This window comes from Metabacillus kandeliae (assembly GCF_021166585.1).
In the GTDB taxonomy this organism is placed as follows: domain Bacteria; phylum Bacillota; class Bacilli; order Bacillales; family Bacillaceae; genus Metabacillus_B; species Metabacillus_B kandeliae.
The window spans coordinates 1-114,161 of record NZ_JAJOZE010000010.1 but is presented as its reverse complement, the minus strand read 5'-3'; the positions used below and the strand labels follow the sequence as shown (position 1 = coordinate 114,161).

Annotated in this window: 116 protein-coding genes, 2 pseudogenes and 1 riboswitch (1 of these 119 running past the window's edge); of the genes and pseudogenes, 92 read left to right on the top strand and 26 right to left on the bottom strand. The window is 44.5% G+C overall.

The genetic code is table 11. The features are described from left to right. The 5 genes and pseudogenes from LRR81_RS17200 to LRR81_RS17180 form a co-directional block, all read left to right on the top strand. A protein-coding gene (locus LRR81_RS17200) for a hypothetical protein (protein ID WP_231790627.1) crosses the window boundary here: on the top strand, positions 1–206 show its end. Its footprint begins 739 nt before the window's first position; only the last 206 of its 945 coding nucleotides appear in the window; the start codon falls outside the window, past its left edge; the stop codon is at positions 204–206. Between the two features lie 19 nt (positions 207–225). Further along, complete coding sequence (locus tag LRR81_RS17195; protein ID WP_231790626.1) at positions 226–657, top strand: hypothetical protein; 432 nt, start codon at positions 226–228, stop codon at positions 655–657. A gap of 117 nt (positions 658–774) precedes the next feature. Next, positions 775–1,158 (top strand): annotated as a pseudogene (locus LRR81_RS21450) (PAS domain-containing protein); the annotation flags it as partial. 45 nt (positions 1,159–1,203) lie between these two features. Continuing rightward, positions 1,204–1,599 (top strand): methyl-accepting chemotaxis protein, encoded by a 396-nt coding sequence (locus LRR81_RS21445; protein ID WP_408631619.1) that lies wholly within the window; start codon positions 1,204–1,206, stop codon positions 1,597–1,599. Between the two features lie 137 nt (positions 1,600–1,736). Further along, positions 1,737–2,303: an immunity protein Imm33 domain-containing protein gene (locus LRR81_RS17180; protein ID WP_231790625.1), complete on the top strand. Its 567-nt coding sequence runs from the start codon at positions 1,737–1,739 to the stop codon at positions 2,301–2,303. On the opposite strand, the gene LRR81_RS17175 is transcribed toward LRR81_RS17180, so the two are convergent. Continuing rightward, positions 2,300–3,070: an SDR family NAD(P)-dependent oxidoreductase gene (locus LRR81_RS17175; RefSeq protein ID WP_231790624.1), complete on the bottom strand. Its 771-nt coding sequence runs from the start codon at positions 3,068–3,070 to the stop codon at positions 2,300–2,302. The two genes, LRR81_RS17180 and LRR81_RS17175, sit on opposite strands and share 4 nt — an antisense overlap. Before the next feature lie 98 nt (positions 3,071–3,168). Then, entirely contained in the window at positions 3,169–3,897 is a 729-nt protein-coding gene (locus LRR81_RS17170; RefSeq protein WP_408631618.1) for a glycosyltransferase, read from the bottom strand. Positions 3,898–4,143: 246 nt separating this feature from the next. Here LRR81_RS17170 and LRR81_RS17165 point away from each other — a divergent pair, with 246 nt between their 5' ends. The 3 genes from LRR81_RS17165 (at position 4,144) to hpf (ending at position 6,611) form a co-directional block, all read left to right on the top strand. Next, the gene (locus LRR81_RS17165) at positions 4,144–4,797 is read left to right on the top strand and encodes a bifunctional 2-keto-4-hydroxyglutarate aldolase/2-keto-3-deoxy-6-phosphogluconate aldolase (protein ID WP_231790622.1); all 654 of its coding nucleotides are present in this window, start codon (positions 4,144–4,146) and stop codon (positions 4,795–4,797) included. Between the two features lie 110 nt (positions 4,798–4,907). Then, on the top strand, positions 4,908–5,291 hold the full coding sequence (locus LRR81_RS17160; protein WP_231790621.1) for a hypothetical protein: 384 nt from the start codon (positions 4,908–4,910) through the stop codon (positions 5,289–5,291). Positions 5,292–6,017: 726 nt separating this feature from the next. Then, the gene (hpf, locus tag LRR81_RS17155; RefSeq protein ID WP_231790620.1) at positions 6,018–6,611 is read left to right on the top strand and encodes a ribosome hibernation-promoting factor, HPF/YfiA family; all 594 of its coding nucleotides are present in this window, start codon (positions 6,018–6,020) and stop codon (positions 6,609–6,611) included. A 133-nt stretch (positions 6,612–6,744) separates the two neighbouring features. Here hpf and LRR81_RS17150 read toward each other — a convergent pair whose 3' ends face one another. Both LRR81_RS17150 and LRR81_RS17145 read right to left on the bottom strand, forming a co-directional pair. Beyond that, positions 6,745–8,487 (bottom strand): HD domain-containing phosphohydrolase, encoded by a 1,743-nt coding sequence (locus LRR81_RS17150; protein ID WP_231790619.1) that lies wholly within the window; start codon positions 8,485–8,487, stop codon positions 6,745–6,747. Positions 8,488–8,671: 184 nt separating this feature from the next. Continuing rightward, positions 8,672–9,382, bottom strand: a complete 711-nt coding sequence (locus LRR81_RS17145; protein WP_231790618.1) for a LytR/AlgR family response regulator transcription factor — start codon at positions 9,380–9,382, stop codon at positions 8,672–8,674. A gap of 240 nt (positions 9,383–9,622) precedes the next feature. Here LRR81_RS17145 and argF point away from each other — a divergent pair, with 240 nt between their 5' ends. The 6 genes from argF to LRR81_RS17115 all read left to right on the top strand — a co-directional run bounded on the left by argF (position 9,623) and on the right by LRR81_RS17115 (position 17,632). Continuing rightward, a complete protein-coding gene (gene argF / locus LRR81_RS17140; RefSeq protein WP_231790617.1) occupies positions 9,623–10,633 on the top strand; it encodes an ornithine carbamoyltransferase in 1,011 nt (336 codons plus the stop codon). Between the two features lie 10 nt (positions 10,634–10,643). Further along, positions 10,644–11,594 (top strand): carbamate kinase, encoded by a 951-nt coding sequence (gene arcC, locus LRR81_RS17135; RefSeq protein ID WP_231790616.1) that lies wholly within the window; start codon positions 10,644–10,646, stop codon positions 11,592–11,594. A gap of 118 nt (positions 11,595–11,712) precedes the next feature. After that, entirely contained in the window at positions 11,713–12,948 is a 1,236-nt protein-coding gene (gene arcA, locus LRR81_RS17130; protein WP_231790615.1) for an arginine deiminase, read from the top strand. Positions 12,949–13,168: 220 nt separating this feature from the next. Further along, the gene (gene secA, locus LRR81_RS17125; RefSeq protein ID WP_231790614.1) at positions 13,169–15,679 is read left to right on the top strand and encodes a preprotein translocase subunit SecA; all 2,511 of its coding nucleotides are present in this window, start codon (positions 13,169–13,171) and stop codon (positions 15,677–15,679) included. Between the two features lie 329 nt (positions 15,680–16,008). Beyond that, a protein-coding gene (prfB, locus tag LRR81_RS17120; RefSeq protein ID WP_231790613.1) for a peptide chain release factor 2 occupies positions 16,009–17,107 on the top strand; the annotation gives its coding sequence in 2 pieces (ribosomal slippage) (positions 16,009–16,071 and positions 16,073–17,107; 1,098 coding nt in all). 105 nt (positions 17,108–17,212) lie between these two features. Further along, on the top strand, positions 17,213–17,632 hold the full coding sequence (locus LRR81_RS17115) for a hypothetical protein (protein ID WP_231790612.1): 420 nt from the start codon (positions 17,213–17,215) through the stop codon (positions 17,630–17,632). A 739-nt stretch (positions 17,633–18,371) separates the two neighbouring features. On the opposite strand, the gene LRR81_RS17110 is transcribed toward LRR81_RS17115, so the two are convergent. Then, positions 18,372–18,560 (bottom strand): hypothetical protein, encoded by a 189-nt coding sequence (locus tag LRR81_RS17110; protein WP_231790611.1) that lies wholly within the window; start codon positions 18,558–18,560, stop codon positions 18,372–18,374. Between the two features lie 198 nt (positions 18,561–18,758). Between LRR81_RS17110 and LRR81_RS17105 the strand changes: the two genes are divergently transcribed. From LRR81_RS17105 to LRR81_RS17070, 8 genes are all read left to right on the top strand, one after another. Continuing rightward, entirely contained in the window at positions 18,759–19,625 is an 867-nt protein-coding gene (locus tag LRR81_RS17105; protein WP_231790610.1) for a YitT family protein, read from the top strand. A gap of 50 nt (positions 19,626–19,675) precedes the next feature. After that, a complete protein-coding gene (gene cccB, locus LRR81_RS17100) occupies positions 19,676–19,996 on the top strand; it encodes a cytochrome c551 (protein ID WP_231790609.1) in 321 nt (106 codons plus the stop codon). A 372-nt stretch (positions 19,997–20,368) separates the two neighbouring features. Further along, positions 20,369–21,055 (top strand): cell division ATP-binding protein FtsE, encoded by a 687-nt coding sequence (gene ftsE / locus LRR81_RS17095; protein WP_231790608.1) that lies wholly within the window; start codon positions 20,369–20,371, stop codon positions 21,053–21,055. Continuing rightward, on the top strand, positions 21,048–21,938 hold the full coding sequence (gene ftsX / locus LRR81_RS17090) for a permease-like cell division protein FtsX (protein ID WP_231790607.1): 891 nt from the start codon (positions 21,048–21,050) through the stop codon (positions 21,936–21,938). The genes ftsE and ftsX overlap by 8 nt, the downstream gene beginning before the upstream one ends. 77 nt (positions 21,939–22,015) lie before the next feature. After that, positions 22,016–23,389, top strand: coding sequence for a murein hydrolase activator EnvC family protein (locus tag LRR81_RS17085; RefSeq protein ID WP_231790606.1), 1,374 nt, complete (start codon positions 22,016–22,018; stop codon positions 23,387–23,389). Between the two features lie 292 nt (positions 23,390–23,681). Continuing rightward, a complete protein-coding gene (locus LRR81_RS17080) occupies positions 23,682–25,124 on the top strand; it encodes a S41 family peptidase (protein ID WP_231790605.1) in 1,443 nt (480 codons plus the stop codon). Positions 25,125–25,468: 344 nt separating this feature from the next. Then, positions 25,469–25,819, top strand: a complete 351-nt coding sequence (locus LRR81_RS17075) for a swarming motility protein SwrAA (protein WP_231790604.1) — start codon at positions 25,469–25,471, stop codon at positions 25,817–25,819. A 133-nt stretch (positions 25,820–25,952) separates the two neighbouring features. Next, positions 25,953–27,134, top strand: coding sequence for a PDZ domain-containing protein (locus tag LRR81_RS17070; protein ID WP_231790603.1), 1,182 nt, complete (start codon positions 25,953–25,955; stop codon positions 27,132–27,134). 497 nt (positions 27,135–27,631) lie between these two features. Here LRR81_RS17070 and LRR81_RS17065 read toward each other — a convergent pair whose 3' ends face one another. Beyond that, on the bottom strand, positions 27,632–28,549 hold the full coding sequence (locus LRR81_RS17065) for an alpha/beta hydrolase (protein WP_231790602.1): 918 nt from the start codon (positions 28,547–28,549) through the stop codon (positions 27,632–27,634). Positions 28,550–28,717: 168 nt separating this feature from the next. Here LRR81_RS17065 and LRR81_RS17060 point away from each other — a divergent pair, with 168 nt between their 5' ends. Then, positions 28,718–29,257, top strand: coding sequence for a TetR/AcrR family transcriptional regulator (locus LRR81_RS17060; RefSeq protein ID WP_231790601.1), 540 nt, complete (start codon positions 28,718–28,720; stop codon positions 29,255–29,257). 285 nt (positions 29,258–29,542) lie between these two features. On the opposite strand, the gene LRR81_RS17055 is transcribed toward LRR81_RS17060, so the two are convergent. The 3 genes from LRR81_RS17055 to LRR81_RS17045 all read right to left on the bottom strand — a co-directional run bounded on the left by LRR81_RS17055 (position 29,543) and on the right by LRR81_RS17045 (position 32,245). Beyond that, positions 29,543–29,935: a hypothetical protein gene (locus tag LRR81_RS17055; protein ID WP_231790600.1), complete on the bottom strand. Its 393-nt coding sequence runs from the start codon at positions 29,933–29,935 to the stop codon at positions 29,543–29,545. Between the two features lie 432 nt (positions 29,936–30,367). Beyond that, positions 30,368–31,186: a sugar nucleotide-binding protein gene (locus LRR81_RS17050; RefSeq protein ID WP_231790599.1), complete on the bottom strand. Its 819-nt coding sequence runs from the start codon at positions 31,184–31,186 to the stop codon at positions 30,368–30,370. Positions 31,187–31,429: 243 nt separating this feature from the next. Beyond that, the gene (locus LRR81_RS17045; protein WP_231790598.1) at positions 31,430–32,245 is read right to left on the bottom strand and encodes a GNAT family N-acetyltransferase; all 816 of its coding nucleotides are present in this window, start codon (positions 32,243–32,245) and stop codon (positions 31,430–31,432) included. A 133-nt stretch (positions 32,246–32,378) separates the two neighbouring features. Here LRR81_RS17045 and LRR81_RS17040 point away from each other — a divergent pair, with 133 nt between their 5' ends. The 3 genes from LRR81_RS17040 to cysI all read left to right on the top strand — a co-directional run bounded on the left by LRR81_RS17040 (position 32,379) and on the right by cysI (position 36,408). After that, the gene (locus tag LRR81_RS17040; RefSeq protein WP_231790597.1) at positions 32,379–32,567 is read left to right on the top strand and encodes a hypothetical protein; all 189 of its coding nucleotides are present in this window, start codon (positions 32,379–32,381) and stop codon (positions 32,565–32,567) included. A 285-nt stretch (positions 32,568–32,852) separates the two neighbouring features. Then, on the top strand, positions 32,853–34,667 hold the full coding sequence (locus LRR81_RS17035) for an assimilatory sulfite reductase (NADPH) flavoprotein subunit (RefSeq protein WP_231790596.1): 1,815 nt from the start codon (positions 32,853–32,855) through the stop codon (positions 34,665–34,667). Positions 34,668–34,689: 22 nt separating this feature from the next. Further along, positions 34,690–36,408 (top strand): assimilatory sulfite reductase (NADPH) hemoprotein subunit, encoded by a 1,719-nt coding sequence (gene cysI / locus LRR81_RS17030; RefSeq protein WP_231790595.1) that lies wholly within the window; start codon positions 34,690–34,692, stop codon positions 36,406–36,408. Positions 36,409–36,639: 231 nt separating this feature from the next. On the opposite strand, the gene LRR81_RS17025 is transcribed toward cysI, so the two are convergent. Both LRR81_RS17025 and LRR81_RS17020 read right to left on the bottom strand, forming a co-directional pair. Continuing rightward, complete coding sequence (locus LRR81_RS17025) at positions 36,640–37,410, bottom strand: CAP domain-containing protein (RefSeq protein WP_231790594.1); 771 nt, start codon at positions 37,408–37,410, stop codon at positions 36,640–36,642. Between the two features lie 87 nt (positions 37,411–37,497). Beyond that, positions 37,498–38,391: a LysR family transcriptional regulator gene (locus LRR81_RS17020; protein WP_231790593.1), complete on the bottom strand. Its 894-nt coding sequence runs from the start codon at positions 38,389–38,391 to the stop codon at positions 37,498–37,500. Positions 38,392–38,508: 117 nt separating this feature from the next. On the opposite strand from LRR81_RS17020, the gene LRR81_RS17015 reads away from it, so the two are divergent. From LRR81_RS17015 to LRR81_RS16970, 10 genes and pseudogenes are all read left to right on the top strand, one after another. Beyond that, positions 38,509–39,060: a flavodoxin family protein gene (locus LRR81_RS17015; RefSeq protein WP_231790592.1), complete on the top strand. Its 552-nt coding sequence runs from the start codon at positions 38,509–38,511 to the stop codon at positions 39,058–39,060. A gap of 233 nt (positions 39,061–39,293) precedes the next feature. Then, positions 39,294–39,860 (top strand): class I SAM-dependent methyltransferase, encoded by a 567-nt coding sequence (locus LRR81_RS17010; protein ID WP_231790591.1) that lies wholly within the window; start codon positions 39,294–39,296, stop codon positions 39,858–39,860. Between the two features lie 163 nt (positions 39,861–40,023). Further along, positions 40,024–40,287 (top strand): metal-sensitive transcriptional regulator, encoded by a 264-nt coding sequence (locus LRR81_RS17005; protein WP_231790590.1) that lies wholly within the window; start codon positions 40,024–40,026, stop codon positions 40,285–40,287. 109 nt (positions 40,288–40,396) lie between these two features. Next, entirely contained in the window at positions 40,397–40,876 is a 480-nt protein-coding gene (locus tag LRR81_RS17000) for a DsrE/DsrF/DrsH-like family protein (protein ID WP_231790589.1), read from the top strand. Between the two features lie 27 nt (positions 40,877–40,903). Further along, positions 40,904–41,262 (top strand): annotated as a pseudogene (locus LRR81_RS16995) (rhodanese-like domain-containing protein). A gap of 27 nt (positions 41,263–41,289) precedes the next feature. Continuing rightward, complete coding sequence (locus LRR81_RS16990) at positions 41,290–41,586, top strand: rhodanese-like domain-containing protein (protein ID WP_231790588.1); 297 nt, start codon at positions 41,290–41,292, stop codon at positions 41,584–41,586. Positions 41,587–41,614: 28 nt separating this feature from the next. Further along, the gene (locus LRR81_RS16985; RefSeq protein ID WP_231790587.1) at positions 41,615–42,190 is read left to right on the top strand and encodes a sulfurtransferase TusA family protein; all 576 of its coding nucleotides are present in this window, start codon (positions 41,615–41,617) and stop codon (positions 42,188–42,190) included. A gap of 39 nt (positions 42,191–42,229) precedes the next feature. Then, on the top strand, positions 42,230–43,357 hold the full coding sequence (locus LRR81_RS16980; protein WP_231790586.1) for an MBL fold metallo-hydrolase: 1,128 nt from the start codon (positions 42,230–42,232) through the stop codon (positions 43,355–43,357). A gap of 22 nt (positions 43,358–43,379) precedes the next feature. Next, complete coding sequence (locus LRR81_RS16975) at positions 43,380–43,607, top strand: sulfurtransferase TusA family protein (protein WP_231790585.1); 228 nt, start codon at positions 43,380–43,382, stop codon at positions 43,605–43,607. A gap of 49 nt (positions 43,608–43,656) precedes the next feature. Beyond that, positions 43,657–44,433, top strand: a complete 777-nt coding sequence (locus tag LRR81_RS16970; protein WP_231790584.1) for a sulfite exporter TauE/SafE family protein — start codon at positions 43,657–43,659, stop codon at positions 44,431–44,433. Between the two features lie 96 nt (positions 44,434–44,529). Here the strand turns inward: LRR81_RS16970 and LRR81_RS16965 are convergent, their stop codons facing one another. Next, positions 44,530–45,204, bottom strand: coding sequence for a GGDEF domain-containing protein (locus tag LRR81_RS16965; protein WP_231790583.1), 675 nt, complete (start codon positions 45,202–45,204; stop codon positions 44,530–44,532). Positions 45,205–45,380: 176 nt separating this feature from the next. Between LRR81_RS16965 and LRR81_RS16960 the strand changes: the two genes are divergently transcribed. Genes LRR81_RS16960 through cotJC form a run of 3 tightly spaced genes read left to right on the top strand, consistent with a single transcriptional unit; the run spans position 45,381 to position 46,480 of the window. After that, entirely contained in the window at positions 45,381–45,620 is a 240-nt protein-coding gene (locus LRR81_RS16960) for a spore coat associated protein CotJA (RefSeq protein ID WP_231790582.1), read from the top strand. Between the two features lie 2 nt (positions 45,621–45,622). After that, positions 45,623–45,886: a spore coat protein CotJB gene (locus LRR81_RS16955; RefSeq protein ID WP_231790581.1), complete on the top strand. Its 264-nt coding sequence runs from the start codon at positions 45,623–45,625 to the stop codon at positions 45,884–45,886. A gap of 24 nt (positions 45,887–45,910) precedes the next feature. Next, on the top strand, positions 45,911–46,480 hold the full coding sequence (gene cotJC, locus LRR81_RS16950; RefSeq protein ID WP_231790580.1) for a spore coat protein CotJC: 570 nt from the start codon (positions 45,911–45,913) through the stop codon (positions 46,478–46,480). A gap of 61 nt (positions 46,481–46,541) precedes the next feature. On the opposite strand, the gene LRR81_RS16945 is transcribed toward cotJC, so the two are convergent. Further along, positions 46,542–46,877 (bottom strand): cyclic-phosphate processing receiver domain-containing protein, encoded by a 336-nt coding sequence (locus tag LRR81_RS16945; RefSeq protein WP_231790579.1) that lies wholly within the window; start codon positions 46,875–46,877, stop codon positions 46,542–46,544. 184 nt (positions 46,878–47,061) lie between these two features. On the opposite strand from LRR81_RS16945, the gene LRR81_RS16940 reads away from it, so the two are divergent. The 7 genes from LRR81_RS16940 (at position 47,062) to LRR81_RS16910 (ending at position 52,242) form a co-directional block, all read left to right on the top strand. Continuing rightward, positions 47,062–47,385, top strand: coding sequence for a YbjQ family protein (locus LRR81_RS16940; RefSeq protein ID WP_231790578.1), 324 nt, complete (start codon positions 47,062–47,064; stop codon positions 47,383–47,385). 1 nt (position 47,386) lies between these two features. Then, a complete protein-coding gene (locus LRR81_RS16935; RefSeq protein ID WP_231790577.1) occupies positions 47,387–47,614 on the top strand; it encodes a hypothetical protein in 228 nt (75 codons plus the stop codon). 165 nt (positions 47,615–47,779) lie between these two features. Further along, entirely contained in the window at positions 47,780–48,649 is an 870-nt protein-coding gene (locus tag LRR81_RS16930; RefSeq protein WP_231790576.1) for a cation diffusion facilitator family transporter, read from the top strand. Positions 48,650–48,737: 88 nt separating this feature from the next. Beyond that, positions 48,738–49,043, top strand: coding sequence for an antibiotic biosynthesis monooxygenase family protein (locus tag LRR81_RS16925; RefSeq protein ID WP_231790575.1), 306 nt, complete (start codon positions 48,738–48,740; stop codon positions 49,041–49,043). Then, the gene (locus LRR81_RS16920; RefSeq protein WP_231790574.1) at positions 49,040–49,390 is read left to right on the top strand and encodes a hypothetical protein; all 351 of its coding nucleotides are present in this window, start codon (positions 49,040–49,042) and stop codon (positions 49,388–49,390) included. The genes LRR81_RS16925 and LRR81_RS16920 overlap by 4 nt, the downstream gene beginning before the upstream one ends. 144 nt (positions 49,391–49,534) lie before the next feature. Beyond that, positions 49,535–50,782 (top strand): methyl-accepting chemotaxis protein, encoded by a 1,248-nt coding sequence (locus tag LRR81_RS16915; RefSeq protein ID WP_231790573.1) that lies wholly within the window; start codon positions 49,535–49,537, stop codon positions 50,780–50,782. A gap of 224 nt (positions 50,783–51,006) precedes the next feature. Continuing rightward, complete coding sequence (locus tag LRR81_RS16910; RefSeq protein ID WP_231790572.1) at positions 51,007–52,242, top strand: C40 family peptidase; 1,236 nt, start codon at positions 51,007–51,009, stop codon at positions 52,240–52,242. A gap of 397 nt (positions 52,243–52,639) precedes the next feature. Here the strand turns inward: LRR81_RS16910 and LRR81_RS16905 are convergent, their stop codons facing one another. After that, positions 52,640–54,280, bottom strand: coding sequence for a choice-of-anchor I family protein (locus LRR81_RS16905; RefSeq protein WP_231790571.1), 1,641 nt, complete (start codon positions 54,278–54,280; stop codon positions 52,640–52,642). Positions 54,281–54,738: 458 nt separating this feature from the next. On the opposite strand from LRR81_RS16905, the gene LRR81_RS16900 reads away from it, so the two are divergent. The 7 genes from LRR81_RS16900 to LRR81_RS16870 all read left to right on the top strand — a co-directional run bounded on the left by LRR81_RS16900 (position 54,739) and on the right by LRR81_RS16870 (position 62,915). Continuing rightward, positions 54,739–55,311, top strand: coding sequence for a TetR/AcrR family transcriptional regulator (locus tag LRR81_RS16900; protein ID WP_231790570.1), 573 nt, complete (start codon positions 54,739–54,741; stop codon positions 55,309–55,311). Positions 55,312–55,387: 76 nt separating this feature from the next. Next, positions 55,388–57,844, top strand: a complete 2,457-nt coding sequence (locus tag LRR81_RS16895; RefSeq protein ID WP_231790569.1) for a YhgE/Pip domain-containing protein — start codon at positions 55,388–55,390, stop codon at positions 57,842–57,844. A gap of 450 nt (positions 57,845–58,294) precedes the next feature. Then, positions 58,295–58,918, top strand: coding sequence for a DUF47 domain-containing protein (locus LRR81_RS16890; protein WP_231790568.1), 624 nt, complete (start codon positions 58,295–58,297; stop codon positions 58,916–58,918). A gap of 15 nt (positions 58,919–58,933) precedes the next feature. Beyond that, entirely contained in the window at positions 58,934–59,923 is a 990-nt protein-coding gene (locus tag LRR81_RS16885) for an inorganic phosphate transporter (protein WP_231790567.1), read from the top strand. 83 nt (positions 59,924–60,006) lie between these two features. Next, complete coding sequence (locus tag LRR81_RS16880) at positions 60,007–60,159, top strand: hypothetical protein (RefSeq protein ID WP_231790566.1); 153 nt, start codon at positions 60,007–60,009, stop codon at positions 60,157–60,159. A gap of 149 nt (positions 60,160–60,308) precedes the next feature. Beyond that, positions 60,309–62,636, top strand: a complete 2,328-nt coding sequence (gene helD / locus LRR81_RS16875; protein WP_231790565.1) for an RNA polymerase recycling motor HelD — start codon at positions 60,309–60,311, stop codon at positions 62,634–62,636. A gap of 132 nt (positions 62,637–62,768) precedes the next feature. Further along, on the top strand, positions 62,769–62,915 hold the full coding sequence (locus tag LRR81_RS16870; protein WP_231790564.1) for a hypothetical protein: 147 nt from the start codon (positions 62,769–62,771) through the stop codon (positions 62,913–62,915). A gap of 52 nt (positions 62,916–62,967) precedes the next feature. Here the strand turns inward: LRR81_RS16870 and LRR81_RS16865 are convergent, their stop codons facing one another. From LRR81_RS16865 to LRR81_RS16860, 3 genes are read right to left on the bottom strand one after another with little or no spacing between them, the layout of a single operon-like run. Continuing rightward, complete coding sequence (locus tag LRR81_RS16865; protein ID WP_231790563.1) at positions 62,968–63,579, bottom strand: ABC transporter permease family protein; 612 nt, start codon at positions 63,577–63,579, stop codon at positions 62,968–62,970. Continuing rightward, entirely contained in the window at positions 63,576–63,698 is a 123-nt protein-coding gene (locus LRR81_RS21300; RefSeq protein ID WP_269448709.1) for a hypothetical protein, read from the bottom strand. The genes LRR81_RS16865 and LRR81_RS21300 overlap by 4 nt, the downstream gene beginning before the upstream one ends. After that, positions 63,695–64,546, bottom strand: a complete 852-nt coding sequence (locus LRR81_RS16860) for an ABC transporter permease subunit (RefSeq protein WP_231790562.1) — start codon at positions 64,544–64,546, stop codon at positions 63,695–63,697. The genes LRR81_RS21300 and LRR81_RS16860 overlap by 4 nt, the downstream gene beginning before the upstream one ends. A 135-nt stretch (positions 64,547–64,681) precedes the next feature. Between LRR81_RS16860 and LRR81_RS16855 the strand changes: the two genes are divergently transcribed. Further along, positions 64,682–65,533, top strand: a complete 852-nt coding sequence (locus tag LRR81_RS16855; RefSeq protein ID WP_231790561.1) for a VOC family protein — start codon at positions 64,682–64,684, stop codon at positions 65,531–65,533. A gap of 46 nt (positions 65,534–65,579) precedes the next feature. Here LRR81_RS16855 and LRR81_RS16850 read toward each other — a convergent pair whose 3' ends face one another. Both LRR81_RS16850 and LRR81_RS16845 read right to left on the bottom strand, forming a co-directional pair. Continuing rightward, positions 65,580–66,110 (bottom strand): GNAT family N-acetyltransferase, encoded by a 531-nt coding sequence (locus tag LRR81_RS16850; RefSeq protein ID WP_331716353.1) that lies wholly within the window; start codon positions 66,108–66,110, stop codon positions 65,580–65,582. Between the two features lie 12 nt (positions 66,111–66,122). Further along, positions 66,123–66,935, bottom strand: coding sequence for a pentapeptide repeat-containing protein (locus LRR81_RS16845; RefSeq protein WP_231790560.1), 813 nt, complete (start codon positions 66,933–66,935; stop codon positions 66,123–66,125). Positions 66,936–67,099: 164 nt separating this feature from the next. On the opposite strand from LRR81_RS16845, the gene LRR81_RS16840 reads away from it, so the two are divergent. The 3 genes from LRR81_RS16840 to LRR81_RS16830 are packed head-to-tail and all read left to right on the top strand — an operon-like array spanning position 67,100 to position 69,275. Next, positions 67,100–68,044 (top strand): ring-cleaving dioxygenase, encoded by a 945-nt coding sequence (locus LRR81_RS16840; RefSeq protein WP_231790559.1) that lies wholly within the window; start codon positions 67,100–67,102, stop codon positions 68,042–68,044. Then, entirely contained in the window at positions 68,041–68,649 is a 609-nt protein-coding gene (locus tag LRR81_RS16835) for an alpha/beta hydrolase (RefSeq protein ID WP_231790558.1), read from the top strand. The genes LRR81_RS16840 and LRR81_RS16835 overlap by 4 nt, the downstream gene beginning before the upstream one ends. 8 nt (positions 68,650–68,657) lie before the next feature. Next, entirely contained in the window at positions 68,658–69,275 is a 618-nt protein-coding gene (locus tag LRR81_RS16830) for a flavin reductase family protein (protein WP_231790639.1), read from the top strand. Between the two features lie 34 nt (positions 69,276–69,309). Here LRR81_RS16830 and purU read toward each other — a convergent pair whose 3' ends face one another. Together purU and LRR81_RS16820 are read right to left on the bottom strand one after the other, a co-directional pair. After that, positions 69,310–70,212 (bottom strand): formyltetrahydrofolate deformylase, encoded by a 903-nt coding sequence (gene purU / locus LRR81_RS16825; RefSeq protein WP_231790557.1) that lies wholly within the window; start codon positions 70,210–70,212, stop codon positions 69,310–69,312. An 89-nt stretch (positions 70,213–70,301) separates the two neighbouring features. Continuing rightward, positions 70,302–71,192 (bottom strand): GNAT family N-acetyltransferase, encoded by an 891-nt coding sequence (locus LRR81_RS16820; protein ID WP_231790556.1) that lies wholly within the window; start codon positions 71,190–71,192, stop codon positions 70,302–70,304. Between the two features lie 139 nt (positions 71,193–71,331). Between LRR81_RS16820 and LRR81_RS16815 the strand changes: the two genes are divergently transcribed. Continuing rightward, the gene (locus LRR81_RS16815) at positions 71,332–72,135 is read left to right on the top strand and encodes a VOC family protein (RefSeq protein ID WP_231790555.1); all 804 of its coding nucleotides are present in this window, start codon (positions 71,332–71,334) and stop codon (positions 72,133–72,135) included. Between the two features lie 27 nt (positions 72,136–72,162). On the opposite strand, the gene LRR81_RS16810 is transcribed toward LRR81_RS16815, so the two are convergent. Beyond that, the gene (locus LRR81_RS16810; RefSeq protein ID WP_231790554.1) at positions 72,163–72,924 is read right to left on the bottom strand and encodes an alpha/beta hydrolase; all 762 of its coding nucleotides are present in this window, start codon (positions 72,922–72,924) and stop codon (positions 72,163–72,165) included. Positions 72,925–72,988: 64 nt separating this feature from the next. Continuing rightward, positions 72,989–73,094: riboswitch (SAM riboswitch) on the bottom strand. 106 nt (positions 73,095–73,200) lie between these two features. Between LRR81_RS16810 and LRR81_RS16805 the strand changes: the two genes are divergently transcribed. Then, positions 73,201–74,418: a threonine synthase gene (locus tag LRR81_RS16805; RefSeq protein WP_231790553.1), complete on the top strand. Its 1,218-nt coding sequence runs from the start codon at positions 73,201–73,203 to the stop codon at positions 74,416–74,418. 35 nt (positions 74,419–74,453) lie between these two features. Here LRR81_RS16805 and LRR81_RS16800 read toward each other — a convergent pair whose 3' ends face one another. Next, a complete protein-coding gene (locus tag LRR81_RS16800) occupies positions 74,454–74,891 on the bottom strand; it encodes a GNAT family N-acetyltransferase (RefSeq protein WP_231790552.1) in 438 nt (145 codons plus the stop codon). A 391-nt stretch (positions 74,892–75,282) separates the two neighbouring features. On the opposite strand from LRR81_RS16800, the gene LRR81_RS16795 reads away from it, so the two are divergent. Beyond that, positions 75,283–76,869: a peptide chain release factor 3 gene (locus LRR81_RS16795; protein ID WP_231790551.1), complete on the top strand. Its 1,587-nt coding sequence runs from the start codon at positions 75,283–75,285 to the stop codon at positions 76,867–76,869. A gap of 39 nt (positions 76,870–76,908) precedes the next feature. On the opposite strand, the gene LRR81_RS16790 is transcribed toward LRR81_RS16795, so the two are convergent. Continuing rightward, complete coding sequence (locus LRR81_RS16790; RefSeq protein ID WP_231790550.1) at positions 76,909–77,790, bottom strand: TetR/AcrR family transcriptional regulator; 882 nt, start codon at positions 77,788–77,790, stop codon at positions 76,909–76,911. A gap of 227 nt (positions 77,791–78,017) precedes the next feature. On the opposite strand from LRR81_RS16790, the gene LRR81_RS16785 reads away from it, so the two are divergent. The 3 genes from LRR81_RS16785 to LRR81_RS16775 all read left to right on the top strand — a co-directional run bounded on the left by LRR81_RS16785 (position 78,018) and on the right by LRR81_RS16775 (position 83,717). After that, positions 78,018–81,287 carry an efflux RND transporter permease subunit gene (locus LRR81_RS16785; RefSeq protein ID WP_231790549.1) on the top strand — a complete coding sequence of 1,090 codons (3,270 nt, stop codon included), beginning with the start codon at positions 78,018–78,020 and terminating at the stop codon, positions 81,285–81,287. A gap of 150 nt (positions 81,288–81,437) precedes the next feature. Next, a complete protein-coding gene (locus tag LRR81_RS16780) occupies positions 81,438–82,877 on the top strand; it encodes an esterase/lipase family protein (protein ID WP_231790548.1) in 1,440 nt (479 codons plus the stop codon). Positions 82,878–83,051: 174 nt separating this feature from the next. Next, positions 83,052–83,717: a haloacid dehalogenase type II gene (locus LRR81_RS16775; protein ID WP_231790547.1), complete on the top strand. Its 666-nt coding sequence runs from the start codon at positions 83,052–83,054 to the stop codon at positions 83,715–83,717. 31 nt (positions 83,718–83,748) lie between these two features. Here the strand turns inward: LRR81_RS16775 and LRR81_RS16770 are convergent, their stop codons facing one another. Further along, positions 83,749–84,522, bottom strand: coding sequence for a class I SAM-dependent methyltransferase (locus LRR81_RS16770; RefSeq protein ID WP_231790546.1), 774 nt, complete (start codon positions 84,520–84,522; stop codon positions 83,749–83,751). A 169-nt stretch (positions 84,523–84,691) separates the two neighbouring features. On the opposite strand from LRR81_RS16770, the gene LRR81_RS16765 reads away from it, so the two are divergent. The 6 genes from LRR81_RS16765 (at position 84,692) to LRR81_RS16740 (ending at position 91,859) form a co-directional block, all read left to right on the top strand. After that, entirely contained in the window at positions 84,692–84,919 is a 228-nt protein-coding gene (locus tag LRR81_RS16765; RefSeq protein WP_231790638.1) for a CsbA family protein, read from the top strand. A gap of 212 nt (positions 84,920–85,131) precedes the next feature. Beyond that, positions 85,132–87,114 carry an excinuclease ABC subunit UvrB gene (gene uvrB / locus LRR81_RS16760; RefSeq protein ID WP_231790545.1) on the top strand — a complete coding sequence of 661 codons (1,983 nt, stop codon included), beginning with the start codon at positions 85,132–85,134 and terminating at the stop codon, positions 87,112–87,114. Positions 87,115–87,121: 7 nt separating this feature from the next. Further along, entirely contained in the window at positions 87,122–89,995 is a 2,874-nt protein-coding gene (uvrA, locus tag LRR81_RS16755) for an excinuclease ABC subunit UvrA (protein ID WP_231790544.1), read from the top strand. A 214-nt stretch (positions 89,996–90,209) separates the two neighbouring features. After that, entirely contained in the window at positions 90,210–91,286 is a 1,077-nt protein-coding gene (locus tag LRR81_RS16750) for a DUF4097 family beta strand repeat-containing protein (RefSeq protein WP_231790543.1), read from the top strand. A gap of 5 nt (positions 91,287–91,291) precedes the next feature. Beyond that, positions 91,292–91,495 carry a PspC domain-containing protein gene (locus LRR81_RS16745; RefSeq protein WP_231790542.1) on the top strand — a complete coding sequence of 68 codons (204 nt, stop codon included), beginning with the start codon at positions 91,292–91,294 and terminating at the stop codon, positions 91,493–91,495. Next, a complete protein-coding gene (locus LRR81_RS16740; protein WP_231790541.1) occupies positions 91,488–91,859 on the top strand; it encodes a phage holin family protein in 372 nt (123 codons plus the stop codon). The genes LRR81_RS16745 and LRR81_RS16740 overlap by 8 nt, the downstream gene beginning before the upstream one ends. A 718-nt stretch (positions 91,860–92,577) precedes the next feature. Here LRR81_RS16740 and LRR81_RS16735 read toward each other — a convergent pair. Then, positions 92,578–93,138 (bottom strand): N-acetylmuramoyl-L-alanine amidase, encoded by a 561-nt coding sequence (locus LRR81_RS16735; RefSeq protein ID WP_231790540.1) that lies wholly within the window; start codon positions 93,136–93,138, stop codon positions 92,578–92,580. A gap of 226 nt (positions 93,139–93,364) precedes the next feature. On the opposite strand from LRR81_RS16735, the gene hprK reads away from it, so the two are divergent. From hprK to LRR81_RS16620, 23 genes are all read left to right on the top strand, one after another. After that, positions 93,365–94,285 (top strand): HPr(Ser) kinase/phosphatase, encoded by a 921-nt coding sequence (gene hprK / locus LRR81_RS16730; protein ID WP_231790539.1) that lies wholly within the window; start codon positions 93,365–93,367, stop codon positions 94,283–94,285. A 21-nt stretch (positions 94,286–94,306) separates the two neighbouring features. Beyond that, complete coding sequence (gene lgt, locus LRR81_RS16725; RefSeq protein WP_231790538.1) at positions 94,307–95,137, top strand: prolipoprotein diacylglyceryl transferase; 831 nt, start codon at positions 94,307–94,309, stop codon at positions 95,135–95,137. After that, on the top strand, positions 95,137–96,096 hold the full coding sequence (locus LRR81_RS16720) for a nucleoside recognition domain-containing protein (RefSeq protein WP_231790537.1): 960 nt from the start codon (positions 95,137–95,139) through the stop codon (positions 96,094–96,096). Before lgt ends, LRR81_RS16720 begins: the two co-directional genes overlap by 1 nt. After that, positions 96,071–96,727 carry a pyrophosphatase PpaX gene (gene ppaX / locus LRR81_RS16715; RefSeq protein ID WP_231790536.1) on the top strand — a complete coding sequence of 219 codons (657 nt, stop codon included), beginning with the start codon at positions 96,071–96,073 and terminating at the stop codon, positions 96,725–96,727. The genes LRR81_RS16720 and ppaX overlap by 26 nt, the downstream gene beginning before the upstream one ends. Then, positions 96,714–97,238: an acyltransferase gene (locus LRR81_RS16710; protein WP_231790535.1), complete on the top strand. Its 525-nt coding sequence runs from the start codon at positions 96,714–96,716 to the stop codon at positions 97,236–97,238. Before ppaX ends, LRR81_RS16710 begins: the two co-directional genes overlap by 14 nt. A gap of 119 nt (positions 97,239–97,357) precedes the next feature. Then, the gene (locus LRR81_RS16705; protein WP_231790534.1) at positions 97,358–98,902 is read left to right on the top strand and encodes an MDR family MFS transporter; all 1,545 of its coding nucleotides are present in this window, start codon (positions 97,358–97,360) and stop codon (positions 98,900–98,902) included. A 30-nt stretch (positions 98,903–98,932) separates the two neighbouring features. Then, on the top strand, positions 98,933–99,520 hold the full coding sequence (locus tag LRR81_RS16700; protein WP_231790533.1) for a PadR family transcriptional regulator: 588 nt from the start codon (positions 98,933–98,935) through the stop codon (positions 99,518–99,520). A gap of 411 nt (positions 99,521–99,931) precedes the next feature. Next, entirely contained in the window at positions 99,932–101,104 is a 1,173-nt protein-coding gene (locus LRR81_RS16695; protein WP_231790532.1) for an ATP phosphoribosyltransferase regulatory subunit, read from the top strand. Positions 101,105–101,109: 5 nt separating this feature from the next. Continuing rightward, on the top strand, positions 101,110–101,739 hold the full coding sequence (gene hisG, locus LRR81_RS16690) for an ATP phosphoribosyltransferase (RefSeq protein ID WP_231790637.1): 630 nt from the start codon (positions 101,110–101,112) through the stop codon (positions 101,737–101,739). Next, positions 101,739–103,010, top strand: a complete 1,272-nt coding sequence (hisD, locus tag LRR81_RS16685; protein WP_231790636.1) for a histidinol dehydrogenase — start codon at positions 101,739–101,741, stop codon at positions 103,008–103,010. The genes hisG and hisD overlap by 1 nt, the downstream gene beginning before the upstream one ends. A 13-nt stretch (positions 103,011–103,023) precedes the next feature. Then, the gene (hisB, locus tag LRR81_RS16680) at positions 103,024–103,611 is read left to right on the top strand and encodes an imidazoleglycerol-phosphate dehydratase HisB (RefSeq protein WP_231790531.1); all 588 of its coding nucleotides are present in this window, start codon (positions 103,024–103,026) and stop codon (positions 103,609–103,611) included. Beyond that, positions 103,612–104,235, top strand: a complete 624-nt coding sequence (hisH, locus tag LRR81_RS16675; protein WP_231790530.1) for an imidazole glycerol phosphate synthase subunit HisH — start codon at positions 103,612–103,614, stop codon at positions 104,233–104,235. It abuts the gene before it with no gap. Then, positions 104,232–104,966, top strand: coding sequence for a 1-(5-phosphoribosyl)-5-[(5-phosphoribosylamino)methylideneamino]imidazole-4-carboxamide isomerase (gene hisA, locus LRR81_RS16670; protein ID WP_231790529.1), 735 nt, complete (start codon positions 104,232–104,234; stop codon positions 104,964–104,966). The genes hisH and hisA overlap by 4 nt, the downstream gene beginning before the upstream one ends. Then, entirely contained in the window at positions 104,963–105,721 is a 759-nt protein-coding gene (gene hisF / locus LRR81_RS16665) for an imidazole glycerol phosphate synthase subunit HisF (RefSeq protein ID WP_231790528.1), read from the top strand. The genes hisA and hisF overlap by 4 nt, the downstream gene beginning before the upstream one ends. Beyond that, on the top strand, positions 105,718–106,329 hold the full coding sequence (hisIE, locus tag LRR81_RS16660; protein WP_231790527.1) for a bifunctional phosphoribosyl-AMP cyclohydrolase/phosphoribosyl-ATP diphosphatase HisIE: 612 nt from the start codon (positions 105,718–105,720) through the stop codon (positions 106,327–106,329). Before hisF ends, hisIE begins: the two co-directional genes overlap by 4 nt. A 212-nt stretch (positions 106,330–106,541) precedes the next feature. Further along, a complete protein-coding gene (locus LRR81_RS16655) occupies positions 106,542–107,981 on the top strand; it encodes a tetratricopeptide repeat protein (protein WP_231790526.1) in 1,440 nt (479 codons plus the stop codon). A gap of 125 nt (positions 107,982–108,106) precedes the next feature. Continuing rightward, entirely contained in the window at positions 108,107–109,063 is a 957-nt protein-coding gene (gene trxB, locus LRR81_RS16650; protein ID WP_231790525.1) for a thioredoxin-disulfide reductase, read from the top strand. Between the two features lie 740 nt (positions 109,064–109,803). Then, a complete protein-coding gene (locus LRR81_RS16645; RefSeq protein WP_231790524.1) occupies positions 109,804–110,268 on the top strand; it encodes an 8-oxo-dGTP diphosphatase in 465 nt (154 codons plus the stop codon). A 37-nt stretch (positions 110,269–110,305) separates the two neighbouring features. After that, positions 110,306–111,229, top strand: a complete 924-nt coding sequence (rapZ, locus tag LRR81_RS16640; protein WP_331716354.1) for an RNase adapter RapZ — start codon at positions 110,306–110,308, stop codon at positions 111,227–111,229. A 2-nt stretch (positions 111,230–111,231) separates the two neighbouring features. Continuing rightward, positions 111,232–112,197, top strand: a complete 966-nt coding sequence (locus tag LRR81_RS16635; protein ID WP_231790523.1) for a gluconeogenesis factor YvcK family protein — start codon at positions 111,232–111,234, stop codon at positions 112,195–112,197. Between the two features lie 41 nt (positions 112,198–112,238). Next, entirely contained in the window at positions 112,239–113,189 is a 951-nt protein-coding gene (whiA, locus tag LRR81_RS16630) for a DNA-binding protein WhiA (protein ID WP_231790522.1), read from the top strand. Positions 113,190–113,300: 111 nt separating this feature from the next. Then, the gene (locus LRR81_RS16625) at positions 113,301–113,558 is read left to right on the top strand and encodes an HPr family phosphocarrier protein (protein ID WP_231790521.1); all 258 of its coding nucleotides are present in this window, start codon (positions 113,301–113,303) and stop codon (positions 113,556–113,558) included. Then, entirely contained in the window at positions 113,506–114,012 is a 507-nt protein-coding gene (locus LRR81_RS16620) for a GNAT family N-acetyltransferase (RefSeq protein WP_231790520.1), read from the top strand. The genes LRR81_RS16625 and LRR81_RS16620 overlap by 53 nt, the downstream gene beginning before the upstream one ends. The last annotated feature ends 149 nt before the right edge of the window (positions 114,013–114,161 follow it).

Genomic DNA, 114,161 nt, shown 5'->3' with positions numbered 1-114,161 from the left:
AAAAAAACGAAGCCAAATTTGGACCCTTGGCTTTTTTAAAATACAGCAGCTTGGTCCTGCTTGGAATTGTCGTGCTGTTCACCATCAATGTTGGGCAATGGCAGGAATATCGCTGGTTCATGATGCTTTTATTTTGGCTTCAATTCCAAATTTTCATCGGAATTTTAGCCTTTATCATAAAAAAATTCCCGAATCAAAAGCATTAAATGATAGGAGCAGAAAAACATGTCCTTTTTTAAAGAGTTAATGAATCTTAAAAATAATACCAACAAAGAAACCATGGATAATCTTCGCACGAAGGAACGGGACTATTCCTTACAGAAAAAAGTTTATGACCAGCTGATTCCCTATATGGAAGCCCAATATGCCCTTTGCCAAGAGGAATATCAATTTGGAAAATGGCTTAGAGACTGGAAAAATGACGAGAACGGCAGCTATCGGTTCCTTTATGAGCATTTAACAAAGCAGGATTTTATCGATGCGCAAAACAGCGATGATGAGGTTTTGGACCAATTAAAAGAAGATGTTGATTTTTATGCGTTTATGGAAAAGACCCAGATTCCAAGTGAAGTGCATACTTGGGATGAAACAGCTCAGAAAGGCTACGTGCTCCTAACGGAGGAACTTCTTGAGTATATTAGACAGGCTTTGAGATAGGGTGGGCAGAAAGAAACGTTTCCAAAGTGGAAAAAATTTATTTTTTTAAAAAGGGGAATCAGCATCTTTAGAGAATTAAGTAGGTTCAAAGAACTAATTTAATTCTAAGGAGATCAAATGAACTTTTCAATTCCTATAGCTAGCACACAAGTTTTGGATCCAATTTCACTCTTATCAGCACTTGAAACGAACCTAGCCATGATTGAATTTAATTTAGATAGAAAAGTAATATGGGTAAATGAAAATTTTGCCGCTGCAATGGGCTATGCTCCCCAAGAAATGACAGGAATGGATCATAAACAATTTTGCAGCAAGGAGTATGGCAGCAGCTTGGAATACCAGGAATTATGGAATAATCTTAGAAAAGGCAAAAAGTTTCAAGAGAAAATAGAAAGAGTCAGCAAGCAGGGCAGCCATTTATGGCTTGAAGCTACTTATATTCCAGTCCTTGATGAGCAAGGAAAAGTAAATGCCGTACTAAAAATAGCGACTGACATTACTGACCGTGAAAGTTTGACGCTCGGGATCATCAGCAAATTAAAGGGTATGCCTAGCGAATTGGTTGAAATGGTGATGACAAATTCTGCTGAGAAAATGGAAGCAGTGAAAGCATTAGCAAACCAGATAAACCTAATAGATGAAACATCTAAATTGATAAAGAACATTTCTGCACAGACAAATTTATTGGCTTTAAACGCTGCAATCGAAGCTGCCCGGGCGGGAGAACATGGCCGGGGCTTTAATGTTGTGGCGCAAGAGGTGCGGAAATTGTCAGGAAATGCAGATGAGGCGATCAAAAAGGTAACTTCAAATATTCAGCACATTGGTATTGAGCTTTCTAAAGTGAACAAAATTACTAACGAGCTGCAGGCAATCGTGGAGAATACGAAAAATAAATTTGAAGTGACGATCAAAGAATTTGAGAGCATGCAATTGAAGTAATTATTTCTGAAAAAACCAAGAGAATAATTTCTTGGTTTTTTTGCATTCTATATTGACTACGAGAGCTTCAATTCTGCTGAAAGGGGTGTTTCCTGCTATAATCTATATGAAAATGCATTAAAAGGAGCCCCGCCAACATGAAAACCCTCACCAAAATCATCAACAGCCAGCGCTTCATCGCCAAAACCGACGCCACCCTCGAATTTCAGGCACAGCGGCTTTTAACCCACATCAGCCAGGTCAATTCCTATAAGCTCAGAGACAAGTTCGCGATCCGGATGGGCTGGTCCAATTACATTCTTTCCGAGCAAAGGGACGGTTTTCATATCCTCGTGCCTGACTATAAGCGCATTCCATTCAAGCATACCTCTGAAGATCTCACGATTGCCCTATGGGTGCAGTGGGAGCAGGAATCATTACTGAGAAAGCTTGGAGTAGAGGGAGAGGCAGCTTTTTTCACTGATCAGATTATTGCGGCTAAAGGGGCTCTTGAGCAGGATGAGATATGGCTTGAAAAAAAGATAAACACTGAAAAAGCCCCCTATTGGGTCATAGGGAGCCGTCATTGTGACGCGCAGGAAACGCATTCTTTTTTTGCTTATGAATTGCTTAAAAAGAGGCCTTATCTGCTTCAGATTTTGCCGCTGCCTGTGGGGTCTATTGTACAAATCGAAGGTGAAAATATTGCTTCCATCACTCTTTAAAGCGCGGACATCCCTCCGTCAATGCGGTAAGCTCCACCGGTAATGTAGCCTGCTTTTTCAGATGCGAGGAACAGGACGAGCTGGGCGATTTCGCTGGCTTCGCCGTAACGGTTCATCGGGATTCCTTTTTCGAATTCTTTTTTGGCTCCTTCGGCATTGTCTTCTGATACACCTGCTTCGATGGATCTCATCATTCTTGTGTTAACGGGAGCGGGGCAAACGGCGTTAACTCTTACTCCATAGTCAGCGCTTTCCAGCGCCGCGGTTTTGGAGAGGCCAAGTACGGCGTGCTTGGATGTGACATACGACGCGAGTCCCGGGGATCCGCCGAATCCTGCCACAGACGCTGTGTTGACGATGGTACCTGATTTTTGGTCTTTCATGACCTTCAGCACGTGTTTTAAGCCGGCGAATACACCCCGGACATTTACGCCGAGCACTTGATCCAGCACACTAATGTCGGTATCAGTGATATAGCCGATTTTCCCCTCAATTCCTGCATTGTTGAAAAACACATCAATCTTCCCGAACTTTTGAACGGCTGAATCAACGTAATGTTTAACATCTTCTTCTTTGCTCACATCCGCCGCAACCGTGAGGCAGCTGCCCCCGTCCAAGTTCAGTTCACTCACCGTCTTATTTAAGCTATCTTCCTGCAAATCCACTAGGACAAGCTTTGCTCCCTGTTCTGCGAAGGCCTTTGCTGTTTCTTTTCCGATACCGCCTGCTGCTCCTGTGATCAGCACAACTTTTCCGTCGAAATCCATGCTTTCTCCTCCAATTATTGAAATTAGGGTAATTCTACTAGTTTTTTTCCCTGTTAGTGGAGGAGAAAACCCTTTCAATTGGTAGACAAGGTCATTATTTATTCTTCTCTTTCAAACCCATAATAAAGCTCTTCCGCATACTCTTCATCCTTCTCCCGCAAAAAAGCCCTAATGATGCCGGGCCGCTTCAGCAGCACCCAGTCCCCTAGCTTATCAAATTTGCGGCTTGATGTGACCATGCCGAGCGGAATGGTGCCGTATACTTTCCTGTTCTTGATTCCCCAGATGGCAAGGCGTTTGGCAAAATCGCAGTCTTCTGCCATTAGAATGCTTTCGTCAAAGCCGCCAATTGTGTCGAAGTCCTTTTTATAGCACCAGAAAATACCCACTGAGATTGGGCCGTGTTTCAATAGGATGGGAACGGAGAGCACCCCGACAGAGGCCATAATGCCAACTGACATGCGGTCGAACACGCCATTTGTTCCGCCGCCGATAAAGAGACCTGAGGAAAGACACCGTTCTGCCCGTTTTAGGAAGTTTGGCGTCATGCAGGTGTCAGCATCAATGGTAACCAGGATCTCACCTTTTGCAAGCTTTGCTCCGGCATTGCGGATTTTGGATAAATTTTTGTCTTCATTTTTTACTGTAAGACAGCCGTAAGCTTTGGCAATCGCCTCTGTTCTGTCTGTACAGCGGTTAAGGACAACGATGATTTCTACTTGTCCTGGGTATGGCGAAGAAGCTTCTTTGATTGATTGCAGGCATTTTGGAAGATACTTTTCTTCATTATGGGCTGGAATAACAATAGAAAATTTTGTTTTTGTCATATTGATCCACTCCATGTTCATTCTTTCCTATAGAGTATGGCGTTTTGCTTAAAATGCTTGTACATCCTGCATAGTGAGCAGCCAACTGTTCAATATTAAAAAGTTGAGCTTAGGTAAGAATCTGCTCTCGCTTTGAAGGAAATCGGAGGGGAAAGACCTTAATCAGGTCTATTTTTTGTTTCAAAACTAAACCGGTTTAGTTATAATGCAGGTAAGCGTTTAAATCGACAGCAAAGGGTGAGGAACATGCTTCAGAAATATACTATTTTAACAAGACTGCAGGGACAGATTATTGCGGTTATACGGGGAAAAAGCGGCCAGGAAGCGATTGAGACCGCTGAAGCCTGCATCAGAGGGGGCATCACATGCATTGAAATTACGTTCACAACACCTGATGCCCTGGAAGCAATCAAACAGCTCAGCAGGCAGTATAATGAGGGAGAAGCTGTAATAGGGGCCGGCACGGTTCTGGATGCTGAAACTGCCAGAATGGCGATCATGAGCGGTGCGGAATATGTAGTGAGTCCTCATTTTGACGGCGAAATCAGCCGGATATGCAATCGGTACAGCATTCCTTATTTGCCTGGATGCTCTTCCGTAACTGATATAGTGGAGGCGCTTGCAAGCGGGGTAGATGTGGTAAAGGCATTTCCAGGAGGAAATCTCGGGCCATCATTTATTAAAAGTGTAAAAGGTCCGCTGCCTCATGCCAATTTGATGCCGTCAGGCGGTGTAAGCTACGATAACATATTGGATTGGTTTGAAGCAGGAAGCTTTGCGGTCGGTGTTGGAAGCGAGCTGACAAAGGGGATTCAAAAAGGGGAATACCTCCTCATAGAAAAGCGGGCAAAGGAATATGCTGATAAAGTGAAGCAGGCAGGGGCTGCCAGTACGATCTGAAAAAACTTGCGGTTTTCCGCAAGTTTTTTTGCGGCATCTACTGTAAAAATTTGTTTCTCAACCGATAAAACAAGTAGAACATCTATCTGAGGAGAAACTGGTGAAAAGCCATGCAATCAACTGATCATCACTATCAGCTTTATTTTTATTACTTCTATATGCTAGAAACTTTAGATGAAAGCTTTGATTTTGTGCTGGAAGGCTACCAGAATCATGAGTATGAGGAAACAGAGAAAATTTTCTCGCAGATTATGGAAACATTTTATGACATTGATTCATCTCAATCTGCTATTTTACAGGCAAGTGAGAAGGACGAGGATTTAGTATCAGAGATTTTAAAATTTGACTCCGTGATCTTTGAACTGGAAAAGCTTGATGCCGTTCAGGAGTATCCATTTGCGTCTGAAAGGTATATCCGCAATGATCTGGCTCCTGCTTTTAAAGCATGGAAGGAAGCTGTTCAAACAAGAATGCAGCGTTATATTTTACAGTAATAAGCCGGCTAAAGCCGGTTTTTTTATGGGAAAATTTGCTTTTTAAGAGCGTGCCGCGCTTATCTCAGTCTCTATTGAAATGGAAGCTCACACAGAAGATGAACAAACTGCCATTTTGCAAAGGTAAACTCATTTTTAGAAACTGCCGCTGCACCATATTCCCGAAACTCCGCAAGATATTGCCGAATGGTGGAGAGAAATTCCCGAAACCGGCATTAATATTCCCGAAACCAGTTTTAAGAGAGCACCATGCTGATCTCAGCCTCTATATGAAAGGAAAGGTCACACAAAGATGAACAAATTGCTATTTTGAAAAGGGAAAACTCAATTTTAGATACTGGCGCTGGACCATATTCCCGAAACTCCGCAACATATTCCCGAATGGCAGAGAGAAATTCCCGAAACCGGCATTTATTCTCCCGAACCACCGCATTATATTCCCAAATGCCATTTTGAAGGATCATTAAGCTAATCTAGAGTACCAAATTTTCTTTATTCTTCAATCGACTGTTTGCAAAATTGCTCAAAATTCCTTTCTATGCGCAAATCGCCTAATTAAGACATAGCCGAAAAAATATCCGAAAAGTTTCCCGGGAAATGTCGGTTTCGACACGATTCTTTACAAATTAACAAAATTTTCACTTTTTATTTACGTTTGGGCAGGAATTTAAACGGGGAATAGAGAAATAAGTTTACATATCCTTTACAAAGTAAGGAGGAGTTCTGATGAGATATAACATCAGAGGTGAAAACATTGAGGTAACTCCAGCATTGCGAGATTATGTGGAAAAGAAAATTGACAAACTGGAAAGGTACTTTCAGGAATCAATCAACGCAGAGTGCCATGTGAATCTCAAATACTACAATGACATGGATTCCAAAATCGAAGTGACCATTCCAATGAGTCATCTCGTCCTTCGCGGTGAAGAGCACAATGGGGATATGTATGCGGCAATTGATCTTGTGACAAACAAGCTTGAACGCCAGATCCGCAAGCATAAAACAAAGGTGAACCGCAAGTTCCGCGAGCAGCAGGGGAACACAGCGAAATTTGCTTTTACAAATGGGGAAGCACTATCTTCAGAGCCTGTATCCACAACCGTACTTGAAGATGATGTCGAGGAAATGCTCGATGAAAGCGCAGAAGTGGTGCGCGTGAAACGCTTTAATTTAAAACCAATGGACAGTGAAGAAGCAATCCTACAAATGAATATGCTTGGCCACAGCTTCTTCGTCTTTACAAATGCTGAAACAAACCGAACCAATGTGGTGTACAAACGAAAAGACGGAAAATACGGCATTATTGAGCCGAATGAATAAATCGTAATAAGGAGGGCGCTGAGAATTCAGCGCCCTCCTTATTACATCTAGAGCTGCAAATGATTGTCCCTTACAAGAATATTGAACAAGTAAAATAAGCAGCCAGGTTGTCTTGAAGAAAAAAAGAGGATTGCTAATTGTGTTTCCTGCTATTGAACCCCGATCCGTTGACCTGTACACGGTGCATTATAGAGAGCTTTTCCAGCATCTCCTGTGAGCTGCCAGCAATTAAATCAGCATCTAACTTGGAGAGTAACTCCTTGCAATTTTCAAGAAACTCATAGATAACTAGAATGACTAAATCAGGCTTTAATAGTTTTAAGGAGTCAATCAGGTTGCTGATCTCTTCTATATACACAGGGCTGGTAATGGAAAAGCAAATATATTTTGTTGAGCAAGATTGCAAAATTTTAAGCATTTGCCTGACGGATGATCCTTCGTATCTGACAGTCTCCCAGCCATTAATCATAAGATAATCATTAATTAATTTAGAAGGGAACATTAAATCCTCTCCAATTGGAGTGGCAATCAGCACCTTTTCAAAAGTTTGCAGAGTGGACACATAGCTGGAAAGCTTAAAATTCATTAATGTGCATACAGTATCATCAGCCAAAAAAACATTAGTAGAAGTAACAATTTGCTGTTCTTTTAAATGAATGACCTGCTTCATGGCGCTTGCAAAAATGCCGTAATAGATCTCCTCAGCTCTTTTCCCATCTGTAAGCTGTTCGAAAATGTATAAGGCGCCCTCTTTGTTTCCTATTAGTAAATGATTAATAAAACTTTTCCAAAGTAGTTTTTTTTCGGTTTTGCCATTCGTGTTATCAAAATGGATTGCTCTTTTTATATTTAGGGATAAATTTGATGGTATTTCAATTTCCTGGAGGGTTCCTTTTTCTTCTATTACCGCCAAAAAAGGAAGGCCGGAACTGTGATCGATTACGTTGCCTATTCTTCCATCTGAGAGCTCCACAAGGCTGCCAACAGGGTAAATATGCAGCATGTTCATAAATTGACCTAAAAGGGAGCCATCATATTTCTCATTTTCACTTATAAAAATTTCAAGAGCCTGCAGAGCTGGCATTGGTTCCCGATAAGATCTCATTAATGTGAGGGCAGAATAGACATCAACAATCATCAGTGCTTTTATATAGAGATTAATATATTCCGAAGTAACGCCTGCCGGATAACCGCTGCCATCAAGCCTCTCATGATGATTCATTGCAAAATCAGCGAAAAGAGCAGTGTCTTTATTGCTCATAAGCAGCTTGCTGCCGATAGTGGTATGTTCTTTCATCAGTTCAAATTCAGCAATTGTGAGTTTCCCTTTTTTGGTCAAAATTTGCTCTGGGATTTCTGCTTTCCCAATGTCATGGAGCAGTGCGGCTTTTCCGAAAAAGTGAGTCTCTTTTACTTTCATTGATTGAGCAAATAAAGTATACAGAATAAATACATCTACCGAATGGAGAAAGCTGTGATAATCCTTCTGCTTTAACTCCATCATTTTAGTATAAATCACCTGGTTTGACATCGCTTCAAAAAAAATCTCCCCCAGTTCTTCAATTTTTTCCTCATCGTTCAAAGAATAGCCATACCGTTTTTCATCTGCAATCGCAAGCAGTGTATCTAAATATAAGGTTTGTATCAATAATTCTTCTGAACTCAGATTTTTTTCCAATATTTTTTCCTTTAGCCTGCTAATGGATGGAAGGGGTGAAAAAGGCTTTTTTGGAATGGAATAAATGCCCCATTTATTCAGCCTGCTCTTTAACTGGGTATCAATGATTGTGCCTTGTTTTAAAATCAGCCTGCCATCATGCAAAAGATCTCTTTCAAGCTGATCCCCGATAAATATTTTTTTCTGATTTTCATTCATGGTATCCCCTCCAATCTGGTAAAAACTACCTAGATACATCTTATTTATCTATTAGAGGCTTTGTCGAGGGCAGCCAGGCCATTTAAGGATTAAAATCAACCCATTTCATGATAAAAATCCCTCCTATGAGGAAGGATTTTATAGTTTTTGAATACAAATTGATCATTCGACAAATTTTTATAGTTTAAAGGAATTGAGTAAGTTTTTCGTGAAATTCAGTCAAACGCAGTTTAGAAATATGTGCATATTTCTTTGAATTTAAGAAATAGGCCAAATAAGTTGAGTGCTTAGGAGTTATATGTGAAATCATGCGAAGATTAACAATATAGGAACGGTGCGTCTGGAAAAAAGAATTATCCAGCTGATTTCCAAGAGCACTAATATTCTCATAAGTTTCATATGAAGCTTTCCTCGTATAAACAATACTTTTTTTCCCACTCTTCTCAATAAAAATAATCTCTTTTAGTGGAACGTAATAAAGCGAGCCATTAAATTTTAATTGCAGCCGTTTATTTTGTTCTTCCGCCTTTAACGGAAATAGCTGCTCTTTTGCAAGCAGAAGAGCTTTATAAAGCCGCGCAGGCTTAAAGGGCTTTAAAATATAATCAACTGCTGCTAAATCAAAAGCCTCAAGAGCATATTGATCAAATCCAGTAATGAAAATGCACTTAATATTGGGAAGTAACATTTGGCATTCCCGAATGACATCTATGCCATTTAGCTCAGGCATCCGTATATCCGTCAGAATTAAATCAGGATTCAAAAGTATTGCTTGTTCTTTCAGCTCTTTTCCATTACTGCATTTCCCAATAACGTGAAAACCAGTTACTTGGCTAATACAGTAATCTAAAACTTTTAGAGACTCCTTATTATCATCAGCTATTAATACATTCATTTTTCCACCTTCTCTCCTAACCAATAATTACCCAATAATTTTTTTGGATCATATTCCCCATTTTTCGAAAAAGAAACCAGAATCAAAAGTCCTTTGTTAAGAAATTATTGAATTACAAGCAAATCAAGAAGAATTGCTAGGTTTTCCATTTAAGGGTTAGCCAAAATAGCTGACGGGTATTTCCTATAGTAGATGAATGAAGCGTGCAGCAAAAATCAACAGAAAAGGGGAGAAAATCCGATGCAATCCACGACGAGAAAGATCAACCTGAAGGGCAAAAGCTTGCTGACACTGGCTGATTATACACCTGATGAAGTCCGTTATTTGCTGGACTATGCCGCAGAATTAAAGGCGCTGAAAAAAGACGGCAGGCCTCACCGCTGGTTTGAGGGCAAAAATGTGGCCCTGCTTTTTGAAAAAGGATCAACAAGGACAAGGTGCGCCTTTGCGGTGGCCTGCTCGGATCTTGGCATTCATACGGAGTTTTTGGGGAAAAGCGACCTGCATTTAGGAAAGAAAGAGTCTGTTGAAGATACGGCAAAGGTGCTTGGACGGATGTTTGACGGTATTGAATTTCGAGGCTATGAGCAGGAGTCTGCCAAAGCTCTGGCAGAGTATTCAGGTGTTCCTGTCTGGAACGGCCTGACAGATGAATACCACCCTACACAGGTCCTGGCTGATTTTTTAACCATTAAGGAAAGCACAGGGACTCTGAAAGGAAAAAAGCTTGTTTATGCGGGAGACGGAAGGAACAATGTGGCCAACAGCCTGATGATTGGTGCGGCAAAGACAGGAATGGATCTTTGCATCTGTGCTCCAAAAGAATTGTTTCCAGAGCAGGAAAAGCTGAAAAAAGCCCAGGAAATGGCACAGCATACCGAAGGCAGCATTACGGTTAGTGAGCATTTTGAAGAAGTGCTGAAAGGAGCTTCTGCCGTCTACACGGATGTTTGGGTGTCGATGGGGGAAGAGGATCAGTTTGAGAAGCGGATCAATCTGCTGAAGCCTTACCAGATTACAATGGATGTTATGAGGAAAACAAGGAACGAGGATGTGCTGTTTATGCATTGCCTCCCTGCTTTTCATAATCTTGAGACGGAAACAGCTAAGGAAGTGCATGAAAAGTTCGGACTGGAAGAAATGGAAGTTACAGATGAAGTGTTTCGAAGCAAGCATTCCTGCGTATTTGATCAGGCAGAAAACCGGCTGCATACGATAAAAGCACTCATAGCAGCTACTTTGGAAAAGTAGGAGGATGGGGATGGCTGATAAAAAAGTAGTAGTGGCACTTGGAGGAAATGCGATTCAAACAAAATGTGCCACGGCTGAAGGACAGGCGAAAGCGCTGGAGAAAACAGCTGAGCAGCTTGTTAAGCTGATACTGGACGGGTTTGATCTTATTTTCACCCATGGTAATGGTCCGCAGGTCGGGAATATTCTCCTTCAGCAGGAAGCGGCAGATTCAGAGGAAACTCCTGCGATGCCTCTTGATACATGTGTCGCCATGAGCGATGGCATGATTGGCTACTGGGTGGAAAATGCTCTCGAAAATGCCTTTCAGGAGCATGAGATCAAGCGGGAAATCGCCACCATCATGACAAGAATTCTAGTCGACCAAAACGACCCTGATTTTGATGACCCATCAAAGCCGATCGGCCCTGTACTGTCTGAGAAGGACGCAAAAGAAAAGATGAAAAACAGCGGGGTTGTTTATAAAGAAGATGCCGGAAAAGGCTGGAGAAGGAACGTTCCATCTCCTAAGCCAAAGAAAATTATCGGCAGCAGGCACATCGAGCGGTTAATGGAGCATGACGTTGTTGTGATCGCAGGCGGTGGCGGAGGAATTCCGATTGTAAAGGAGAACGGACGCTATAGGGGCATACAGGCAGTGATTGATAAAGATTATGCGTCAGAGCTTTTGGCTGAAGTTGTTGACGCGGATTATCTGCTGTTTTTAATGGACGAGCAAAATGTGATGCTGAATTTTGGAGAAGAAAATCAGGAAGCGATCGGTGAGACAACAGCAGACGAACTAAAAAAGCTGCTGCAGGATGGAAAGTTTGCAGCAGGCAGCATGAAGCCGAAAGTGGAAGCTGCCATTTCATTTGTAGAATCAAAGCCAAACAGGGCAGCGATTATTACTTCAATTGAACAAGGACATGCCGCCATTATGGAAAAGAAGGGCACCTATATTATTTCAGATAAAAAATAAGAGAAATTTTGCGGGAAATTGCCATACTAAGAACTGGAAGGGTCCTTAGTTTCCTTCTCCTAGCGGTTAGCAATTGAGAAAAAAAGGGTAACTCAATACGAGATAAGGGGGCCGGAAAATGGAACAAACCATACATATAACGTCAGAGATCGGTAATTTGAAAAGGGTCATGCTTCACCGTCCCGGCAGTGAAGTGGAAAACTTAACACCAGAATACTTGAAAAGGCTTTTGTTTGACGATATACCCTATTTGCCTGCTGTCCAGAAGGAGCATGATGTGTTTGCAGAGCTTTTGCGAAATCAGGGAACAGAGGTTGTGTATCTCGAAAGCCTTGTGATCGAAGCGCTGAAATCCGGCGATGCGAAGAAAGAATTCACTGAGCAGATATTGGAGGAAAGCAAATCCAATGTAAACGGAGCCGGTCCATATTTAAAAGAATATTTAATGGCCCTCTCTGAAGAGGATTTGGTCAGAAAAGTCATGGAAGGCGTGCGTACAGCGGAAATTGACAAAGGCAAAAAAATTCATCTGTACGAGCACATGTCAGATCAATATCCTTTTTATTTGGATCCAATGCCGAACTTGTATTTCACGCGCGATCCGGCAGCATCCATAGGAAATGGCCTCAGCATCAACAAGATGCATGAAGAGGCAAGGCGAAGAGAATCGCTTTTTATGAGTTTTATCGTTAAATATCATGAGCTGTTCAAAGGGCAGGATCACCCGATCTGGCTCGACAGAAATTATGAATTTCCTATAGAAGGCGGAGACCAGCTGATCTTAAGCAAAGATACCATTGCGATCGGCGTCAGTGCGAGAACATCAGCAAAGGCGATTGAAAAGCTCGCTGTGAATCTTTTTAAAAAGCAAAAGGATATTAAAACGGTTGTAGCGGTTGAAATACCAAAATCCCGTGCTTTTATGCATCTTGACACAGTATTCACAATGATTGATAAGGATAAATTCACGATGCATCCTGGCTGCATTAAAGAAGATGACAGCATGAATATTTACCTTCTTACTCCGCATGAAGAAGAGGGAAGAGTCAATATTGAAAGACGCCATAACCTCTCCAAAACATTAAAAGAAGTCCTGAAGCTTGAGGAGATTGCCCTTATCCCGTGCGGAGGCGGCGATCCGATTGTGTCAGCAAGAGAGCAGTGGAATGACGGCTCCAATACACTCGCGATCAGACCAGGTGTTGTCATTACATATGACCGCAACTACGTGTCAAACAGGCTGATGCGGGAAAGCGGCGTAGAGGTTCTGGAAATCCCAAGCTCCGAATTATCAAGAGGACGCGGTGGCCCGAGATGCATGAGCATGCCGTGGTACAGGGAAGATTATCAATAAAGCACTCCGAATGAGGAGTGTTTTTTTATGAAAAAAATCCCCATAAAAAAAGTCCTCTCCTATCAGCATCTTCCTCTATTTCCCTAAATTCCGCCATTTCTTAATGTTGTAGCATCGGTTGCTTAGTGATAATATGGAATGTGGAATAATTTATTTCGGTCCCGGCATTCAGGCAGGGCCAAACCGAGAGATCATACTTGATCATAGAGGAGCGTTTTAAATGCTTGGAATTCTGAATAAAGTATTTGATTTTAATAAACGTACACTTAATCGTTATGAAAAAATGGCGAATGAAATAGATCAATTCAGTTCTTCAATGGAAGCTTTATCAGATGAGGAGCTAAAAGGCAAAACAGCCGAATTTAGAAGCCGTCACGAAAAGGGAGAAACTTTGGATGATCTTCTTCCTGAGGCTTTTGCTGCAGTAAGAGAAGCTGCCCGCCGTGTAACAGGCATGTATCCGTATAAGGTTCAGCTTATGGGTGGTATTGCCCTTCACGAAGGGAACATATCAGAGATGAGAACAGGGGAAGGTAAAACATTGACTTCCACAATGCCTGTTTATTTGAATGCTCTTTCCGGCGAAGGTGTTCACGTTGTTACTGTCAACGAATACCTCGCAAGCCGCGATGCTTCTGAAATGGGAGAAATTTTTCAGTTTCTGGGCCTTACTGTCGGCCTGAATCTGAATTCCCTTGATAAAGACGAAAAGCGAGAAGCCTATGCAGCAGATGTTACCTATTCAACGAACAACGAGCTTGGGTTCGACTATCTGCGCGATAACATGGTGCTTTACAAAGAAGAAATGGTTCAGCGTCCATTGAACTATGCCATCATAGATGAAGTTGACTCCATCCTAGTGGATGAAGCACGGACACCGCTCATCATTTCTGGACAAGCTGCCAAATCAACAAGGCTTTATGTTCAAGCAAATGCCTTTGTCAGAACCTTGACGCTTGAAAAAGATTACACATTTGATGTGAAGACAAAAAGCGTGCAGCTGACAGAAGAAGGAATTTCAAAAGCAGAACGCGGCTTTGGCATTGAAAACCTGTTTGATATTTCTCACGTTACATTGAATCATCACATTAACCAGGCGTTAAAAGCCAATGTTGTTATGCAGCCTGACATTGATTATGTTGTGGACGACGGTGAAGTTGTGATCGTTGACCCGTTCACTGGCCGTCTAATGAAAGGCCGCCGCTACAGCGAAGGTCTGCACCAGGCAATTGAAGCAAGAGAAGGCCTTGAGATTCAAAATGAAAGCATGACCCTTGCAACCATTACATTCCAGAACTACTTCCGCATGTACAAAAAGCTTTCCGGTATGACCGGTACGGCTAAAACGGAAGAAGAGGAATTCCGCAACATTTACAACATGCAGGTTGTGGCTATTCCAACTAACCGCCCAGTTGTCCGCGATGACAGAGCAGACCTTGTTTACCGCTCAATGGAAGGCAAATTCGGCGCGGTTGTAGAAGATGTGAAACAGCGCCATGATTTGGGACAGCCTGTTCTTGTCGGTACGGTTGCAGTTGAAACGTCAGAATTGATCTCCCAAATGCTGAAGAGAAAAGGCGTTCCGCATCACGTACTGAACGCGAAAAACCACTTCAGTGAAGCGGAAATCATTGAAACAGCAGGCCAAAAAGGCGCCGTTACGATTGCGACCAATATGGCTGGTCGCGGAACAGACATCAAGCTTGGCGAAGGTGTGAAAGAGCTTGGCGGACTTGCTGTAATTGGTACGGAGCGCCATGAATCACGCCGGATTGACAACCAGCTCCGCGGACGTTCCGGACGTCAGGGAGACCCTGGTATTACACAATTTTACCTTTCCATGGAAGATGAACTGATGCGCCGCTTCGGTTCTGAAAACATGATGAATATGATGGACCGTCTCGGCATGGATGATACACAGCCGATCCAAAGCAAAATTGTCTCCCGCGCTGTCGAATCTGCCCAGAAGCGTGTGGAAGGCAACAACTTCGATGCCCGTAAGCAGCTCCTTCAATATGACGATGTCCTGCGCCAGCAGCGCGAAGTCATTTACAAGCAGCGTGCAGAGGTTATCGAATCTGAAAACCTTCGTGAAATTGTAGAAACCATGATTCAGTCTACAGTCGAAAGAGCAGTTGGCGCTTTTACACCTAGAGAAGAGCTTCCGGAAGAATGGAATCTTACTGGTCTTGTGGAATATGTGAATGCCAATCTCCTGGATGAAGGTTCATTTACTGTTGAAGAAATCAACGGCAAAGAATCAGACGAAATCACAGAAATTATTTTGGCGAAAGTGAAAGAAAAATACAGCCGCAAGGAAGAAAGCTTTGGCACAGAGCAAATGCGCGAGTTTGAAAAAGTCATTATGCTCCGTTCCGTTGACTCCAAGTGGATGGATCATATCGACAGCATGGATCACCTGCGCCAGGGTATTCACCTTCGTGCATACGGCCAGACTGATCCGCTTCGCGAGTACCAAATGGAAGGCTACCAGATGTTTGAATCAATGGTTGCTTCCATTGAAGAAGAAGTGGCCCGCTATGTCATGAAAGCAGAAATTGAAAATAACCTTGAGCGTGAAGAGGTTATCAAAGCAGATGCTGCCATCCATCCAAAGGAAGGCGACGAAGCACCGAAGAAAAAACCGTCCCGCAAAGTGGTTGAAATCGGACGCAATGAACTATGCCACTGCGGAAGCGGCAAAAAATTCAAAAACTGCCACGGCAAATAAGAGAAAATGAGAGGTGCAAGCCTCTTTTTTTCTTTTGTTTTGGCTATGTTAAAGAAAAATGTTAGTTTTTAAGCAATTGTTGATTGGAGTGGAAGGCGGGAGACTCCTGCGGGAGTGCAAGTGACGGGAGACCCCGCAGGAGAGAATCGACGAGGAGGCTCCCGCACTGCCCGCGGAAAGCGGACGCCTGCAACGGAAATCAACAGGCAAATTTAAAAGAGCCTTATTTTAAAAAATCGGCAAGGTTCGTTTTCTTTTTTGCTTGTTTTTGATTATGATAAGGAATAGAAGTTTTTACGAAATGAAAAGAAAAACATGAGGTGACTGTTATGGATTTAGTAGAAATTCGTCAAGAGCTAGACAAAACAGCTAAGAAATTAGCGGACTTTAGGGGGTCTCTTTGACCTCGATGTAAAGGAAACACGCATTCGCGAGCTTGATGAGCAAATGTCCATGCCTAGCTTTTGGGATGACCAGAACGCTGCACAGACAGTAATCAACGAGTCCAATGCTCTGAAGGAACAGGTAAATGGCTATCATGAGCTTAGTGAGAATCAGGAAAACCTGCAAATGACGCATGATCTTTTAAGGGAAGAGCCTGACGAAGAACTGCAGGAAGAGCTTGTGAGCGAGCTGAAGGAATTTACGAAAACGCTTAGTGACTTTGAGCTGCAGCTCTTATTGAGCGAGCCATATGATAAAAATAATGCGATTCTTGAATTGCACCCAGGTGCCGGCGGAACAGAATCACAGGACTGGGGCAGCATGCTGCTTCGCATGTACACTCGCTGGGCCGAGAAAAAAGGTTTTAAAGTCGATACGCTTGATTATCTGCCTGGAGATGAAGCAGGCATCAAGTCTGTTACTCTTCTCATTAAAGGACATAACGCATACGGCTATTTAAAAGCAGAAAAAGGTGTTCACCGCCTTGTTCGGATCTCGCCGTTTGATTCATCAGGACGCCGCCATACATCTTTTGTTTCCTGTGAAATCATGCCGGAATTCAACGATGAAATTGAAATTGACATCCGTACGGAAGATCTGAAAATTGACACTTATCGTGCAAGCGGCGCCGGCGGGCAGCATATTAATACAACAGACTCAGCTGTAAGGATTACCCACATCCCGACAAACGTGGTTGTATCCTGCCAAACAGAGCGGTCCCAGATCAAAAACCGCGAGCATGCGATGAAAATGCTGAAAGCAAAGCTTTATCAAAAGAAAATTGAAGAGCAGGAAGCACAGCTTGCTGAAATCCGCGGCGAGCAAAAGGATATCGGATGGGGAAGCCAGATCCGGTCCTATGTTTTCCACCCATACTCTCTTGTGAAAGATCACAGAACCAACACAGAAGTCGGGAATACGCAATCGGTGATGGACGGCGAACTGGACACGTTCATTAACTCGTATCTCCGCTCGAAACTGTAATCCCAAACCTCGAATATTGTCGTACAGGAAAAAGATGGAGCGTTTGTCGCTTTAAAATACCGGGTAAATAATTCTTATCTATGTGACGATTCGGAGGTGTGAAAATTGAAGGTCCTTTTAAGGGTGATCATCAGCTGTCCGTTTGCCTTTTCCCTGCTCTACGGCCTAATGGGTCTCTCAAAATGGTCCGGTACAGAAGGACTTTATACGGCTTTGGCCGTCATCATCCTTTCCGGCGGAGTTCTCCTCTTTATATGGGGAAAACAAAAAATTTACTTGTGGGGAGTCATGTTTTCGGCGCTTGGGGGTACCATGCTCCTTGGCATGACCGGCTTCCATTCTTACATGGACTCTGCCATTCTAATGGCTGTAGGGTTCGGGATGCTCACACTGGGACTTCTTATTATCACCATTTTTACCTTTGCTGCATGCATCTCCGGGAAGCAGCCAAAAAACGTCAGCTTCCGGAGCCGTGTAAACAGCACTAATGGATCTTCAACTTTTCATAGCAGAACCCGGCCTTAATTGGCCGGTTTTTTGTTTTGGAGGAGAGAGGAGAAAGCACTTTTGGGATTTGACTTATGGATTTGGATTTTAACTGAGCAATCTGCCTATGTATCTTTTATGTTTGTTCTAATAAATTGGCTGTTGATTTCAGCACGAGGGGTCCGCTTTCCGCGGGGCGGGCGGTGAGCCTCCTCTGCGCTTTAGCGCTTGCGGGGTCTCACCTGTCCCGCTGCTCCCGCAGGAGTCTCCCCCCTGCTGCTCCAATCAACAGGTGTGAGGAATTTGCATCTTTTACTAACATAGGCAGGTACAGCGTTTTTCTTAAAGCCGAAATTCCCTTTATACATAGTTAAAACTTCTTTTCAGACTAAGCAAAGTGCCATATTCACCGAACAGCCAATATATTCACCGATTGAAAGCGGATATTCACCAAACTACCTATTATTTTCACGAACAGCCGGTTACAAAGAACAACCCCATTGATCTGAACCAAAAATAGGCATGCAGTCCATGCCATAATACGATTGATCTGAACCAAAAATAGGCATGCAGTCCATGCCATAATACGGAAAACTCCTTTTTACGAAGTGAAAACTCAATTACCAAAGCCAGCACAGTACCATATTCACCGAACCAGCCAATATATTCACCGATTCAAAGCAGATATTCGCCAAAGCGGCCGTTATATTCGCCAAAACAGTTATTATATTAGCCAACAGCCGGTTACAGAGAACAACTCCATTAATCTGAACCAAAACTAGGCATGCATTACATGCCATAATACGGAAAACTCCTTTTTACAAAGTGAAAACTCAATTTCCAAAGCCAGCGCAGTACCATATTCACCGAACCAGCCACCATATTCCCCGATTTGAAGCAGATATTCACCAAAACGGCCGTTATATTCACCAAACCAGCCATTATATTCCCGAATGGCCCGTTGCAAAGAGCCCTCCGATTAATCTGATACATAATCAATCGAGACTATTCCAAAAAACTGAATTTTTTCCTAGTTTCCATCAAAACCTAGTACAGTCAGCTCTCCGCTTTCTTGCTTTACCACTTTATCTGGAAGCTATTTACACTGCGGGGGAAAGGGTGCTATACTCTCTCTGGCAAATAGTTAGTCATTCGGAGGTTCATAATGAAGCAGCGCAGAGGAACGAATTTATCTCATCCTTTATTTCAGAAAATTATTGAGTATGCAAGCATATTAGCCGGCTCAGGCATTGTTGCGCTGGCGTTTAACTTGTTTTTGCTTCCTAATAAGGTGGCATCTGGCGGTGTGAGCGGGATCAGTACGATTTTGCATTCTGTTCTAAGCTGGGAGCCGGCTTATGTGCAATGGGCATTCAACATTCCGCTATTCGTTGCAGGGGTGCTTGTTCTTGGTAAGCAGTTCGGTTTTAAGACACTGATCGGTACAGTGTTCCTTCCTTTAGTCGTGTTTTTAACGAAGGATTGGGAGCCTGCTACAAACAATGCTCTGCTTGGGGCGCTGTTCGGAGGAATAGGCGTTGGTCTAGGGCTTGGTCTTGTTTTCAGAGGAAAGGCATCAACAGGCGGTACAGATTTGGCCGCGCAGATTATTCATAAATTCACCGGGCTTTCGCTTGGGACATGCGTAGCTATTATAGATGGCATGATTGTGATCGCAGCAGCGTTCGTCTTTGATATTGAGCGGGGACTTTACGCATTAATCGGGTTATATGTAACAAGCAAAACGATTGATGTGGTTCAGATCGGACTCGGGCGGAGCAAGATGGCGATGGTTATTTCCCAGCGTGAAGAGGAAGTGCGCCAGGCAATCTTAAGCCAGATTGACAGAGGCGTGACAAAGCTCTCGGCATTTGGGGGCTATACAGACTTAGAAAAGCCGATCATCATGTGCGTCGTCGATCAGACAGAATTCACAAAGCTGAAACAATTGGTGAAAAGCATTGACCCAAGCGCTTTTGTTATCGTAATGGACGCTTCAGAGGTGCTTGGAGAAGGTTTCAAACGGGCTTAGATAGGTTATAATAGCCCTGTTATTACTTCCTTTTTTGAGAGGAGAAAGCAATGAAGCGTAAAATAGCAGCACTTATACTCGGTACTTCGTTTGTCCTGGCTGCATGCGGCGGCGGGGGAGGCAGTGATTCCAAAACGGCAACAGAATCAGCAAACGGCCCGGAAGTTTTTAAACAAAACTGTTCTAGCTGCCATGGCGGCGACCTTAAGGGCGGATATGGTCCAAGCCTTGAAAAAGTTGGCGCAGAGCACAATGCTGAAGAAATTCAAAAAATCATTGAAAACGGAAAAGGCAATATGCCGCCGAATATTCTTGGCGGAGATAAAGCCGCAGAAGAAGCGGTAGCCAAATGGCTTTCCGAAAAAAAATGAGTCAAAAAAAGGACCGGCAAACGGGCCTTTTTTTGTTGTCGTATTTTGTATATTGGAAATATATCTTTTTTCATAATACGAAAAGCACTTTTTAATTTACCCGTTTTTTGTCATAATAAACGTCCTTTTAACCCCATTGAAACACAAATGTAATAATAATGAGCCTATTCTTGTCTTAAATAGATGTTATAATGATGGCTGTGAGAAAAACTTTCCAATAATTCGACTTGCATTCGACAACATATGACAAAACCGCATGATGAAGTACAAAACCTCTAAGGGTGCTACTTGTAGCAGCCTTCAAATTTTTCAGGTGGAAAGTAACAATTAAATACAATAGCAACAAAAAAATAATAGCTTTGGGTGATTTTCATGATTGAAATGGAACAGGTTTATAAAACCTACCCGAATGGCGTGCTGGCTATAAACGGCATCAACATTAAAATTAACCAGGGTGAGTTCGTTTATGTAGTCGGTCCCAGCGGGGCAGGTAAAAGTACGTTTATTAAAATGATGTACCGTGAGGAAAAACCAACCTCCGGCAAGATCATTATCAACGGGGTAAATCTTGCTAAGCTTAAAGAGAGCAGGGTCCCTTATTTAAGAAGAGGCATCGGCGTCGTTTTCCAGGATTTCAAACTTTTGCCGAGGCTGACGGTGTTTGAAAATGTTGCCTTCGCACTTGAAGTAATCGGAGAAAGCCAGAAAAACATCAAGAAAAAAGTGCTGGATGTGCTGGATCTCGTTCAGCTGAAGCACAAGGCAAGAAGCTTTCCGGATGAACTGTCAGGCGGCGAGCAGCAGCGTGTATCACTTGCAAGATCAATCGTTAATAATCCGGGTGTGGTCATCGCAGATGAACCGACAGGCAACCTGGATCCTGACACCTCCTGGGAGATAATGAATATCTTTGAGGAAATCAACAACAGAGGCACAACGATTGTAATGGCGACGCATAACCGCGAAATCGTCAACAGCATCACAAGGCGCGTTATTGTCATAGAAGACGGCAAAGTGGTGCGCGATGAAGCCAGAGGGGAGTATGGTTTATATGATTAATACCCTTGGCCGCCACTTGCGCGAAAGCTTAAAATCTCTCGGAAGAAACGCGTGGATGACACTTGCATCAGTCAGTGCCGTCACAATGACGCTCATTCTGGTCGGTACATTCCTAGTCATTATGCTGAACTTGAACAACTTTGCGAACAACGTAGAAGGCGATGTCAGCATTAAAGTGCTGGTTGATGTCACAGCCAGCAAAGATGAGCAGGCTAAGCTGCAGCAGGATATAGAAAAGGTTCCCGGTGTTCAGCAAGTGGAATTTTCCTCTAAAAAGCAGGAACTGGACAACCTGATTGCCAGCATGGGAGAAGAAGGAAAGTCGTGGAAGCTCTTTAAGCAAAATAATCCGCTGAATGATGCATTCAACGTTAAAGCAGAGGACCCGCGTCAAACTCCTGAAGTAGCTCAAAAACTTCAAAATCTTGATAATGCCTACAAGGTCAATTACCAAAAAGATGAAGTGAAAAAGCTTTTCAGCAACTTATCTATTGCAAGAAATATCGGGATTGGGCTGATCATTGGATTGATCCTGACTGCCATGTTCCTGATTTCAAATACAATTAAAATAACCATTTTTGCCAGAAGAAAAGAAATAGAGATTATGAAACTCGTAGGAGCCACCAACTCCTTTATCAGATGGCCGTTCTTCCTTGAAGGCCTGATTCTCGGAGTGCTTGGCTCACTGGTTCCGATCGCGCTCATCGTTTCCATATATAATGCTCTATACACCTGGGCGCTTCCGAAGCTCCAGGGATCCTATGTCCAGCTGCTCCCATTCAGCCCATTTGTTTATCAAATTTCCGGCCTGCTCTTATTGATCGGCGGTCTGATTGGTGTCTGGGGAAGCTTAATGTCCGTAAGAAAGTTCTTGAAAGTATAAAGAAAGGGCCTATGCCGGCGAACGAAAGAATGCCGGCATAACAGCCCGTCAGATACATAAACCGGGGAGGAACGAAAGTGAACAGAAAGATAATGTCTTGGGGATTAGCCGCCATAATCGGCACAAGCGGAATTCTGATTCCTTTAAACAATCCAATTGCTGCAGCTCAAACACTTGAAGAAAAGCAAAAGGAAGTCCGTGACCAGCAATCTGGCGTGAACTCCAATATCCAATCCAAACAAAGCCGCATTAACGAATTGAAACAAACAGAAGCCAAACTGAACGAAGAAATCAAAAACCTTGATATGAAGGTATCTGCTACAAGCGGCAAGATTGCGGACAAGCAGGCAGAAGTAGAAGAAACGAAGAAAAATATTGAAGATGCCAAAAAAGAAATCGCAGCTGTAAAAAAGCGGATCGCAGAACGCAATGAGCTGCTGAAGAACCGTGCCCGCTCTATGCAGGAAAGCGGCGGAATGATCCGCTATTTAGATGTGCTGCTGGGTGCTCAGAATTTCAGTGACTTTGTCTCCCGCATGAGCGCTGTATCTACAATTGTTGATGCTGATAAAGAAATTATCAAAGCTCATGAAAAAGATATGAATCTATTGGAGCAAAAAGAAGCAGAACTAAATAGCAGCCTGCAGAAGCTGCAAACAGCTCTTTCTGAGCTTGAAAGCTTAAAAGAAACATTGAACAAGCAAATGGACGATAAAAATAAATTTATGGCTTCCACTCAAAAAGAACACGACGATGCTGAGGATGACTTGATGACTCTTCAAGAAAAATCATCCTTCCTGGCAGATCAGGACGCTGCTATTCAAAAAGAAATTGCCCGTGCCAAAGCAGCTGAAGAAGAACGCAAGCGCCAGGCAGCTGAAGCGGCACGCCGTGCAGCAGCTGAAAAAGCAGCAGCTGCCGAGCATGCAAAAGCAACTGCGAAGCAAGCCCAAGAAAGCCGTGAAAGCGGCTCGCCGGCTCCATCTGCATCAACCAGCAGCCCGGAACCGAGCGAGAGCACTTCACCGCAAACGGGAAGCGGCAACTTCATTAAGCCGACAAATGGTGTGTTCACATCCGGCTTCGGCATGAGGGTCCATCCAATTACACATAAGCACAAACTGCATGCCGGCATCGACTTTGCCAATCCGGCACCGAATGTACCGGTTTATGCAGCAGCAGCAGGAACTGTTACGCGTGCTGGCTATTCCAGCAGCTTCGGTAACGTTGTCTACATCACACACAGCATTAACGGCAAAATCTACACAACAGTTTATGCGCATCAGGAACGCCTCCTCGTTCACACGGGCCAAACCGTTGAACAAGGACAGCAGATCGGCATCATGGGCAACACAGGAAATTCAACAGGCAAACACTTGCACTTTGAAATCCACGACGGCCCATGGCAAGGTGCAGGAAACGCGATTAATCCATTGCCGCTTTTGAATTAATATTGGGAAAGAGTGTTCTTCGAGAGAAGGGCGCTCTTTTTTTGTTTTTTAGGGGATAATGAAGCACCTGTCCTTTAGCAGTAATAATGGGGACAGGGCCTTAAAAGACAATGTCAAAACCATCACCCAATTTAAAACCACCCACCAACCCAAACCTCAGCACCAACCCAAACCGCACCTCCAAAACCTCCCTATCCCATACATGTTTTTCCATCAAAAAACATATACTACCAAAGAGCGGGGGCTGTCCAATAAACGTTTGTTTAATTCGTTAGAACCAAGGAGGTTTCAAATGAAGCAAAAAGTCATTGCCCTCATCATCGGCTGTACGGTAGCTGCAGGAGCCGGCGGGATGTTTGCCGGTACGAAGCTTGCGGATGAGGAAAAAGCTGCAGTGCCGGCTTCTTCGCTGCTGGCGAAAGAGACAGGGGAGGCTGAGTTTCCCGGTCTGGAGAAGGTAAAGCAGGCGTATGAGCTGATTACGGACAAGTATGTGGAGAAAGTGGATAGAGAAAAGCTGTATGAAGGGGCCATTCAGGGCATGCTTTCGACCTTGAAGGATCCTTATTCCATTTATATGAACAAAGATACGGCGAAGCAGTTTTCTGATGCGCTTGATTCTTCTTTTCAGGGAATTGGCGCTGAAGTGGGACTGAGAGATGGCAAGGTGATTATTGTGTCTCCGTTTAAAGGGTCTCCTGCAGAAAAAGCCGGGCTGCATCCGAATGATGAGATCTTGAGGATTGACGGCAAGGCGATTGAGGGAGAAGACCTGAATGAAACAGTGCTTCGAATCAGGGGCAAGAAGGGGACACAGGTTATTCTTGAGATCCGCCGAGCCGGAACAGCAGATCCTATTGCGATACCTGTTAAGAGGGATGATATTCCGCTTGAAACAGTGTTCAGCAAAGTGAAGACAAATGAAAATGGAAAAAAAGCAGGGATCATTCAGATTACCTCTTTTTCAGAAAATACGGCAGCTGATTTTACGAAGCAGCTGAAAAAGCTTGAAAAGGAAAAAATCGATGGACTTGTGATCGATGTGAGGGGCAATCCAGGCGGTTATCTGCAAAGTGTGGAAGAGATTTTAAAGCAGTTTATCCCGAAAGATAAGCCTTATATTCAGATTGAGCAGCGGAATGGTGATAAGACACCATCTTATTCAGCGCTTGCAAAGAAAAAAAGCTATCCGGTGAATGTTTTAATTAACAAAGGAAGCGCATCAGCTTCAGAAATTTTGGCAGGTGCCATGAAGGAAGCCGGGCAGTATGACCTTGTCGGGGATACATCCTTTGGCAAAGGAACCGTGCAGCAGGCAATCCCAATGGGTGATGGCAGCAACATTAAGCTGACGCTTTATAAGTGGCTGACTCCTGATGGAAATTGGATTCATAAGCATGGAATAGAGCCGACGATTGCTGTTTCAGAGCCGGGCTACTTTACATCAGGACCGCTTCAGCCTGCAGCACAGCTTAAGAAGGATATGAACAGTGACGAAATAAAAACAGCCCAAGTGCTCCTCAAAGGACTCGGGTATGATCCGGGCAGAGAAGATGGCTATTTCAGCCTGCAAACGGAACAGGCCGTGAAGGCTTTTCAGAAAAAGAACAGTCTGCCGGCAACAGGCATCATCACCCAGTCTATGGCAGAAAAAATCAACACTCAGATTCAGGCGAGAAAGCTAAATGCTAAAAATGATGTTCAGCTGAATGCTGCAATCAAAGCCTTGTTTTAAAAAAAGCCCGGAAGCTTCCGGGCTTTTTTTGTATTCCTTCCTCATCTAGGAAAAACAGTACGATTTTCTGAAAGAAGTTAGGATATTGGAGTGAAAAAAAGCTTTTTTACTAATAGAAAAGGGCAGGTAAAGCAGTATTTCAAGGATATCAAAAGACCTGTTTTTGCTTTTTATAGCCGTAAAATTTGTAATATAAACGAAATATATACTACAAATAGAGGATAGAAAGCCTTTCGGAGAGCGAAATATCCAACTTTAGCGGGTTGTTACAACCATTACAAATGGTAACATAGAGGTATTCCTGTTCTGCACATTACACTTCATAGAAAATGGGGGACTTCACTTTGAAAAGGGCTAGTGTGATGAGAGAACAAATCTATCGTAACCTGATGGAGGAATTCAGGGAGAAAACGAGGCCAAGCATATATACTAACAGTAAAAGCAGCAGATGGCTCCAGCTTTTTTGCATGTATCTGGCTAATTATACAGATATCAAGCATTTAGATGAGGTGCAGGAACAGGATGCGGAAAAATACTTTGATTATTTGACGTCCAATCATAAACGGCTGTCTTTAAGCTTAGCAGATATTAAGCGGTCAATGCAGCTTCTTGAAGAGTCATTGAATATTAAAATTTATGCGCCGCTGCTCGATTTTTCCCTGTCTAATTCAGTCTTATGGAAGAACCTGAAGTAGCCCGCTGCCGCAAGGGTAAAAGTTCTTAAAAACCGCTCTCCATCTTATATTCAAGCGCATTCAAATCTGATAGAATGAGGATACCTATATAGATAGATGTCCGAATTGTTAACAAGGTGGTGGAACTGTTTTCATGGATTGGCTGATTGCTTTAGGATGGGGAATTCTCCGACTGTTTGCACAGCCGCTGCTTTACCTTTTTGCGGTCCTTCTTCTCGTTAGAGGACTTTACAGGGTGAAAAGGGAGCGGCGGAGTTTTCATACGCGCATACAGGATTTATATGAGGAATGGAAATTTGCATTCAGCAAGGGTCTATTGGCTGGCCTCCTGCTGTCTGTGATAACAATAGGACTTGGTCTTCTGCTGCCGAATGGCAGCATAATGCTGCTTGCACTTGTAACGGCTGTGATTGGCCTGACCTTTCAGCTCCGTTTTCTATCTGCAGCATACACGGTCGGCCTGACGTTTTTTGCTGCTGTGCTTTTGAACAGCTTGGGCGGCGGAACTGCACAGCAATATTTCACAGGCCTCAATCACCTCTATTTGCCGGCTCTTGTTATTCTGCTCAGCCTTCTTTTAATTGCAGAAGGCTACTTGATTTTAAGATCCGGGTTTGTTAAAACCTCCCCAAATATCGTCTCCAGCAGCAGAGGTTTGCCGATTGGCAACCATCTGGCTGATAAAACATGGATGCTGCCCGTCTTCCTGCTGATCCCGGGAGATGTGATCAGCGCGAACTTTTCCTGGTGGCCGGTATTTGATCTTGCGGGCCAGTCATTCACATTCCTGCTTGTTCCTTTCTTTATCGGCTTTCATCAAAGAGTTCAAGGCTCGCTGCCAAGGGAAAGCATTCAGGTAACTGGAAAAAGAGTCATGTGGCTCGGTGCCCTTATTCTCGTCATCTCTTTAACCAGCATCTGGTGGATTCCGATTTCCTATCTTGCTGCTGTTCTTGCCATTGCAGGCAGGGAAGCCATTTCGATCCGTCAGCGGATGAACGATAATGCTGCATCGTTTTACTTTTCAAAACGGGACAAGGGGCTTGTTATTCTTGGGATCCTCCCTGGCTCGCCTGCAGATAAAATGGGTCTGAAAGTCGGAGAAATGGTCATGAAGGCAAACGGGATTTCAGTTAAAACGCCGGATGAGTTTTATGCGGCCCTACAGAAGAACGGTGCTTTCTGCAAGCTTGAGCTGATCAGCTTGAACGGCGAGATCCGCTATGCTCAAAGAGCCCTTTACGAGGGTGAGCATTATGAGCTCGGAATTCTCTTTGTGGAGGATGCCAAAAAAGGGAAACATAAGGCAGTATAGGTGTAATTTTTATAAACCTCATCAGCGGAATGAATATCAAATTATTTCGGAATGCTTCCATAATTTAATGGAAGGTACACTTTTACTAAAAGGGAATAAATCCATAAGACATTTAAAGCCGTATTCTTTTGTAACAGGAATACGGCTTTGCATTTTTTTAAGGGGCAGCTCATGTTACCTGTTGGAATTGTAATGTGGAAATAGACGTTACACCACCTTCTTGATTAAGATTTCTAAGTTATAAACCAGTGTTACTGCTCTGGTTTTTTATGTGTAATGCTTAAATTAAATGATGTCCAAGGATATAAAAGAAAAAATTTCTCTTTGCTGTTGCTTGGAAGTGAAGTTCTAACTAATAAAAAAACCTGTTGTTGGAGGTGGAAGAAGCAGTATTTCCCATGAACCAAAGAGCAATTTAGTTTGTGAAGGCAGTAGAAGGAGTGGTCTTTTTCGACAGCCTGAGGGTGTCTTTTGAGATCCCCTCGTTTGCATGATTACTAAAGATTTTCTTTATAGAAAACGCCTAACTTTTCAACTGCCTTGCGCACTGGCTCCGGCCTGTCATATAGGTCATAGTGGCTTGCTCCTTCAATAACGAACAAATCTTTTTTCTCAGAAGCTGCTCTGTCATAAAGTTCATGGCCATCCTTATATGAACCAAACACTCCTTGCAAATCACCGACAATGATTTGCAGTGGCTGTGTTAGCAGAATTTCTGCTAAATGGACAGCATCAAAACCGATTACCGAATCTATGCTGGTAAATTTCAATTTGTTTGGAGAATTAGGATTCTGACCTCTTGGAGTTCTGTAGTAGTCTACTGCTCCCACAATATCGATATCAGTCATACCAGCTTCTTCTCTTTCTGCATGACTAGCAGGAATCCACTGTGTAACCATAGGTTCGGCTCCACGCGCTTCAGCAGTGCGTTGTTGAGCAATTTCCTCTAAAACTTTGATTGGATCTCCTTCACGATATCCACGGCCGATATTCGCACCGACGACCGTACCAACTGCTTTGATGCGACGCTCTGTCATTGCAGCATTCACGGCATATCCGCCTCCTGCACAAACACCTAATACGCCAATACGATTTTCGTCGACATAAGCTAGTGTCGTTAGGTAATCAACCGCACACCGAATATCCTCAACACGAGCAGCTGGGTATTCGGCATACCGTGGCTCGCCTTCGCTTTCTCCTTGAAAGGATGCATCGAATACAATCGTTACAAACCCTAGCTCAGCAAGTTTCTCCGCGTAAATGCCTGCTGTTTGCTCTTTACAGCTGCTGCCCGGATGAACGCAAACAATTGCTGGATTTTGTTTCTTTTTTTCAGCATGTTCAGGTACATTTACAATCCCCGCAATTTGTAGTCCATGTGCATGAAATTTTACTTTCTTTTTAGTAACTGGCACAGCTAAAACCACCTTTATTCAAGAATTAAATACACTTGTGCGTATTAATCGCCTCGTGTATATTTATATTAAAATAAAGGAATAGTTGATTCAATTACCATATTACGCAAGATGAGTATTAATACACAGATTGCTTGTGTTGTTTACAAACTGGAGGAGGACTGCTGTGTGGGTAAAATAGATCGAAGAATTTTAAAATCTCGGCAGGCTATTCAATTGACGTTTTTACAGATGTTAGTTACGGATGGATTTGACGGGATTACGGTTAAAAATATTACGGAAACAGCTAACATTAGTCGAAAAACATTCTACCTGCATTACCTTGATAAATACGATCTGTTAGATAAGATTGTGGATGATCATATAGCACAATTGCGAGAAATATGTGATCAAAAACAAGACAAAGGCATCATAGAAGGTTCGATATTATGGTTTGCTTATTTTGAGGAACATAAATCATTTTTTGCGGCATTGTTTAAAAGTCAAGGTGCTTCATCATTTCGCAAAAAGCTATTGTCTTTTACAATGGGGGAGATAAATAAAAAGCTTAATGAAGATTCGCATCTTATTATTGATAGGCATATTTTTTTGAAGTTCTTAGGAACGGCAACACTGGGAGTATTGGAATCTTATGTACTAGAAGAAGTAGATAGTGATATTGAATCTGTAGCAAAGCAAGTTGTGCAGCTATATGAAAAGCATATTTAGATTCCTCAAGATCGAAAGCTCACCACGGAGGCACTAATCTCGAGGGGCATTGTTCCTCCCACAGACCCCTGTGCAATATGACCTTCACCCCCTTCGCCGTACCGTTCTCCGTATCTAGAAGACTAACTAGTATAATAGCTGAATTCATTCACTAAGATCAGGTCCCGGTCTAAAATATCCTTTTCCGCGACACAAAATGACTCTCACCACATGAAAAAGGAGAATGAATTCATTATGAAATCATCCCCTCAAATAATTTGAATATGCTTATACTGATATTACTCATCAATGACTCGCTAAACGTTTTTCAAAATCCGCCTTAAACAACAGAATAGCATCAATATTTACAGCAAAATCGTGGTCACTAATATTAAAATTAGTTACAAACTCGTCAGATCTCTCACGAACCATTATTGCCGGACGGATATTGTCTCCAATAGCGTCCTTAGTGACAGCACTTCCATAGAAATACCAATTAGTTTGAGTAGGGGGATTTGCTGCATTCTTAGACAAGTCATTTTTTATTAATTTACATAATTGATCCAAAAAATCTTCATTAAGCACAATGGTTTTTCCATGGGGGCCATCAACAGAAATATCAGCATATCCATACCAAATATTCCTGCTTGTATGCTTTCCATCATTTGAAGTGTATGTTTCATCAAACAAAATCTTCATTTCATTCCCCTCCGTTAGTATAAAATTTCTTTCCGCTTAGAAAATGCAAAATAGCTTGCTGTTAGTCTCACAAAGCTTATAACCGTTAGGCAAGCTAACTTCATAAGAGGGTTCCTCCTAAAGCTGTGAGTTAGGGTGTTGTCTATACTCACATCTTACTGAGAGCCCCTATTTTTTTCAAATTCAAAAAATAACGAACTACAGGAATGCTATCGGGTGCTTAAGTTGAACAATTGGGTTGCTATGGTAACCTTTTTTCGATCTTCAACTAAAGGAAGGTTAGTTGAAGATTGTTTTTTGACTTTTGTGCAGCACTCGAGGCAGATAGTTAAGAATTAATTTAGCATCATTTACGCATACCTTCATTCGAGAAATGAACCGTAAAAAAGAAAAGCTTTACCCTCTGAAAAAGTAAATTCAATAAAGACGAGGCTATCTCAATAGGAAAGAAATAATATCACTATTCTTGCTTTGTAGAGAGTCTGGCAGATCATCACGAGTTGATTTCAATGCAAAATATCGTGTGTCCGCATTATCTTGAAAAAGCCTATACCGTAATATGGCCTTTTCACTTGCAAGTGAACTTATGATCTCTTCATAGAATTGTGCCTCAGTCATCATATCCGTTGCAACTAAGTGAAATATGCCTTTTAGCTTATTTTTTATGATAAACCTTAGTTGTTTTGCCAACTGTACATCCAAAAGATTACTCTGAAATAAATTACTGTACACATCAATTATTTTATTATTTCTCATGCTTTCTTTGATTAAGTTCCATCTTGGGGAATGCCTTCCCCATATCGCTGGGATACGGATAATCACTGCTCGATCTTCTAACATTTCTTTTAGCAAGTTCTCACAGTCAAGTTTGAAATTTCCATAATCTGATTCGGATATAGGTATGTCTGTTTCTGTGTGTGGTTTAGAAAAGTCGCCATCAAATACATTTGTTGTAGAAAAGAAATACAAACGACTGCTGCTGCTTTGTAATTCAAGTGCCAATTCTTTATGAAACTTGAGTTGATGAGCAAACTCTCCTCTAATGCAAGAAATAACAATGTCGGGTTTAATAGAACGTGTTATTTCTCTCAATTTCTCAATTTGTTGTACTTCCAATTGGAACTGCTTATCATTAGGGAGATTGGTGAACGAAGTAGAATATGTTCCATACAGGTCAAATCCATCTTTAAATTCTTCCAATAAAGCTCTTCCTACAAGACCGCTTGCACCAAGAATAAGTACTTTTTCCATCGCATTATCCTCCATTCAATTACCTCATTTATATGATAAACGAACAACTGCCTAAAAAAGATACGGCATAGTTCCTGAATTTTAAAAAAACGATCTTCAGCTAAATGCTTAGGTAAGCTGAATAAGAAAAAGCTGCCAAAATGGCAGCTGGTACTTTACCTCACTCAAGCACACGTTTACCTTCAATAAGGAGTAAAGCCTTTTATTTATAGCAAAAAGCACCTTTTCACAAGGTGCTTTTTCTTATGCTAACAAATAATAGTCCTGCGAGGAGTAGGCTTGAAATCCGCAAGCTTCATACAGCTTTAAAGCATGAGCATTTTTGGCTTCCACTTCGAGAAAAATCGGATAGCCTTTCTCAGCGGCTGCTAAAATCGCGTTTGTTAGAGCCTTCCGTCCGATCCCTTTGCCCTGATATTCCGGCAAAACGGCAAATCCGTAAACCCATGCTTCCCCTTCATTAAAGGAGAGGCGCATTTTCCCTAGAGTCTTTTTATTCCAATCAATCATATAATGATCGTCAACTGCGAGTATGCGCTCGTTATATGCTCTTGCATCGCTTTCTTCAAAACCGAAGCATTTTACATCAAGCAAAACTTCCATTTCCATGTCTGCTGGCTCTGCAGGCCGCAGCAGCACATCGGGCTGTTTGTGCAGCTCTTTCTCGTGCCATTTCATTTGATATTCAGAGAATGAATAAGAACAGGGGAAAGATTTTAACAATCCTTTTGCACTCTGGGAATTGGCAGGCGCATTGAGCAGGATCCTCTTGTATTGCTTTTCTTCTAACTGCTTTTCAGCCTGTTTAAAAAGGTTTGTGAAGATTCCTTTTCTGCGGTGTTCCGGATGTACCATCCCGCAAAGCTCTGCCTTATGGCCGAATTCATAAATAGCTAAAAAGCCGAGCAATCTCTCCTTTTCATAGAAGAAAAAATCAGTTGTTTCATTTTCCGGACGGGTGCGGAGCATATCCCAATTCAGTTTTAATTCAAAATTCTCTCCTGATTCGCAATCCCGCTGAAGTTCTTTTATATCGACCAATTGTTTCGCTGTCAGCAAATTCGGTTCCTCCTAATATATAGGTATAGGTTAAGAATAGAGCGGTTCTTATGCAGGGTGCAACAACAACTTGTCTAAAAACTGGCAGAATGGTAAACTTTTTAAATTATTACTAACATTGAGGAAATTTCATATGAAGCTCTATAAGCTAAAAGCACCATTCAAAGGATATAACAGAGGAACACAGTTTTACCTGGTTGCCGAATCAGAATTTATCGGGGTGAAAGAGTTTGTTTTGAGAACGAAGGATTTAGCGGACAGGATCTGTGTGAATGAAAAGGAATTTTTAAAGCATTTTTCTTTTTTGAAAGCCAGCTTTTAAGAACTTAAAGGGTGGCTTTTCTTATTTTTTTAAGCTATTTAAAAAAAGAATGTGAAGCCGAAATCAACAGCCTCATTCGAGAGCAGGATATGATGTATTGTGCTCAAAGTATTTAGGTGATCAATCATAAAAAATACTAATCCTTGAAATAACTGAAATTTATTTTACTAATGCCTTTTGTTGCGGTAAAGTAAGAAGTGATAGCTTTAAACCAACTTTATTGATAGGATTTAACAATAATAACTGACTGAAAATTGAGTTTTTATACAATAGCGAGGTGGTAGCGTGAAACTTCAGGTATCAAACAGTCCTTTTAGCCAGGAGCAGGCAGAGCTATTAAACAATCTGCTGCCGGCATTAACGGAAACACAGCGGATTTGGCTCGCCGGTTATTTGGCGGCTTCTTCCTCTTCCGGTGTTTCTGCTGCTCCGGAAGCAGGGGAGGCCGTTTCTCCAGTAAAGGAGGAGGCGGTTTCAAAGGAAGTAACCATATTATACGGCTCACAGACAGGCAATGCGCAGGGGCTTGCAGCGAAAAGCGGCAAGGCTCTTGAAAATAAAGGGTTTCAAGTAAAGGTTTCATCCATGAGCGATTTTAAGCCTAATCAGCTGAAAAAAGTTCAGAACCTGCTGATTGTGGTGAGCACGCACGGTGAAGGGGATCCCCCTGATAATGCTTTAACCTTCCATGAGTTTCTTCATGGAAAGAGGGCTCCGCAGCTTGAGGGGCTCCGTTTCTCTGTTCTGTCTCTTGGCGACAGTTCTTATGAGTTTTTCTGCCAGACAGGCAAAGAGTTTGATCAGCGCCTTGAGGAGCTTGGCGGAACACGTCTTTCCCCTCGCGTAGATTGTGATCTGGATTATGATGAGCCTGCAGATGAATGGCTGCAGGGCGTGATCAGCGGATTAAGCGAATCACAGGCTGGAGGCGGTGGGCAGTCCTCTGTGGCGGCAGCTCCCCAAGAGACAGAAAGTGCCTACAGCAGATCCAATCCGTTTCATGCTGAAATTCTGGAAAGCATCAATTTGAACGGCCGCGGTTCCAATAAGGAAACGACTCATATCGAAATTTCACTGGAAGGTTCCGGCCTCTCTTATGAGCCGGGTGACAGCCTGGGGATTTATCCTGAAAATGACCCTGTACTGGTGGACTTGATTATCAATGAAATGAAATGGCATCCGGAAGAAATCGTGACGGTGAATAAGCAAGGAGATGTGCGTTCTTTAAAAGATGCGCTGACATCCAATTTTGAAATTACCGTGCTGACGAAGCCGCTTCTTGAACAGGCGGCAAAGCTGACAGACAATAATGAACTGAGAGAGCTTTTGTCAGCGGGAAATGAGGGGAAACTAAAAGTATATCTTGAAGGCCGCGACCTCTTGGATATGCTGCAGGATTTCGGACCGTGGGGTGTTTCTCCTCAGGAGATCGTTTCCCTGCTTCGGAAAATTCCCGGACGGCTTTACTCGATTGCGAGCAGCCTGAAGGCCAATCCTGATGAGGTGCACTTAACGATCGGCGCTGTACGCTATGATTCTTACGGACGCGCGAGGAATGGGGTTTGCTCCATTTTATGTGCAGAGCGCCTGCAGCCTGGTGATAAGCTGCCTGTCTATGTGCAGTCCAATCAAAATTTCAAGCTGCCTGCTGATGATGCGCCGATTATTATGATTGGTCCAGGCACAGGAGTTGCACCGTTCCGTTCCTTCCTGCAGGAGCGGGAGGAGACAAGTGCAGAAGGCAAGTCATGGCTTTTCTTCGGCGACCAGCATTTTGTAACGGATTTTCTTTATCAGACAGAATGGCAGAAATGGATCAAAGACGGCGTGCTGACGAAGATGGATGTTGCCTTCTCCCGTGACGGCGAGGAAAAGGTTTATGTGCAGCACCGCATGCTTGAGAAAAGCAAAGAATTGTTCAGCTGGCTTCAGGACGGAGCAGTTGTTTATGTTTGCGGCGATGAAAAAAATATGGCGCATGATGTGCATCATGCCTTGATCGATATTATTGAAAAAGAAGGCGGCATGAACCGCGAACAGGCAGAAAAGTATTTATCTGACCTGCAGCAGGAAAAACGCTACCAGCGGGATGTCTATTGAGAAGTGAAAGGAGTTTTTCATAATGGTAAACCGGAATTTAACTGCGCCAGAAGGCCCGCCGAGTGATGTGGAGCGCATTAAAGAAGAAAGCAAGTACTTGCGCGGCACGCTTTCTGACGTGATGCTGGACCGGATTAGCGCCGGTATTCCTGATGATGATAACCGCCTGATGAAGCATCACGGCAGCTACCTGCAGGATGACAGGGATCTAAGAAATGAGCGCCAAAAGCAGAAGCTTGAGCCTGCATACCAATTTATGCTCCGCGTCCGGATGCCGGGCGGTGTGGCAAAGCCTGACCAATGGCTTGTCATGGATGAACTTGCCGACAAATACGGCAATGGCACGTTAAAAATGACGACTCGCCAAACTTTCCAAATGCATGGGATTTTAAAATGGAACATGAAAAAAACGATTCAGGAAATTCATTCTTCCTTGCTTGATACGATTGCAGCCTGCGGGGATGTTAACCGGAACGTCATGAGTGTATCCAATCCATTTCAGTCTGAGTTCCATACAGAAGTTTATGAATGGTCAAAAAAGCTGAGCGATTATTTGCTGCCGCGGACAAGAGCCTATCATGAAATCTGGCTTGATGAAGAACAGGTAGCTGGAACACCTGATGCAGATGGAATAGAGCCGATGTACGGGCCGCTTTACCTGCCGAGGAAATTCAAAATCGGCATTGCGCTTCCGCCATCAAATGATGTGGATGTCTTTTCACAGGATCTCGGTTTGATTGCCATCGTTGAAGACAATGTGCTGAAGGGCTTTAATATCGCGATCGGCGGAGGAATGGGCATGTCGCATGGCGACACGGCGACATATCCGCAGCTGGCAAAAGTGATCGGCTTTTGCACACCTGATCAAATCCTTGAAGTGGCTGAAAAAATTATCACGATCCAGCGTGATTACGGAAACCGCTCCGTTAGGAAAAATGCCCGCTTTAAGTATACAGTTGACAGACTGGGCCTTGAAAACGTTAAAGCAGAGCTTGAAGACAGACTCGGCTATAGCTTGCAGGACGCAAAGCCGTATCATTTCGACAGTAATGGCGACCGTTATGGATGGGTGCAGGGCGTTAAAGGAAAATGGCATTTTACTCTTTTCGCAGAGGGCGGGCGCATCAAGGATTACGATGAGCTGAAACTAAAAACAGGCCTTCGCGAAATTGCGAAAGTTCATAAAGGCGATTTCCGCCTGACAGCTAATCAAAATTTGATTATCGGCAATGTGTCCTCTCTGCAAAAGAAGAAAATCAATGCCTTGCTTGAGCAATATGGCTTAACAGACGGCAAGCATTTTTCAGCCCTCCGCAGAAGCTCTATGGTCTGTGTCGCGCTTCCAACATGCGGACTTGCCATGGCAGAAGCTGAGCGCTACTTGCCAAGCTTAATCGATAAGATTGAAGAAATTGTTGATGAGAACGGCCTTCGCGATGAAGAAATCACCATTCGCATGACAGGCTGTCCGAACGGCTGCGCACGCCACGCGCTAGGCGAAATCGGCTTTATCGGCAAATCTGTCGGAAAGTACAACATGTATCTCGGCGCTGCGTTTGATGGCAGCCGTCTGAGCAAAATGTACCGTGAAAACATCGGAGAAGAAGAAATCCTGAAAGAACTGCGCGTCCTGCTGGCTTCTTATGCAAAAGAACGCTTGGCAGGCGAGCACTTTGGCGACTATGTCATTCGCGCCGGAGTGGTCAAGGCTACAACAGACGGCACGAATTTCCACGAATAAGTAAATCGCTTAGGGGATGGGTCCTCTAAGCGATTTTTTTGTTGATTGGAGTTCGGTGATACGTATGAGGGGAGTGCTCGATGTAATTGGAGTTCGCCGATATCGGGCTCCCATCCGCCGATATCCGTGCTGACAGCTGCTTGAAAGCGGGGGAGAAGCCTTAAAACGATCCAATAATCGCAAAACCGGCTCTTAGTTAATCCAGGAGCCGGTTTTTGTCTGCACAATTCCTTATTTCCCGATGAACATCTGGGACCAATAATTTCCGTCTTTCGTGTATCCGATGCCGATGTTCGTGAATTCGCTGTTCATAATATTTTCACGATGGCCTTCGCTTTTCATCCATGCATCTACCACTTCTTCTGGTGTTTGCTGGCCTTGAGCTATGTTTTCGCCTGCTGTCTGATAATTTTCTCCGAATCTTTTCATCATTTCAAAGGGAGAACCGTAAGTAGGGCTTGTATGGGAGAAATAATTGTTTTGCTCCATATCATCCGATTTTTCTTGAGCTACATTGGCTAGAGAAGAATCTGCTGCTAATGGCTGCAGGCCATTCTTTTTTCTTTCGGCATTGGTTAACTCGATGACGCGTTTTTCAAAGGAGCCCATTTCTTCCCCTTGCGGCTGCTGCTGAGGAGTTTGCTGCCCGCTGTTTGGCTGCTGCTCCGGTGCAGTCCCTGTTCCAGGCTGCTGGTTTTGATAAGGAACCTCGCTGTAGCCTGAAGAAAGGGGATCCTGGCCGCCGGGAAGTACGGCGTTTGGAGCCTGCCCATCCATGTTTCCTGCTTGATTGACTTTTTTGTAATTAATCTGTCCTGCTTTGCTGCTTGGCAGATCGGTATGATAGCCTGTTTTTTCAGCTGTGATGACGCCATTATTCACTTTTTTCAGCTTCTGATTTCCTAACTGGCCATTGCGTGCTTCATTTCCCATCGTGCAGCCGGAAAGAAGGCCGCCTATAAGCAGAACCAGGGCAAGCTTTGAGCCAAAATGATTTTTCATTGTCTTTTCCTCCAATATCATCCTTTATGAACACCATATAGTGTGCCTGATGGGAGAAAAAGAATGTTTGGAAAAAAGAAGCAATCGCTAGGCTTGGCTTAGGGTGTTTACTGTTAAATCAATAAACCCTTTTAAAGGCGGTGTCATCCATTTATCCTTATGCCAGGCAAGATGGGTGAAGATCGGCGGAATGCTGTGAACCCAGTTTAATTCAGCCATATTTCCATGCCGGATGTCTTCTTCCACTACCATAACTGGAAGTGCAGCAATGCCTAGCCCGGCAATGACGCATTGCTTGATCGCTTCAATGCTGACAAATTCAAACTTATTCAGCAGGTATACGTTTGCTTCCGTGCAGGAATTTTCTAAAAGGGTGCGATAAGAACAGCCTGTTTCTGTCAGAAGCAGTGTTTCCTGCTGAAGGTCCTGGGGACGGACTTCCGCCTTTCCTGCCAGAGGATGTTCCGGTGCAGCGACGAGCTTAATTTTTTCCTGTATTAAAGGCGTGATCTTGAGTGCATCTTCCGGCTTTGTCACGTCCATAATAAAAGCAGCATCAAGCATGCCTTTCATGAGCTGCTCCCTTGCAAGTTCGTCAGAATGGGCAGGCTTGAAAATGAGTTTCACATTCGGGTATTGCCGCTTGAATTCTTTTAAGATAGGCGGCAGCCGGTAAGTGCACTGGCTTTCCTGCGCTCCAATAACAAGCGTTCCAGCAGGCTCTTCGTTTCCGCTGATCGCATTTTTGGCTTCTTCCTGAAGGCTGATCATCTTGTTGGCATAAATGATAAATTCTTTTCCTGCCTCTGCCAGGGTGAGCCGTTTTCCTAAACGCTCAAAAAGAGGTTTGCCGAGCTCTTCTTCAAGCGATTTGATCTGAGCTGTGACACTTGATTGGGCAAAATTCAGGATATGCGCGGTTTTAGTAAAATTAAGCGTTTCAGCAGCCGTGCGAAAAGTTACCAGCTGTTTATGATCCATGGTATGATTCTCCCTTAATCGAAATTACCGATCAAAAAGATCGAAATAATCCGTTTTCCTGATTTCTAAAGGTAGTATACGCTATAGATGACTAACAGGCAAAAGGAGAAGATAATGATGAGTATCGCCATTATTTATGGAGGCACCAGGCCGGATGGAAACGCAGAAACGCTTGCCGAATTTGCCGTAAAAGATCTTCCGGCAGACAAAATTTATTTAAGAGACTATAACATACAGCCGATCAATGATCAGCGCCATGACCCGGAAGGCTTTCAAGCGATAGATGACGACTGCGAATCCGTCATCAGCAGGATGATGGAGCATGATATTTTGATTTTTTCCACCCCGATTTACTGGTACAGCATGACAGGGACGATGAAAAACTTTATTGATAGATGGTCCCAGTCTATGAGAGATCTGAAACGTCCTGATTTTCTGAAAAAACTCTCTGAGAAGAAAGCGTACGTCATAGCTGTCGGAGGAGATGCTCCTCGTATAAAAGGACTTCCGCTTATTCAGCAGTTTCACTATATTTTCGATTTTACCGGTGTTTCCTTTGAAGGCTATATTTTAGGCGAAGGAAACAAGCCTGGTGATATAAAGGAAGACTTAACAGCATTAGGGGCAGCGCACCAATTGTATGAGACATTGAAAAAGTGGAATGCTTGAGCTGAAAATAAGGAGAGGAAAGGCACCTCTTCTTTTTTGTGCTCATTCACCTCAGAGATCATAAACGAAAGCATTTCCTCTCCACCCCTGAACTTCTTTTCTCTCTATATAATGAACTAAATAGTTGCATTATTTTACAATTTTTACAGCTGTTTTTTATGTAATTTCTGCATGTTAAGAAGCAAAAGGAAAAGGGTAATTTTTGTATAGATATAAAAAGGGAGGAATCATTCATGGATGAAAAACAATTTAATCCTGAGAAAGCAGACAAGCTGCTCAGTGCGGAAAGAGAGCAGTGGCTTCCGGTGGAAGAGGTGCTGAAAAACCTTGCCATCGAAAAACATGAGCACCTCGCAGATTTTGGTGCAGGCAACGGTTATTTTGCAGTGCCAATGGCTAAAAAAACGTCTGGTAAAGTTTACGCTGCAGACATTGAACTTACGATGCTGAACATGCTGAGACAGCGGGCAGAGGAAGAAAATCTGCAAAATATCTCTTACCTTGAAAGCGATCTTAATAGGGTGAATCTTCCGGACAGCTCGATTGATAAAGGGCTCGCTTCTTTTGTCCTCCATGAAGTTTCTGACTTAAAGGCCGTGTTGAAGGAACTCACGCGGGTGATCAAGCAGGACGGGAAGCTTTTGATCATTGACTGGGCAAAAGAAGAAACAGAAAGCGGACCGCCGCTTGACCATCGTATTAGCAGCGAAGATATGGAAAACGCGATCAGCGAGCTAGGAATAGAATATCAAACATGCAATATGCCAAAGGGCAGCTACGGATATTTGCTGTCATTATAAAAAGGCAAGCAGAGGGGAAATCATGAAAATGGTTTCCCTTTTTAAATTCTTGTGGTTGACATTATACCCTTAGGGGTATAAGATAATAACCGTTGATGAATAAAACATTTTAGCTAGGGCTGCTTGAGCAATAGATGCAAGAATGATGAAGTGAGGTGAAGGGATGGAATATCCTGCTGGAATGAAAAACAGATTAAAGAGAGCTGTGGGCCAGCTGAACGGAGTTATTAACATGATGGAGGAAAACAAAGACTGCAGAGAAGTCATCACACAGCTTTCTGCCTCCAGATCAGCTATAGACAGGGCAATTGGCCTTGTGGTCAGTTCCAATCTGATTGAATGCGCCAAAAACAGCATTGATAAGGACGGCAGAAATCCAGAAGAGGTTTTGGCAGAAGCCGTTGAGCTTTTAGTGAAGAGCAGGTGAGATGCTGGGTCTAGGGTCTGCATCAGAAATTAAATACCCAGGCGGGTAAAAAGTATTTTTTTAAATATTAATATACCCCACGGGGTAACTCATATTATGGAGGTTTACTATGACAGAAACAAAAAAAACAACAATTGTCCTATTCAGCGGTGATTATGACAAAGCGATGGCAGCTTACATTATCGCAAACGGAGCTGCAGCCTACGACCATGAGGTAACGATTTTCCATACCTTTTGGGGCTTAAATGCGCTTCGTAAAGATGAGAAGGCAAGATTGAAAAAAGGGTTTATGGAAAAAATGTTTGGAAAAATGATGCCAAGAGGGGCAGACAAAATGGGCCTCTCAAAAATGCACTTTGCCGGATTTGGCCCTAAGATGATCAAACAGGTCATGAAAAAGCACAATGCCATGCCGCTTCCTGATTTAATTGAAATGGCACAGGAGCAGGACGTTAAGCTTGTAGCCTGCACAATGACAATGGATCTTCTTGGTCTTCAAAAGGAAGAATTGCTTGAGAACATTGAATATGCAGGTGTGGCGGCTTACCTTGGCGATGCCGAAAAAGGCAATGTAAATCTATTTATTTAAAAACAAAACGGGAGGCGCTGATCTCTTATGACAGTCATTTTATATTTCCTGCTTGCTCTTGTTCTCTTAAGCATTATTCAGAGATTCTTAGGTTCAAAGGGTGTTAAAAATATATCAGCTGCAGAGCTTAAGAAAGAGCTTCAGGATAATAAGAAACAATTTATCGACGTTAGGACTCCTGGCGAGTACAAAGGCAATCATATTAGAGGATTTGTTAACGTACCGCTGAACCAGCTTCCAGAGAAGCTTAGGACCTGTCAAAGGATAAAGAAACAGTAGTCATCTGCCAAAGCGGCATGAGAAGCCAAAAAGCCTGCAGTATTTTGAAAAAACAAGGCTTTACGAACATTACAAATGTGAAAGGCGGCATGAACGCCTGGAGTTAACCAAAAAAAAGAGGAGGATGAGTGAATATGAAACAATTAACAGCAAAAGAAGTAGAACAAAAGCTTAGCAAGGGCGAAAAGCTTAACATCGTGGATGTGAGAGAAGACGAGGAAGTAGCAGCAGGAAAAATTCCCGGTGCCAAGCATATCCCGCTGGGTTCTCTGGAAGAGCGCAAAAATGAACTGAATCCATCTGAGGAACACGTGATGGTTTGCCGTTCAGGCGGGAGAAGCGGCCGTGCTTCAGAATTTTTGGAAGCGAACGGCTGCAAAGTAATCAATATGACAGGCGGAATGCTTGCTTGGGAAGGCAAAACGGAGTAATTCATTCTAAAGGAGGAATTTCACTACCATGGGAAACATTAAAACAGATAAAATATTGGATGCAAAAGGATTGGCATGCCCAATGCCGATTGTGAAAACAAAGAAGGCTATGAAAGACCTTGAAGCAGGGCAGGTCATTGAGGTGCTTGCAACAGACAAAGGCTCTAAAGCGGATATGAAGGCATGGGCTGAGAGTACCGGCCACCATTACCTCGGAACTGTAGAAGAAAGCGATGTGCTGAAGCACTATGTAAGGAAATCCTCAGCTGATGAGGCGATTGAGAAGAAATATTCCATCAAAGCAAGCAATGAAGAATTAATGCAAAAGCTTTCTTCAGGGGAGAAAATTGTGGTGCTTGATGTCAGGGAAGAAGCAGAGTATGCCTTTAATCACATCCCAAATGCAGTGTCTGTTCCGCTTGGAGACCTTGACAGCCGTTTGAAGGAAATCGATCAGGATGCTGACATTTATGTTGTTTGCCGCACAGGCACCCGCAGCGATCTGGCATCTCAAAAGCTGGCAGCTTATGGATTTAAAAAGGTTACGAATGTAGTGCCTGGTATGAGTGAGTGGACAGGTGAAAGCGAAAAGAAACTACATTAAATTTTTTTGAAAAATAATATACCTATGGGGGTAATGAGGATGGCTGTTCATGAAATGACAGCAAAAGAAGCAGCAAGAAAAGTGATGAACAAAGAACCGTTATTTTTACTGGATGTCCGCAACGAAAGCGACTATCAGGACTGGAAAATCGAAGGGCATTCCATTCAGCATTTGAACGTTCCTTATTTTGACCTGCTTGACGGGGTTGAAGAGCTGATGGAACAGATTCCAAAGGAAAAAGAAATCTTAGTAGTATGCGCAAAAGAAGGCTCTTCTGTCATGGTGGCTGAAATGCTGTCAGACGAAGGTCTTGATGTATCGTATTTAAAAGGCGGCATGAAAGCCTGGAGCGAGCATTTGGAACCAGTTAAGATAGGCGACTTAAAGGATGGCGGCGAGCTGTATCAATTCGTTCGTCTTGGAAAAGGATGCCTCTCCTATATGGTGATCTCCAAAGGAGAAGCAGCCATTGTGGATTCTACCAGAATGACCCGTCAATATCTTGATTTTGCAAAGGAAAAAGGAGCCGCTATCAAGCATGTGTTTGATACGCACCTTCATGCTGACCATATTTCCGGCGGAAGAGCCATCGCTGAACAAACAGGCGCTTCCTACTGGCTTCCTCCGAAAGATGCAGAAGAAGTCACATTTTCATACAACAAGCTTGAGGATGGAAACGAAGTGATGATCGGTGAAACAGCCATTAGCATTCAGGCGCTGTATTCACCTGGTCACACCATCGGGTCCACATCCTTTATTATTGATCATCAGTACCTGCTGACAGGCGACATTTTGTTTATTGATTCCATTGGCCGTCCTGACCTAGCCGGAAAAGCAGGGGACTGGGTAACTGACTTAAGGGAATCCCTTTACACTCGCTATAAAGCATTGGCTGCAGATCTTGTTGTTCTGCCGGCACACTTTATGATTATCGATGAGTTAAATGAGGATGGCAGTGTTTCTGAAAAACTCGGAACATTGTTCGCAAAAAACCATGGACTGAATATCGAAGACGAGAAGGAATTTAGAAAATTAGTATCGGAGAACCTGCCGCCTCAGCCGAATGCGTATCAGGAAATCCGTGAAACCAATATGGGTAAAGTCACGCCGGAAGAAGAACAGCAGCGTGAGATGGAAATCGGGCCAAACCGCTGTGCGGTAAGGTAAAACACTAAAGGAGGAAACAAAAATGGAAGCTGTAAAAGTATTGGACGCAAAAGGCCTGGCATGCCCTATGCCAATCGTTAGAACAAAAAAAGCAATGGCTGACCTTGAATCAGGACAGGTGCTTGAAATTCATGCAACAGACAAAGGGGCAAAAAATGACCTGGCAGCATGGGCAGAATCAGGCGGCCATGAACTGGTCAAGCATGAAGAAGATAACGAAGTGTTCAAGTTCTGGATCAAAAAAGGCTGAAAATTGAAGGGAACCTCATGAAGGTTCCCTTTTTTAAGGAGGACAACATATGGATTGGGCTTTTATTGCAACCCTGCTGCTTATTGGCTTTGCCGGTTCCTTTTTATCAGGCATGCTCGGCATTGGCGGGGCCATTATCAACTTTCCGCTTTTGCTGTATGTGCCGGCCTTAGTGGGTGTTGCACACTATACCTCCCACGAAGTCTCTGCAATTACAGCCATTCAAGTATTCTTTGCATCTTTGGGAGGAATTTACGGCTACCGGAATAGCGGCTATTTAAACAAAGGCCTTGTTCTTTATATGGGAATCAGTGTCCTTGCCGGCAGCCTGATTGGAGGTTATGGTTCAGGTTTGCTTCCGGAAAGCGCAATCAGTCTCGTTTATGGTGTACTGGCACTTCTGGCCGTCATCTTAATGTTCATTCCGAAGAAAGGAAAGGAAGATCGGCCGGCAGAAGAAGTGACCTATAATAAAACCATGGCAGTTATCATTTCCTTTGTTATTGGGATTGCAGCAGGTATTGTAGGGGCGGGAGGAGCCTTTCTGCTCGTGCCTGTTATGCTGACTGTTATGAAAATACCGACGCGCATGACCATTGCAACATCGCTGGCCGTCACTTTTCTTTCATCCATCGGATCTGTCTCAGGCAAGGTGCTGACCGGCCAGGTGGAATGGCTGCCGTCTCTCATTATTGTGATCGCCACCCTTATTGCTTCACCGCTTGGAGCCCGGGCTGGAAAGAAGACCAACCCGAAAGTGCTGCAGACCATTTTGGCAGTTCTCATTCTGGCTACGGCAATAAAAATCTGGGCAGGAATATTGTGATTTAGAAAAATAAAGTAAAACCGAATAGCCCGGCAACTTGAAAAACAAAAAGCATCCTGACAACGGATGCTTTTTGTATGCTGATAAAAGGTCATTCTAGCCAATAGAAAGGTCTTTGCTCTCTGCCAGCCGTTCCTTCTTCTCTTTTTTATTCTGATACATATGATCATCTGCGAGCCGGATTAATTCAAATAATTCCAAGTCATACCCTTCATGCACAGCTGAGCCGATAGACAAAGAAACAGGCACATTCATTTCTTCTGCCAGAGCCTTAGTTTTCTCCTCAATGCTGGCAAGAATTTGCTGTAGCTCTTCTTTGCTGCCATACCTTCCGATCACAAGAAATTCATCTCCGCCCCACCTGGAAGCGATGTCTTTTTTATGAATGCTTTTTAAAAGCAAAGAGCCAACCCCGGCAAGCACAAGGTCCCCTTTTACATGCCCATACACATCGTTGATCATTTTAAAGTTATCGCAGTCAATGACAAGAATATAGCAGGCACCTGCTTTGCGGATTCTTGTCTGAAGAATCTTCTTATAATGCCGGGTCACATATCTTCTGTTATATAAATTCGTCAGGACGTCCTTCTCTGAGTAATAAGCCGCTTTGTCGTAATGAAGCCCTGTCCACCACGCAATCGGAAAAAGAATGATATATCCGAGCCAGGAAGCTATATCAATCATATTATAGCGCCAGAAAAAATAGGAGGCAAAAACCGTCTGGATGCCGAGCGTTAAGATAATGGTTGCAATTCTGCCAGTATACTTCATACTGAACCCTCCCTTACATCTAGCGTTCTTTTATACTAGGATATTATACCCAAAATTCTATGAAAAATATCATAAAATATGAAAAAACATGTCTATAACTCTCTGATGAAAAAGGAGTCATGACACAGCGTCAAATACATACATATGAAAAGAGATGCCTGCGGAAGGAGCCCGTTATGCAAAACAACCTCAGCAATCACACAAAAGTGAAGTCATATGTGCCTTTTCACAGTCCGTTCGACCCTTGTCCGCCAATTGGGGAAAAATTTTACCGGACGCCGCCCAATCTGTACTTAGGCTTTCAGCCGCCGAATTTGCCGCAGTTTTCACCAATGGAAGCTCTCCAGAAGGGAACGCTTTGGCCTGTTTTTTATGATTATTATGAAAATCCTTATAAAGACAGGGAGGGGCAGTAAACATGGCTCAAACCCTGCCTAAAGAATATTATGAGGAGCTCGAGAAGATTCAGGCTGTGGATTTTGTCATCGTAGAGCTCACGCTTTATCTTGATACCCATCCCACTGATGAAGGAGCCATTCAGCAATACAACCAGTTTGCCCAGTATTCAAAGAGCCTGAAGCAGCAGTTTGAAGCGAAATTCGGCCCGATTCAGCAGGGCAGCCTGAATTATCAGCAGGATTACTGGACATGGCAAAGCGGCCCATGGCCATGGCAGGTCTAACAGAGTAAAGGGGGGATCACACCATTGTGGACGTATGAGAAAAAGCTTCAATACCCTGTAAAAGTGAGCACCTGCAATCCTACACTGGCGAAGTTCTTGATCGAGCAGTACGGCGGGGCTGACGGCGAATTGGCAGCGGCCCTCAGATACTTGAACCAGCGCTACACCATCCCGGATAAAGTGGTGGGGCTTCTCACTGACATTGGAACAGAGGAGTTTGCACACCTCGAAATGATCGCCACCATGATTTACAAGCTGACAAAGGACGCCACCCCGCAGCAGCTCAGGGATGCAGGACTTGGCGACCATTATGTCAATCATGACAGCGCCCTGTTTTATCACAATGCATCAGGTGTGCCATTCACTGCTTCCTATATACAGGCTAAAGGTGATCCAATCGCCGATCTCTATGAAGATATTGCTGCGGAAGAAAAAGCGAGAGCTACTTATCAATGGATTATTGATCTATCAGATGACCCTGATTTAAATGATTCGCTCCGCTTTTTGCGTGAACGGGAAGTTGTGCATTCCCAGCGGTTCAGGGAAGCTGTTGAAATTTTAAAAGAAGAGCGCGACAGGAAGAAAATCTTTTAATTCTATTAAAAAAGCCCAGCTTGGACGTCCAAGCTGGGCATTACAATACCAGAATCTATGGTTAAGATGTTTGAAACAGCGGTAATGGACGCAAAATCACTTTGATGCAAGCAGGCATTTTGTGATCCCGTTGAGCTTGCTTTAAATAATTAAACATCGCCTTGCCTTTGCCAGCATTTGCTGAATGGATCGTAATTCTTTCAGCAAAGAGCTGGTGCTTCACCATTAAGTTGACAAGCATTGTGCCATTTCTTGTTTTGGAGACCAAGTCATGGTCAAGTGAGAGGTGCTCAATGTGGAAGCTTTTTAAAAGCTTCAAGCAATCATCAATATTCTCAGCAAGGACGTGATCATGAGGACATTTGCGGATATCGTCAAGAAATACGCTAATTCTCATGTTTATCATCCTTATAATTGAGGCTTAAGTTCATTGTAACAGATAACCGGACATATTATAACCCTTTGCCAAGGATAATCCAGAAACCAATAGGGTTATTTCTTCGACAGAGTGTGTTTAAAAAACCTCTTGTATTGTAAAAACATGGGTTATTATAGCGTATAATAAAGCTGGAGGTGGGAAAATGATCGTAGTAACTACTGAAAATGTCCCTGGATACATAGTAGAAGAAGTGAAAGGCCCTGTTTTTGGATTGATTGTCAGAAGCAGAGGTATTGGGGCGGATATTATGGCAAGCTTCAAAGGTCTTGTCGGCGGGGAAATCAAACAATATACAGCCATGCTTGAAGACTCCCGGAAAGAAGCGCTCGACCGTATGATTCAAAACGCCAATGAAATGGGAGCCAATGCCATCATCATGAGCCGCTTTGACTCAGGTGAAGTCGGCACCAACATGAGCGAAATTGTTGCGTACGGCACAGCTGTCACAGTCGTGAAAAAAAACTGATATGATTCTGATTATTGGATTCTACTTGCTTGAGCTTATTGTGCTGATCGGACTTATTTTACTTGGAGTATTTATCTATGATAAGCGGAAAAGAGCCAATGAAGGAAAAGAAGTGCCTCCCGGATTTTTAGAAACAAAAGAAGTGAACATTGATCCGGTGACAAAGGTGAAATCAAGAGTCTATTATAATGAAGCGACGGGTGAGCGGTTTTATAAAGAAATGAAGTAGTTTAAAAGAGTCCTGAGAGGCTCTTTTTTCCTTTTTGCCCTCAAAACCCTTGCCCCTGCCCAAAAAAGTTTCCGCCTCATCAACAACCTGCCTCAGCCAAAAAAGGTTGCTGTAGACCCACTTGGGGCATGCTTGGTAACATAAGGAAAGATTGGGGGAGAGGGTATGGAGGAGCAGTACAAAGGGCTGAAGCTTGGCGAGCGCGGTGCGATTATCAGCATCATTGCTTATTTAGTTCTTTCTGCCTTAAAGCTTGTGATTGGGTATACAGCTGATTCGGAGGCACTGAGAGCAGACGGGCTGAATAATACGACAGATATTATTGCTTCTGTTGCCGTGCTGATCGGGCTCCGCATCTCCCAGAAGCCCGCTGATCAGGATCACCGCTATGGGCACTGGAAAGCCGAGACGGTTGCTTCAATGGTTGCTTCTTTGATTATGATAGGGGTCAGCTTTCAGGTTATTTATGAAGCAGTGATGTCTATTTTTCATTTTGAGAAGCAGTCCCCGGATTTGATGGCTGCCTGGACAGGTATTTTCGCTGCTGCTGTGATGTACGGTGTTTACCGTTACAATAAGCGGCTCGCCAATCAAATCAACAGTCAGGCTGTCATGGCTGCTGCAAAAGATAATTTGTCAGATGCCTGGGTGAGTATCGGGACCGCGGTCGGAATTATCGGTTCCCAATTCGGGATTGCGTGGCTGGATCCCGTAACAGCGCTGATCGTTGGCCTGCTGATTTTAAAAACGGGATGGGACATTTTTAAAGAAACGTTCCTAGGCTTAACGGATGCGTACAGCCAAAAGGATATTGAACAATATAAAAGAACGATCAGCCAAGTCGAGGGCGTAACAGGTGTGAAAAGCATCAAAGGCCGGAAGTACGGCAGCAATTCGATCATCGATGCCGTTATTCTAGTAAGTCCTGCGCTTGGTATTATGGAAGCACATGAAATATCCGATTTGGTTGAAAAAGAGCTGAAGGATAAATATCAAATCTATGATGTGCACGTTCATGTCGAGCCAAATCTTTAGAAGATCTGGAAAAAACCCCTCGTTGTATGGGCAGTAATTTGTATAATACAATAGAGAATAGGTTAAAAGAGGGAGGTTTTTTCAAGACATGTACGTGGTTCATTCAACATTTCTCGTACCTGAAGAGAAATCAGAGGAAGTAATCGGCATCTACAAAAACCGGTCAAAGATGGTTGACCAGTATGAAGGCTTCAAATCTTTTCAGCTTTTGCAGAATGAGAAAAAAGCAGGAGAGCTGACAGTTGAAATTGTATGGGAAACAAAAGAGCATTATATGGCATGGGCGCAGAGCGCTGCCTTTAAAAAAGTGCATGATCACGAAAAAAACTACCCGGATCAGGAGCTCGCTGCCATTATACCTAAAGTGCGGAAATTTCATGTGGTGGCCCTATGAACGAATTTGCCGTCCGAAAAGCTGTTGAAAACATTACAGAAGGCATTTACCGCGATTATCCCGAAATGATGGACAGGTTTGGGGAGCTCGGGAAGAAAAAATGCATAGAAGACAATTACCATCATTTCAGACATTTGGAAACAGCTTATTCAGTAAAAAAAGCAGAGATTTTTACGAAATATGCTGTTTGGCTGAATCATGTGCTGACCTCCAGAGGAATGAAATCGGAGCATCTGATTGATAACTTTGAGCGGATTTATCAGGAACTTGAGCCGATTGAGGCACCTGAAAAGGAAGATTACCAATCCTATTTGGCTGAAGCCATTGAAGTCCTTAAAGCTGAGTGAAGGCCAGCTGACGTTATCAAATAAAAATAGCCGGCATTTTGCCGGCTATTTTTATTGTTAGGAAAAAAGTCGTATATTACTAAAGAAATTGGTGAATTTTGCCGAAATATAAGGTGGTAGTAATATAATCAGGAGGCCACCGGCATGAGCATCAGAAGTAAACTAACACTATTTCTTTCTATTAATTTCTTTGTCCCTTCCTTAGCATTTTGCATCTATTTTTGGATGGCAGCAGATGCGAAATACCACACCCCGATCATCATTCTTTTTATCGTTCTATTTGTTTATACGGTTATTCAAAATTATCTTTTAATCCGTTCTTTAATAAGGCCGTTAAGATTGCTGCGCCAAACAGTTGAAAAAGTGGCTGAAGGGGATCTGACAGCAGAATACAAAGCGGAGAAAAATGATGAATTCGGACAGATTGCCGCAAGCTTTCAAGTGATGGCAGAACACTTAAAATCCATGCTGAATGAAATGGAAGAGAACGGCAAAAATTTCGCTGTTTCTTCAGAAAGCTTGAGCTCCATTTCCCAGCAGACGGCTGCTTCCAGTGAAGAAATCGGCCGTGCCATTGCCGAAATTTCAGCAGGCGCGTCCCAGCAGGCCCTTGATGCTGAACATACAAAGACCGAGACTCATAAGCTTGCCCAGCGGATTGAAACACTTGATGGCATTATTGAAACAATGCACCAGCTGTCAGATAAGGGAATTCAGGCAAATGCAAACGGCATTGAGCAAATGAGCGGATTAAAAGCCGCTTCTGCAGGCTCCAATGAATCTATTGTTCTTGTCAGAAATGTGATGAGCGATCTTGTAAGAAAAATTGAAGAAATCGGCTCTGTTATCGATATGATCAATAACATTTCGGACCAAACGAACCTGCTCGCTTTAAATGCGAGCATCGAAGCAGCTCGTGCAGGAGAAAACGGCAAAGGGTTTGCGGTTGTAGCAGACGAAGTGCGCAAGCTTGCTGAACAGACAGCCAATGCAACGGTGCAGGTAAGACAGACGCTTCAAGGAGTAGAAGACGAAACATTGAAAGCTTCCAAGGCCATCACAGACACTGAGAACCTTGCAAAAGAGCAGGAAAAGTCTGTAGAGGAAACGGACAAAGCCTTTGGAATTATTTCTGAATCTATTGAACAGCTGATCACTTCTATCCGCGGCGTTTCGAATGAAGTAAAAGGCATTAACCGATTAAAGGACAGAGTCACCTCTTCTATTGAAAGCATTAATGCTGTAGCTGAGGAAGCGGCGGCTGCAACGGAACAGGTTACTGCTTCAACAGAAGAACAGATTAAAGCCATAGCTTCTATCTCAGAGTACACCGAAATTTTAAACGAATCAGGAGATAAGCTATCTGATTTAATGACTAAATTTAAAAGATAGTGTAAATGGATGCCAGAATATTGGCATCCTTTTTCCTGTTCATGAGAAAAGGCATGGGAGTTTCCAGCAGCAAGAAACCTGTCAGCCTAATGGCTCTCCTGCAGATAGGAGAATGAAGCCATTGGCACAGAAGCCTAAACATGACAGGATAAAAGGGCGATATAAATAGTGAACTTGTCCTGCTTCTTCCTGCCAAAGACATCTTTAGAAATGGAGTGATCAAATTGACAAAATGGAGAATCGCCCTTATAGCCTTAATGGCTGCTGCCCTCTTTTTTCCTGAGGCCAGATTTGAGCAGGCAAAAGCTGCATCAGCTTCGGCCGGCCAGGTGGTGATGAACGAAGCAGTAAAGTATAAAGGAACATCATACAGCTCTGGCGGCAATACCCCTGCTTCAGGCTTCAACTCAGCAGGCTTTGTTCAATATATCATGAAAAAAGCTGCCAGCATCTCGCTTCCAGGGATTTCAAGCGAACAATACGGCTTCGGCCAGGCTGTGGCGAAGGATTCCCTGCAGCCTGGTGATGTACTGTTCTTTAAGGATACCGCAACAGGCAAGACTTCCACTGCTGGATTTTACGCCGGGAATGGCGAGATGATTTACAGCTCTGTTTCAGAAGGGGTGACAACCGTAAATGTTGAAAAATCAGCCTATTGGAGCAATCGGTACCTCGGCGCCAAACGGATCACCGAAAATCCATCACTTGCAAAAGATAATCCTGTCGTATCAGCTGCGATAGAGCAGCTCGGAGTACCGTACATAGAAGGCGGAAAAACTCCGGCGGGCTTTGACTGTTCAGGATTTACCCAATATGTTTACAGGAAAGCAATGGGCATTTATTTGCCGAGTGCACCTGAGCAGCAATGGGAAACAGGTGAACCGGTAAAGAGTGAAGATATTAGAATCGGCGATCTTGTTTTTTTCCAAAACACCCATCGTCCAGGCATCTCTCATGTGGGCATTTATGCAGGCGAAAATCAGATTCTCAATGCCACACGCATTGGGGGAGCCAACAAAGTAACAGTCAGCTATCTGTCAAACTCGTTTTTACAAGAGAAATATGCCGGTATCAGAAGAGTGTCCGGCTTGAAAATGGATACAAGCAATCCCATTGTAAAAGAGGCAGCGAGCCTGATCGGGACAAAGCAGCACACAGGCGGCATCACTCCTGCAGAAGGATTTGACACAGGAGGCTTTGTCCAATACGCGGTCAAGCATGCCACTGGGATCAGCCTTCCCCGTTATGGAAAGAGCCAGATGAACATGGGCACCTATGTATCTGAAAAAGACTTAAAGCCTGGAGACCTCGTCTTCTTCCAGGGCTCAACCATTGTGCCATCCATCTATGCCGGTAACGGCCAGGTGATCCTGGTGTCAAATACAGATGGTGTATCTGTTGTTAATTACAAATCCAACTTCTATTGGAAAGATAGGTATGTGAAAGCAAAACGTCTGTAAAGTGAAGAGAAAGAGCCCGAAAATGCGTGCTTCCGGGCTCTTTTTCTTCAAAATGACGTGAAATGCATGTGTTTGTTCAATTATTTTCATTTTCAGCAGCAAATTACAGCTCAGAGCGGGTTTTATGTGCGGATTTGAAGGTTTTATATGCGGAATTGAAGATTTTATTTGCAGGTTTTTGAAATTTATATGCGGAATAAAAGAATTTATATGCAGGCTGTCCGCTTCCCATGCGGGATAAAACATTTTTATGCAGGCTGAACAGTTCACTTGCGGGTTGAACTCTTTATATGCAGGCTGAACCCTTTTTATGCAGGCTGAACAGTTTATATGCGGGTTTAGCCATTAAACGTAAAAAGGAGCCTGAGTTTATCCTCAGACCCCGCAAAACCTTCATTTATTTCTTCAAATAACCGGGTATCGCAAGCTGGTCTACAGCTGCTGTTCCGCTTACTTCATTTCCTGAAAGAAGAAGCGGACGCTTTGTAGGGCTGTTTTCTCCGCTGACAAAATCCAGTCCTTCAGGTGCTACATCACCGGCAATTTTGCCTGAGAAGCTTCTTGTGTTGATGTAGTTGGCGAAAACAGGCTTTTCCGGATTAGAGATATCATAGGCCATGATGCCGCCGATGCGTTCAAGGCCGATGAAGGCATATTGCTTGCCGCCTGCTTTACCGACCACTGTGCCTTCAGGCTCTGGTCCTTTTTTTGTGCTGCGTTTGTCCATTGCATCGTCATCATTGGACGAGTTAAAATAGTTAGGGTAGCGCGCAGCTGTAATGTTTTCAAAATCGCTGCCGCTGTCATAAACAAGCTCCATTGTGTCTGCCTTCCAGATCGAGAAGGAGCGGCCGCCTAGTGTGTAAATAGCATCGTTTCCTCTGTCTGTCAAAACCTCCAGCTTGTCATAGGCAGGGTTTTTCTTCATTTCTTCAAAGCTTTTTTCTGCTTCTTCTTTGCTCATGCCTTTAAACAGGCTGCTGTCGAGCTTGATGTCATTCTTCACATCTTTAAAGTCCGCCACATTTTCAAATTCTTCCCACTCTGTTGCGTCCCCTTCATTAGCTGTCAGAAGATAGCTTGTACCATTCACTTCAAATTCAGAAATGCTGTCAGGCATGTAAGAGCCTAGAATTGGCATCGGTTTAATGCCAATTTTGCCGTCCTTTGCAGCATCAAGTCCGTTTTCAGCAAGAGAATGATCTTTAAAGCCAAGGGATTTAACGGACTTCAGCTTAGCTGATTTGACATTGATTTCTGCCACCGCATTATTTTCCTGCAGGGTAACATAAGCTTTTTTGCCATCTTCGCTCAGCGCGATATATTCAGGCTCCAAATCCTTAAGAGCGCCGCCGTCTTTGTTGCGGATCACTACATCAGAATCAATGGCCTTTTCTTTGTCAAACTTCACATGCTCTGTTTTGCCGGATTTAAATTTTACGATCGTTACAGAACCTTCTGGGTCCACGCCGTTTTTCAAACCCATCCTCGGCTCGCCTTCATCTGCTGTTAAAATGTATTTTCCATTTTCCGTCATTTTAATCATGTCAGGCTGAACACCGGCATTGAATGTTTTCAGCACTTTTCCGGAGTAATCCATGACAACGATTTTCCCTGGCTTACTGTAATCTTTTTCTTGTACTGCTGCTACAACAACCTTTTGAGCTGTATTCACATCAACGCTTGTTAAATCGCCATATTGGAACGAAGCCGAGTTCACCGCTTTTGCAATATCAACGGATTTTTCTTTTTCCAGGCTCTGTCCTTTGCTGCCGTTCAGTTTTTTAAGGCTGACAATATCAAGAGTCTGGGTTTTTCCATTCACAAGATAAAACTTTTGATTGTCTTTATTATATTTAATGATTTCTGCTACGCCGCCGTCTTCATCAGAGGCACCTGTTGAATAGCCGGCAATCTTGGAAATATCCATTGTTTTTGGATAGTATTCTTTTGTACTCTCAGCCCCTGCGTGATTCAAAGGGATGAGCAATGAGGCAGCAAACATTGAGGCTGCCATCGATGTTGTCCAAAACTTCATATGTTTTCCTCCTCTTTTATAAACTTACAGTATAAGTGTAGTAGTGGTTTTTGGATAATTGACTAACCTGATGTAAAGTTTCCGTAAAGGAAATATGACAGACACATTATAAGGAAGAAAGAGGGCAAAGGTGGAAAAAGTGAGTGGGAGCAGGATGTAGCCTTTGAGACTGCTGCAGCAAGCTTGTCAGCAAACCGCATTGAGTTTTCAAAGGAATTCCAAAGGAACCGGCTGGAAAAAAAGGAAAGAGTTCCTCCTGTGGGAGCAGCGGGACAGGTGAGACCTAAGCAGGCGCTAAAGCGGATCAGAAACCGCCTGCAGCGGAAATCAGCAGCCAAATTTAACAGAGCCTTTTATTTATTAAAGCAAACCTATTGCAAGCGAAAAAGGAGTATGCTATATTAATACAGTACTTATTGACCAAAATACTCATTTAGTCAGAAGGTGTTAGCAAAATCATGTCAATCGACCGCCGCAAGCTGATTATTGATGCTGCGACAAAGTCATTTTCAATGTTCGGCTACAAGGCTACGACAATGGATCAAGTAGCAAAGCTCGCCAACGTTGGAAAAGGCACCATTTATACGTTTTTTAAAAACAAAGACGAACTGTTTCATGACATTGTATCAGCGATGGTAAAGGAAATGATTCATGAGGCAGATGACGCCATAAGCCCTGACAGAACCTTCGGAGAGAACGTGCACTATGCGCTCTACCGGATCCTGGAGTTCCGCAATGAACACCAGCTGATGCTGAAGCTTCTTCAAGAAGAAAAAGAAATGGGCACACTTGCTGTTCTGGACATGCTCAATCATATTGAGGAAGAGATTATTCATTATCTTAAAGGAAAAATTTCAGCGGCGATGAAAAAAGGAGATATCCGGGAAAATGATCCGGAAATTACGGCATTTCTTCTTCTCAAAACCTATATTGCCTTAGTGTCTGATTGGGAAAGGCGGCATAAACCGCTATCATCGGAAAAAATTGCGGAATTAATGAAATTTTATGTATTGAAAGGATTATCAAAATAGATAGTCCTTCCTTCATGCAGCAAAATGACTGAATGAAGAATTCGGTCAAACATTCTATTACAACAAGGAGGCAGCCATGAAAGCTTTTACTTCTTTAAAAGGCGAATTTCTTGGAATTTTAAAGACGAAAAAACTCTTGATCGCCGTTTTGGCAGTATTGCTGATCCCGCTCCTATACAGCGGCACCTTTCTGTGGGCCTTTTGGGATCCATACGGCCAGGTTGATCAATTGCCGGTAGCGGTAGTTAACAAAGACAAAGGAGCTGATTTTAACGATAAGAAGCTGACGATCGGTGATGACTTTGTCGATAAGCTGAAAGATAACAAAAAATTCAACTGGCAGTTTGTTGATGAAAAAACAGCTGACAGAGGCCTGGAAAATCAAAAGTATTATATGAAAATCGAAGTACCTGAAAACTTTTCTGAACATGCAACAACCCTGCAGGATGCCCATCCGAAAAAATTAGAGCTCATTTATACACCAAACGAAGGCTCTAACTACTTATCTACTAAAATCGGAGACTCCGGCATGGAAAAGGTAAAAGAAGAGGTTTCCGGAGAAGTAACCAAAACCTATGCAGAATCCATGTATGACAACATTAAAGATGTAGGAAAAGGGCTGAATGAAGCAGCCGACGGCGCCGGCAAATTGAACAACGGGATCTCAGACGCCAAAAAAGGCTCCAATGATTTGAAATCTGGTATCGATTCCGCAAAAAGCGGCGCCAATAAGCTGAACAGCGGGGCAGCTTCAGCAAAAGATGGAGCTGACAAGCTGAACAAAGGCGCAGCAGACGTAAACAAAGGGGCCGAAGAGCTTAAGAAAAACCTGCAAACCCTTGCTGAAAAATCAGTTTCCTTCTCAAGCGGCATTGCATCTGCCAACTCAGGAGCAAAAAAGCTTGATGACGGCATTCAAAAATTTGGCGCAGGCATCGGACAGCTTCAGGATGGCAATACAAAGCTTCTCGATGGAGCCAAAAAATCACAAGCAGGAGCAAATGATCTATCCAATGGACTTGATCAATCGCTTGCCGGCATGAACCAAATCAACGAAAAGCTGCCTGCTTTGACTGCAGGAACCAAAGGGGTTTCTGAAGGAGCACAGGCTTTATCAGACAATCTCGGCAAATTCAAAACAGGCGCAGATGAAACAAAAGCCGGATCTGCCCAAGTTGCACAGGGCCTTGCCGATCTGCAGACAAAAGTAGACGCAATGGCCAAAGCATCCAATGATCCGCAGGTTGCCGCCTTAAAACAAGCTGTCGATCAGCTTGCAGCGGGCAGCAAAAAGGTTGACGGCGGCGTCGGTCAGCTCTCAGACAACGCTTCTCTCCTAAAGGATGGCGGAAGCAAGCTCTCAGCAGGAGCAGCTGCTCTGGAGGACGGTCAAACTAAGCTCGGCTCAGGCTTTGACCAGCTGACAGCAGGCCAGCAAAAACTGGCTGACGGTGCAAAACAGCTTTCTGGCGGCCAGGACCAGCTCGTCCAGGGACTTACCCTTTACGGCCAAAAACTCGGCGAAGCCCAAAACGGATTTAGCCAAATCGCCTCAGGAAGCAGCGCGCTCTCTTCAGGACTCGGCCAGCTTCAAGCAGGAACAGGCCAGCTCGAAGACGGCACAAGCAAGCTCGCAGACGGCTCAGGCAAACTCGCAGACGGCACAAGCCAACTGGCAGGAGGCACAAGCAGCCTTGCAGGCGGACTGGGCAGCCTAACAAACGGAACTGGCAGCCTCACTTCAGGCCTTGGCAAGCTATACAACGGCTCCAACGATCTGACAAGCGGCATGAACAAACTCGCCGATGGATCCAGCGACCTGAAAACGGAACTCGCAAAAGGCGCAAAAGACGCCAATGACATCAACTCAAACGATGACGTTTATGACATGTTCGCAAAACCGGTTCAGCTGAAAGACGACAGGCTGCACCATGTACCGAACTACGGAACTGGCTTCACACCATACTTCCTGTCACTCAGCCTATTTGTCGGAGCACTCGTCTTCTCCATCATCTTCCCGATGAGAGAACCGGCAACTGCTCCAAAAAACGGATTCAGCTGGTTCTTTGGGAAATTCGGCGTGCTCCTGTTCGTCGGTGTCTTCCAGGCGATCCTGGCTGATCTGATCCTGCTGTACGGCCTCGGCCTTAAAGTGCAGAGTCTGCCATTCTTCTTCATCATGAGCATTCTCGCAAGCTGGACGTTCTTAGCCATCGTCCAATTCCTTGTCACAGCACTCGATAACCCGGGACGCTTCATCGGTATCCTGATCCTGATTCTGCAGCTCACAAGCAGCGCAGGCACATACCCGATTGAACTCGTGCCAAAAGTGCTTCAGCACGCCACAAACTATCTGCCGATGACCTATACCATCTCGGCATTCAGAGCCATCATCTCCACTGGAGACTACAGCCTGATGTGGCAGGACATCATGAAGACCTTGATCTTCCTTGTGCTGGCTGTTGCAGGAACCATTATTTATCTCACCTTTGCGCATAAAAAAGAATACCGCGAGCAGGAAGCGGAAGCTTAAAATTAGGGAGAGCTGGCCTTTTGGGGCCGGCTCTTTTTTTATAGAGTGCAGGATAGGGGGCGGTGGTTTTTAAGGAGGCAGCTGCAGAAACGGAGTTCGCCGATATAATCACTAGATATCCCCGATATAAAGAGGAAGGTGCTCGATATATTTAAAAATCCGCCGATATCAAATGACTAACAAAGTTTGAGACAGATACTCAGTTAGATTACTCTCCAAAACAAAATATTATACCCCAAAATAATTAACCTCAACACGGCATAATGTTAAAAGTTTGTAAAGATTGTCGAAATAGCGTTCCTGTTGATAAAAAAGTTTACTATAATTCGTAGGTAACGGTATGTTACTTTGCTGGATTTGCTGATTATGCTGAAAGAGATAGAGTTCTGCAGGGCAGGATAAAAAGCAGAGACAGGATAAAAATAGAGAAAGTTCTTGGAGGGTATAAGGATGGTTTTCGCTAGAAAGAAGGACCGCTTTTTTGAATTGCTGATTGATATTGCGGAAAATACAAAAACAGCTTCGCAGTATTTCATGGATTTTGAAATTAAAAATGCTCATGATCTCAAGACGTTTTTTGAAACAGTGAAGGAATATGAGTCAATTGGCGATGATTACGTACATACGATTATTACGGATCTGAACAAAGCGTTTATTACGCCGATCGAGCGGGAGGATATTCTTCAGCTTTCCATGGTTCTCGATGATGTGCTTGATGGGTTTGAGCAGTCTGCGGCATTGTTTGAGATGTATTCTGTGACGAGCCCTACAGACCATATGAAGAAATTTGTAGGAATGCTGCATCAGTGTACACTGGAAATTAGTGCTGCGATTGAACTTCTTTCCAATAAGAAGCTGACAGAGATCCGCAAGCACGCCATTAAGATTAAAGAGTATGAAACAAACTGCGATAACCTGCTGAGAACAGCGGTAAAGAATTTGTTCGCAACAGAAAAAGAAAATCCGATAAAGATTATTCAATATAAAGAGATTTATGAAACGCTTGAAGAGATCGCTGACAGCTGCCAGGGTGTTGCCAATTCATTAGAAACCATCATCATGAAAAACGCGTAAGGAGTTTAGGATTCTATGCTGACCATAACACTCTTTATAGTTGCTGCTGCTTTGATTTTTGACTTTATTAATGGGTTTCATGATACGGCGAATGCGATTGCAACATCTGTTTCGACGAAGGCGCTGAAGCCTCGCCATGCGATTGTTCTTGCAGCTGTCATGAACTTTCTCGGGGCGATGACGTTTACAGGCGTTGCCCAGACGATTACAAAGGATATTGTGGATCCCTTTAAGCTTCAGAATGGATCTGTCATGATTATGGCTGCCTTGATTGCGGCGATTTTTTGGAATCTGCTCACGTGGTATCTCGGTATTCCGAGCAGTTCTTCTCATGCTATTATTGGGGCAATTGCTGGTGCTGTTATTGCAGCAGCCGGTTTTGGTGCTTTAAATTACAAAGGGTTTATTAAAATCCTTGAAGGCTTGCTCATTTCTCCGCTGATTGCCTTTGTGATTGGTTTTCTTATTTATACTATCTTTAAAGTGATGTTTAAAAACCTTCCTTTGGCACAGTCGAATAACGGATTTAGAAGAATACAAGTTGTTACCGCTGCGCTTCAAGCTTATACACATGGTACGAACGATGCGCAAAAGGCGATGGGGATTATTACGATGTCTCTTATTGCGGCCAATATGCAGACCACGACAGATATCCAGCTTTGGGTGCAGATTTCCTGTGCTGCTGCAATGGGGCTTGGTACGTCTATCGGCGGTTGGAAAATTATTAAAACTGTCGGCGGTAAAATTATGAAGCTGCGCCCTGTTAACGGTGTTGCAGCCGATTTATCATCAGCATTCATTATTTTCGGCGCCACCTACATTCATCTCCCTGTGAGCACCACGCATGTGATTTCTTCCTCCATTCTTGGGGTTGGTACTTCTCATAGAGTGAAGGGTGTCAGATGGGGAACGGCTGCCAATATGATTGTTACGTGGATTATTACTATGCCGATTACTGCTTTGCTTGCGGCCATGATCTATTACATTTTGAATATATTTTTATAAAAAAAAGCCCCGGGAAACCGGGGTTTTTCATATTCCTCAAAATCTCGCATATATATAGGGGCAAAAACGGCGGGAGAGAAAAAATGGTGCTGCAGCTAATTTTTATACTGGCAGGCTTGGGAATTCTTTTTATTGTGATAAATCATTTGAATTCGGTTTGGGGAAAGGAACAGAGAGGCAAGACGGCTTGGGAGCTCTTGATTGAACCATCTGAAGAAGAACGGGAAAAAGCCTGATAAAAATCAGGCTTTTAGCTATTGAAAGAAAAGGTTCTGCATGGTAACATAAATATGTATGTAATTAATTTATTTTTAGTGTAAATTTATCTAATTATATCATACCACCTATTTTTCCCTTTGTCAAGAAAAAAAAGGAGGCATGCGGAATGGAAAGCTGGGAAAGCGAATTGCAGCAGGAACAGAAGCGTGTGAACGAGGTAACGGATAAGATTTCGAAGCAGCTGCAGTACCTTAAAGCTGAAACAGGAGAAGTAAAAACAGACATCCTTGGCATCCGCAAGCACTTTTGGGATGACGTAAAGGTTAATATTGATACGGAGGATGAGGCGATTGAGACGGCTGCAGCGATCAGGCAGCAGGCGGAATTCTTGTCCGAAAGAGAGAGAACATACCGCCATTCCGAAAAACAGATTCAAGCGCTTAAGCGGCTGGAAAAGTCTCCGTACTTTGCACGGGTGGATTTCAAGGAAAGCAATGATCCTGCATCTGATGCGATTTATCTTGGCACCAGCTCCTTTCATGATCCGGAAACGGATGAATTTCTGGTTTTTGACTGGAGAGCCCCGATTTCAAGCCTGTATTATGATTTTGGGCTTGGTGAAGCGGAATATGAGGCAAACAATGTACTTATACAAGGGGAAATGACCCTTAAGCGGCAATACCGGATAGTGAATGGGAAAATAAAAAGCATGTTTGATACAGGGATTAGCATCGGGGATGAACTGCTCCAGGAAGCGCTCGGAAGAAATGCGGACTCACAAATGAAAACCATTGTGGCGACCATTCAAAAGGAGCAAAATCAAATTATCCGGAATGAAAAAAGCAGACTTTTGATTGTGCAGGGTGCAGCCGGAAGCGGAAAGACCTCAGCCGCTCTGCAGCGGATCGCTTATTTGCTTTACCGTTACAGGGAGAGCCTGACCTCTGATGAGATGGTTCTCTTTTCGCCTAACCTGATGTTTTCGAGCTACATTTCCACTGTTTTGCCTGAGCTTGGCGAGGATAATACGAGGCAGATGACCTTTCAAAGCTATCTGGCCGATATCATCGGCGGCCGCTTTCAAATGGAGGATCCATTCCTGCAGCTGGAAACCATTTTAACAGGTGAGAACAATAAGGATATGGCCATCCGAAAAGCGGGAATACGCTATAAATCTGGTGAAGCCTTTTTATTGGCTGTTGATCATTATGTGGAGCAGCTGATGAAGAAAGGGCTGATTTTTAAAGGCATTTCCTTCAGGGGTGAAAGACTGCTTACTTCCCTTGAGATCAGTGAACATTTTTACGGTTACAGCCACACCCTTCCGATCGCAAACAGACTGAAGCTGACGGCGGAATGGATTCTTTCCGAACTGAAAAAACATGAAATCAAGCACAGGGAAAAGGAATGGGTGGAAGAAGAAATCCAGCTTCTTGATAAAGAAACCTATTTAAAGCATTATCAGGAGCTGCAAAAATCTGAGCAGTATACAGAGAATACGTTTGATGATTACGATATGGAGAAGAAGCTGCTGAGTGAATTTGTTGCAAAGAAAAGGTTCAAGCCTCTTAGAAAAAGAGTCAGGCAGCTGGCGTTTTTAAATATTGAAGCTGTTTACAGAAAGCTTTTTGAGTGGGATAAAGATCTTGAGAGGGATGCGGCCTTTGAACAGTGGCGGGAAATCTGCCGCTATACGGCAGGGCGCCTGGAGAGCGGAGAGATGCCGTATGAAGATGCAGCGCCCTTTGCCTATCTTGAACAGCAGCTGACAGGTTTATATGTGAATGCTTCTGTGAAGCATGTGCTGATTGATGAAGCGCAGGACTATTCTCTTTTTCAGCTGGCATTTCTTAAAAATGTTTTTCCTGCTGCAAGGATGACGGTGCTTGGCGATGTAAGCCAAGGAATACATCCTCATGCGTCAAAAAGGGGTGTAAGACTTGCGGAGGGCTTGTTTCCGCCAGAGCATACGGCTGTCGTAGAGCTTATGAAAAGCTACCGGTCCACAAAGCAGATTGTGGAGTTTACAAAAGAAATGGCGGAAGGAGGCAGCCGCATTATCCCCTTCAACAGAGATGGGAAGAAGCCTGTCCTATACAGCTGCACAGATGCTTTTCAGATGGCGAGGGAAATAAAAAAGTGCCTTGCCAAGCTGAGGGCGAAGGGGCTTAAAACAATCGCCGTGATCTGCAAAACAGCAAAGGACTGCCAGGAGCTGCATGAATTGCTTGGGGATGACGTACGGCACAGGCTGATTAAAAAGGAAACGGCCGCATTTGAAGAGGGGATCGCCGTTATTCCATCCTACTTGTCGAAAGGGGTGGAGTTTGATGCAGTGCTCGTATATGATGCTTCAAGCAACACCTACAGCAAGGGGAATGATAAGAGCATTTTGTATACGGTCTGCACAAGGGCTATGCATGAGCTTCATTTGTTTTATCATGATGAACTTTCCCCGTATCTGAAAGAAATACCTAAAGAGAAATATGAGTAAGGGCCTGCTGACGCAGGCCTTTTTAATTGATATGGAAATTTTATTTCACTAAGGATAAGTTTTCATTTCGAAGCTTTATGAAGGAAAAAAGGGAGGTGTTAGATAGGTGTACAAAAGATTGGAGTGCTGTGAATGTTTACTCATAAAAAGGACAAACTGCTGGAATTGCTGTTTGGAGCTGCGGAAAATCTTAGAGAAGCTTCCGCCTTTTTTCAAAAGCAATCATTAACATCAGAAAATAATTTTAATGAGCTTTTCTGGACAGATGAAGGAAGCTGAATCAAAAGGCGACAATATCATTCATGACATTAGTGAATTTATTTGGATAATCCTATAGCGCTTTTTTGAGCTCTGCCGTTTTTGCATCCGGCAGGGCTTTAGTTGTTTTCCGGCTTTCATGGGATGCAGAAAAATATTCTTTTACAGCATCGTTGATGAGAGCGGCTGCAATGGCGGTTAAAACAAAAAAGGCAAGCGGAACGAGCGCGATCCATTGGCTCACATACAGGTTGCTTAAGCTGCCGCCAATCAGGCCGGACCATTCCTTTGTGACTGAAAGAGGCGGCTTAAAGGAGGTATTTTCCTGCAGGAGGGTTCCTCCAAAAAAGAGCTTGAAGACGCCTAAATGGGCGAGCAGCAAGAGCACCTGCATGAATTGCCGGCCGAAAACCATGATCCACCTTTCGCGCAGAAGGGGAACAAGGTGATGAAAGAAAATATGAAACTTTCTTCCGCCGATTGTTTTGGATGCTTCAATAAAAGGTTCCTGCTCTGCTCTCCTTATCTCATCTGACAGATGAACAGAAAGGGTCGGCAGCGCGATCGCAGTCAGGATAAACAGTTCAAATGCCATTCGTGCCCATAAAGGTGTTGTAAAACCATCCCTTGGCATAAATAAAATGCCGGCAAGAATAAAGGTGCAAATCAGTGTTTGAGGAATCACAGAGAATGGCTCGAAAAATGTGCAAACCCCTTTATAAAGCCGCGGCTCATGGCAAAGAGGATGAAAAGGAAGGAAAAACCGATCAAGAACCGTTTTTTCTTCAGCAGAAACGGGATCATAAAGCCTCCTCCTTACCATGCCAATTGAGCAGACGGTACACAACAATGAATGGAACGAAAAGGAACACACAGCTGATAACAAAGACGTCACCGGTGCTTTGGTTTTTCAGCATAAAGCTGAGCAGACCGTTCGTGCTGAACAAATATTCTACTGCCATTAAAGAGGACATCATGGCCCAGTAAATGGTTTTGGAGCTGCTGACTAAGCTGCTCCAAATGTTCCGCAAAACATGAACGTTCAGAATATATGAAAATGAGAAGCCCGAGGCTCTTGCAAGCAGAACATAATTTTTGTCCAGTTCTTCGCGAATGGAAAAGAGCAAAATTTTTGTTATAAAGAAAGCGGCGGGCAAGGCAAGAGATAAAACCGGCAGAAGATAGGTTCTGTGCCCGGATCCGACGGTAACCACCTGTGCAAGCTTAACCCCTGTTGCTTTGTATACATAGATGACAAGCATTTGAAGCCCGACGATAAACAGCAAATCAGGAATAGCTTCCAGCATCTCCAAAAACCTGATCCATGCGCTGATTCGCTTGCGGAAAAACAGCAGGCACAGGTAGGATACAGCTGCTGATAGAACGAATGCCGCAAGCAGACCCAAGCCAAACAGGCTCATTGAATATAAATACCGGTCAAAGAGAATCGGCAGGAGCGGATAGCCTTCTATTGACAGTCCTTCTAGCGTATATATTCTCTGTGACAAATGCCAGACTTCTTCTAAATAGACGCTGAAATGAAAGGTCAGATTGCCAAAGAAGGATGGCAGCGCACCGATCAGAATAAAAAGGAGAAGGGCCATAAAACATTGCAGAAATAAAAAAGCGGCGGATTTTAATAGTTTTAGCATGATGTACCTCTGTTAGGATTAGTATTTTAAAATTACCATATTTTACTATGTTAATAAATACTTTCCTAACATTTGACTTAATCTAATTATTATTTTATAGTTACTTACATAAAGTAACTATAAAGGAGCATGTTTATGAACTTTCATCAAACGCCTGCTGTCTATGTGAGCAAAGTATCCCTCTTGACTGAAAATCTTGGTGCATTGCTGCGTTTTTATACAGAAACGATCGGTTTCAAGATTCTGGAAAAGTCGGAGAGCAAGGCAGTGCTTACTGCCGATGGAAAGACACCTCTCCTTGTTATTGAGCAGGCTGCAGACTTAAAGCCGGCACGGATGAGATCAGCTGGGCTTTATCATTTTGCCTTGCTTCTTCCTGGCAGAGCCGACCTCGCAAACGTACTGATGCATTTGCTGGAAAGCGGCTATCCATTGCAGGGGGCGTCAGATCACAGCGTGTCAGAGGCTTTGTATCTTTCTGATCCGGATGGAAACGGCATAGAAATTTACCGTGACCGTCCAAGCGGCGAGTGGAGCTGGACTGGAAGCGGTGTGCACATGACAACAGAGCAGCTGCAGGCAGAGGCTGTGCTTGCAGAAAAAACTGATGAAGGGTGGAAGGGCCTGCCGGAAGAGACTGTGATGGGCCACATTCACCTGCAGGTCTCAGATCTTAAGCAGGCAGGGGAGTTTTATACAAAAGCGCTGAGCTTTGACATAGTGGCCGAGTACGGCAGCAGGGCGCTGTTTATCTCAACGGAGCGCTATCACCACCATATCGGCCTGAACACATGGAACAGCCTTGGAGCAGGCACCAGGGAAGAGCACATGACAGGTCTCTCCTCATATACTCTTAAATTTCCGGATGAATCGGCAAGGAAAGATGCATTAACCAAGCTGAAAGAATATGGGGCAGCACCGTATGAAAAAGACAGGCAGATCTATGTAAAAGATCCTTCCGGAATTGTTATTGAACTAAGCGTGTAATGCAAAAAAGAAACCGAACATCTGAATTCGGTTTCTTTTTATCTTTTTATAGAAAATCACTCACTCTTGCCTGCCAAATCATATGATGAAATCCTTCAGCCCAATAGTCCTTCAAAAAATAATCAGGCTTTCCAAATTTCTTTTTCCAGATTTTCTGTGAGGACGGATAGCCGCTGTCTAAGCAAAAATTCCTTATCCCCCTGTTCTGTAGCTCATAGATCTTGGCTTTTAGAAGGCTGTTTCCAATCCCCTTTTTTTGGTATTCGGGATGAACGAACAAAGTTCCTATTTCTGCGGTGCCTTCTAACGCATTCTTCGTGCATTTGCAAATAAGGCTGCTAGCGGGTCCATATTCAATACTTCCGATAATCTTTTCATTCTCAGCTGCCACAAGAAAGTAACGTATTTCTCCATTGCTGGCAAAGTCGGCTTCCAAATATTTTTTCTTTGCTGCCGCTTCTTCAGCAAGGCCTTCCTGCGGATGAATGCCATTTTTGCGGAAGGTATCAGCAATGACTTTTTCAAAAAACTGATGAAGCTCTTTTACTTCATCCATTTTTGGTCTTCTTATTTCCACCTGCCAGCCTCCTTAGCTTTTCCAGTGCTGTGGAACGTCCAGATGCGGGGGAAGCTTTGTCTTCCAGTTTCCTTTAGCGGCATTTGCCTGCACCTGGGTGAAGAAAATGCTGCCGGAAAGATCAGCACCGCTTAGAACAGCATCTCTTACATCCGCTCCAAGCATGTCACAGCCCCTCATATCTGCATCCGTTAAATCCGCTGCAATTAAAAGAGCGCCTCTGAAGCTGGTGCCTGTTAGGTCCGCCTCTCTCATTTTAGCGCCAATCAGCTGACTTCCCGTTTTATCTTTTGGTTTAGAAAAGGTTCCCCGCACCATTTTGCTCGTTTTGGCGAGCAGAGGGCTAATCTTTTCTCTGACCTTCGATACATCCAGTTTCATCAGTTTTTCAGCCGGGAGGTTTGTGAGCTCTTCTATTTCATCGTATGCTGTGCTTAAAATTGCGGCCATTCCTGCTGCCTCTTCCCGAAGCATGGCTTCCTTTAAATAATAGAGCATCTCATGCAGCTGCTGCATGACCGGAAAAACAGCAAACATCTCTTCAGCAGTCTCGTTATCCCTTCGCCAGTCATTTATTTGGGAAACTTTTTGCCCTGCTCCGAAGCATTCATACACAGTGCAGCCTTTGAAGCCTTTCTGCCTTAAATCTTTATGGATGCTGCAGCGGCAGCTCTCCGTTAAATAGCGGCACGGCTCGCCGCCTGCTTTATTTATTGCGAAATCAGCTGATTTGGCATAAGGGAGAGCTGTGCAGCAAAGCGCAAAGCAGTTCTGGCAGTCAGGTTTCAGGTTATTTGGAATTTGATTTTGTACAGAATGAGACAATTTATACACTCCTTTTCCTATTATCTCTACTTTAAAGCGATTATTGGCAGGCGGCAATCCTAAAAAAGGGTATAAAATCATTGACCGGGAGAGAAAATTCCATTATGATTATCTTGAATTAAGAATATCTTACTTAAAACTATTTTAGGGGAGGCTCGGCAGCTATGCAAAAAAATCTTGGCATCCATCATATTACGGCAATTGTGGGTGATCCGCAGGAAAATGCCGATTTTTACGCAAGAGTATTAGGCTTAAGACTAGTGAAACAGACAGTGAATTTTGATGACCCTGGCACCTATCATCTCTATTTCGGCAACCAAAACGGCGAGCCGGGCACGATCCTCACCTTCTTTCCATGGGAGCATGCTTACCAGGGGAAAATCGGCGCCGGCCAGGTCGGAGCAATTGCTTTTGCTGTTCCGGAAGGCTCTTTGCCTTTTTGGAAGGAGCGGCTCTCAAAGCACGGTATTTCTTACGATTTAGAAACCCGCTTCGAAGAGGAACGTCTTCTGTTTGATGACCCTCATGGTTTGCATTTAGAAATCACAGAAAGAGCAGGCGGAAACAAAAGCAGCTGGGAAATAGACGGAATAACAGAAGATACAGCGATCAAAGGATTTGCCGGTGCTGTCCTGCTGTCTGCCGCTCCTCATAAAACAGCTGACCTGCTTGAAAACACAATGGGGTTTGTCTGCCTCGGACAGGACAATGATACACTGCGCTTTCAGTCTGAATCAGACCTTGCGAACATCATTGATATTAAACTGATCCCTGTTGGAAGAAGTATGATGGGCGTGGGAACTGTTCATCATATCGCCTTTCGGGCAAAAGATTCTGAGGATCTGGAAAATTGGAAGGCGCTCATTGATCAATCAGGCCTTCAGGCAACGCCTGTGCTTGATAGAAAATATTTCACTTCCATTTATTTCAGAGAGGAAGGCGGCATTCTTTTCGAAATGGCAACAGATCCTCCTGGATTTGAAGCAGATGAGCCTTTCAATGAACTTGGAAGCAGCTTAATGCTGCCGGACTGGCTGGAAGAAAAGAGACAGGAAATCACAAACATCTTAAAACCAATCACCATCCCTAAAGGAGGTTTTAGCAAATGAACTATCATTTTCAAAAAGGAACAAATCCATCAAAACCGGTTCTTCTACTTCTTCATGGAACAGGAGGGAATGAATTTTCCATGATGCAGATTGCTGAAATGATTGACCCGGAAGCATCTGTATTAAGTGTAAGGGGAAATGTACTGGAAAACGGCATGCCGCGTTTTTTCAGAAGACTGTCTGAAGGAGTATTTGATTTAGAAGATCTTTATGAAAGAACCGAAGAGTTAAAGAATTTTTTGGAAGAAGCGGCAGATACATGCGGCTTTGATCGTGAACATATTGTGGCTGCCGGGTATTCAAACGGCGCCAACATAGCGGGAAGCCTGCTGTTTCAGTTTGGAAAAGTGCTGAAAGGAGCTGTCCTTTTCCACCCGATGGTCCCGAGAAGAGACATGGAGCTTCCGAACATGGCAGGTCTACCTGTATTTATTGGTGCTGGGACCAATGACCCGCTGTGCTCTCCAGAAGAGTCTCAGGAACTGAACAAAATGCTTCAGGAGCAGGGAGCGGACGTTAAGCTTCACTGGGAGTCCTTCGGCCACCAGCTGACTGCTCAGGAAGTGGAGGCAGCTGCAGCCTGGTATAAAAACATATGGGGGTGAAAGATGTGATGAAATCCATTGATCCGGCAGACCTGGAGATGAAGGAAAACTATAAAATTCTGACAGGAACCATTGTCCCGCGGCCAATTGCATTTGTCACTTCACTGGCTGAGGACGGCACATTGAATGCGGCGCCGTTCAGTTATTTTAATATTATCTCTGCTGATCCTCCGATGGTTTCCATCGCTGTCCAGCGCAATCCCGGAGGGGAGCGGAAGGACACGGCCAGAAATGCGGAATATAAAGGTGAATTTGTTGTCCATATTACGGATGAAGATAATGTGGAAAAGGCAAATGAAACGTCTGCAGGTGTTCCGGCTGATGTCAGCGAAGTGGAAATGACAGGATTGGAAACAGTGGAAAGCACAAAGGTGAGCGTTCCGGGTCTTGTGAATGCAAAGGTAAGGTTTGAATGCGCAACGGAAACGATTATTCCTTTAGGCGGAACGAAGGGTGAGCCAAGCTGCGATCTGCTCATCGGCAGAATTCTTCATTATCACCTTGATCAGGAAGTCTACCAGGATAACGGGCATACAGATTACCGGAAACTTAAGCCTGTCAGCCGGCTTGCTGGAAATGATTATGGCAAGCTTGGCGAGCTCTTTGCGCTGAAGCGGCCGAAATAAAGGAAAGCCAGGAGTGTTGAGCTCCTGGCTTTTTTCAGCTGAATACAACCGTTTTATTCCCCAAAACCAAAACCCTGTCCTCCAAATGCCATTTCACTGCCCTTGCAAGCACACTTCGCTCGATGGACCGGCCGATTCGCTTCAGTTCATCCGTATGGTCATGATGGGTCACCCTCTCAACACCCTGCTCAATAATCGGACCTTCATCCAAGTCGGTCGTCACATAGTGGGAGGTGGCCCCGATCAGCTTGACGCCGCGCTCATAGGCTCTTTCGTATGGGCGGGCTCCAATAAAGGCCGGAAGAAAGGAATGATGAATATTAATAATGGCGTTAGGATAAGAAGAAACGAAATCAGGCGTTAAAATCTGCATATAGCGCGCGAGAATAATGAGATCGATCTCATATTCCTTTAAAAGAGAAAGCTGCTGTTTTTCAGCTTCCTTTCTGTTTTCCTTGCTTGCCGGCACATGGTAAAAAGGAATGCCAAGAGACTCTGCCATCGGACGGCAGGCATTGTGGTTGCTGATTACAAGCGCAATGTCTGTCATCATTTCCCCGCTCTGCCATGCCCAAAGAATTTCAAGAAGGCAATGAGGTTCTTTTGACACAAAAACAGCGGTTTGTTTCAGCTTCGTCACAGGCGAAAGCTGCCATTCCATTTCAAAGGAGCCTGCGATTGGCATGAAATTGTCTTCTAACACCGCTATATTTGAGCTAAGCCCCTCCAGTTCAAATTCAATCCTGAGGGTGAATATACCGCCGGAGGGATCTGTGGAATATTGGCTGGATTCGATAATGTTGGCACCGTGTTCAAATAAAAACGCGGATACCGCTGATACAATTCCAGGCCTGTCAGGACATTTGACGAGCAGCCTTCCTCTGTTTGCGAACGTTTCGTGAAATTTCTCCTGTTTCTCTTTGTTCATTGCTTGCATATTTTTTATCCCCCTTTGCAGTAAAATCGCTTCTCATTATCTTGCTGTTTTCCTGCCGAAGTTGCAAGGGGTTTTAGGTGAAAAATTGTTTAGGCGAGTACATCCTGAAATTCCTCGTGCTTTTCAAACAGTGCTCTTGCATAGGAGCATTGCGGGTAAATCTTTTTGCCTTCTTTTCTGGCATACTCAACCGTTTTTCTGACAAGCTTCTCACCGATGCCCTGACCTCTGAGTTTTTCAGAAACAAAGGTATGCTCAATGACAATTGTCTTTTCACCATCTGGTGAAAAAACAATTTCGGCAGTCATTTCTCCGTTTTCTTCAATGTAAAAGCGATTATTTTCCTCTTTAATTTCGGTATCCATTCTTCCTGTCTCCTTCCAGACGCGTTTATGCGTTCCATCGCAAATCGGCTTTTTATTGGATTGGCCGCAGCGGCAAATCGTGTAATGATTATCTGTTATCAGCAATTCAGCGGAGTGCTGGCTGTCCTGAAGTTCAATATTGCCTCTGAATTGAAGAGGGCCGAGATGCTCTACAACAACTTCCGGCTCTGTGAACCATTCGTGCGTCCAATCTTCATTCACTGTATAAGTCAAAGCGCCGGACGGACATTGCTTCACAATCCGGATGACGTCTTCCGGATGCCTCGCTCCATCAGGCGTAATCCATGGCTTTGTGCCCGGTTCAAATACATTTTTTAAATGGCAGGCTCCAAAGCTGCTGCAGATGAACCTGTTGTCGTGGACAGTGATGCGCTGCCCTTTGTAGTCAATCGTCCCGTGCTCCGGCTCTGCTTTTCGCTCATCATCGAAATGAACAGCTTCATGCGAGCCGTCGCAGAAAGGCTTCTTCCCTGAAGCGCCGCACCGGCAAAGCGCCATAACGTGCTGGCTGGATAGTATGCTTCCATCCTGATCCTTCAGCAGCGCATCCTCTAAAATAGCCGGGCCATTTTTCTTCAATCTGACCTTGCTCATCGATCCAGCCCCCATTCTTCAATATCCCCAGGATCTGTTTTCCAAACCTTCACAGAGCCTTTGCAGGGGGAATTTCGCTTATAATTAAGCTATTCTTACAAAAAAAGAACATTCAGATTAATTGAAGGGAGCAGAACATATGAAGCTTGATCATGTTGTTCATTTTATAAGCGGAAGCCCTGAACAGGCAGCCAATCAGTTTGGCATGCTTGGTTTTCATGCTGTGCAGGGAGGCAGGCATGAGACATGGGGGACTGCAAACAGCCTGTCTTATTTCGGCCTGTCTTATCTGGAGTTCTTAGCAATAGAGGACAGCAGCAAAGCGGAAAAAGCAGAGAATCCGCTTGTTCGGATATGTTTGGATAGAAAAGACGGCAAGGAAGGCATATGCCAGATTGCCCTTAGGACAGATGATGCGGAAACACTGGCAGTGCAGCTGAAGGAAAAAGGGTTCCAAATAAAAGGCGTGTTTCCGGGAAGCAGACGGCGGAAGGATGGCAAACTGCTGAAATGGAAAATGCTTTTTGCTGATCATCCTGATGCTGAAGGGACACTGCCGTTTTTTATCGAATGGGGTGAAAGTGATGAAGCAAGAGAGGCTGACCTGAAAGGAAATGGGACAATCCTGCCGCATGCCAACAAGCTGAATGACATAAAGGAAATCGGCTATGCAGCGGAAAATCCGGAAGCAGCAGCTGCTGCCTTTTGCAGCTGGTTCGGATTAAAACGAGCGGAAGGGACAAAAACGTCCGTTATGGCAGGGGACTGCCGCATCTCCTTTTTGAAGCCGTCTCAATCTGAGGAAGCGAAAAAGGCCTATGACAAAAGCGGAGCGGGGCCATTTTCCGTTTCTTTTGCAGACCGGGAAAGGGCTTTGCCGAAGGACTTTTTAGGCGGCGTTTATTATTTTGAAAACAGGCAGCCGTTAGAGGCTCAAAAATAGAAAAACCGGTCCCGGGAACTTTCTTCCTCAAGCCTGCAAAATGATGCCGTCATTTGCAAGCGCACGGGTCGCAAAGAGAACGGTTTCGTCATAAATGAGCTGCTGATCATAATCCATTGAAGCAACATGGTAGGAATGGTTTAGGTGAATGTATTCCTTCAATGATGAAGAAACGGTTTCATAAATATAATCTGAGCAGCTCTGTGGAACGACATGGTCCTCAGCAGAGTGAAACAGCAGGACAGGGCATGTCACGTCTTTTATAACAGGCCGCGTGGTCTTCATGAGACTGAAAAGCTCATGTACCGCGGTAAGCGGGACTTCACTGTAGGCTATTTCTTTCACATCAGGGTTCTTGATATCCGGTCTGCCTTCTTGAATAAACCTTGGAGAGGACTCATTTTTATATTTTTCATAGCCCGGAACCTCAAGGGCTGTGTTAATGAGGATAATGCCGTCGGCATCGGAACGGCTGGCTAGCTGAATCGTCAGGGCAGATCCCATTGATTGGCCGACGATAAACACTTTATCGCATGCCTTTTTGAGCAAAGTGAAGCCCTCTTCAAGGCTTCGAAGCCAGTCGCTGCTTGTGCAGGCTTCAAGATCAGCAGGGCTGGTGCCATGCCCTTTCATCCGCGGTGCATACACCGTAAAACCGGCCTCTGCAAATTTGCGGCTGAGTCCTTCCATGCTCTGCGGTGTGCCGTTAAAACCGTGAGCAAGCAAAAATCCGATCGAATTGCCTTTTATAAAGATGGGTTCAGCTCCAGGAATAACTTTTGGAATCATCAATATGCCCCCTGTATGCAAAAGTAAAAAACCTTCTTTTTCAGATAAAGAAGGTGTCAGGCATTCTTTATCATCCAAAGCTGTGCTTTGCTGGTCGCAGCACCGTTCCGTAAAGCAGATGGTTGCTGTGAAATCATTGAGCCAGGTCTCTCGTTCACTCTTTATAATTCATAATTCTTATAAGTTTACTGGGTTTTAAACATCATATCATTCCTGTAAAATAGAAGTCAATGGGTATGAGCCGCTGTTTTAGATAACGAGAGTGGAGGAATTTCTATGAAAAAATTCAGCTATTTATCACATCTGACCTGTCCTAAATGCCAAGCCCGCTATTCTGCGGGTGAAATTCGCCAGCTGTGCGAGTGCGGTTCACCGCTTCTTGTTGAATATAACCTGGAAGATTTAAAGAAAGATATGAAACGCGAGGAGCTGGAGGATCGACGGGAAACATTATGGCGCTATCATGAACTGCTGCCTGTTGAACAGGAAGAAAATGTCGTTACTATGGGCGAGGGCTTTACACCTCTATTGAAAGCTCCGGCTATTGGCAATAGAATCGGTGTTTCAGAGCTTTATATAAAAGATGAGGGACTGATTCCAACAGGCTCCTTTAAAGCAAGGGGCGCCAGTGCTGGTGTTTCCAAAGCAAAAGAGCTTGGAGTAAAAGAGCTCGCGATGCCGACAAATGGGAATGCGGGTGCTGCATGGTCGCTTTACGCAGCCCGCGCCGGTATGAAGTCCTGGATTGTGATGCCTGTTGATGCACCCGTCGTAACGCGGAAGGAAGTCGCCATTTCAGGAGCAAATCTTTTTCTTGTCAATGGTTTGATCAGCGATGCAGGAAAAATGGTAAGCTCGCTCGTTCAAAAGCGCGGCTTTTATGATGCGTCCACACTGAAAGAGCCGTACCGGATTGAAGGAAAAAAGACAATGGGGCTTGAAATTGCAGAACAGCTTGGGTGGGAAGTTCCTGATGTCATTTTATACCCGACAGGCGGAGGAGTAGGAATTATCGGAATCTACAAAGCTTTGAAGGAGCTTCAGCAGCTTGGGTGGATTGCAGAAGACAAGCTACCGAGACTTGTGGCTGTACAGGCTGAAAACTGCGCCCCGATTGTAAAAGCCTGGGAAGAAGGAAAAAGTGAATCAGAATTCTGGGAAAATTCCACAACTCAGGCTTTCGGCATCAATGTTCCGAAAGCAATCGGAGATTTTCTTGTTCTGGAAGCCATCTATAAAACGAACGGCTGCGGGGCGGCTGTCTCAGAAGAAGCGATAGAAGAGGCACAGAGGCAAACAGCTGAACAGGAAGGCTTGTTCCTTTGCCCAGAGGGGGCTGCTGTGATTGCAGCTGCCAAAGACCTAAAAGAAAAAGGCTGGATTAAAGATGGGGAGCGCGTTGTCTGCCTGAACACAGGCCAGGGCATTAAATATGCTGATACTGTAGAAGCAGAAGCTCCTGTCCTTGAGCCGGGTTCTAACATTCCAAACTAAGCAAAAAGAGAAGCTGCCGTGCTGCAGCTTCTCTTTTAAAGTATTTTATACATAAGTTTATGAGGACCAATTGGATCAATCTTAAAAGTATCGCCCATTGTTTGACACCCTTGTTTTTCATAATACCCAGAGACTGATTCTCTTGCATTGCACCACCAAACATCAACATTTTTCTTTTTCAATACACTCTCTGCATAGAATAGAACAGAACTTCCTGCTTTTCTCCCGCGAAAATCGGGAAGGGTGGCCATTCCTCGAAGCCGGTATTGATTTGTACCGGGTATTTCAGGGTGACTTTCTTTAGAAAAAGAAGCAATGCTGACGAGCTTATGATCCACATATGCTCCTGCATGAAAGGTATCAGGGTGATCATCGAATTCATACTTGCATTCTTCAAGAGTCTGCATTGGGCGCAGAAGCTTATGGCGTATTTCAAAAGTACTTTTCGGCTCAATCTGCTTAATTTCCAGCATAGTAGGGCTCCTCTCCATTTTCCTGCTGTCCAAACAAATAGTTCTATTTTCTTATGCTGAAGGCAGATTAGATTTTATGAATTAGTGCAATGATGAAGTGAAGATGAAAAAAACGATAAACAGGTGATAAATAAATTGGTCGTTTTTACCAAAATCCCTTATTTCATCTGACTTCAGTCTATCTTGACATTTATTAATTTACTGTTACCATTCGATAGCCTTTCTAACAGGTTTGTAAACATAAAATGAGGAAATCGCGCATATTTTCTCGGTAAGTATTCTCATCTATACATCTTTTTTACTAAATTTCTTCTGTTTCAGCGAATGGAAATTCTTTTTCAATTGTGGTATAGTTCATAGGATTACAACAAAGTTCGAAGAGGTACAATACATGAATATAAAAAATGAAATAGATAAACGCAAAACATTCGCCATCATTTCGCATCCGGATGCAGGGAAAACAACTCTGACTGAAAAGCTGCTTTTGTTTGGAAATGTCATTCGCTCAGCCGGTACAGTCAAAGGAAAAAAATCTGGGAAGTTTGCCGCTTCCGACTGGATGGAGATTGAGAAAAAACGCGGAATTTCCGTAACTTCCAGTGTGATGAGTTTTCCATACCTTGATTTTCAAGTGAATATTCTGGATACACCAGGACATGAGGATTTCAGTGAGGATACTTACAGAACGCTGACAGCTGTTGACAGTGTCGTGATGATTATTGACTCCACAAAAGGTGTTGAGCCTCAGACAATTAAGCTGTTTAAGGTATGCCGCATGCGCGGGATTCCTATTTTTACGTTTATGAACAAGATGGACCGTGAAGGACGCGATCCGCTTGAGCTGCTTTCTGAAATTGAAGAAGTGCTCGGCATTGAGTCCTATCCGATGAACTGGCCGGTGGGAATGGGGAAAAGATTCCTCGGCATTCAGGACAGACACGGCAAGAAATTTGTCCGTTTCAGAGGCGATGAAAACGAAGAGTTTATCCCTCTTGATGACCTTGCGTCCAAAGAGGAATACAAGGATATAAGGGAAAATCCGACTTACGTTGACACGTTGGATGAACTGGCACTTGTGGAAGAAGCGGGAAATGAGTTTGATGCTGAAAGAGTCAAAGCAGGCGAGCTGACACCGGTCTTTTTCGGAAGCGCCCTTTCAAATTTTGGTGTTAAAACGTTCTTTGATACGTTCCTGCAGTTTGCTGCCTCACCGCAGCCGCGCCGCACAAATGAAGGCGTTGTAGCTCCTGAGGTGCCTGAGTTTTCCGGCTATATTTTCAAGATCCAGGCAAACATGAATCCTGCTCACAGAGACCGGATTGCCTTTCTTCGCATCTGCTCAGGTGAATTTGAACGGGGCATGAGCGTTACGCTTACCCGGTCAAATAAAGTAATCAAGCTGACGCAGTCGCAGTCTTTTATGGCAGGTGAACGCGAAACAGTAGATAAAGCCTATCCCGGAGATATTATCGGTATTTATGATCCGAATATTTATCAAATTGGAGATACACTTGTATCAGGAAAAGATAAGTTCCAGTATGACGAGCTTCCGCAGTTTCCGCCTGAAATTTTCAAAAAGGTAAGGGCGAAGAACGTGATGAAGGCGAAGCAGTTCCGCAAAGGGATTGACCAGCTTGTTCAGGAAGGCGCCATTCAGCTGTTCCGCCAGGATTCCACAGATGATATCATTCTCGGAGCAGTAGGACAGCTTCAGTTTGAGGTTTTTGAACACCGCATGAACGCAGAATATAATGTTGAAGTGGAATTTATCACACTTGGCGACCGTATACCGCGCTGGATTAACGGCGATAAGGTGGAAAGACGCTTCTTCGATTCCAGAAGCATGCTTGTGAAGGACCGATACGGGCAATATGCTGTACTATTTGAAAATGACTTTACGTACCGTTACTTTAAAGAAAATCATAAAGAAGTCGATCTCGTCGATCTTTTAGAATCCAATGATTACTCTGCACAGTGATAAAAAGGGCTGACTCTCAGGAGTCAGCCCTTTTTATCTTTAAACAAGTCCTCCAAGCTTTTCGAGGAGCCTGCTGATGCCTTCCTTCCATGAGGGCATCTCTTTTTTTTGCTGCTCCAAAAGAAGCATCATGGCTTCAAGGATGACCCGGTTCTGTTCTTTTTTCAGCAGTTCCTGCTCTATGCTTTCGAGCGCCTGGAGAAAGCGGGTATGCTCTGTACCTGCTGCATCCCTGCTCATTGTCCGGATTTCTGCGATAATGGCTTCCTTCTCGGCCATCTCTTTGCGGGACTGTACTTCCAATAGCTCTCTGACCATTTCCTTTTTCAATAGCGGCGCATCTTTTTCATCAAAGCTTGCTGCGATGGCATCCATCCGTCTCATTAAGTAAGGAGCAATAGCCTCCAGATCGATGGGCCGTTTCTCCATCAAAATCAGAAAAATATATTCCTTCATCATGCCGCCAAGCATGGAAACACAGTCATACAGATATTTTTTCGGCAAATCAGGATAGATTTTTTTGAATCTTTTTATGTACCAAAGCATCACTTCCGAGCGGATTTTCAGCGAGAAGTCCTCCAGCTGTTTGCTGACATTCGGCTTATGCTCGCTCAAAAGCATGAAGATAAATTCTTTGTGGACAAAAAATTCCTTCATCTGCAGGGTAAGCTGCTCTATGAAAATTTCTCGCGCAGAAAGGGAGCTGTCCTGATCAAGCCTTGTTACTTTTTCAAAAATAAGAGAATAATAATAGCGGCTTGCCGTTACAATTAAATCCTCTTTAGATTTAAAATAGCTGTAAAATGAGCCTTTGGAAATCCCGCACTGATCGGCGATTTCCTGTATGGATGAAGCGTGGTAGCCTTTTTGGGCAAACAATCTGACAGCTTCATCAATAATTAATTTCTTTTTCTGGTTCAATACATTCGCCTCCTGGAAGAAGGGATTCCAAAGATTTTTGCAGTCAAAATAAAATGACTGGGTGGTCAATATCTTTTAGTATAGCCATTCCAAGTCATCCTGAAAAGAGAAACATTTTATAGATCATTCACAGAAAGTTAACAATCAATGGGTTGTATTTACAGGGTTTTTTCCTTATAGTTTGAACTATGACCAGTTGGTCATTTTTAACTGAACAGGAGGTCAATATGAATAAAATTATTGGTTTTTCTCTTTCGAATAAGTTTGCTGTCTGGCTCATCACCATAATTGTGACAGCAGCAGGCCTTTACTCGGGCTTACATATGAAAATGGAAACCTTGCCGAGCATAAATTCACCGGTTGTATCGATCACGACCATTTATCCTGGTGCTGCGCCGCAGGATGTAATGGACAAAGTATCAAAGCCAATTGAACAAAGGGTAGGGAATTTGGCAGGAGTGGATACCGTCTCCTCCACATCTTATGCCAATGCCTCAAATGTTCAAATCCAATACAGCTTTGATAAAAATATGGACAAAGCAGAACAGGAAGTAAAGGATGCCGTTGATGCCATCTCGTTCCCTGAAGAAGTGCAGGACCGGCAAGTCTCCAGGCTGAGCTTTGACGCATTCCCTGTCATGTCCATGAGCATCAGCTATGATGGAAAGAATCTGGAAGATCTCACAAAGCTTGTAGAAGACGAAATTCAGCCAAAGCTTGAAGGCATTGAAGGAGTCTCAACAGTCGGTCTGTCCGGACAGCAGGTAGAAAAAGGCACGCTCGTGTTTAACCAAAAGAAAATGAAAAAGCTCGGCCTTCAGGAGGATACAGTTGAAAATATCATCAAAGGATCAAACATTGATGTTCCTCTTGGCCTTTACAATTTTTCCGATAAACAGAAAGCTTTGCAGATTAACGGCAAAACAGCGAGCCTGAAAGATTTTGAAAATCTGCGGATTCCGGTTACCCCGTCTGCAGGCGGGCAAAGCCAGGCAGGAGCACAAGGCGCGGCGCAGGGTCAGGCAGGAGCAGCAGGCGGCCAAGCTCAAGCAGGAGCACAAGGCGGTCAGGGTCAGGCAGGAGCACAAGGCGGCCAGGGTCAGGCAGGAGCACCAGGCGGGCAAAGCCAGGCAGCAGCACCGGGCGGCCAGGGCCAGATGCAGCAGCAGGCACCAGCAGCGCCGGTTGAAATTCCGACTGTTAAATTGTCTGATATTGCAAGCATCAAAATCACAGGCAAAGCGGATTCTATTTCCCGCACGAACGGAAAGGAATCCATTGGTGTGCAGGTAACAAAAGCCACTGATGCCAATACAGTTGAGGTTGTTAACGCTGTAAAAGATCAAATGAAGAAATATGAAAAACAATATAGCGGGCTAAAATCAGAAACAATCTTTGACCAGGGCCAGCCGATTGAAGAATCAGTTCAAACAATGCTGAACAAAGCCATTGTCGGCGCAATATTTGCTGTCCTGATCATCCTTCTGTTCCTGAGAAACTTTAAATCAACGATTATTTCCATCGTTTCCATTCCGCTGTCTCTTCTGATAGCCGTTCTTCTGCTGAAGCAGATGGATATCTCACTCAACATCATGACGCTCGGCGCGATGACCGTTGCGATCGGACGGGTCGTGGATGACTCCATTGTTGTGATTGAGAATATATACAGGCGGATGTCGCTTACAAATGAAACGCTAAGGGGAGGAGAACTGATCAGGGCTGCAACAAAAGAAATGTTTATGCCGATCATGTCCTCTACAATTGTAACTATTGCGGTATTCCTTCCTCTGGGGCTTGTAAAGGGGCCTGTCGGAGAATTGTTCTTCCCGTTTGCACTGACAATCGTATTTGCCCTTCTTGCATCACTGCTAGTTGCGGTTACCATTGTCCCTGCAATGGCTGGATCGCTTTTCAAAAAAGGAATTAAAGCAAAAAATCATGAAGATAAACCAGGGCGTCTTGCCGGCGGTTATAGAAGCATTTTGAATTGGTCGCTGAACCATAAAATCATTACCTTCCTTATTGCACTGGCTATGCTTGCAGGAAGCTTGTTCCTTGTGCCTCATATCGGCGTCAGCTTTATACCTGCCGAGAAAGAGAAACGGATCATTGCCACTTACAGCCCGGCACCTGGCGAAAAAGAGTCGGATGTGGAAGATATTGCCTCGGATACGGAAAAATACTTCCTGGATAAAAAGGCCGTTAATACAGTCCAATTTTCCGTTGGAGGCGAAAACCCGATGAATCCGGGCGCCAGCAACGAAGCCTTGTTCTTCGTGAACTACGAAGACAATACGAAGAACTTTGATAATGAAAAAGACAAGGTGCTGAAGGATCTCAATGCTAAGGCTAAAGGCGGTGTCTGGGGCTTCCAGGATGTCAGCTCAAGCGGATCCAGCAGCCAGACAACCGTTAATGTGTATGGAGACAGCCTGAACGAGATTCAGCCGACCGTGTCCAAAATCGAAGAATTGATGAAAAAACAGAAAGACCTGACAAACATCGACAGCAGTGTGTCGGAATCCTATGATCAGTATTCCATTGTGCCGAATCAGGAAAAACTGAGCAAACTCGGCTTAACGGCAGGCCAGCTTGGAATGCAGCTGTCCAATTCAGCACAGGGATCTTTGACTACCATCGAGAAGGATGGCAAAGAGGTTGAAATTTCAGTTGAAAGAAAAGAAAACGAATTTTCAAAGCTTGCTGATCTGGAAAACCGGAAGATTCAAACGCCTGTTGGACGCGAGGTTGCTTTAAAAGATGTAGCAGATATTAAAACAGGGAAATCACCTGATACGATAACAACGAAAGACGGCAAAATCCACGCGGAGGTTTCTGCTGATATCAAAACAAGCGATGTTGGCAAAGCAACAGCCGCTCTGCAGAAGGATGTAGAGAAACTGAAGATGCCTGGCGGCGTTTCTGCTGATTTTGGCGGTGTAACAGAGCAAATTAACGATTCGTTTTCACAGCTTGGCCTGGCCATGCTTGCGGCGATTGCAATTGTTTATCTCGTGCTTGTGATCACATTCGGAGGCGGTCTTGCACCATTTGCGATTCTTTTCTCCCTTCCGTTCACTGTAATCGGGGGACTTGCAGCCCTCTATCTGGCGAAGGAAACCATCAGCATTTCCGCTCTGATTGGCGCGCTCATGCTGATTGGTATTGTCGTAACAAACGCGATCGTTTTGGTCGACAGGGTCATTCACAAACAAAAAGAGGGGATGAATGTGCGCCAGGCACTGCTTGAAGCAGGAGCAACAAGGCTGCGCCCGATCCTGATGACAGCGATCGCGACAGTAGGCGCCCTCATTCCGCTTGCGATTGGTACAGAAGGCGGAGGCTTGATTTCAAGAGGTCTCGGCGTCACCGTTATTGGAGGCTTAATCAGCTCCACCCTGCTGACACTCGTGATTGTACCAGTTGTATATGAATTCCTTTTAAAGCTTGGAAGAAAAGACAAAAAAAGAAGAAACCGGCCAATGCCGATTGAATAGGACCTGCGTGCAGCCCATCTGATGATGGGCTGTTTTTTTACTGGAAAAGACCGGGCATTTCAGGATTTTCTAAAAACAAAGGAATCTTTCCCCTGACCCAGAAAATAACATGCAATAAGAGCATTTGGCAGACGGGAAAGGAGCATCTCTATGAAACATGTTTGGCAACTGGTGAGGGCAGTTTTGCATCTGCTTTTAGGAGGAAAGAAAAAACGAAAACCCGGCACCTGGCTGGAAGGGAAGCCCCCTATAAAGCGGGAGCAAGAGAAAAAGCCGATTGTTTTCGTTCACGGCTTTCATGAATCTGCTGACGATTGGCTGAAGGAGAACAATATTGAACAGCTTCTTTCAGAAAATGGCTTTCGCTCTGCCTTTGCAGAGCTTTTTCCTGACAAGGATAACTGGGTAAATGGAGAGGTTTTGGCAAGGCAGCTTAAAGAAATTGCCGGGCACTTTAAAAGCAAAGTCATCGTTGTCGCCCACAGTAAAGGCGGAATTGATGCAGAAACAGCTATCTTGTATCATGGCGCTGAAAAGTACACAGATCGCATCATTGCTCTTGCAGCTCCATTTTACGGCTCGCAGCTTGCTGATCTTGCCTTCAGCGGCTGGGCTGATTGGCTGGCAGAGCTTCTTCAATTCAGAAATGGGGCAGTCTTTTCTCTTCAAACGTCAAATATGGCTTATTTTCGAAAGGAAGCGGCTGGGAAAGCTGCCCGTTATGAGGTGATTACACTCTCTGGAAATAGCTGGGGAACATTCGGTACGCCGCTTTATTGGGGCGGAATGTACTTATCCCACTATGGAGAAAACGACGGGGCCGTGCTTGTGAAAAGTACCCGCCATCCTGCGGGAAGGGAAAGAGCGTCTGGAAATTGGGATCATTATACGATCATTCGGGGTGAGGAAACGTTTCGCTGTTACGAGCCTGATTTGGAAGAGGGGAGGGCAGTACCTGCGGCATCAGATCACAGCCACCCTGCTGCTGCCGGAGCCCCGCATTATTTCGAAGGCGGCCGCTATAATGGCAGAAAGGCTGTCACGATTGATGTAGAGCCAGGAGTAAACGTAATAGGGTTTGACTGGATGAGCAGCACTGAGGCCGAGGTTCTTGCCACCAGCCCCTCGGGTCAAACCTTTCCCTTTATAAAAGCTAAAGACAGCAGTTTCTTTACCGGAGCTGTTCATCATTATGCTTCCATTCCAGAACCGGAGCATGGAAGCTGGACCATTGAAGCAAAATCAACAGAACCAGACTCTTATCTTTTAAATGCATCATTTGACAGCCCATTGAATAAAAGCATCACACCAATGCCTTTTCCTGCCCATAAAAAGCTTTCTTTAGAAGCAGCGGCCAGCAGGGTTCCGGGTGATGCCGCCGTAAAAATGAACATTAAGCATTACAGGGATGGCAGGGAAGTGAAGCGGGAGGACCTTACGGCTGTAAAGCAAGAACATGCTTTTGAGGAAGAAGGGCATTATGTAGTTGGGATCGAGGTAAAGGGGAAGACTTCTGAAGGCGCACGATATCAGCGGTCTACTCTTAAGAGTTTTTATGTGGATGATTCCGGATCGGTTTATGAAAGCTGAAAAGGGAGGCCGATTAGGCCGAGGCCTCCCTTTCCTCGCTTAACCGCCTGGGCTGCAATAAAAGAATAGAAGATCAAAATGCTTCAGACATATATCAATAAAATATCCAGTCTAGTTTAAGATCTCGGATTAGTGAAATATAAATGATAGGAAGTAAACGGGAGGGAAATAGAAATGGCAGTGAAAGCTTACTTATTTGATTCATACGGAACCCTTTTTGATGTCTACTCTGTCAGCAGGCAATGCGAAGAAAAGTATCCGGAAAAAGGAGAGCAGCTAAGCAAAGACTGGCGTGAACTTCAGCTGCAATATGCTTTTTTGAGCCAAATTCTTCAGCAGTATGAACCTTTTGACGAAATTACAAAAAAAGCGCTGATGGCCGCTCTTGACCGGCAGAAAATTCTTTACGAAGAAGCTGATGCAGAAGAGCTGTCAAAAGCCTATGAAAAACTGGAGCCTTTTGAAGAAACAAAAAAAGTGCTGTCAGCGCTTCAGGACAGCACTGTGATGACCTTTTCAAACGGCACGCACGGCATGCTTCAGCCTCTGATCAAGCATCATGGGCTTGAAAGCCTGCTCGGCATCATCAGTGCAGATGAAATCCGCCAGTACAAGCCCTCACCTGCCGCCTATCAATATGCCCTGGATAAGCTGGGCTTGAACAAAAAGGAAATCGTCTTTGTCTCTTCCAATCAGTGGGATATCACAGGTGCTGCAAGCTTCGGCTTCCAGACAGTCTGGATCAACCGCAAGGAGGAGCCGACCTCGCACCTTGGATTTGTGCCGGATCTGGTGCTGACAAGCCTTGAACGGCTGCCGGAAGAAAAGCCTCCACAATAGAAAAGCAGAGCTTCCATGCTCTGCTTTTAATTTAGGCAGAAGTCTTTTTTAACTGAAATATAATAAAGTCCGGGCATCTTAAATCTTCTTTAAAAGAAGGATATTTCTTCAGCGCTTCTTCTGAAGGTACAGGTTCGTCCATCTGCACTAAAGTAAACCCTGTTTTTAGTAATGTGTTTAAATAACTTGTCAGTGTTCTATGAAAAAGAAAAACCTTTTCCTGGCCGCCAAATCTTTGTTCATAGGCGCCTTCATAAAAATATTGATCCACATTCCAATGGAGCTTTTCTCCGTTGTCTGCTTTTTCCCAGCCGCTTTCAGGGGTAGCGAAGCAAGGGTGAAGAATGGAAAAAATAAAATGTCCTTCATCAGACAGCAGGCGGTGCATTTCCTGAAAAACCTTTTCGTAGTTTGCTAAGTCTTGCATCACCATATTAGACACAATTAGATCAAACTTTTTATTCCGGAATGCCTGCATATCTTCGAGGTTGCCCTGTTTGTATTCAATCTGTAAGTCAGCCGGAGTTCTTTCTTTTGCAATGGCAATCATTTTAGAGGAATAGTCAACCGCTGTTACAGCAGCTCCTGACCTGGCCAGAATTCTGCTGAAGTACCCTTCGCCGCACCCCGCATCCAGCACTTGTTTTTTGGCAGCATTTCCTATCATTGAGAGTAAAACAGGATTTAAAAATACCTCCTTATGAAGGTCGCCCTGCTCTCCGTGATTTTCAGCATAAGCATCTGCAAAGGAATCCCATTTGGCAATAGCCTCTCTTGTCCCAATTTCGTTTAGTTGATTGAGCATTCCTTATTCCTGCTTTCTTAGTTTTTTGTCATAACAAAAACTGGATTTCCATGGAATTCCATTTTACTATATAAAGCCCATAAGTTGAAAAAAGAAATTAGAAAGACAGGTAAAAAAAGATTATAATAGAGTGAATGACTAACTTTGGAAAATGAGGTGAATAGAGTTGATCTGGAAAATGATTGCGTGTCTGACCCTGCCATTTATTCTTGTCGTTCTGTTTACCCGTGTCACTTATAATCACTATATCGGAACGCTCTTAACGGTAGCACTGCTGATCGTTTCCTATTATAAAGGCTACTCCAATACATGGGGCGTCACCTTTTTAGACCTTGCCTCCCTCATTGCGGGATTTTTATATGCAAGGAGAATGAGAGAAAAAGCCGAAACTTCATGAAGCCTGTCCAAACTGGAAGGGCTTCTTTTTTATGCAGAAAACTATTGTTCACAAACTCCCAAGTTTCCAGCTGCCTCAGAACGGGCAAAATAAATGATAGAGCATGAATATGGTAAAAATTTATGCGAACTATAGTTCGTATTTTTGGTTTTGCAGCCATAGAATGTGATAAAATGTTTATAGATAATCTGACCTGAAATGGAGGCTGCTGTGTGAAGGATCAATTTGAACTAGTCTCAAAGTACAAACCGGAGGGGGACCAGCCGAACGCGGTGAAAGCCCTCGTAGAAGGAATTAAGCAGGGGAAGAAGCATCAGACGCTTCTTGGGGCCACTGGAACAGGCAAAACCTTTACTGTTTCCAATGTAATCAAAGAGATTAATAAGCCTACTCTTGTTATCGCTCATAATAAAACCCTGGCAGGACAGCTTTACAGTGAGTTCAAGGATTTTTTTCCGAACAATGCTGTTGAGTATTTTGTCAGCTATTACGACTACTACCAGCCAGAGGCTTATGTGCCTTCAACTGATACATTCATTGAAAAGGATGCAAGCATTAATGATGAGATTGACAAACTTCGCCACTCCGCCACATCTTCTTTATTTGAGCGGAAGGATGTTATCATCATTGCCAGTGTTTCCTGCATCTACGGTTTAGGTTCTCCTGAAGAATACAGGGATCTTGTTGTTTCGCTGCGCACTGGAATGGAGCTTGAGCGCAACCAGCTTCTCCGCCGTCTTGTTGATGTGCAGTATGCGAGAAATGATATCGATTTTAAGCGCGGAACCTTCCGGGTAAGAGGGGATGTTGTTGAGATTTTCCCAGCTTCCAGAGATGAGCATTGCCTTCGCATCGAATTTTTTGGCGATGAAATCGACCGGATCCGCGAGGTGGACGCCCTGACAGGGGAAATTTTAGGCGACCGCGACCATGTTGCCATTTTCCCGGCTTCTCACTTCGTTACCCGCGAAGAAAAAATGAAGGTAGCTATTGAGAATATTGAAAAAGAGCTGGAAGAGCAGCTCGTCAAAATGCGCGATGCCGGAAAGCTTCTTGAAGCACAGCGCCTTGAGCAGAGAACAAGATATGACCTGGAAATGATGCGCGAAATGGGATTCTGCTCAGGCATTGAAAACTATTCGAGGCATCTGACGCTCCGCCCGCCAGGCTCAACGCCATACACGCTTCTTGACTATTTTCCTGATGATTTCATGATTATAGTCGATGAATCTCATGTGACGCTGCCGCAGGTAAGAGGGATGTTCAACGGTGACCAGGCAAGGAAGCAGGTGCTCGTTGATCACGGGTTCCGTCTTCCTTCAGCGCTTGATAACAGGCCGCTCCGCTTTGAAGAATTCGAGCATCATATGCACAATATGATTTATGTTTCTGCTACACCGGGACCTTACGAAATCGACCATACCCCTGTTATGATTGAGCAGATCATCCGCCCGACAGGCCTTGTGGATCCAACAATTGATGTCCGTCCGATTGAAGGGCAGATTGATGACTTGATTAATGAAATTCAGGAAAGAACCAAGCGAAATGAAAGGGTATTGGTCACAACCCTGACGAAGAAAATGTCAGAGGATCTGACCGATTATCTCAAGGATATCGGCATTAAGGTTAACTACCTTCATTCTGAAATTAAAACTCTTGAGCGGATTGAAATTATCCGCGAGCTGCGGCTTGGCAAATATGATGTTTTGATCGGGATCAACCTTCTGAGGGAAGGACTGGATATTCCGGAGGTGTCGCTGGTCGCTATATTGGATGCTGACAAGGAAGGCTTCCTGCGTTCAGAGCGTTCCCTTATTCAAACAATTGGGCGTGCAGCGAGGAACTCGAACGGCCAGGTCATTATGTATGCCGACAAGATGACCAATTCCATGGAAGTCGCCATCAATGAAACGAAACGCCGCAGAGAAATTCAGGAAAAGTATAATGAAGAACACGGCATTACGCCGATGACAATACAGAAAGAAATCCGGGATGTCATCCGGGCAACCATTGCTGCTGAAGACAGTGAAGAGTACGAAGCAGTTCCGAAAAAGCTTCACAAGATGAGCAAGAAGGAACGCGAAAAGGTCATCGAGCAAATGGAGCAGGAAATGAAAGAAGCTGCAAAAGCACTGAACTTCGAGCGCGCAGCAGAATTGAGAGATTTAGTATTAGAGCTGAAAGCGGAAGGATGAAAGCTATATGCCGATAGAGAATATTGAAGTGAAGGGAGCAAGGGCCCACAATCTGAAAAACATTGATGTGACCATCCCGCGGGATAAGCTTGTTGTCATGACAGGCTTATCCGGTTCCGGGAAGTCTTCTTTGGCATTTGATACGATTTATGCCGAAGGGCAGCGCAGATATGTGGAGTCCCTGTCAGCTTATGCCAGACAGTTCCTGGGCCAGATGGATAAGCCAGATGTGGATTCAATTGAAGGCCTTTCGCCGGCCATTTCCATCGATCAGAAAACAACAAGCAAAAATCCCCGCTCCACTGTTGGAACGGTAACAGAAATTTATGATTATCTGCGGCTGCTTTTTGCCCGCGTCGGCCGTCCTACGTGTCCGAATCATGGGATTGAAATTACCTCCCAGACGATCGAGCAAATGGTGGACCGCATTCTGGAATATCCGGAGCGGACAAAAATGCAGGTGCTGGCACCGCTCGTATCCGGAAGAAAAGGCACTCATGTGAAGGTGCTCGAAGATATTAAAAAGCAAGGATTTGTCAGAGTTCGCGTTGACGGCGAATTGATGGAGGTTGCAGATGAGATTGAGCTTGAGAAAAATAAAAAGCACTCCATAGAGGCTGTTGTTGACCGGATCGTGATCAAAGAAGGCATCAGTGCCCGTCTGAGCGATTCTCTTGAGACAGCATTGAAGCTTGGAAGCGGAAAAGTCATCATCGATGTGATTGGAGAAGAAGAGCTTCTGTTCAGCGAAGACCATGCCTGCCCGATTTGCGGATTTTCAATTGGTGAGCTTGAACCGAGAATGTTTTCCTTTAACAGTCCGTTTGGTGCCTGCCCTGAATGCGACGGTCTAGGGTCAAAGCTTGAAGTGGACCTTGACCTAGTGATCCCAAATAAAGATCTTACACTAAAAAAACATGCCATCGCTCCTTGGGAGCCGACGAGCTCTCAGTACTATCCATCCCTTCTTGAAGCAGTCTGCAATCATTACGGCATAGATATGGATGTTCCTGTGAAGGATTTGAGCAAAAATGAACTGGATAAAATCCTATACGGCAGCGGCGGCCAGGAAATTTATTTCCGCTATCGAAACGACTTCGGACAAGTAAGAGAAGGCTATGTGGAGTTTGAAGGAGTCATTGCCAATATTGAGCGCCGCTTCAAAGAAACAAGCTCGGATTACATCAGGGAGCAGATGGAAAAGTACATGGCCCAGCAGCCATGCCCGACCTGCAAAGGCCACAGGCTGAAAAGAGAATCGATGGCTGTGCTGATCAATGGCAGGCATATCGGCGAAACAACGCTGAAGTCTGTTCATGAAGCACTGGACTTTTTCAGCCATCTTGACCTGACAGAAAAAGAAATTCAGATTGCCCGTCTGATTCTTCGGGAAATCACAGAAAGGCTCGGCTTTTTAAATAATGTCGGCCTTGATTACCTGACTCTCAGCCGTGCTGCCGGAACCCTTTCCGGCGGAGAGGCGCAGCGGATCCGTCTGGCTACTCAAATCGGTTCAAGGCTCACCGGTGTCCTCTATATTCTTGATGAGCCTTCCATCGGATTGCATCAGCGGGACAACGACCGTCTGATCGACACGCTGAAAAGCATGAGAAGCATCGGAAATACGCTGATTGTAGTGGAGCATGATGAAGATACAATGATGGCGGCTGACTATTTAATCGATATCGGACCGGGCGCAGGGATCCACGGCGGCAGCGTCATTTCTGCTGGCTCTCCTGAAGAGGTAATGAAAGACAAAAATTCTCTGACAGGACAATACCTGTCAGGCAAAAAGTTTATCCCGCTTCCGGCAGAAAGAAGAAAGCCGGACGGCCGGTACATTGAAATTAAAGGCGCCAAGGAAAATAACCTGAAAAACGTTTCAGTTAAATTTCCGCTCGGGACTTTCATGGCTGTAACAGGCGTGTCCGGATCAGGGAAAAGTACGCTTGTAAACGAAATTCTCCATAAGTCACTTGCTCAGAAGCTTCACAATGCTAAAAGCAAGCCTGGGGCTCACAAAGAGATTAAGGGCATTGACTATTTGGACAAGGTTATTGATATTGACCAATCTCCAATCGGCAGAACACCGCGTTCGAACCCGGCGACCTATACAAGTGTCTTTGATGACATCCGTGATGTGTTCGCCTCAACAAATGAAGCAAAGGTCAGAGGGTATAAAAAAGGACGCTTCAGCTTTAACGTAAAAGGCGGCCGCTGTGAAGCCTGCAGAGGAGACGGCATCATTAAAATTGAAATGCACTTCCTTCCGGATGTCTATGTTCCATGCGAGGTTTGCCACGGCAAACGGTACAACCGGGAAACGCTTGAAGTAAAATATAAGGGCAAAAGTATTGCGGAGATTCTGGAAATGACTGTTGAAGACTCTCTTGCCTTTTTTGAAAACATCCCAAAAATCAAGCGCAAGCTGCAAACGATTTATGATGTTGGTCTTGGCTACATCACACTCGGCCAGCCCGCAACGACCTTGTCAGGCGGGGAGGCGCAGCGGGTAAAACTCGCATCAGAGCTGCACCGACGCTCAACAGGCAGGTCGCTTTATATTCTGGATGAGCCGACAACAGGACTCCATGTAGACGACATTGCCCGTCTGCTGAAGGTTTTGCAGAGGCTGGTTGAAAATGGCGATACTGTTCTTGTGATTGAGCATAATCTTGATGTCATTAAAGCAGCCGACTATTTAATCGACCTGGGACCTGAAGGCGGAAACGGAGGGGGAGAAATTCTCGCCTCCGGCACTCCTGAACAGCTGGCTGAGGTGGAAGGATCCTACACGGGCCGCTACTTGAAGCCAGTCTTGGAACGGGACAAAGCCCGAATGGAGAAACTGATACAGAAAAAAGAAGCTGTAGCCAAATAACGCATTAAAGAAGCCTTGTCCTGTGCAAGGCTTCTTTTTATTAAGGCCAATCAAAGATAAACGGCCAGCCTTTTCGCATGAAACCGAACGTGAAGGCATACGTATAACTGCTATGGACTATTTTTACATGGAAAAAAGGGAACAGCCTCCCTGGCAGAGTATACCTTTAGGAGGAAGCTGTGCAGAATAGAAGAAACTCTCGGAGGTGCGGAACTTGAAGGAAGAAAGAAAAAGAATATTGAAGCTTGTAGAAGAAGGTAAGCTCTCTGTAGATGAAGCTTTATCTTTAATAGAATCGCTTGAAAGCGAAAGCAAAGAAAAAATGAAAAAGGTCAACCTGGCAAAGGAATATGATTTTTACGAAGAACCAAAGCAGAAAACAGCAGGGATCGGAACAAAGCTGACTGAATGGATCGACACTGCCGTCAAAAAAGTGAAGGAACTGGATATTGATCTTGCATTCGGCAGCTACCTTGACGTTCATCATGTTTACCAAATTCCTGCCCTCCAGGTGAATGAGCTGGATGTTGATCTTATGTATGGAAGCATCAACGTTAAGCCGTGGAACGAAACAGAAATTCGGATAGAGTGTGACGCAAAGATTTACAGAGTCAATACTCTGGAGGAAGCAAGGAACGTTTTTCTTTCCAATATGGAGTGCCGTCCTGAAGGCAGCAGGCTGGCAGTCAGGACCGATAAGAAAAGCATGAAGGTCAATATCACAATGATGGTCCCGCAAAAGGTTTACGAAAAGGCAAAATTTAAACTGTTTAGCGGTCCAATCCGCGGGGAACAGCTATCCTTAAAAGACAGCCAGTCCAAAACAGCCAATGGCGTTATTTCCTTTGTCGGCCTGTCTGGCGAAAAAGCTGAATTTGAAACGGCCAACGGTCAAATTAAACTGGCTCAGCACAGAATAAAAAAGGTAGAAGCTGAAACCATAAACGGCTTAATTGAGACAGCCGGTGAAAGTGAACGGCTAGATCTCCAAAGCTTTAACGGCAATATTGCTGTCCAGGAATTCAACCCTGAGAGCAGTGCCATACACGTGAAAACGACAACGGGAAGCATTGACCTGCAGCTGCCGCTGAACACTGCCGTATCAGGAGAACTTAAATCCAATCTTGGCGCCCTGCATCCATACCTGCAGCAAATGGAAATCATCAGTGAAAAAAATGATGCCATTCAAAAAGAACTGCGCTTTAGAGCCAACACGGCAGAGCAAGGAGAGCTAAATGTATTTGCAGAAACGAAAACAGGCTCTATTACTGCCAAGCATATGATGAGGTGAAACAAATGAAAAGACTGTACCGTTCAAGAAGGGACCGGAAAATGGCCGGTGTTCTCGGAGGAGCTGCCGAACTTCTCGGAATAGACTCCTCCCTCCTTCGAGTCGCATTTATGGTCATTTTTGTGTTTACTGCTTTTTTCCCGCTTGCTTTAATTTATCTTCTTTGGATCTTTATCGTGCCGAATGAAGAGGATGTCCGCCTTGATTAGATGGCTTGTCAGCATCCTCGTTAATGCTCTGATTCTGATCGTTGTCGCCGGATTCTTTAAAGATACTATCTATTTAAGCGGCATCCCTGCCGCCATCCTGGCAAGCTTTATCTTATCAATTGTCAACCTGTTCGTTAAGCCGATTTTAATTTTATTAACCTTGCCTGTTACAGTCCTGACACTCGGCTTATTTCTGTTTGTGATTAATGGAATTTCACTCTGGATCACTCAGGGGATTATGGGGGACTCCTTCAATATCAACGGATTCGGTGCAGCTATTTTAGCTTCTGTTGTGATTTCTTTATTGCATTTATTGATCCAGAAAGGGATTATGGATCCTTTGCAGGAGCGGAGGCAGAGGTAGAGGCTGGGTTGGGGCTTGCGGTTGGGAACCTCTGTCTTCCTCAAACTTTAAATTTAGAGACCTGTCCCCTGTTCCGTTAAAGCAGAAGAGGACAGGGCAGTTAACGTAAAAAGAGCGCCATCTCTATGCTCATTAAGACTGGTGACAGGTCTTTAGAACTTTAACAGATTGAGGGACAGGGACCACTAGGTGATCCCTGTCCTTCTATGCTTTAGTGCACAAGGGGACAAGGGAAGATTTTTAAAAGCCTTGCTGTTCAAGGAGTCTGAGAGACGGGGCCAGGGCTTTATTGCAATAGAGCAGCGGGGGCCAGGTCACTGGTATTTGAGGGGACAGCGGCTTTTGAGTATAGGCAAAAAATTTGTGTAGAGGAAAAAGTGCCTGGCCCCATTTTTTATGGTGACCTGTCCCCTGCTCCTTTAACGCATAGAATGACAGAGACTATAGTGTATTTCCGTAAAGGCACCAGCTGCTGAATGATATGGGGACAGGTCTTTTTCTCATTAACGCACAGAGGGCCAAGTGCCATATAGTCGGTACCTGGCCCTTGCTCCGTTACTGTAATAGGGGACAGAGGCATACTTCTGAAAAGCTTTGAGCAGTCTGTTATTGATAGGAGGGGGGACACAACTTTAGTCAGTTACTGTACTGAGGGACAGGTCACTAAGTGCAGTGGTGCTGTGAGTAAATTGCCACCCCCCAATCAACCAACCCGCCATCACCTCCTCAAAAGCCCATACCTCTCCACAATCCCCTCTGCAATAGCCCAGGCGCATCTCTCCTGATAGGCTGCTGTTCTAAGCAAGCCGGCTTCCTCCTTGTTGGTCATAAATCCGCATTCAACGAGGACAGCCGGCATTTTGGTGTGCTTTAAGACGTAGAAGTCGGCTCCTTTGATTCCCCGGCTTTTCCGGCATGTGGCCGCTGTGAGCTTTTTTTGAAGCAGCTGGGCGAGCTGGAAGGCTTTGAGCGGAAAAGAGGTGTGGACAAAGGTTTCGATTCCGCCTGCTCCGTTCCATGTTTTTCCGTCACCTGAAGCATTGGCATGGATGGAGACAAAGAGGTCGGCATGGTGGCTGTTTGCAAGGGAGGTTCTTTCGCTGAGCGGTACATCTCTTTTGTCTGAGTGAGAAAATAAGACGGCAGTGTTTTGATATTTTTCCAGAAAGATTTTAAGATGATGGGCAACTTCTCTGTTGAATTCGTATTCTCGCATGCCATCGACTGTCCGTTTGCCGGGCGTTGAGTAGCCGTGTCCTGCATCAGCAATAATAAGCATAGGGTAAAGCCTCCTTTAATTGTCTTTTCATCCTTTACATAAAGAAAAAGAGTGTGAAAAGGAGCATGCCTTTTGGAAAAAATATGCTTGTGGTCTTCCTTTTTTTCGCTGGCTCTTCTATATTAAAGGCCATAAGTGCTAAAATAATAAGGTGCTGCTGAAGAAGTGATAGCCCTGGATGGATTTTGTCAGGGCTTGAAATATATTTTAAAAGGAGGCAGACAAATTGCCGAAAGTCTGTACAAAAGATTTGATGCAGAAGTTTAATTTAGAATTGATTTGCGGAGAAGAGGGCATTAACCGCCCGATTACGACGAGTGATTTATCACGGCCGGGAATTGAGTTGGCCGGCTACTTCAATTATTACCCTGAGGAAAGAGTTCAGATTCTTGGGAAAACAGAGCTTTCTTTTTTTGAAAAATTGACTCAGGAGGAGAAGGTAAACCGGATGAATTCCCTTTGTACACCGGCTACCCCTGCTGTCATTGTGTCAAGAGGGCTTGATATTCCCGAGGAGCTGATTGTTGCTTCAGAGGAGAGGGAAGTGCCTGTACTGCGTTCGCCCCTGAAGACGACCCGCCTTTCCAGCCATTTGACGAACTTTCTTGAAGGAAAGCTCGCTCCAACGACAGCGATTCATGGAGTATTGGTTGATGTTTATGGTGTGGGTGTGCTGATTACAGGAAAAAGCGGTGTAGGTAAGAGTGAAACGGCGCTGGAGCTTGTGAAGAGAGGGCACAGGCTTGTGGCGGATGATTGCGTTGAGATCCGCCAGGAGGATCAGGATACATTGATCGGCAATGCGCCTGATTTGATCGAGCATTTGCTGGAAATCAGAGGTCTTGGCATTATCAATGTAATGACGCTGTTCGGAGCTGGTGCTGTTCGCAGCAATAAGCGCATTACGCTTGTAATCAATCTCGAAATTTGGGATTCAAAGAAGCAGTATGACAGGGTTGGGCTTGATGAAGAAAAAATGAAAATTATAGATACCGATATTCAAAAGCTCACAGTTCCAGTAAGACCAGGCCGAAACCTGGCTGTTATCATTGAGGTGGCTGCCATGAATTTCAGGCTGAAGCGTATGGGTGTTAATGCGGCTGAGCAGTTTACAGATAAGCTTGCCGGTGTGATTAATGAAAAATAGATTGTTCAGGAGCTGAAACAGATGGAGTCTATACACCCTTTAAATCCGATCGCATTTGAAATCGGTTCACTGCGTGTTCATTGGTACGGCATTATTATCGGGTTCGGAGCGCTGCTCGGTCTTTGGGTAGCGATGAGAGAAAGCGAAAGAAGAGGCATGAATAAGGATATTTTCGTAGATCTTGTGCTTTTTGCTATCCCGATTGCCATTGTTTGCGCAAGAGCTTATTATGTTCTATTTGAATGGGGCTATTATTCGAAACATCCTGCTGAGATTCCGCAGATTTGGAACGGCGGGCTTGCCATTCATGGCGGGTTAATCGGCGCTGTCATAACGGGAATTATATTCGCGCGCATTCGGAAAGTTTCGTTTTGGAAGCTGGCAGATATTGCGGCACCAAGCATTTTGATCGGCCAGGCAATCGGGAGATGGGGAAATTTCATGAATCAGGAAGCCCATGGCGGACCTGTTTCACGCGCTTTCTTGGAAAATCTCCACCTTCCGCAGTTTATCATTAACCAGATGTACATAGACGGAACGTACTATCATCCGACTTTTTTATACGAATCATTATGGAGCCTTGCCGGCATCATCCTGCTGCTGTTCCTGAGAAGAGTGAATCTTCGCCGGGGCGAGATGTTTCTTACTTATCTGATTTGGTACTCTGTCGGACGGTTCTTTATTGAAGGAATGCGCACAGACAGTCTGATGCTGACTTCTACGCTCCGGATTGCCCAGGTGATTTCACTTGTTCTGATTGCAGCGGCGATCATTTTAATCATCGTGAGAAGAGCAGCAGGAATGGCGAAGGAGCACTATTTGGATGCACCGGGCGAAGCGAAGGGGAGATAGTGTTGTCCAGTTTTAAAAAAGGACTGCAGGCAGGCTTAACGACAACTTGGACGCTTGGAAAGGTGATCTTTCCCATTACAATTTTGATAGGGATTTTGCGCCATACGCCTGTTATTGATTGGATTGTGAAGCTGATTGCGCCGTTAATGGCCCTGTTCGGCCTTCCGGGAGAAGCGGCGATTCCGCTTGTTCTCGGAAATTTGCTGAATTTGTATGCCGGTATTGCAGGTATTCTGACACTGTCACTTTCAGTGAAAAGTGTCTTTATTCTGGCGGTCATGCTTTCCTTTTCCCATAACCTGCTCATTGAATCGACAGTTGCTTCAAGGGTGGGAATTAAAATATGGGTGATTGTGCTGGTTAGAATGGGATTGGCACTCGTTTCGGCGGCTGTGATTAACCTCGTCTGGCACGGCGGGAGCGAAACTGCCCAGTACGGCATGATTTCGAACCAGGGAGCAGCGCCTGGCAGCTGGGGAGGAATTGTACTTGAGGCCATAACAAAGGGCGCTCTCGGTGTGCTGCAGCTGGCAGCGATTGTTATTCCGCTTATGGTTGTGATTCAGTACTTGAAGGATTATGGCTTTTTAAATAAGCTTTCAAAATGGCTGGCCCCTTTTACAAGACTTCTTGGCATGAGGGAAAACACCTCCATGACGCTTGTTGCAGGCCTCACAATCGGTCTCGCGTATGGAGCGGGCGTTATGATTCAGGCTGTAAAGGACGATGGCGTGAGCAAAAGGGACATCACGCTTGCTTTTATCTTTCTCGTGTCGTGCCATGCAGTTGTGGAGGACACGCTTATCTTTGTTCCGCTTGGGATACCGGTCTGGCCTCTGCTGTTAATCAGGCTTCTTACAGCTGTGCTTTTGACAGTAATCGTGGCAAGGCTTTGGACAGGGCGGAACCAATCAGCAGGAAAGGACAGCAAATATGAAACTAACTACGATTCTCTTTGACTTGGACGGAACTTTAATCAACACGAATGATTTAATTATCGAGTCATTTCTCTATACCCTGAATGAATATTATCCAGGGAAATATCAGCGCGAGGACGTGCTTCCGTTTATGGGGCCGACTTTGCATGAAACCTTTTCTGAGATGAACCCGGAAAAAACGGAAGAAATGATCAAGGTTTACCGGAAATTCAACCACGAGCAGCATGACAGGCTTGTAAAAGAGTTCGACACCGTTTTCGAAACGGTGAGAACACTGAAGGAAAATGGCTTTAAGCTGGGCATTGTAACAACGAAAATTCTTGATACTGTCACAATGGGGCTGAATTTAACCAATCTCGGGCAGTTCTTCGAAGTGGTTGTGACACTTGATGATGTGGTACATGCAAAGCCGCATCCTGAGCCTGTGCTGCTTGCTTTGGAAAAGCTCGGCTCCCGTCCGGAAGAAGCGATCATGGTCGGAGACAACCATCATGATATTGAATCAGGGAAAAATGCCGGCACATTAACAGCAGGTGTTGCCTGGACAGCAAAGGGCGAGGAATATTTGCTCTCCTTCAAACCAGATTATATGCTTCAAAGAATGAGTGATTTGCTTGATATTGCCGGAGTGAACGAAGTTGAGGAAAACTGAGCGCTATCCTGTAGAAGGAGCCAACTCCTTGTGGCATATTTATAAAACCGTTCCGTTTTGGAAGGTTGTCCGCAATTTTATCGTCATTCAGGCGGCAAGGTACACCCCCTTTCTGGCAATGAAAAATGCCATGTACCAGAATTTCCTCGGCGTAAAGATAGGAGATCAAACCTCTTTTGCACTGATGGTGATGCTGGATATCATGTTTCCGGAAAAAATCACCGTTGGAAGAAATACGGTGATCGGCTACAATACAACCATTCTGGCTCACGAGTATTTAATTAAAGAATACAGACTTGGCAATGTCTTGATTGGCGATGAAGTGCTGATCGGCGCCAACACGACGATTCTGCCGGGCGTGGTGATCGGCGACGGTGCTGTTGTATCAGCTGGAACGCTAGTGCATAAAGATGTTCCGGCCGGTTCCTTTGTCGGCGGCAATCCAATGAGGATTATTTATACAGCAGATGAGATGGAAAAACGCGTTTTAACAGAACCTGATGGACAGTGAAAGCTGTCGATCAGGTTTTTTTATTTACAGCATATTCCCTCTAGCTAAATACCCAAATTTGGTTATAATAAGAAAGAACTAATATTCAAATTTGAGTAATTAATGGAGGGGAGCCTGAAATGGTTTCGACAGAAAAACAAACCCGTATTATTGTTGCGGGACTCTTGCTTGGCATCTTTATGTCAGCCATGGACAATACCATCGTGGCAACAGCAATGGGGAAAATTATCTCTGACCTTGGCGGGCTGGATAAGTTTGTTTGGGTCACATCTGCTTATATGGTGACCGTTATGGCCGGTATGCCGATTTTTGGCAAGCTGTCAGATATGTATGGGAGAAAACGGTTTTTTATCTTTGGCCTTACCGTTTTTCTCATTGGGTCTGCGCTTTGCGGAACGGCTGACAGTATTGTGCAGCTCAGTCTGTACAGAGCCTTGCAGGGAGTGGGAGGCGGTGCGCTTCTGCCGATTGCCTTTACCATCGTATTTGATATTTTTCCTCCTGAAAAGCGCGGGAAAATGACAGGCTTGCTTGGCGCAGTGTTCGGCGCTTCAAGTGTCATCGGTCCGCTGCTGGGAGCATATATCACAGAATATATCGGCTGGAATTGGATTTTTTATGTGAACGTGCCGATCGGTTTGGTATCTTTAGTTTTGATTTCCCGTTTCTATAAGGAATCACAAAGCCGTAAAGATCAGAAGATTGACTGGGCTGGAGCTGCTGCACTTGTTGTTTCGGTTGTCAGCCTGATGTTTGCCATAGAGCTTGGCGGCAAGGAATATGCCTGGTCATCAGTGCAGATTATTTCCCTGTTCGTTATTTTTGCTGCAGCGCTTATTCTGTTTTTCTTTGTGGAAAAGAGAGCGAAGGAGCCGATCATCTCATTTTGGATGTTCAAACGGCGCTTATTCGCTTCCTCACAGATCCTGGCGTTTTTCTACGGCGCTACATTTGTTATTTTAACGGTATTCATCCCGATTTTCGTTCAGGCTGTGTACGGAGGTTCTGCCACCAATGCAGGGCTGATTTTGACGCCGATGATGCTCGGTTCCGTTGCGGGAAGCGCGATTGGCGGTATTTTTCAGACAAAAACAAGCTTCCGGAACTTAATGATCATTTCTGTCTTTTCGTTTGCAGCAGGCATGGCGCTGCTTGGAACGATGCATCCTGACACACCACGCTTTATGCTGACGGTGTTTATGATTTTAACGGGATTCGGTGTAGGCTTCAGCTTCTCCCTGCTGCCTACGTCTTCAACGCACAATCTGGAGCCGCAATTCAGAGGCTCTGCTAACTCTACAAACTCCTTTGCAAGGTCGCTTGGCATGACAATTGGGGTCAGCGTTTTTGGGAGCATCCAGAGCAATGTGTTTGCCAGCGAGCTGAAAAAAGGATTCGAAGGAATGGGTGGAGCATCACAAGGGTCATTCCCTCAGCTCTCAAACCCGAGTGCGGTTTTTCAGTCCAGTGCCCGCAATGCCATTCCGCCGCAAATACTGGATAAAATTGTTGAAGCTATGTCATCTTCTATTACGTATGTATTTATGCTGGCCCTTATCCCGATTGCATTTGCAATTGCTGCCGTCTTTTTTATGGGCAATGAGCGGATTACAGTTCCTCAAACAGCAAAGATAAAACCAGAAAAAGCGGCTGTACAGGAATAGCGCCGCAGTTAAACAGAGGTGAACGCGAGAATGAGCGTTAAACTGGTCATATTGGGCTTATTGCTTGAAGGTGATAAGCATCCATATGAAGTCCAGCAAATCATCCATGATAGGCAAATGCAGCATTACATCAAATTAGCCAGCGGCTCCCTCTATTATGCTTTTGAAACGCTTGAGCAAAAACAATTTGTAAAAGTGGTAGATGTGATCCGGGACAACAGCAGGCCGGAAAGAACAGTTTACAGCATTACAGATTCGGGGAGGCGCGAATTTGAAAAGCTTTACTTTCAGCAGCTGATGAAAAAAGAGCATATGGAGCGGCCGATTTTTGCGGTGCTGTCATTTGCGGGGTATATCGACCAGGAGAAGCTGTCACAGGCGCTGCTTCGGAAAAAAGAAGATACAGCTGCTTACCTGGACAAAATGAAAAAGCTCTACAAGTTTTTAAAGCCTGATAAATCAGTAGCCAATCTTGCTGTTGTCATGAGGGTCATTCTCCATTTAAAGACTGAACTGCTATGGCTGGACCGGCTGCAGCAAGCAGCTGAAAATGGCGAACTGACTAAGAATAATACAGAATACTTCACCCAGGTGGAGGAGTTTCTGGATCTGATGTAGGAAGGCCGTTTGCGGTCTTCCTATTTTTTGAAAAAAGCAATTTGGCGGTTATCAGCGGCGCATAAAGCTTGAAAGCGGCGCATAACAGTAAAAAGCCGCGCATAAAAGACAGAGCCCGCGCCCGCGCATAAAAGAAATATATTAGCAAGAAAGATCCTTACTTAGCCGATTTGCGCTTCTTAAAAGAAAGAAATATCATCTCTCAAGAGACGCCTCTCCCATTATTAAAAAAGGAACTTCGCAAAAAATGTCGAACTGGATATACTAAACCGGAAGCATCCCCAAAAAGAAGGGATGCTTTTTTACATAAAAGGGGTAAAAGTAAAGACTTGAAACCGTTTCTTTATTTTGATAGCATGGTAACATATTAGCGAGTTAAAGCATTCAGAAGATTCGGAGGTGTGCAGGAAATTGTATATGTTTGAAAAGCCTCTTGGGATGAGGGATACGATGCCCTCTGTGTATAAATCGAAAAAGAAGCTGAGGGAAAGCCTGCAGAAAGAGATCAGCCAGTGGGGCTTTGATTTTATTGAAACGCCGACGCTTGAATTTTATGAAACGGTCGGGGTTCAGTCGGCGATTTTAGATCAGCAGCTGTTCAAGCTGCTTGACAGGCAGGGCCATACCCTTGTCCTGAGACCGGATATGACTGCACCAATCGCACGGATTGCGGCATCCAAACTGTATAAAAACCAAAACCCGCTCCGGATTGCGTATTTGGCGAATGTGTTCAGGGCTCAGCAGCATGAAGGCGGCAGACCTGCGGAATTTGAACAAATGGGAACCGAATTGATTGGTGACGGCTCCACTTATGCTGATGCGGAAATGATCGCTTTGCTTGTGTCCGTTCTGCAGGCAGCAGGTTTGAAGGATTTCTCCATTGCGATCGGCCATATTGGTTTTGCCGATGCTCTGTTCAAGGAAATTCTCGGCAATCAGGAACGGGCAGACCGTCTGCGCCGCTATCTTTATGAAAAAAACTATGTTGGATACCGCGAGCATGTGAAGGAATTGCCGCTGTCTTCGATCGATAAACAGCGCTTGCTTGCTTTTCTTGTCCTGCGGGGAGGAATAGAAAAGGCAGATGAGGCCCTTGCGATCTCTGAGATGCCTGAAGGCCGTGCAGCCATTGCAGAAATTAAGGAGCTTTGGTCCGCTCTTCTGGATTATGGCGTTACAGAATATATAAAGCTTGATTTAAATATTGTCAGCCACATGAGCTACTATACAGGTGTTCTGTTTGAGGTCTATGCAAGCCAGATTGGCTTTCCGCTTGGTAATGGAGGGCGTTATGATCAGCTTCTTGGAAAATTTGATGCTCCTGCTCCTGCAACAGGATTCGGCATCCATCTGGACAGGCTGCTTGAGGCGCTGGGAGAATCAGAAGAACCGGTCAGCAAGCACTGCATTATTTACAGCAGTGAGCGGGCAAAAGAAGCGATTGAATATGCAGCAGCCCTCAGAAGAGACGGACTGGAAACGGTTTTGCAGCATATTAAAGGTATTCAAAACCTGGACGATTTTACCAAAAGCTTTAAGGATGTCAGTTATTTTATCGGAACAAGGAAGGAGGGGAGCTTGTGAGCAGTATGCTGACCATTGCCATGCCAAAGGGAAGAATATTCGAAGAAGCAGCGGATTTGCTCCGGAAAGCAGGATACAGGCTTCCTCCTGAATTTGATGATTCGAGAAAGCTCATTCTTGATATTCCGGAGGAAAACCTGCGTTTTTTCCTCGCAAAGCCGATGGATGTGTCCACTTATGTGGAATACGGGGTAGCAGATGCCGGAATTGCCGGAAAAGATGTGCTGCTTGAAGAAGAGCGGGATGTATACGAAGTGCTGGATTTGAAAATAAGCCGCTGCCACCTGGCTGTTGCCGGTGTTCCCGGTACAAAGCTGAATGATGTTGCTCCGAAAATTGCGACGAAATATCCTGGAGTTGCCTCAAGCTTTTACAGAGGAAAAGGCGAGCAAGTGGAGATTATCAAGCTGAACGGTTCTATTGAGCTTGCGCCGCTTGTCGGCCTTGCCGACAGGATTGTTGATATTGTATCCACAGGGAGAACGCTGAAAGAAAACGGGCTTGTGGAATATGAAAAAATTGCTGAAGTGACCTCAAGGCTGATCGTCAATCCTGTCAGCTACCGGATGAAGGACAAGCAGATTGATCTGCTCGTCAGCAGATTATCCAGTGTGACGGAGGAGATGGGGCAATGATGAAAATACTCAGGCTGAATGACAAAGACAGGCCATCATTAAAAAGATCTTTAGATAACGGTACCGAAGAGCAGCGGAATGCCGTAAAAACGATTATTGAAAAAGTAAGAAAATCCGGTGATGAAGCAGTTCTGTCCTATACAGAAGCTTTTGATGCGGTAAAGCTTGAAACACTCCATGCCGGCCCTGAAGAAATGAAGCGGGGCTATGACCAGCTTGATGATCAGCTGAAGCAGGTTTTGGAAGAAGCAGCTGAAAATATCCGCTTTTTTCATCGGCAGCAAAAGCAAAAGTCCTGGTTTACAACAGATGAAAAGGGGACGATGCTTGGCCAAAAGCTGACGCCGCTTGATTCAGTCGGAGTTTATGTACCCGGTGGAACAGCAGCATACCCTTCGTCAGTACTGATGAATGTGATCCCTGCCCAGGAAGCGGGTGTGAAGCGGATTGTCCTTGCGTCACCTCCATCAAAATCCGGTTCCCTTCCGGACGGTGTTCTTGCGGCAGCCTATATTCTCGGTGTAACTGAGATTTATACGGCAGGGGGAGCACAGGCTGTTGCAGCACTTGCCTATGGAACAGAAAGCCTTCTGCCTGTTGATAAAATTGTCGGCCCGGGAAATATTTATGTAGCCCTTGCAAAGCGGGAGGTGTTTGGAACTGTTGATATTGACATGATTGCAGGTCCAAGCGAAATTGTGGTGCTTGCGGATCGGACGGCAAAGGCGAATGAAATTGCCGCTGATCTTCTCTCACAGGCTGAGCATGACAGAATGGCTTCAAGTGTTCTTGTGACAGATTCAATGGAGCTTGCTGAACAGGTTCAATCAGAAATCAGCCATCAGCTTGAAACACTCCCGCGAAAAGAGATTGCGGAAGCCTCCATTCAGCAATATGGCTGCATTTTTACAGCTGGCAGCCTTGATGAAGCCGTGGACGCCGTAAATGAACTGGCTCCTGAGCATCTCGAAATTTTAACAGAGCAGCCGCTCGAGCTGCTCGGCAAAATCCGCCATGCTGGCGCCATTTTTCTCGGCCGTTACAGCTCAGAGCCTGTTGGGGATTATTTTGCCGGTCCGAATCATGTGCTTCCGACAAACGGCACTGCACGTTTTTCCAGCCCGCTGAATGTGGATGATTTTATGAAAAAATCAAGCGTGATTTATTACAGCAAAGCAGCTTTTGAGGAAAATGCTTTAAAGATCGCTGCGTTTGCGAGATATGAAGGTTTGGATGCCCATGCAAGGGCAATTGAAGAGAGACTGAAGTAGGGAGGCTTTTTGGATGACAAGAACAGCAGAGATTACCCGGAATACGAACGAAACGAAAATCACAGCCCAGCTTGCCATAGATGGAGAAGGCAAAGCAGAGCTGGATACAGGCGTTCCATTTCTGACTCATATGCTCGATCTTTTCGCGCGCCACGGACATTTCGATTTAATGGTAAAAGCAGATGGCGATACAGAAGTGGATGACCATCATACAACAGAGGACATCGGCATCTGCCTTGGCTACCTGTTCAGGGAAGCGCTTGGGGATAAAAAAGGCATCAAGCGCTACGGCTCAGCCCTTATTCCGATGGATGATGCGCTGGCACAGGTTGTCGTTGATCTCAGCAACAGGCCGCATTTTGAAATGAAAGGTTCTTTTCCAAGTGCAAAGACAGGCACTTTTGATACAGAGCTTGTTTATGAATTTCTTTGGAAATTCGCCCTTGAGGCTCGAATCAACCTGCATGTGATCATTCATTACGGACAAAACACACACCATATGATTGAAGCTGTTTTTAAAGCGATGGCCCGCGCGCTTGATGAAGCCGTTGTAATTGATCCGCGCGTAAAAGGTGTGCCATCAACGAAAGGAATGCTGTAGATGATTGGCATTATCGATTACGGCATGGGAAACATCTTCAGTGTCAGAAAGGCAATGGAGCGGATGGACGTTCCTTATTTTGTCTCCTCTGACCAGGCTGAATTAGAAGGGGCTGACAGCTATCTTCTGCCAGGGGTGGGCTCTTTCAAGGATGCGATGGATCATTTGAGAATGACCCGGCTGGATGAATTTATCCATCAGATGGTGAAAAAGGGGAAACCGCTTCTTGGGATCTGTCTCGGCATGCAGCTTCTGTTTGAATCCAGTGAAGAAAACGGCTTTTCTAATGGCCTTTCCCTCTTGAGGGGAACATGCAGAAGAATACCGGAAAGCGGGCTGAAGGTTCCGCACATGGGGTGGAATTCACTCCAGTTTCAAAAGGAAAGTCCTATTTTAGCAGGAGTAGAGAATAAGGATTTTGCTTATTTTGTTCACTCCTACTATGTGGAGAACCTTGAAGAAGGCACATTGCTCGCAAAAGCATCCTATGGAGTGGATGTTCCTGCTGTTGTCGGCAAAAACCTTGTATACGGAACGCAGTTTCATCCGGAAAAAAGCAGCCATGCAGGTCTTCAGATTCTTAAAAACTTTGCTGCTCTGGCGGAAAAGAGGGTGAACGCATGACATTCGAGCTCTATCCTGCGATTGATATGAGAAATGGCAAGTGTGTGCGCCTTTTGCAGGGAGATTATAATAAGGAAACAGTTTACGGGGATTCCCCTTTTGACATGGCAGCCCTTTTTGCAGAAGAAGGGGCGCGCTGGGTACATATGGTGGACCTTGACGGTGCAAAGGAAGGCAGAAGGGTAAACCATGAACATGTGCGTCTGGCAGCAGAAAAGCTGAACGTGAAGATCCAGGTTGGAGGGGGCATCCGTTCCGAAGAAGATGCGGCCTGGTATCTGGAAAGAGGGGTTGCACGGGTGATTCTCGGCAGCTCAGCTATTTCCAACCCTGCATTTGTGAAAAAGATGCTGAGGGAATACGGCAGCAAAATTGCGATCGGTCTTGATGCAAAGGATGGCTATGTGTCAACAGAAGGCTGGCTGAAAACCTCAAGCCTGAAAGCGGCTGAGCTTGGACAAGAGCTCGCAGGGCATGGAGCTGAAACCTTTATTTTTACCGATATAGCAACAGACGGCATGCTGTCAGGCCCTAATACAGAAGCCGTTGCTTCTCTTGCTGAGGCTACTGGAAAAGAAGTGATTGCTTCAGGAGGCGTCAGCAGCATTCAGGATTTGCTTGTTTTAAAAGAGCACGCCGGCAAGGGAGTTGGCGGTGCTATTATTGGTAAAGCTCTTTACGAAAAGCGGTTCTCTCTGCAGGATGCATTAAGGGAGGCTGGTGGGCAGTGATTACAAAGCGAATCATCCCCTGTCTTGATGTAAAGGACGGCCGGGTCGTAAAAGGCGTGCAGTTTGTGGAGCTCAGAGATGCGGGAGACCCTGTTGAGCTCGCAGCCTTTTACGATAAAGAAGGGGCAGATGAACTCGTATTCCTTGATATTTCCGCTTCACATGAAGGCAGGAAGACAATGGTGCACGTTGTGGAAGAAACGGCTGCAAGGCTTGCGATTCCTTTTACAGTGGGCGGAGGCATTAATACGTTAGTGGATATGAAAAATATTTTAAGGGCAGGAGCGGACAAGGTTTCCTTAAATACAGCCGCCGTTTTGAATCCTGAGCTGATTTCAGAAGGATCCCGGTTTTTCGGTTCACAGTGCATTGTGGTTGCCATAGATGCGAAATTTGATGGGGCATTCGGTGAATACCGCGTTTACACCCATGGCGGGAGAAAAGAAACAGAGTGGGAAGCTTCTGCCTGGGCAAAGGAAGCTGCTGCAAGAGGGGCAGGGGAAATTCTTTTAACAAGCATGGACCAGGACGGAGCCAAGTCAGGGTTTAACCTGGAGCTGACAAGGCTTGTCAGCGAGTCGGTTTCCATCCCTGTCATCGCTTCAGGCGGTGCGGGAAATGCAGATCATTTTTACGAAGCGTTTATAGAGGGAAAAGCAGACGCAGCCCTTGCCGCCTCGATTTTTCATTATAAAGAAACCTCTGTTAAAGAAGTGAAGAAAGAGCTAAAGGAAAGGGGAGTGAGAATCCGATGAAAGCAGATGAAATTAAGTTTGACGAAAAGGGACTTGTGCCAGCCATCATTCAGGATGCAGCAAGCAAAGAAGTGCTGACGCTTGCTTATATGAATAAAGAAGCGTTTGAAAAAACGTCAGAAACAAAGGAAACCTGGCTCTACAGCCGTTCCAGACAGGAGCTCTGGCATAAAGGGGAAACCTCAGGCAACACACAAAAGGTGCTCGAAATCCGCTATGACTGCGATCAGGATGCCGTTCTTCTTCTCGTTGAACCGAATGGCCCCGCCTGCCATACAGGGGATTATTCCTGCTTTAAAGGAAGCGGAACAGCTAAGAGCGGCCGTTTTGATATTTTCAATACACTTGAAAAGGTCATTGCTTCACGGGAAGCGGAAATGCCTGAGGGCGCTTATACGACTTACCTCTTTACTGAAGGTGTGGACAAGATATTAAAGAAAGTCGGAGAAGAGGCAGCAGAGGTTATTATTGCTTCAAAGAACAGAAATCATGAAGAATTAAAGTGGGAAGCCGCTGATTTGCTTTTCCATCTCATGGTGCTGCTGAGGGAGCAAAAGCTGCCTCTTGATGAAGTGCTGAAGGTGCTCGAAGAAAGGCATAACAGCTGATTCTCAAAAAGAATATAAAACTTATTTCACTAAAGGGGTGGGCAAACAAGCTCAGCCCCTTTTAAAATAGTAAAAGAACGGAGAGAATAGCTGAAAAAGGAAATCTTTTGTCATAATTGTTTTTTCATGGATAAGTGACACCATACCTATTGTGTGAAAATAAATTTATGGTATACTTACGTACGGTTAAATGTAAGAAATGGAGGATTTTCGTGGGGAAACATATATATGAAAGACAGCAAAAAGCGCAAGTTGTCCCTTTTTTCCAGGACGGACATTATTACCTGAAAAAGGGTCTAAAGGCTTATCGTGAACGCAATGTCCAAAAAGCCTGCAAGCTTTTAAGGCGTGCAGCGGACCTGGAGCCGGACCATTCCACTATTCTATCTCAATTTGCGATTGTCCTCACAGAATTGGGGAACTATCACGAATCAAATGATATTTTAAAAAAGATTCTGGATCGCGTTGATCCTGAAATGATTGAATGCCATTATTTTATGGCCAATAATTTTGCCCACCTCGGATTATTCCATGAAGCATATAAAAATGCAGCACTCTATTCAGAAAAGGATCCAGACGGCGAATTTTCCGGTGATAATGAAGATTTGATGGATCTTCTGATGATAGAAGGCGAAGAAGAAGGCATCGGATTTGAAGGCAATGATGACCTGATTATGAAGCAGGACCATGCCAGGGCGATGCTTGAAAAAGGTGAATTAGACGAAGCCATCAAGCTCCTGAAGGAGATTACCGCAGAATATCCCGAATTTTGGTCTGCCTACAATAACCTTTCCCTCGCCTACTTTTATTCCGGAGATGTAGAAAAAGCAAAAGAGAATTTAGAGGTTGTTCTTGAGAAAAATCCGGGGAACCTGCATGCTTTCTGCAATCTGCTCGTTTTTTACTACTATGAGCGGCAGGACGATCTCGTACAGGAACTGGTTGACAAGCTCTCAAATGTTCATCCGATTTTAGTCGAACACCGCTACAAGCTGGGGGCGACCTTTGCGCTTGTCGGAAATTACAGCCTTGCCTACAAATGGCTCCGATCCCTGCACAAACAGGGCTTTGAAGGGGACGATACCTTCTTTTACTGGCTCTCTTACTCTGCTTTCTACACCGGCCGTGAGGAGATTGCCAAAAATGCCTGGGAGCGTGTTTTGGAAGAAAATCCGTCCAAAAAGGGCTCCGAGCCATGGAACGAAGAAAATGCACAGGACAGGAAAACAGTTGAACACCGTCTGACACTTGTTTTTCTTGCTGCACAGGCGAAAAAGTTTGAAGAAATTAAAGAATTTGAAGCGCTTGTTCCGCAGTCGCCGATCGAAAAGCGGTTTATTTCGCTTTCCTTGTCAGAGCAGACTCTTGCAGCAGGTGAAGATGATGCTGTCTTTATGTTCAGAGCAGCCCAGCTCCTTTACCGCCAGCTGCTGACAGCTGAAGAAAAGCCTTATTTGTTTCTGTTTGAAGCCATGCTGAAAGCAAGGAAAAAAGAAAAAAACCTGAAGAACTATCACGCGTGGGCAGCAGCTGTTTTTTATCTGTTTGGCGCTGGCCATGCGGGCAGGCTAACGAAATCAGCCGCAGCTGAAAAGTTCGGAGTATCAGTTGCAACGCTGACAAAATACGAACGGGTTATTCAATCACTTTAGGCCCAAGCAAAATATTGGCATGATGACGCCTTATTTAATAGGATAATGAAAGGGAATACTATTCATTATCAAACATCCCATTGATGATTCATGAAGAGCAATGGATCGAACAAGGAGTGAGCACCATGTCTGAAGAAAAAATTTATGATGTCATCGTCGCGGGAGCAGGTCCGGCTGGAATGACTGCGGCTGTATATACTTCAAGGGCAAATATGTCCACATTGATGATTGAAAGAGGCGTTCCGGGCGGCCAGATGGCCAACACGGAAGAAGTGGAAAACTATCCGGGATTTGATCATATTCTTGGTCCTGAACTTTCTACAAAAATGTTTGACCATGCGAAAAAGTTCGGAGCGGAATACGCATATGGCGACATTAAAAGCATTGTGGACGAAGGCGAGTACAAAGTTGTCAAAGCTGGAAACAAGGAATACAAAACGCGCGCTATCATTATCTCCACAGGCGCTGAGTATAAAAAAATTGGCGTTCCCGGTGAAAAAGAACTCGGCGGACGCGGAGTATCCTATTGCGCAGTTTGTGACGGAGCATTCTTCAAAAACAGAGAGCTTGTCGTAGTAGGCGGCGGAGATTCAGCTGTTGAGGAAGGCGTCTATTTAACCCGCTTTGCTTCAAAAGTAACCATTGTCCATCGCCGCGATCAGCTGCGCGCACAGAAAATTCTGCAGCAGCGGGCTTTTGACAATGAAAAAGTGGAATTCATCTGGAACCATACCGTAAAAGAAATTCACGAAGAAAACGGCAAAGTCGGCAGTGTAACGCTTGTTAACACAATTACTGGCGAAGAGCAGCCATTCAAAGCAGACGGCGTCTTTATCTACATTGGACTTGTACCGCTTTCCAAGCCGTTCGAAAGTCTTGGCATTACTAACGCCAACGGCTACATCGAAACAAACGAGCTTATGGAAACAAAGGTGCCCGGCATTTTCGCTGCTGGAGACATCCGCGAAAAAGCACTCCGCCAAATCGTCACTGCAACAGGTGATGGAAGTATTGCTGCGCAAAGCGCTCAGCACTATGTAGAAGAATTGGCAGAGCAGCTGAAAGCTGTAAAAGAAGCCTAATTTAAAATTTTACAGATTTTCCAGCTAATTCGTAATTATGTTTTAACCATGCTGTAACACCGCTGCAACAATCGTGGGGTAATATATAAGTAGTAATTGACCCCCTTTTATAAAATAACTTTGAGCGCAGGTACCCTTTCCTGTGCTCCTTTTTTTGTGTGTTTTCTTATTTAGACAGGCAAAAAGAGGGGACGAAGGGGCCCTGTCCAATTTGGCTGTTGATTTCCGTTTCAGTCGGCCGCTTTCCGCGGGGCGGGCGGTGAGCCTCCTCGGCGCCTCAGCTCCTGCGGGGTCTCACCTGTCCCGCTGCTCCCGCAGGAGTCGGCCGCCTTCCACTCCAATCAACAGGTGTGTAGAATCAGCATTCTTTTTCTACATAGCCTTATTAAAAGAGGACAAAAAAATACCCGTGTTCTTATTTCTATATGCAGAGAATCATCCAGTATAATTGCCAGCCTAAATCAGATAACCACAGCTAAAAATATTCATTAGCTGCCAAGCCGGGAACCTAAAATCCAGCCCATCTAAAATTAACCTCCAACTCTGAAACACTATCTCCTCAAAAAAACTTGCCTAAATAACTGAAACCTGCCCGGCAATTTGCCGTAATGAAGAAAGAAGAGATTTTTTACCCATCAATTGTAAAGAAGTCCTCACAGCCTGTTCATTGTGAGTGTTCCGCTAACATAGTATAATATAAAAGGATTTTATGTTTTCGACAAAGTTTGAGGTGAAGGACATTGCAGAGAGTAACGAATTGTGTTTTGCGTGACGGCAATAAGGTCCTGCTGCTTCAAAAGCCGAGAAGAGGCTGGTGGGTAGCTCCGGGCGGCAAAATGGAGCAGGGAGAATCTGTGAAAGAGTCTGTCACCCGTGAATTCCGTGAAGAAACGGGCATAGAGCTGCTAAATCCGGAAATCAGAGGAATCTTTACCATTTTGATTGAAGAAGATGGCCGCATTGTTTCCGAATGGATGATGTACACGTTTTATGCTGATCAATACAGCGGCGATAACAATGACGAATCCGAAGAAGGAAAGCTTGAGTGGCATGGAGCAGGTGAGATACAGCATCTCCCGATGGCTCCAGGCGATTATCATATTTTTGAATTTATGCTGAAGGATTCAGGCGTTGTTTATGGAACCTTTACGTATACAAAGGATTTTGAACTGATTGGTTACCGGCTTGATCCGGCCGGCAATTAACTTAATGGCTGCAGAGCAGCAGCGGGAGGGGGATATGATGGAACTGATCGGCAGCAATGATACAGCGCATGAGCAGGAATCACAAACACCTGCGGATATTCAGATGATTATTATTACCGGGATGTCAGGTGCAGGCAAAACAGTGGCCATCCAAAGCTTTGAAGACTTAGGTTTCTTTTGCGTTGACAACCTTCCTCCTACACTTTTGCCCAAATTTTTAGAGCTGATGAAAGAATCCGGCTCGAAAATGAACAAGGTGGCACTTGTGATGGACCTGCGCGGCAGAGAGTTTTTTGACAGCCTGTTTCAAGCTTTAGATGATATTTCAGAGTCTACATGGATTACACCGCAGATTCTATTCTTGGATGCAAAGGATTCAGCGCTTGTCACACGGTATAAGGAAACCCGCCGTTCACACCCGCTTGCCTCAACAGGACTGCCCCTTGAAGGCATCCGGATTGAACGCGAGCTTCTAGAAGAGCTGAAGGGCCGGGCACAGCTGATTTTTGACACTTCTGAGCTGAAGCCGCGCGAACTGAGAGAAAAAATCCTCAGCCGCTTTGCTTCCAGCATAGAACAGACATTTACGGTGAATGTGATGTCATTCGGGTTTAAATACGGCATTCCGATTGATGCGGATCTCGTATTTGATGTCAGATTTTTGCCGAACCCGCATTACATCGAGCATATGAGACTGCAGACAGGTCTTGAGGAAGAGGTTTCTTCCTATGTGCTGAAGTGGAATGAAACATCAAAATTTCTCGAAAAGGTCCTCGATCTGCTCACATTTATGCTTCCTTATTACAAAAGAGAAGGTAAGAGCCAGTTAGTTATTGCGATCGGCTGCACAGGAGGCCAGCATCGTTCAGTAACATTGGCGGAGTATATTGCCAAACACTATATGAAAGACTATCAGACACACGTGTCACACCGTGATATTGATAAGAGGAAAAAACGATAAGCGTGGAAGCCTCAAAAAATTCAAAAATCGTCATCATCGGCGGCGGTACAGGTCTATCCGTATTGCTGCGTGGACTTAAGCAATATCCTGTTGATATTACTGCTATTGTGACTGTCGCTGATGACGGAGGAAGCTCAGGCAGACTCCGTGACGAACTGAAAATGCCGCCTCCTGGGGACATAAGAAATGTACTCGCTGCACTATCCGATGTTGAGCCGCTTGTTGAAGAGCTGTTTCAGCATCGTTTTAATAAGGGCAACAGTTTAACAGGCCATTCGCTCGGCAATTTAATTCTTGCCGCCATGACAAATATTACAGGCGACTTTACCCATGCCATCCGCGAGATGAGCAAGGTGCTGAATGTGCGCGGCAGGGTGCTTCCTGCAGCAAACAAAAGTGTCTTTCTTCATGCAGAGATGGAGGACGGTTCAACCGTAACGGGTGAGTCAAAGATTCCTTACTCCGGGAAACGGATTAAGCGGGTTTTTCTGACGCCTGAAAAGATCGAACCGCTCCCTGAAACAATTGAAGCCATCAGGGAAGCTGAACTCATTATTTTGGGCCCTGGAAGTTTATATACAAGCATACTGCCGAATCTTCTAGTTCCAAAAATCGGCAAGGAAGTCTGCGAGTCAAAAGCGAAGAAAGTATACATCTGCAACGTGATGACCCAGGCTGGAGAAACCTTGAACTTCACGGCAACGGACCATATTAAGGCGCTTTACGACCATATGGATTGTGCGTTTATCAATACCGTGCTCGTGAACAAGGAGAACATTCCTGATGAGATTAAGGAACGCTATAAAGAAGAATTGGCTGAACCGGTTACCTGTGATCCCGAAGAACTGGAAGCTCTCGGTTTAGAGGTCATGCATGAGCAGATTGTCTCCTACGATAACAACGTGATCAGACATGATACAAACAAAGTAGCAAAGCTGCTCTACAGCATCCTTAAAGACCAATCATAGGTGCAACCGCATGCACTTAGCAAAGATTGGAGGTGCAAAAGATGTCTTTTGCATCTGAAACAAAAAAAGAATTAACCAATGTAGACGTGAAAGACTGCTGCCTTAAAGCAGAGCTTTCCGCTCTTATTCGCATGAATGGCTCCTTATCCTTTTCCAACAGAAAAATGATAGTGGATATCCAAACAGAGAATGCAGCTATCGCAAGACGAATTTATACGCTTTTAAAGCGCAAATACGATGCGGCTGTTGAACTGCTCGTCCGGAAAAAAATGAAGCTGAAGAAAAACAATGTCTACATCGTCCGGATAGTAGAACAGGCACAGGCCATTCTTGAAGATTTAAAAATTATGGGAGAAAACTTTGCTTTTGAGCGAAGCATTTCATCCGAACTGACAGCGAAAAATTGCTGCAGACGCTCCTACATGAGAGGTGCCTTTCTAGCAGGCGGCTCTGTAAATAACCCTGAAACATCATCCTATCACCTTGAAATTTTTTCACTCTACAAAGAGCACAATGATTCTCTTTGCGAGCTGATGAATACCTTTCATTTAAACAGCAAAACACTTGAAAGAAAAAAGGGATACATTACGTATTTAAAAGAAGCGGAAAAAATTGCAGACTTTTTGAGCATTATCGGTGCTCACAGTTCTCTTCTGCGGTTTGAAGATGTCAGGATTGTCAGAGACATGAGAAACTCCGTCAACAGACTGGTCAACTGCGAAACAGCCAATCTCAATAAAACCATTGGTGCAGCTCTGCGCCAGGTAGAAAACATCCGGTTTATTGATGAAAGGATAGGACTTGATGCCCTTCCCGGAAAACTCAGTGAAATTGCGAAGCTCCGCGTTGAGTTTCAGGAGGTTACACTTAAGGAATTAGGGGAAATGGTATCAGGAAGCAAAATAAGCAAATCCGGCATCAACCACCGCTTGCGAAAGCTTGACCAGATTGCTGAAGAGCTGAGAGCGGGCAAACCGCTATCACTGAAATAGCAGGGCAGCCATAAGCTGCTCCTGCTTTAAAATAAGGGAGAGATAGAGGCACCATCAGAACTGCAGAATTCCCTGCAAATACAGTCTTATTAATGAAAGAGGGGAATAAATATGGTTGAGAAAAAAGTAGAAGTACTATTAAAAACAGGTCTTCAGGCACGCCCTGCTGCGCTGTTTGTTCAAGAAGCCAACCGGTTTGCATCAGATATTTTTCTTGAAAAAGACGGAAAAAAAGTCAACGCAAAAAGCATTATGGGATTGATGAGCCTTGCGATCAGCTCAGGCACCATTATTTCTCTTATAGCTGAAGGCAGCGATGAAGAAGAAGCGCTGGAAGCACTTGCTGACTACGTTCAGCGGGAAGGATAGGATGATCAGGCTGCTGGATATTTCACGCTTGGAAATTGCTGAAAGCGTTCTTAATGTTCAGATCCCTTCCTATCTTGTAGAAGTAAGCTACATAGGGTTTAAAGAAATTCCACCCTTGAAGGACACTGCCGAAACTTTGGCCGCATGCGGAGAAACCTTTCTCGGCTTCTTTGTAAAAGAAGAGCTGGCAGGGTTTCTTTCTTATGAAATGGATGAAGACATAATGACCATCTGCCGTGTGGCCGTTCATCCCGAGCACTTTAAAAAAGGAATCGCCAGCGCCCTTCTTAAAGAAGCCGAAAAGGCTGCGTATTCTTTACGCACCATCAAAGTATCAACTGGGAAGAAAAACAGCCCGGCGATCTCACTCTATCAGAAAACAGGCTACTCCAAAACAAAAGATATCCTCATTCAGCCGGATTTGTGGATAACCTGTCTGGAAAAGAAGGTATAGCCTCTATTTGTGGATACAATTTTTCTGAACCACCAATTCAGGTGTGGATAAAAGAAAGATATGTTCATAAGCATGGGGAAATGTGGGTAACATCTGCAGTGAAAAAGCAATATGTGGATAACTCATAAAAAGAAAAGGACCGCATCCGG

What these genes read in the sequence shown, in the direction of transcription:
- LRR81_RS17195 (WP_231790626.1), top strand. Translation starts at nt 226, where the DNA reads ATGTCCTTTTTTAAAGAGTTAATGAATCTTAAAAATAATACCAACAAA.
- LRR81_RS21445 (WP_408631619.1), top strand. Translation starts at nt 1,204, where the DNA reads ATGCCTAGCGAATTGGTTGAAATGGTGATGACAAATTCTGCTGAGAAA.
- LRR81_RS17180 (WP_231790625.1), top strand. Translation starts at nt 1,737, where the DNA reads ATGAAAACCCTCACCAAAATCATCAACAGCCAGCGCTTCATCGCCAAA.
- LRR81_RS17175 (WP_231790624.1), bottom strand. Translation starts at nt 3,070, where the DNA reads ATGGATTTCGACGGAAAAGTTGTGCTGATCACAGGAGCAGCAGGCGGT.
- LRR81_RS17170 (WP_408631618.1), bottom strand. Translation starts at nt 3,897, where the DNA reads ATGACAAAAACAAAATTTTCTATTGTTATTCCAGCCCATAATGAAGAA.
- LRR81_RS17165 (WP_231790622.1), top strand. Translation starts at nt 4,144, where the DNA reads ATGCTTCAGAAATATACTATTTTAACAAGACTGCAGGGACAGATTATT.
- LRR81_RS17160 (WP_231790621.1), top strand. Translation starts at nt 4,908, where the DNA reads ATGCAATCAACTGATCATCACTATCAGCTTTATTTTTATTACTTCTAT.
- hpf (WP_231790620.1), top strand. Translation starts at nt 6,018, where the DNA reads ATGAGATATAACATCAGAGGTGAAAACATTGAGGTAACTCCAGCATTG.
- LRR81_RS17150 (WP_231790619.1), bottom strand. Translation starts at nt 8,487, where the DNA reads ATGAATGAAAATCAGAAAAAAATATTTATCGGGGATCAGCTTGAAAGA.
- LRR81_RS17145 (WP_231790618.1), bottom strand. Translation starts at nt 9,382, where the DNA reads ATGAATGTATTAATAGCTGATGATAATAAGGAGTCTCTAAAAGTTTTA.
- argF (WP_231790617.1), top strand. Translation starts at nt 9,623, where the DNA reads ATGCAATCCACGACGAGAAAGATCAACCTGAAGGGCAAAAGCTTGCTG.
- arcC (WP_231790616.1), top strand. Translation starts at nt 10,644, where the DNA reads ATGGCTGATAAAAAAGTAGTAGTGGCACTTGGAGGAAATGCGATTCAA.
- arcA (WP_231790615.1), top strand. Translation starts at nt 11,713, where the DNA reads ATGGAACAAACCATACATATAACGTCAGAGATCGGTAATTTGAAAAGG.
- secA (WP_231790614.1), top strand. Translation starts at nt 13,169, where the DNA reads ATGCTTGGAATTCTGAATAAAGTATTTGATTTTAATAAACGTACACTT.
- LRR81_RS17105 (WP_231790610.1), top strand. Translation starts at nt 18,759, where the DNA reads ATGAAGCAGCGCAGAGGAACGAATTTATCTCATCCTTTATTTCAGAAA.
- cccB (WP_231790609.1), top strand. Translation starts at nt 19,676, where the DNA reads ATGAAGCGTAAAATAGCAGCACTTATACTCGGTACTTCGTTTGTCCTG.
- ftsE (WP_231790608.1), top strand. Translation starts at nt 20,369, where the DNA reads ATGATTGAAATGGAACAGGTTTATAAAACCTACCCGAATGGCGTGCTG.
- ftsX (WP_231790607.1), top strand. Translation starts at nt 21,048, where the DNA reads ATGATTAATACCCTTGGCCGCCACTTGCGCGAAAGCTTAAAATCTCTC.
- LRR81_RS17080 (WP_231790605.1), top strand. Translation starts at nt 23,682, where the DNA reads ATGAAGCAAAAAGTCATTGCCCTCATCATCGGCTGTACGGTAGCTGCA.
- LRR81_RS17070 (WP_231790603.1), top strand. Translation starts at nt 25,953, where the DNA reads ATGGATTGGCTGATTGCTTTAGGATGGGGAATTCTCCGACTGTTTGCA.
- LRR81_RS17055 (WP_231790600.1), bottom strand. Translation starts at nt 29,935, where the DNA reads ATGAAGATTTTGTTTGATGAAACATACACTTCAAATGATGGAAAGCAT.
- LRR81_RS17050 (WP_231790599.1), bottom strand. Translation starts at nt 31,186, where the DNA reads ATGGAAAAAGTACTTATTCTTGGTGCAAGCGGTCTTGTAGGAAGAGCT.
- LRR81_RS17040 (WP_231790597.1), top strand. Translation starts at nt 32,379, where the DNA reads ATGAAGCTCTATAAGCTAAAAGCACCATTCAAAGGATATAACAGAGGA.
- cysI (WP_231790595.1), top strand. Translation starts at nt 34,690, where the DNA reads ATGGTAAACCGGAATTTAACTGCGCCAGAAGGCCCGCCGAGTGATGTG.
- LRR81_RS17025 (WP_231790594.1), bottom strand. Translation starts at nt 37,410, where the DNA reads ATGAAAAATCATTTTGGCTCAAAGCTTGCCCTGGTTCTGCTTATAGGC.
- LRR81_RS17020 (WP_231790593.1), bottom strand. Translation starts at nt 38,391, where the DNA reads ATGGATCATAAACAGCTGGTAACTTTTCGCACGGCTGCTGAAACGCTT.
- LRR81_RS17015 (WP_231790592.1), top strand. Translation starts at nt 38,509, where the DNA reads ATGAGTATCGCCATTATTTATGGAGGCACCAGGCCGGATGGAAACGCA.
- LRR81_RS17010 (WP_231790591.1), top strand. Translation starts at nt 39,294, where the DNA reads ATGGATGAAAAACAATTTAATCCTGAGAAAGCAGACAAGCTGCTCAGT.
- LRR81_RS17005 (WP_231790590.1), top strand. Translation starts at nt 40,024, where the DNA reads ATGGAATATCCTGCTGGAATGAAAAACAGATTAAAGAGAGCTGTGGGC.
- LRR81_RS17000 (WP_231790589.1), top strand. Translation starts at nt 40,397, where the DNA reads ATGACAGAAACAAAAAAAACAACAATTGTCCTATTCAGCGGTGATTAT.
- LRR81_RS16990 (WP_231790588.1), top strand. Translation starts at nt 41,290, where the DNA reads ATGAAACAATTAACAGCAAAAGAAGTAGAACAAAAGCTTAGCAAGGGC.
- LRR81_RS16985 (WP_231790587.1), top strand. Translation starts at nt 41,615, where the DNA reads ATGGGAAACATTAAAACAGATAAAATATTGGATGCAAAAGGATTGGCA.
- LRR81_RS16980 (WP_231790586.1), top strand. Translation starts at nt 42,230, where the DNA reads ATGGCTGTTCATGAAATGACAGCAAAAGAAGCAGCAAGAAAAGTGATG.
- LRR81_RS16975 (WP_231790585.1), top strand. Translation starts at nt 43,380, where the DNA reads ATGGAAGCTGTAAAAGTATTGGACGCAAAAGGCCTGGCATGCCCTATG.
- LRR81_RS16970 (WP_231790584.1), top strand. Translation starts at nt 43,657, where the DNA reads ATGGATTGGGCTTTTATTGCAACCCTGCTGCTTATTGGCTTTGCCGGT.
- LRR81_RS16965 (WP_231790583.1), bottom strand. Translation starts at nt 45,204, where the DNA reads ATGAAGTATACTGGCAGAATTGCAACCATTATCTTAACGCTCGGCATC.
- LRR81_RS16960 (WP_231790582.1), top strand. Translation starts at nt 45,381, where the DNA reads ATGCAAAACAACCTCAGCAATCACACAAAAGTGAAGTCATATGTGCCT.
- LRR81_RS16955 (WP_231790581.1), top strand. Translation starts at nt 45,623, where the DNA reads ATGGCTCAAACCCTGCCTAAAGAATATTATGAGGAGCTCGAGAAGATT.
- LRR81_RS16945 (WP_231790579.1), bottom strand. Translation starts at nt 46,877, where the DNA reads ATGAGAATTAGCGTATTTCTTGACGATATCCGCAAATGTCCTCATGAT.
- LRR81_RS16940 (WP_231790578.1), top strand. Translation starts at nt 47,062, where the DNA reads ATGATCGTAGTAACTACTGAAAATGTCCCTGGATACATAGTAGAAGAA.
- LRR81_RS16935 (WP_231790577.1), top strand. Translation starts at nt 47,387, where the DNA reads ATGATTCTGATTATTGGATTCTACTTGCTTGAGCTTATTGTGCTGATC.
- LRR81_RS16930 (WP_231790576.1), top strand. Translation starts at nt 47,780, where the DNA reads ATGGAGGAGCAGTACAAAGGGCTGAAGCTTGGCGAGCGCGGTGCGATT.
- LRR81_RS16925 (WP_231790575.1), top strand. Translation starts at nt 48,738, where the DNA reads ATGTACGTGGTTCATTCAACATTTCTCGTACCTGAAGAGAAATCAGAG.
- LRR81_RS16920 (WP_231790574.1), top strand. Translation starts at nt 49,040, where the DNA reads ATGAACGAATTTGCCGTCCGAAAAGCTGTTGAAAACATTACAGAAGGC.
- LRR81_RS16915 (WP_231790573.1), top strand. Translation starts at nt 49,535, where the DNA reads ATGAGCATCAGAAGTAAACTAACACTATTTCTTTCTATTAATTTCTTT.
- LRR81_RS16905 (WP_231790571.1), bottom strand. Translation starts at nt 54,280, where the DNA reads ATGAAGTTTTGGACAACATCGATGGCAGCCTCAATGTTTGCTGCCTCA.
- LRR81_RS16900 (WP_231790570.1), top strand. Translation starts at nt 54,739, where the DNA reads ATGTCAATCGACCGCCGCAAGCTGATTATTGATGCTGCGACAAAGTCA.
- LRR81_RS16895 (WP_231790569.1), top strand. Translation starts at nt 55,388, where the DNA reads ATGAAAGCTTTTACTTCTTTAAAAGGCGAATTTCTTGGAATTTTAAAG.
- LRR81_RS16890 (WP_231790568.1), top strand. Translation starts at nt 58,295, where the DNA reads ATGGTTTTCGCTAGAAAGAAGGACCGCTTTTTTGAATTGCTGATTGAT.
- LRR81_RS16885 (WP_231790567.1), top strand. Translation starts at nt 58,934, where the DNA reads ATGCTGACCATAACACTCTTTATAGTTGCTGCTGCTTTGATTTTTGAC.
- LRR81_RS16880 (WP_231790566.1), top strand. Translation starts at nt 60,007, where the DNA reads ATGGTGCTGCAGCTAATTTTTATACTGGCAGGCTTGGGAATTCTTTTT.
- helD (WP_231790565.1), top strand. Translation starts at nt 60,309, where the DNA reads ATGGAAAGCTGGGAAAGCGAATTGCAGCAGGAACAGAAGCGTGTGAAC.
- LRR81_RS16870 (WP_231790564.1), top strand. Translation starts at nt 62,769, where the DNA reads ATGTTTACTCATAAAAAGGACAAACTGCTGGAATTGCTGTTTGGAGCT.
- LRR81_RS21300 (WP_269448709.1), bottom strand. Translation starts at nt 63,698, where the DNA reads ATGATCCCGTTTCTGCTGAAGAAAAAACGGTTCTTGATCGGTTTTTCC.
- LRR81_RS16860 (WP_231790562.1), bottom strand. Translation starts at nt 64,546, where the DNA reads ATGCTAAAACTATTAAAATCCGCCGCTTTTTTATTTCTGCAATGTTTT.
- LRR81_RS16855 (WP_231790561.1), top strand. Translation starts at nt 64,682, where the DNA reads ATGAACTTTCATCAAACGCCTGCTGTCTATGTGAGCAAAGTATCCCTC.
- LRR81_RS16840 (WP_231790559.1), top strand. Translation starts at nt 67,100, where the DNA reads ATGCAAAAAAATCTTGGCATCCATCATATTACGGCAATTGTGGGTGAT.
- LRR81_RS16835 (WP_231790558.1), top strand. Translation starts at nt 68,041, where the DNA reads ATGAACTATCATTTTCAAAAAGGAACAAATCCATCAAAACCGGTTCTT.
- LRR81_RS16830 (WP_231790639.1), top strand. Translation starts at nt 68,658, where the DNA reads ATGAAATCCATTGATCCGGCAGACCTGGAGATGAAGGAAAACTATAAA.
- purU (WP_231790557.1), bottom strand. Translation starts at nt 70,212, where the DNA reads ATGCAAGCAATGAACAAAGAGAAACAGGAGAAATTTCACGAAACGTTC.
- LRR81_RS16820 (WP_231790556.1), bottom strand. Translation starts at nt 71,192, where the DNA reads ATGAGCAAGGTCAGATTGAAGAAAAATGGCCCGGCTATTTTAGAGGAT.
- LRR81_RS16815 (WP_231790555.1), top strand. Translation starts at nt 71,332, where the DNA reads ATGAAGCTTGATCATGTTGTTCATTTTATAAGCGGAAGCCCTGAACAG.
- LRR81_RS16810 (WP_231790554.1), bottom strand. Translation starts at nt 72,924, where the DNA reads ATGATTCCAAAAGTTATTCCTGGAGCTGAACCCATCTTTATAAAAGGC.
- LRR81_RS16805 (WP_231790553.1), top strand. Translation starts at nt 73,201, where the DNA reads ATGAAAAAATTCAGCTATTTATCACATCTGACCTGTCCTAAATGCCAA.
- LRR81_RS16800 (WP_231790552.1), bottom strand. Translation starts at nt 74,891, where the DNA reads ATGCTGGAAATTAAGCAGATTGAGCCGAAAAGTACTTTTGAAATACGC.
- LRR81_RS16795 (WP_231790551.1), top strand. Translation starts at nt 75,283, where the DNA reads ATGAATATAAAAAATGAAATAGATAAACGCAAAACATTCGCCATCATT.
- LRR81_RS16785 (WP_231790549.1), top strand. Translation starts at nt 78,018, where the DNA reads ATGAATAAAATTATTGGTTTTTCTCTTTCGAATAAGTTTGCTGTCTGG.
- LRR81_RS16780 (WP_231790548.1), top strand. Translation starts at nt 81,438, where the DNA reads ATGAAACATGTTTGGCAACTGGTGAGGGCAGTTTTGCATCTGCTTTTA.
- LRR81_RS16775 (WP_231790547.1), top strand. Translation starts at nt 83,052, where the DNA reads ATGGCAGTGAAAGCTTACTTATTTGATTCATACGGAACCCTTTTTGAT.
- LRR81_RS16770 (WP_231790546.1), bottom strand. Translation starts at nt 84,522, where the DNA reads ATGCTCAATCAACTAAACGAAATTGGGACAAGAGAGGCTATTGCCAAA.
- uvrA (WP_231790544.1), top strand. Translation starts at nt 87,122, where the DNA reads ATGCCGATAGAGAATATTGAAGTGAAGGGAGCAAGGGCCCACAATCTG.
- LRR81_RS16745 (WP_231790542.1), top strand. Translation starts at nt 91,292, where the DNA reads ATGAAAAGACTGTACCGTTCAAGAAGGGACCGGAAAATGGCCGGTGTT.
- LRR81_RS16735 (WP_231790540.1), bottom strand. Translation starts at nt 93,138, where the DNA reads ATGCTTATTATTGCTGATGCAGGACACGGCTACTCAACGCCCGGCAAA.
- lgt (WP_231790538.1), top strand. Translation starts at nt 94,307, where the DNA reads ATGGAGTCTATACACCCTTTAAATCCGATCGCATTTGAAATCGGTTCA.
- ppaX (WP_231790536.1), top strand. Translation starts at nt 96,071, where the DNA reads ATGAAACTAACTACGATTCTCTTTGACTTGGACGGAACTTTAATCAAC.
- LRR81_RS16705 (WP_231790534.1), top strand. Translation starts at nt 97,358, where the DNA reads ATGGTTTCGACAGAAAAACAAACCCGTATTATTGTTGCGGGACTCTTG.
- LRR81_RS16700 (WP_231790533.1), top strand. Translation starts at nt 98,933, where the DNA reads ATGAGCGTTAAACTGGTCATATTGGGCTTATTGCTTGAAGGTGATAAG.
- hisG (WP_231790637.1), top strand. Translation starts at nt 101,110, where the DNA reads ATGCTGACCATTGCCATGCCAAAGGGAAGAATATTCGAAGAAGCAGCG.
- hisD (WP_231790636.1), top strand. Translation starts at nt 101,739, where the DNA reads ATGAAAATACTCAGGCTGAATGACAAAGACAGGCCATCATTAAAAAGA.
- hisB (WP_231790531.1), top strand. Translation starts at nt 103,024, where the DNA reads ATGACAAGAACAGCAGAGATTACCCGGAATACGAACGAAACGAAAATC.
- hisH (WP_231790530.1), top strand. Translation starts at nt 103,612, where the DNA reads ATGATTGGCATTATCGATTACGGCATGGGAAACATCTTCAGTGTCAGA.
- hisA (WP_231790529.1), top strand. Translation starts at nt 104,232, where the DNA reads ATGACATTCGAGCTCTATCCTGCGATTGATATGAGAAATGGCAAGTGT.
- hisIE (WP_231790527.1), top strand. Translation starts at nt 105,718, where the DNA reads ATGAAAGCAGATGAAATTAAGTTTGACGAAAAGGGACTTGTGCCAGCC.
- trxB (WP_231790525.1), top strand. Translation starts at nt 108,107, where the DNA reads ATGTCTGAAGAAAAAATTTATGATGTCATCGTCGCGGGAGCAGGTCCG.
- rapZ (WP_331716354.1), top strand. Translation starts at nt 110,306, where the DNA reads ATGGAACTGATCGGCAGCAATGATACAGCGCATGAGCAGGAATCACAA.
- whiA (WP_231790522.1), top strand. Translation starts at nt 112,239, where the DNA reads ATGTCTTTTGCATCTGAAACAAAAAAAGAATTAACCAATGTAGACGTG.
- LRR81_RS16625 (WP_231790521.1), top strand. Translation starts at nt 113,301, where the DNA reads ATGGTTGAGAAAAAAGTAGAAGTACTATTAAAAACAGGTCTTCAGGCA.
- LRR81_RS16620 (WP_231790520.1), top strand. Translation starts at nt 113,506, where the DNA reads ATGAAGAAGAAGCGCTGGAAGCACTTGCTGACTACGTTCAGCGGGAAG.